Source organism: Mesorhizobium sp. M0563, assembly GCF_040321065.1.
Taxonomy (GTDB): domain Bacteria; phylum Pseudomonadota; class Alphaproteobacteria; order Rhizobiales; family Rhizobiaceae; genus Mesorhizobium.
Genome location: NZ_JAMYQV010000001.1, coordinates 450494 through 559519 on the forward strand (window position 1 = coordinate 450494; position 109026 = coordinate 559519).

Genomic DNA, 109026 nt, shown 5'->3' on the forward strand with positions numbered 1-109026 from the left:
CGCAGGCGGTCGCGATGGCCGAGATAATGCGGCTTGTCGGCGGCCACCGCCTTCGCGGGCGATCGCACCGGCCTTTCGGGAAAGAAGGCCCGCTCGTCGTCGTCACCGTTCATGGCTGCCCCACCCAGCATTTGCCGGGCAAGGTAACGCCCGATCTGCCAGACACTAGGCCCGCAGGCCGGGGCGGTCGAGGTTTTTTGGCGATAGCGTGAAGATCTCGCAGCCGGTTTCGGTGACGCCGATCGTGTGCTCGTACTGCGCCGACAGCGAACGATCGCGCGTCACCGCGGTCCAGCCGTCCGACAGCACTTTCACATGCGGCCGGCCGAGATTGATCATCGGCTCGACGGTGAAGATCATGCCCGGCCGCATCTCGACGCCTTCGCTGGCGCTGCCGTAATGCAGGATATTCGGCGCGTCGTGAAACAGCCGGCCGACCCCATGGCCGCAGAAATCGCGCACCACCGAGCAACGCTCGGCTTCGGCGTAGGTCTGGATGGCGGCGCCGATGGCGCCGGTGCGGGCGCCCGGCTTGATTGCCGCGATGCCGCGCATCAGGCACTCATACGTGACTTCGAGCAGCCGCTCCGCGGCACGCTTGATCGTGCCCACTGGATACATGCGCGAGGAGTCGCCATGCCAGCCGTCGAGGATATAGGTGACGTCGATGTTGACGATGTCGCCGTCCTTCAACGGCTTGTTATCGGGTATGCCGTGACAGACGACGTGGTTGATCGAGGTGCAGGATGATTTCGTGTAGCCGCGGTAGTTGAGCGTCGCCGGAAGCGCGCCATGGTCCATGCCAAATTCGAAAACGAAACGATCGATCGCCTCAGTGGTGACGCCGGGCGCCACCATCGGCACCAGTTCGTCGAGGCAACGCGCGGTGAGATCGCAAGCCTTGCGCATGCCGATAAAGCCTTCCTCGTCGTAAAGACGGATCTGGCCGGTGTTTCTGAGCGGTGCCGTGGCGGCGTCGAGATAGGTGACCATTTTTATCCGTCTTGCAGGGATGCGAGGCCTGGCTGAGCCCCGCGAGAGAAATTCCCCCAGATTTGGCACTGGAAAGCGCAAGGTTCAAGGACGAACTGCCTACGGAGGCCGAAGACCGGCGATATTCACGCCCAGGGGCATTCTCCTTGCCTGCAGCGGCCCGTGCTTCCGCCGGGTTCATTTGGCTACCGCAGTGACGACACATTTCCAGGCGAGAAGTCGGCCCAAGCATTAGCCGTCACGGCAACTTTTTGCGACGAACGGCGTTGCGGCGGGGGCGTCGGTTCGGGAGAGATCGAATGGACAGACTGCAATTCGAGGTGCCGGTGCGGATCGCGCCTGTGCCCGGCCAGCCGGTCGAGGAAATCTACAGTGTCGAGCAGGCGCTCGATTTCCTGCAAACGTGGCCGGTCCGCCGGAAGGGGCCAACCTACCAGGCCGCGTTCAACGCCTGTTTCGGCGCCACGGTGGACATCGTCGAGACCGAAGACGCATGGCGGGCCTTCATGGCCTTTTGCCGGGTGAGCGGCCTGCTGGCCAGGGACATGATGGTTCCGCGCAAGCGCGGCGGCGAGGCGAGGGGACTGCGGGCGTAGGGAGCCGTCGACATAATCTTCAATTTGTCTGGCAGCCTTTGCCGACATCCTCATCAGAGTGGTGGTCCGGCAAGGTTACGCAGCGCGTTAGCGATGGCATGTGCTAAGTACTTGAGGTCTCTGGTACGCCCAAGGGGAATCGAACCCCTGTTACCGCCGTGAAAGGGCGGTGTCCTGACCGCTAGACGATGGGCGCGCTCAGATGTGAGCGCTTATAGTTGCGTCGCGACAAACCGGCAACCCGTCTGCTGCCGGCTGCGACAACTTTTTTCCTTTGGCTCCAAACCGCGTCTTTCCGACAGCCAAGCTGGTTTTTGCGGCATGATGCAACGCCGCCGAAGGGCCTTCAGTGGCGGAAGAACCTCGCCCTAGCCGCGCCTGCGGCAGCGCCAGTTCCAGTCGCGCTCCGGTCCGACATCGACGTGGACGGATTCGGTGTGGCAGTAGGTGCCGACGCCGCCGCGGCCCGGCATGGTGCGGATATAGCTCGCCAGTTCCCATTTTGAGACGCCGGGAACCTGGATGTCGGCGGCGGCGCAGTACATGTGCAGCGAGTTCTTGGCACCGTTGGCGCGACGGTTGCGGGCCGGATCGCGATAGCCGGAGGTAACCGTCATCTTGCGGCCGTAGTGGCCTTCGATCGTCTTCAGCACGCGAACCAGCGACGGCTTCAAGCAGGCGACATCGACGCTTTCGTTCTGTTTCAGGAGACCGTTGGGTGCCAGCCGGGCGAGGCCGGCGGCGGAGGCGACCTGGTAGGCGCCACCCGAACCTTCGTCCTCGTTGAGGTCGACGTCGCTCTCATCGTCGAGGCCGGATTTGCGCTTGATCTCGAACAGTGCCGTCTGGCGCACGCCGGGCAGCGCATCGGCCGTGAAGTGGCTAGTATCGCCGGCCGATGCCAACTGCACCGGCTTTTCAGCCGGGTTGGCCGAGGCCAGGGTGACGGTGGGCTTTGCCGCGGGCGTCGCCTTGGCCTGCAAGACCGCTGGCTGCCCGCCCGATCTGCTGTTGGCCGGCGATGCCGCCGAAGCAGGCGTAGCGCTGAACAGCGAGGCCAGGAAGTTTTTCTTCGGTGCATAGGCCTGTGGCTGCGGCATCTCGCCGGCGGTCACATAGACCGGGTTGTTCATCGCCGGCGCGGCGGCCTTGGCATCGGGCTTCGATGCGCCGGCATCGGCGGCGGCACTGTTCTGCGCAACAGCGTTGGCCTGTTCAGCCGCCTCGGCGTTTGGTTGCAGCGCTTGCGGCGAATGTCCCGCGATCGTCTCGGCCGACGTGGGAACGGCGATCGGGAAGCCGGCATCGGACTTGGCCCCTGGCTTAGCCATTGGCACATAGGCGACCTGCTCGGGAAGGTTGGCGTCGCCCTCTGCATTCATCGTCATTTGTGCGGTTGTCATCTGCGACGATGAGGCGGCCGTGCTGGCCTGGGGCGCACCGGCGGCCGTGCTGATTTCGGTGGCCGAGGCATTATAGCCTGGCATGCCGACCGACATGGTCGGGTCGCCGGCAGAGGTGCAGGACGCCAGAAGCACCGAGAAAAGCGCCGCCACAATGGCGCGGCTTTCTCCCTTCGCGAGGCGCGATCCTGCTGATCTCAAAACAAAATTCCCCCTCGATATCCGACCGGTTCGTCATTGGCGCGGCGTCGAAACGTCTCGTCGAATGACCCTTGTTCCCCGAACCGGAAACGAGACCTGTGTCAAATCTGCAAGCCTCAAAGTAATTTGGCGGCTAGAGGATGAATCAAGGCTGCTCAGGGTTGACGACACCATTTCGCCCGCTTTTGGCGGCGCGTCAACTCACCACACATTACAGATGGTTACACACGCACCTTGACATAGGTGCCGGGGGCTTCGCCTAGAACTTGCATATGCTCGCCCGGTTTGCGGGCCAGTACGCGGGTATTGTCCCTGGCTTCGATCCAGCGCTGCCAGTGCGGCCACCAGGAGCCGGGATGGTCAGTGGCCCCGGCGAACCACTGGTCGAAGTCGCCAGCCGGCTTGCCGCCGGTCCAGTAGTGGTATTTCTGCGCCGCCGGCGGATTGACGACGCCGGCGATGTGGCCGGAGCCGGCCACGACGTAGTCGACCTTGCCGCCGAAATATTTCGAGCCGAGGAACACCGACAGCGCCGGCGCGATGTGATCCTCCTTCGAGGCGAGGTTGTAGACCGGGATGGTGACGTCCTTCAGCGAAACCGTGCGGCCCGCCAACTCCATCATGCCTTGCGAAAGCCTGTTCTCAAGATAGCAATTGCGCAAATAGAAGGAATGGTTGGCAGCGCCCATGCGGGTCGAATCGGCGTTCCAGTAGAGCAGGTCGAAGGGCAGGGGATCCTTGCCGCGCATGTAATTGTTGACGACATAGGGCCAGATCAGGTCGCCCGAGCGCAGCATGTTGAAGGCGGTCGCCATCCTCGTGCCGTCGAGATAGCCTTTTTCGCTCATTGCCTTTTCAACGGCCGCGACTTGCTCCTCATCGACGAACACTTTCAAGTCGCCGGCATAGGTGAAATCGACCTGCGTGGTGAAGAAGGTCGCCGATTTGATGCGGTGGTCGCCTTCCTGCGCCATCAAGGCCAGCGCTGCCGCCAACAGCGTGCCGCCGACGCAATAGCCGATGGCATTGACGTCCTTTTCGCCGGTGGCCTTTTCAATCGTGTCGAGGCCGTATTGCAGGCCCTCCCTGATATAGGCCTCCCAGCTCTTGGTGCCGTGCCGCTCGTCCGGATTGATCCAGGAGATGACGAAGACCGTGTGGCCTTGCTCGACCGCCCAGCGGATGAAGGATTTTTGCGGGTTGAGGTCGAGGATGTAGTATTTGTTGATCCATGGCGGGCAGATCAGCAGCGGCCGCTTGAGCACGGTGTCGGTCGCCGGCTCGTATTGCAGGATTTCAGCGACGTCGCTGCGGCCGACCACCTTGCCGGGGGTGGTGGCGAGATTCTTGCCGATCTCGAAGGGTGAGTAATCGGCCTGCCGCAGCTTCAGGTCGCCCTTGCCTGCGGCAATGTCCTCGGCCAGCATCTTCATGCCGCGCACCAGATTTTCGCCGTTCGAGGCGACGGTCTCGCGAAACAATTCCGGATTGGTCAGGATGAAATTCGACGGCGAGATGGCGTTGGACACCTGCCTGACATAAAAGCTGGCCTTGTGGCGGGTGTGCTCGTCCAGACCGTCGGCGTGCTCGACCAGTTCGGCCGCCCAGCGCGAGGTGACGAGATAGGCTTGTTTGAGGAAATCGAAAAAGGCGTTGCGGCCCCATTCCGGGTCCTGGAAACGCTTGTCGCCGCGCTCGGGCTTGACCGCATCCTCGGTCTCCTCGGCACCGGCGCCGATGCGCTGAACGGCATTGGCCCAGACGGCCATATAGCCGGAAAACAATCGTGTCTGTGCCTCCAGCGCGCGCTGCGGGTCGGAGAGCCAGTATTCGGTGAGTTTGGAGAACGTCTTCACCATGTCGACGACCGGCTCGGCGACATGATCGCGCACCTCGCCCTTTTCCCGCGGCTCGGCCCATGCCGAGGCGGCCTTGCCGGCCTGCTCGATCATGCGGGCCATGTTCAGAGCGAAGCGTTCCGGGTCCTTAACCAGATATTGCTCGACGGTCGAAGGTTGGTCATCTTCCGCTTTGCCCGAATCGGGTGTTTTGGACATGGTTCGCGGGGTTCCTCCCGAAGCGTTTTGTTGACATATTACCATGGGATATCGGACAGGGTCCAACGTGCTCTAACCCGGCCGCCAGGAAAACAATATGACGATTAATATTGGCACGAACGTTTTTTCCGGCACTGGTCGTTTTTGCCGCATGGCGCTCGTCCTGCTGGCGATGGCCGGTTGCACGAGCAGCAACATAGAAGGTGCAGCGCCCGCCACCGGCCTTGTCGGGGCGAAGGACACCGGTTCCTACCCGAACCTGAACATCCCGCCGCAGGTGGCGGCCGAGCAATTCACCGACGAGGAAAAGAACGCCAAGCTCGCCCAGCTGAAGGCCGAGGAGCAGGGCCAGGCCGCGAAGGGCGGCGGCGTCAAGGTCGCGGACCAGGCTGCGCTGGACCAGCTGGCAAAAAAACACGGCGCCGAGGCGCTGAAGCAGATCGAAGGCAAATGCGACCCCGCTCTCGACCCTAATTGCAAATAAGCTTATACGCGCGACCGCAACCTCACTGTCTGGAACTGCCATGGAAGAATTTCACAAGGTCCGCCGGCTTCCGCCCTATGTCTTCGAACAGGTCAACCGGCTGAAGGCCAGTGCCCGCTCGCGTGGCGCCGACATCATCGACCTTGGCATGGGCAATCCGGACCTGCCGACGCCCAAGGCCATCGTCGACAAACTCTGCGAGGTAGTGCGTGATCCGCGCACGCACCGCTATTCGTCGTCGCGCGGCATTCCGGGCCTGCGCCGTGCCCAAGCCAATTATTATGCCCGCCGTTTCGGCGTGAAGCTCGACCCGGACAGCCAGGTGGTGGCGACGCTCGGCTCGAAGGAGGGTTTTGCCAATATGGCGCAGGCGATCACCGCCCCCGGCGATGTGATCCTGTGCCCCAATCCGACCTATCCGATCCACGCCTTCGGCTTCATCATGTCGGGCGGCGTCATCCGCTCGCTGCAGGCCGAACCGGACGACGGTTTCATCCCGGCACTGGAGCGCGGCATCCGCCATTCGATCCCGAAGCCGCTGGCGCTGATTCTCAATTATCCGTCCAACCCGACGGCACTGGTCGCCTCGCTCGATTTCTACAAGGAGGTGGTGGCTTTCGCCCGGAAGAACGACATCATCATCCTGTCGGACCTTGCCTATTCCGAGATCTATTTCGACGGCAATCCGCCGCCTTCGGTGCTGCAGGTGCCGGGCGCCATCCACGTCGCAGTCGAGTTCACCTCGATGTCGAAGACCTTTTCGATGCCGGGCTGGCGCATGGGTTTTGCCGTCGGCAATGAAAGGCTGATCTCGGCGCTGACGCGGGTGAAATCCTATCTCGACTACGGCGCCTTCACGCCGATCCAGGTGGCGGCCGCGCATGCACTCAACGGCGACGGAGCCGATATCGCCGAAGTGCGCGACGTCTACCGCAAACGCCGCGATGTCATGGTCGACGCCTTCAGCCGTGCCGGCTGGACCATTCCCGCACCGGCGGCGTCGATGTTCGCCTGGGCGCCGATCCCGGAGCCGTTCAAGCACCTCGGCTCGCTCGAATTCTCCAAGCTCCTGATCGAGCACGCCGACGTCGCGGTGGCGCCGGGCGTCGGCTTCGGCGAGCATGGCGACGATCACGTGCGCATCGCGCTGGTCGAAAACGAGCACCGGATCCGTCAGGCAGCGCGCAACATCAAGCGCTTCCTCGCATCCAGCGCCAAGCAGCCGAATAACGTCGTACCGCTCGCCGCGCATCGCTGAGTTTTCTACACATCAATCGACCGAATGGGGCGTCGCCGGACATGGCTGAAGCGTTGCGTGTTGGAATTGCCGGCCTCGGCACCGTCGGTGCGTCGGTGGCTCGCGTGCTGCGCGACAAGGCGGCGGAACTGACGCGGCAGTGCGGCCGCGAGATCGTCGTGTCAGCGGTCTCGGCCCGCGATCCCAAACGCGACCGCGGCGTTGATTTTGGCACAGCACTGTGGTTCGACGACGCCGTCAAGATGGCCCAGACCGCCGAGATCGATGTATTCGTCGAACTGATCGGCGGCGACGAGGGCGCGGCACGATCCTCGGTGAAGGCGGCGCTCGAGGCCGGCCGCCATGTCGTCACCGCCAACAAGGCACTGCTTGCCAAGCACGGCGTGTCACTGGCCGAGATCGCGGAAAAGAGGGGCGTGCTGCTCAACTACGAAGCGGCGGTGGCCGGCGGCATTCCGGTCATCAAGACGATGCGCGAGGCGATGGCCGGCAATTCGGTGACCCGCGTCTTCGGCATCCTCAACGGCACCTGCAATTATATTTTGACGCGCATGGAAGCCGAGGGCCTGTCCTTTGATGCCTGCCTGAAGGACGCCCAGCGGCTGGGCTATGCCGAAGCCGACCCGACCTTCGACATCGAGGGCCACGACACCGCGCACAAGCTGTCGATCCTGACCAGCCTTGCCTTCGGCACGAGGATTGCGGCCAATGACATCTACATGGAGGGCATCTCCAACATCAGCCAGGCCGATATCCGCGCGGCCGGCGATCTCGGCTACCGGATCAAGCTGCTTGGCGTCGCCCAACGCACCGAAAGCGGTATCGAGCAGCGCGTTCACCCGACCATGGTGCCGACGGCCTCGGTCATCGCGCAGGTGCACGGTGTCACCAATGCGGTCGCGATCGAAACCGACATCCTCGGCGAATTGCTGCTTTCCGGCCCCGGTGCCGGCGGCAACGCCACCGCTTCGGCGGTGATCGGCGACATTGCCGACATTGCCAAGAGCCGGCCTGGCTTCCAGCATGGCCCGGTCTTCGGCCGGCCGGCGAAGGAATTGAAGCCCTACAAAAAGGCGCAGATGCGCAGCCATGCCGGCGGTTATTTCATCCGGCTGACCGTGCACGACCGCCTCGGCGTTTTCGCCGCGATCGCCAAACGCATGGCCGACAACGACATTTCGCTGGAATCGATCGTGCAACATGCCGCAGGGCCGGAAACCGAGGCACAGAAGACAGTCATCCTGGTCACCCACGAGACGACCGAGGCGGCGGTGCGCAAGGCCGTCGACGGCATCACCAGGGACAGCCTTCTGACCGACAAGCCGCAAGTCATCCGCATCGAGCGGGCCGGATAGCAGTCTCAAGTTTTGCCTTTAATCGATTGATATTGCTGCGCTTTCAAAAAGGTCCAGCGCAGGTCTTGCTGTTGTCACGAGGCTTTGACACAAGAAGCGCGTCTCTGGCGGGAGGCTAATGCATGTCGCCCAAAAGTGTGCGGCGGTTTTGGGACAACGACATGCATAGAAACAAAGTGCCAACGAGGATTATCCATCGATGAATGTGGCCCAGAACATTGTCGCCGGCCTCGACCGGATACTGACCATGGAATTGGTGCGCGTCACCGAACGCGCCGCGGTCGCGGCCGCCAGATTGCGCGGACGCGGCGACGAGAAAGCCGCCGATCAGGTCGCGGTCGACGCCATGCGCCAGGAGCTTAATCGTCTCGCCATCAACGGCACGGTGGTGATCGGCGAGGGCGAGCGCGACGAGGCGCCGATGCTCTATATCGGCGAGGAGGTCGGTACAGGCAAAGGCCCGGCTGTCGACATCGCGCTCGATCCGCTCGAAGGCACGACGATCTGCGCCAAGAACCTGCCCAATGCGTTGGCCGTCATCGCCATTGCCGAAAAAGGCAGCCTTCTGTTCGCGCCGGACGTCTATATGGACAAGATCGCGATCGGCCCGGGCTATGCCGACGGCATCATCGACATCGATGCCTCGCCGGCCGAAAACATCGCCAGCCTGGCCAGGGCCAAGGGCGTGCCGGTGGCGGAGATCACCGCCTGCATCCTCGACCGGCCGCGCCATGGCGCGTTGATCGAAGCCGTGCGGGCGACAGGCGCCGCGATCCGGCTGATCGGCGACGGTGATGTCGCCGGCGTCATCCACACCACCGACCCGGACGAAACCGGCATCGACATCTATCTCGGCACCGGCGGTGCGCCGGAGGGCGTGCTGGCGGCGGCGGCCTTGCGCTGCACCGGCGGCCAGATGCAGGGCAGGCTGATCCTTGACACGCCGGAAAAGCTGGCGCGCGCGGCGAACATGGGGATCTCCAACCCGAAACGGATCTACCACACGCAAGACATGGCACGCGGCGACGTGCTGTTTGCCGCGACCGGCGTCACCGACGGCAATATGCTGGCCGGCGTCAAGTTCGGCCGCAATTTCATCACCACGCACACGATCGTGCTACGCTCGTCGTCGCGAACCGTGCGCGAAATCAAGGCCAGGCACCAGGATCTGGAAAAGTTTTGATTTCGACTCAGTTAGCCGTTGCATATTGTGCGCAATGACAAATTGCAGACGGCGCGTCACGTGACGGGGGAAAGACGCTTTTTCCTAGATGTCAGGCAGTCGGCCACCGGCGTTTCCTGGGAACACCGACTGACCGAGCGTCAGGACATGGCTGCGCTCGCCATCGCGCAAGGTTATGGCGTGCCCGACATCGTGGCACGCGTGCTGGCCGGGCGCGGCGTCACTGCCGAGCAGACCGAGCGGTTCCTTGATCCGACCATCCGCAACCTGCTGCCCGACCCGGCATCGCTGACCGACATGGACAAGGCGGCCTCTCGCATCGCCCAGGCGGTGACGGCAAGGGAAAAGGTGGCGATCTTTGGCGACTACGATGTCGACGGCGCCGCCTCATCGGCGCTGCTCAAGCGCTTTTTCGCACATTTCTCGGTGCCGTCGGAGATCTACATACCGGACCGCATCTTCGAGGGTTACGGCCCCAATCCGGAAGCGATGCGCGAACTCGTCTCGCGCGGCGCGACGCTGATCGTCACCGTCGATTGCGGCACCAACAGTGCTGCTTCCATCGACGCGGCGAAGGCCGCCGGCGCCGACGTCGTGGTGCTCGATCACCATCAGGTCGGCGGGCCGTTGCCGGCGGCGGCTGCGGTCGTCAATCCTAATCGCGAGGACGATCTTTCCGGGCAAGGCCATCTTTGCGCCGCCGGCGTCGTCTTCCTGTGCCTGGTACAGACGGCGAAGATCCTGCGCAGCCGGCTGCCGGATGCCGCAGCGCCCGACCTGCTTGGCCTGCTCGACCTGGTGGCGCTGGGCACCGTCTGCGACGTGGTGCCGCTCACCGGCATCAACCGGGCCTTCGTGGTCAAGGGGCTACAGGTGGCGCGGCAGCAGAGAAACGAGGGGCTGGCGGCACTGGCGCGGGTCTCGCGTATCGGCGAGCCGATCAGCACGTTCCATCTGGCCTTTCTGATCGGTCCGCGCATCAACGCCGGCGGGCGCATCGGCGACGCAGCACTTGGTAGCCGCCTGCTTGCAACCGACGACCCGGTCGAGGCCCGCACCATCGCCGAGACGCTGGACCGGCTCAACCAGGAGCGGCAGTCGATGGAGCAGGAGATGCTGGCCGCGGCGCGCTCAGAGGCCGACGCCGAGCTTGCCGGCGGCAATGGTCCGGCCATCGTGGTCACAGCCAGCAGCAACTGGCATCCGGGCATTGTCGGCCTGCTTGCCTCGCGGCTGAAGGACCATGCAAGACGGCCGGCTTTTGCCATCGCCTTCAACGCCAATGGCGTCGGTACGGGGTCAGGCCGTTCGGTGTCGGGCTTCGACCTCGGCCGGCTGGTGCGCGAGGCTGCCGATGCCGGGCTGATCGTCAAGGGCGGCGGCCACGGAATGGCGGCCGGCATCACTGTCGAGCGGGCGAAGCTCGGCGAACTCAGGGCTTTCTTCGAAGAACGTGCGGCGGTGGATGTATTCCGGCTGCAAGGCGAGGAGAGCCTGGCGATCGACGGCGCGCTTGCCGCCGAGGGCGCGACGCTTGCGCTGCTCGATGCGCTTGAGAGGGCAGGGCCGTTCGGCGCCGGGCATGTCGCGCCGGTGTTCGCGCTGCCGCGTCACCGGCTTGTCGATGCGCGGGCGGTCGGCACCAACCACATCCGCGCCGACCTGCAGTCGGAAAGCGGCGGCCGCATCCAGGCGATCGCCTTTCGCGCCGTCGATACTGCGCTCGGCGAATTCCTGTTCAAGAACAGGGGCAAGCCGGTGCACGTCGCCGGCTCGCTGTCGGGCAATCACTGGAACGGCAACCGCACGGTGCAATTTCGTATCGTCGACGCGGCGCTTGCCTGAGAGCTCGCTGACCGCTCGGCCTAAGCGAGGACGGTCTGCAGTCGGGTCAGTTCGCCGATTTGTGCCATCGTTGCCTGGTAGCCGATACGGATCGCTTCGTCGGCGCGGTGGAATTCGGTCAGGCCGATATGGCTGAGCTTCGGCTGCAGCGACATGTCCGGCGGGTCGCCGGCCAGCCTGGCGCGCGAAATGCGGTCCTGGATGATGTTGAAGGCTTCGACCATGACGCCGGTGATGCCGAGCCGCGTCTCGCGCGACTGACGTTCGGGATCGGCGTGGCCACCCCTTGGCGCGTCTCTCTCGACGATCAGCTCGCCTGCGCTGTGCTTGATCACTGCGGCGCGGCCGAACAGATCGTAGTGAAGGTTCACCGCAACCACGAGCGGCTGCTCGTAGGCACGGCAGACCGAGACCGGCACCGGATTGACCAGTGCGCCGTCGACCAGCACGCGCCCGTTGCAGGCGACCGGCTCGAACACGCCGGGCAGCGCGTAGGAGGCGCGCATGGCGGTACTCAACGAGCCGCTCGACAGCCAGATTTCATGGCCGGTGCGGATTTCGGCAGCGACGCAGACGAACGGTTTTGGCAGGTCCTCGAAGCGGATGCCGGCTATGTGCTCGCGCAGCCGTGCGTCGAGCTTCATGCCACCGAACAGGCCGCTGCCGCGTAGATTGAGGTCGAGAAGGCCAAAAATGCGCCGCCTGGTCAGGCTGCGCGCGAATTCTTCCAGCTCGTCAAGTTTGCCGGCAACATAGCAGCCGCCGACCAGCGCGCCGATCGAGGTGCCGGCGATCATCGACACTTCGATGCCGGCTTCGTCAAGCGCGCGCAAAACGCCGATATGCGCCCAGCCGCGCGCGCAGCCGCCGCCCAATGCCAGCGAGATCCCTGTTTTACCTGGAGATTTGGTTTCGGATGCGCCTGCGGCCGAGGAGAGGCCATTGGCCTCCCGAACGTCAGGTCTGTTGCGCAATGACGCCCAGTCGAGCATCACAATCTCCCTTGTCCCACGGTCATCCTACAGGCGGGCCGTATCGAAATCATGAATATACGTGGCTGAAGTGCTGCGAATGGTTCATACTGATGGTGTTTTGGGCTTTCGATACGTTTTTTCCGCATCGAACAGCGGCTTGCTGTCGTCGCTGGCAAGCGTCCCTTTGCCATCGCTCAGCCCCACCGTCCGATAAAAGCATGAACGTCGGCCGGTGTGACAAGTTGCTTCGTGACCCAGCACTTTGACGCGCAACCATATCGCGTCCTGGTCACAATCCGTGAGCATCTCGACGACCTGCTGGACATTGCCCGAGGTTTCGCCCTTCTTCCACAGCGCGTCGCGCGAACGCGACCAGTAGTGCGCGATACCGGTCTCGAGTGTCAGCGCCAGCGCCTCGGCATTCATGTGCGCGACCATCAGCAGCATGCCGTCTTCGGCATCGGTGACGACGACAGTGACGAGGCCGCCGGCATCGAAGCGCGGTGAAAGGACGATCCCTTCCTCGAGTACCTTCTTGTCAGATGGAGCTTTCGGAAATTCCAATGCCGACATTCGCCGGTCCCTATTTAGCGAAGGCGGCGTGGGTCTGATCAGTTCCGCCGCCGCGCACCATGGTGACGAAGCGGACCTGCTCTTCAGGTGTATCCTCGAAGACGCCGGTGAAGGTCGAGGTCAGCGTGGTGGAGCCCTGTTTGCGGATGCCGCGCATGGCCATGCACATATGCTCGGCCTCGAGCATGACGGCGACGCCGCGCGGATTGAGCACGTCCTGGATGACGCCGGCAATCTGCGCAGTCATCGCTTCCTGGGTCTGCAGGCGGTGGGCAAAGATGTCGACGACGCGCGCGATCTTGGACAGGCCGACAACCTTGCCGTCAGGCAGATAGCCGACATGCGCCTTGCCGATGATCGGCACCATGTGATGCTCGCAATGCGAGTGGAACGTGATGTCCTTGACTATGACGAGGTCGTCATAGCCGGCGACTTCCTCGAAGGTGCGGCCAAGCTCCTCGGCCGGGCACATATCGTAGCCGTTGAACATTTCGCGGAACGCCTTGGTGACGCGCTTCGGCGTGTCGATCAGGCCCTCGCGCTCAGGATTGTCGCCGGTCCAGCGCAACAAGGTGCGCACCGCGGCTTCGACTTCGGCCTCACTCGGCCGGTCGGTGACCGGCTTTTCCATATAGGCCGACTGCGGCATGAGTTTCTTGATAACGGCGTCCATAAAGGCGTCTCCCGTAGTTCCTCTCTCAGGAGGAACGAGTTGAACGGACCACGACCTTTCGGGTGTTAGAAACTCGCCCGGTTTCCAGCCCGTAAGTGGCGTGAACAGATTTGGGCAGGACGAGACTTGCGGTCGCCTTGTCGATACCCGACTACGACCATTATATATGTTCGTGCCGAGCGAAAGGAAGACGCCAGAGCGGCAATCGCTGTTCGCTGGGCGGCGACGGATTGGAAAAATATGATCGACGATGTCTACAATGCGAAAATTCTGGGTTTTGCCGGAAATATCGCACGGATCGGTCGGCTCGACCGGCCCGACGCAACCGCACGAGCACATTCCAAGCTGTGCGGCTCGACAGTGACCGTCGATCTGAAGATGGATGACGGCGTCGTCAGCGATTTCGCGCATGACGTGAAGGCCTGTGCGCTTGGCCAGGCGTCGTCTTCGATCATGGCGCAGCATGTCGTCGGCGCCAGCGCGGAAGAACTGCGCAGCGTGCGCGAGACGATGCTAAAAATGCTGAAGGAAAATGGCCCGCCGCCCGAAGGCCGCTTCGCCGACCTGAAATACCTGGAACCGGTGCGCGACTACAAGGCGCGCCACGCCTCGACCATGCTGACCTTCGACGCGGTGGTCGATGCGATCGGCCAGATCGAGAAGAAGCGGGCGGAACAGGCGGCCTAAACCTCGGCAAGAAAACGCCGGCTTTCGGCGAATTCCGCCCGGACCCAGTCGGCAAAAGCCCTGGCAGGCTCGGAAAGGTCATTCAGTCTTCTGGCCACCAGCCAATAGGCGCCGGACGCAACGTCGATGTCGAAAGGCTTGACCAGCGCGCCGGACGCAAGTTCTTCGCCGATCTGCAAAAGATCGCCCAGTGCGACACCATGTCCAAGCAAGGCTGCCTGTTTCGAAAGCGAGGCATCCGCCAGCATCGGTCCACGCGCAGGCACGGCTTCAGGGGTCACGCCGGCCGCTTCGAACCAGCGCGTCCAAGCCTGACGGTTTTCTTCGTGCAGCAATGTATAGCGACCAAGGTCGATCGGTTTTTCCAGAGCTGGCCCGGACGCAAGAAGCGCCGGCGACAGAACCGGTGAATCGACGACCGAGGCAAGCTGTTCGGCTTCGCTGCGTGGCCATGAAGTGGCGTGTGCACTGAAGCGTAGAGCAGGTTCAGGCTGATCGCTGCGGAACTCTATCAACCTCGGGTCGACCTCAAGGGAAACGTCGATATCGGGTCGCAACTGGCGAAATCGGTTGAGCCGCGGCACCAGCCATACGGATGCAAGCGACGGCTCGACGCTGACACGGACCACGTCGGGGCCGCCGTCAATTCCGAAAGCAGCCTGTCGATGCCCCCGAAACTTCTGACCAACTGGTCGAGCAGCCGCCGGCCGGTGTCGGTCAATTCGACGCGGCGATGATGGCGGAAGAACAAAGGTTGGCGCAGGAATGTTTCGAGCTCGCGGATCTGGCGGCTGATCGCCGCCTGCGAAACATAAAGCTCCTCGGCCGCACGGCTGAAGCTCAGGTGACGACCGGCTGCTTCGAAGCTTCTAAGAGCCGTCAGGGGGAGGCGTCCGCGCTTCATTCGCATAACTCAGAGTTATCTGACGTCGACGTTATACTCGTTTGAAGAGCAAGGCCAGCGGCGCTCTAATCGGTGCTCAAAGGAGTGCTGCCATGATCCAGTTTCTCAACATCCTGAGCGATGTCGTGCGGATCGCGACATTTCAATGGCATGACGAGAAACCGCATGGCGACTGGTGCGAGGGGAGGCCGCCGACCAGCGTCGCCGCATGTCGGAAGCCGACGCCCGACCGGTACCCGGTTCGCCGTTCGAGGCAGTGACGGGATTGCCGGAACGGCATTGCGTTCCCGGCCCGATGCGCACATCTATCCTGAAGGGAAACGCGACGCGGAGACTGTGGTGGTCGGCCAACATCGGCATGCGCACGGCGCCAGGCCGATTCGACAAGGACGCAACTGGCCCGGCCCGTGGCGCAAGACGCCGGGCCGCGTCTTCGGCACGTCGCTCGTCCGGCTCTACCAGCTGACGCTGTCCGGCTTTGTGGGCAATTCCTGCCGGCATCTGCCGACCTGTTCCGAATACGCGCACGAAGCGATCGCCCGGCATGGACTATGGGCCGGCGGCTGGATGGGATTCTTTCGCGTGCTGCGCTGCGGGCCGTTAGGGACGCATGGCATCGACCGCGTGCCCGAAACCCTGGCTGAGCGCTATGTCTGGTTTGCGCCGTGGCGGTACTGGCGGATCGGGAAAAAACGTGGCGACCTAGACAGTTGACCGCAACTGTTCGTTACACAACCGCACCGCTGTTTACGATCTGGTAGGGTTAACCGCAGCTTGCGCGGACATAGCGCATTTAAGACAAAATCGAGACAAGACGCCTCGCTAAGCCGCTCCTGATACCCTTCAGGAGAGATTGCCAAATGCGCCGGATAGATCGTCTTCCCTTCGTTTTCGCCGTGGTTCTCTATGTCCTGGCGTGGCTGTTGGGCTTTCCGATCCGTGCGCAATCGGCGCCTCTCGGGGACGTCGAATGCACGCTGATCGTCGACGCCGCGAGCGGCGAGACGCTGTACCGGCAAGGGGTTTGCGATCAGCGCGTCAGCCCCGCCTCGACATTCAAGATTCCGCTGGCGCTGATCGGCTATGACGCCGGAATCCTGGGCGACGAGCATACACCGAATTGGGAGTACAAAGCGGAGTTCAACGCGCCGAAACGGGACCGCAAGACCGTCGACCCGACGATCTGGGAAAGGGATTCGGTCCTTTGGTTCTCACGCGAGATCACGCGCCGGCTCGGCAGCAAACAGTTTGCCGGCTATGTGTCCAGATTGGACTATGGCAACACCGACGTCTCCGGCAATTCCGGCAAGAATGACGGCCTCACCCATTCCTGGGTGAATTCTTCGCTCGAGATATCGCCGGTCGAGCAGGTCGATTTCCTGCGCAAGCTGCTGGCGCGGAATCTGCCGGTCTCGGACAAGGCCCATGCGATGACCAATGCGATTGTCCCGACCTTCCGGGCGGGCGGCTGGACGGTGCAGGGCAAGACCGGGACGACCAGGCTTGGCGACGATGCCGACAAGCGCTCGCTTGGCTGGTTTGTTGGCTGGGCGCAGAAGCATGCTCGCAAGATCGTCTTTGCCTGCCTCGTAGTCGATACGAAACGTTCCGACACGCCGAAGGGGCTCAAGACGCGGGCGATGTTCCTGAAAGAGCTGTCGAATCTCCTCGGGTGACCTAAATCCGGCTTTACGGCGCCGAAAACTGCCCATAAAAGACCGCTCGCCGCTGGACGCATCCGGCTCTTACTTGATGTAAGTCGCAACCCCAAAATCGCTACGCAGTTTTGGGCGACGTGCATTTTACCACCCGCGCTCGTTTGCGGGACTGGATAGGAGAATTTAATGCTGAATTCCGTTTCCCTGACATTTCCCGATGGCTCCGTCCGCGACTACGACGCGGCGATGACCGGCGCCGGCCTGGCGGAATCGATCTCGAAGTCGCTGGCCAAGAAGGCCGTTGCCTACAGCATCGACGGCACGTTGCGCGACCTTTCCGACCCGATCGGCAAATCAGGCAAGCTCGAAATCATCACCCGCGAGGATCCGCGTGCGCTGGAGCTCATCCGCCATGATGCCGCGCACGTGCTCGCCGAAGCCGTGCAGGAACTTTGGCCGGGAACGCAGGTGACCATCGGGCCGGTGATCGAGAACGGATTCTACTACGACTTCGCCCGCAACGAGCCGTTCACGCCCGACGATTTCCCGGTGATCGAGAAGAAGATGCGCGAGATCATTGCGCGCAACAAGCCGTTCACCAAAGAGGTGTGGTCGCGTGAAAAGGCGAAAAGGATCTTTGCCGACAAGGGCGAGCGCTACAAGCTCGAGCTGATCGACGCCATCGCCGAGGATCAGGATCTCAAGATCTATGCGCAGGGCGACTGGTTCGACCTTTGCCGCGGTCCGCACATGGCCTCGACCGGCCAGATCGGCAACGCCTTCAAGCTGATGAAGGTCGCCGGCGCCTATTGGCGCGGCGATAGCAACAACCCGATGCTGACGCGCATCTACGGCACGGCCTGGGCCGACCAGGCGCAGCTCGAAGCCTATCAGACGATGCTGGAGGAAGCCGAGAAGCGCGACCACAGGAAGCTCGGCCGTGAGATGGACCTGTTCCATTTCCAGGAGGAGGGCCCCGGGGTCGTGTTCTGGCACGCCAAGGGCTGGAGGATGTTCCAGAACCTGGTCAATTACATGCGCCGCCGCCTGGACGAGCAGGGCTACCAGGAGGTCAACGCGCCGCAGGTGCTCGACAAGAGCCTGTGGGAGACCTCAGGCCACTGGGGCTGGTACCGGGACAACATGTTCAAGGTGACGGTCGCCGGCGACGACACCGACGACGACCGGGTGTTTGCGCTGAAGCCGATGAACTGCCCCGGCCACGTCCAAATCTTCAAACACGGGCTGAAGTCCTACCGCGATCTGCCGGTAAAACTTGCGGAATTCGGCAATGTGCATCGCTATGAGCCGTCCGGCGCACTGCACGGGCTGATGCGGGTGCGCGGCTTTACCCAGGACGATGCCCACATCTTCTGCACCGAGGAACAGCTCGCCGACGAGTGCATCAAGATCAACGACCTGATCCTGTCGACCTATGCCGATTTCGGCTTCGACGAAATCACGGTCAAGCTGGCGACCCGCCCCGAAAAACGGGTCGGCACCGACGCGATGTGGGATCACGCCGAGGGCGTGCTGCAGGACGTGCTCGACAAGATCGCGGCGCGGTCGGGCAACCGGATCAAGACGGGCGTAAATCCGGGCGAGGGCACGTTCTACGGGCCGAAGTTCGAATATGTGCTGAAGGACGCCATCGGCCGCGACTGGCAATGCGGCACCACGCAGGTCGACTTCAACCTGCCGGAACGGTTCGGCGCCTTCTACATCGGCTCCGATTCGGAAAAGAAGCAGCCGGTGATGGTGCATCGCGCCATCTGCGGTTCGATGGAGCGTTTTCTCGGCATCCTGATCGAGAATTATTCCGGCCATTTCCCGCTCTGGTTCGCGCCGCTGCAGGTGGTGGTGGCGACGATCACTTCCGATGCCGACGATTACGCGCGAAAAGTCGTTGCGCAGCTGAAGGCGGCCGGGCTGATCGCCGAAACCGACCTGCGCAACGAGAAGATCAACTACAAGGTCCGCGAGCACAGCCTTGCCAAGGTGCCGGTCATCGTCGTTTGCGGCAAGCGCGAGGCTGAGGAAGAAACGGTCAATGTCCGCCGTCTCGGGTCGCGCGACCAGGAATCGCTTGGCCTCGCGGCCGCCGTGAAACTGCTTTCCGACGAGGCGGTGACACCCGACCGCAAGCGCCGCGCGGCCTGAGCCGGCCAATCAGCAACGAAATGGCGGTGGATCGCTCCACCGCCATTTTCATATGCTTGTCACGCCAATTGTGTAGCGAGCCCCATGCTCAAGCTGAAGATGCGCGAAAGACCGTTTCCCGAGCTCTCCTATGCCGGTCCGCATCAGCCGGCGCTGACGCGCTGGTTCATCCACTCGGTCGAAGGCCTGTCGGGACGTGATCGCTTCGCCGCACTCTATGATTTCTGGCGCCGGCAAGTGGTGCCGAACGGCGAGCGCGTGTTCGGCCGCATGCTGGAGCTGATCGACGTCCGGGTGCGGACCGCCGGTCAATGGCCGCCGGCAAACCTGCCCGACACGCCGCTGGTGATTGTTGCCAACCATCCGTTCGGCATCGGCGACGGTATTGCCGTGTTGTCGCTGGCGGAGCAGCTCGGCCGACCGTTCCGCGTCATGATCCACAAGGATCTGCTCAAGATCCGCGAGATGGAGCCCTATTCGCTGCCGATCGACTTTTCCGAGACCAAGGACGCGCTGAAGAACAACATGGCGGTCCGCCATGAAGCGGTGCGGCTGCTCAAGGAGGGCGTCACCATCGTCGTCTTTCCGGCGGGAGGTGTCGCCACCGCGCCGAAGGGGTTTGGCCGGGCACGCGATCTGCCGTGGAAGGTGTTTCCGGCCCGTCTCGTTCAGGACGCAAAGGCGTCGGTCATCCCATTGCATTTTTCGGGCCAGAACGGCCGGCTGTTCCATCTGGTCAGCGGACCGATGAACATGGCCGAACGCGACGGGCGTGTGGCGAAATTCGTCGGCAAGGCCTCGCTGACACTGCGCACATCGCTGCTCATCCGTGAATTTGCGCGGCTCTCCGGCAAATCGATCGACGTGCGCGTCGGCGACGTGCTGGGGTGGGACGAACTGGAGCCGCTGCGAGACCGCAAGGCCTTGCTCGACCGCCTTCAGCGCGGCGTCTTCGATCTGGCGCCGGCCGAGACGACTGGCCGCGTGCCGTTGCTGGCGCGACGCATGCGCAAAGCAGCCTAGAGGGGGCGCGGCTTAGTCGGCGCCTTCCTCGGAATCGATGGCCGAAGCTTCGGTTGCCAGGACTTCGATGTCCTGATTGTGTCCGGCCACCACCGTAAAATCCTTCTGGTAGATGCGGTCGCGGTTTTTGGCGATGATGGTGTAGTCGCCCTCGGCCAGCACCATCGAGGCAAAGGCGCCGACGGTCTCCTTGATCGGGTCGCCGGACTCGTTCAGCAGCGACCAGGAGGTGTCGGCGATCGCCTCGCCGCCCGGCTCGCGCACCAGCTTCATGGTCATCTCGGCGGCACGATGCTCGACCGTCGCTTCGGTCAGCTTGCCGGCCTCGACGCGGATGTCGGAGCGGATGACCGCGTTCACAGCGCCATAGGTCGAAACAACGTGGTAGGTGCCGGCATTGAGCCGCACGACGCTGTTCGGCTCGACATCGGGTATGATCAGCGCGCGATCGCCATCGGCCGCGGCGTGGCTCTCATAAATCGAGAAGCGCAGCTTCTTCGGCGGTATGCGCACCCCTCCCGACAGCACGGCATCAAGCTTGAGGCCGCCGGCATCGAGCACGAGGCTCTCACGCTTGGCTTCCTTGCCGACGGTGATGCGCTTGGTGGCGCCGGCCCGCCCGTAGGAGGCATGGACCAGATAGGAACCCGGCTCGAGCTGGAATACGGCGGTGCCGCCATGAGCGGAGGCGACCATCGGCAGCTTGCCGTCGCTGGCCGATTCGGGCTTGAAGACGCGCCAGACGATGCCGCGCGTGATGTCGGCACCCTTGTCGGTCAATTGCGCCGACAGCGTGATCGCCCCGCTGCTGCCCAATGCCAGCGATGTCTCGCTTTTCGGAGGCGCATAGCCCGAAATTCCGGGAAGTTTCAGATCACTGAGGCCGTCTACATTCTGGGCGGCGGCAAGCGAAACCGGCACCATCAACAGTGCGGCAGCGAGCCATATCAGGAAAAGACGCAATGTCCCCTCAAACATGCCTTGCGTTGAAGCCCAATGCGGTGGCAATTTCAAGGCTTAAGAGTCCGGTCGGCTTCTGCTAGAGGGCTCTTTGTCCGGCGCGTCGCGCCAATGCCCCGAGCCGCCCGATATCCCGATGGCGCGCTTCAGCTCAAATTCCAGGAGACTTGCGCCCATGGCGTCGCCGATCATCGATTTTCTGCTGACCCGAAATTCCGCGCCGATCCCGGATTTGAAAGAGCCGGCACCGGGCGATGCGGAGATCGCGACGATGATCGCCGCCGCCTCGCGGGTGCCGGATCATGGCCGGCTGGAGCCTTGGCGTTTCATCCTCTATCGCGGCGAGGCTCGCGTCGAGATCGGCAAAAAGCTGGCAGCACTTGCCGAACAGCGCGAAGGGCCGTTGCCGGAAGGCCGCCGCAACCAGGAATTGGCACGCTTTTCGCGGGCGCCGCTGGTCATCGGCGTGATCTCGATCCCCAGGGAAAATCCAAAGATCCCGCAATGGGAGATGTTCCTGTCCGGCGGCATGGCGGCGATGAACCTGATGCTTGCCGCCAATGCACTGGGCTACGGCACCAACATGATCAGCAACTGGTATTCCGACGTGCCAGAGGGCAGGGCGATCCTCGGTCTGGCGCCGCATGAGCGGGTCGTCGGTTTTGTCCATATCGGCTCCTATCAGGGGCCGGCACCGGAGCGGCCACGCCCCGATCCGGCAAAGCTCTATGCCGACTATTCGGGGCCGTGGGTGGGGTAATTTTCGACGCGGGGCAGACCCTAAGCGTCAAGCCCAGCTGCCCTGGCTCGAGCCAGGAGCCGCTCGGCGAGCTTGAGATGCGGCCGGTCGTACATCTTGCCGTCGATGCCGACGACGCCGGGGTTTCCCGCCGCCTTGAATGCCTCGACGATCGCCCGGGCGCTTTTCACCGCTTGCGCCGAAGGCGTGAAGGCGGCGTTGATGACCGGCACCTGCGCCGGATGGATCGCCATCTTGCCGGTGAAGCCGTCGCGCTCGGCCTGGGCGCATTCGGCCTCGAAGCCGGCCATGTCGCGAAAATCCGGAAAGACTGTGTCGATCGCCGCGACTTCCGCGGCACTCGCGGCAAGCAGGGTCATGGTGCGGGCGAAGCGGAATACATCCGTGTAGCGGCCATTCGCGTCGCGCGTCGAGCGCGCGCCGATTGCCGCCGACAGATCTTCCGCGCCCCAGGTGACGCCGACAAGCCGCGCGCTTGCCTTGGCGTAGGTCGCGGCGGCCAGAACGCCGGCGGCCGTTTCTGTGATGATCGGCAGGATTTTTATCGCGCCATCCGGCAGGCCGCTTTCAGCTTCGTGCACCCTGAGCTTGGCCGAGAGATGCTGGACATCCAGTCCGCTGTTCGACTTAGGCAGCATGATGCCGTCGGGCTTCACTGGCACGAGCGCCGCCAGATCGTCGTCGGTCAGTCCGGTCGAAAGGTCATTGACGCGCACATAGATCGCGGAGTTGGTTCGGTGCCTGTGCCCGGCGAGGAAACGCGCCGCTGTGTCGCGCGCCAGCCCCTTGTTTTGCGAGGCAATCGAATCCTCGAGATCGACGATGACCATGTCGGCGCCCACGCCAAAGCCCTTTTGCAGCTTCTTTTCCGAATCGCCGGGAACGAAGAGCAGGGAACGCATCGGCTATGCCTTTTTCATCATCATGGCTTGCCTCGTGCATCTGGCAACCAGCACGTCGCTCTGGTTATAGGCGCGGTGCTCGAACTCGACGATACCGCGGTCCTGTTTCGACCTGGATTCGCGCACCGAGACGACAGTGGTCTCGACGCGAATCGTGTCGCCATGGAAGACGGGATGTGGAAACACCGTCTCCCTCATGCCGAGATTAGCGATGGTGGTGCCGACGGTGATATCGTTGACCGAGATGCCGATCATCAGGCCAAGCGTGAACAGCGAATTGACCAGCGGCTTGCCCCATTCGCTCTTGGCGGCGAAGTCGAAATCGATGTGCAGCGGCTGCGGGTTCAGCGTCATCACCGAAAACAGCATATTGTCGCTTTCGGTCACGGTTTTGCGCAGCGTGTGCTTGAACACTTGGCCGACAGCGAACTCCTCAAGATAAAGCCCGGCCATGGTCGATCTCCTCCGCTGCTTAAGGGTTGATAGGCGTTGCATATCGCGCCCGCAAGCCAGTTAACGAACATGGTGAACCGTTCGTAAACCATTTGTGCCTACGGTCCCGACAGGCGCCAGAAGCGTTCTGGCAAAGGGCGTAAGCAGGCGACATGGTCGTTTCGCATTTCCTGAAATGGATCCACACGGCAAAGGTGTCGGAGCGTGCTGCGGCGGCAAGCGCGCTGGCTCGCGCCTATGTCGACTCGGACCTGCCTTTCGAGGACCGCTGCGCTGCCGAGGCGGCGCTGACGTTGCTGCTCGATGACGCATCGTCGAAGGTGCGGCTGGCGATCGCCGATGCGCTTTCTCTGAGCCATCATGCGCCGCCGCAGATCGTCAGCGCGCTGGCTTCGGACCAGCCCGAGGTGGCCGCTTTGGTACTGGCGCGCTCGCCGCTGCTTACCGATTCCGACCTGATTGATCGGGTTGCCGGCGGCCAGAAAGCGACGCAGAAGGTGATCGCCGACCGGCCGCGCGTCTCGATGTCGGTTGCGGCAGCGATCGCCGAGGTCGGTGAGCCGGAAGCCTGCACCACGCTGCTCGCCAATAGCGGCGCCGACATCGCATCCGTCAGCTTTCGCCGCATGGCCGAGCGTCACGGCCATCTGCCTCTGGTGCGCGAGGCGCTGATCGCCGACACCCGGCTGCCCGCCGACTGCCGGCATATGCTGCTGGTCAAGCTAGGGGAGATGCTCAAGGGGTCGCCATTGGTGCTGGCGCTGATGGGCGCCGCCAGGGCCGAGCGCATCACGCGCGATGCTTGCGTCAAGGCTTCGGTGACGCTGATCGAAGGCACGCGGGCGGAGGAACATACCGCACTTGTCGAACATCTGCGCCTGCGCGGCGACCTGACCGCAAGCTTCGTCATCCGCACCATCGCGCACGGCAAGGTCGACTTCTTTGGCTCGGCGCTGGTCGCGCTCAGCCAGCAGTCCGAACAACGGGTGAGGGCACTGCTGGCCGGCGGGCATGACATAGCGTTGCAGGCACTGTTCCGCAGCGCCGGGCTTGCCGCTGCCACCCACGCCATCATCCTGCGCGCGCTGAAGGTCTGGCGTGAGGTCGCCAATGGCAAACGCCTCGCCGGCGTCCAGGAAGTCAGTTGGCTGATGCTGAAGGAATTGGGCGGACAGTCCGCCGAAGGCGATCTCGCCGGGCTGGTCAGATCGATCCATCTCGACGCGCTGCGCGAGAACGCACGCGGGCACGCGCTGGCGATCGCGGCTGCCTAAAGCAATTCCAGGAAAAGTGTGAAACGGTTTTCCGACTTGCGTCAAAATAAAAAACTGAGCGGTTCGGCGTTTCCGTGAAACGCTGAACCGTTCCAGGCCTCATCCTTCGCGAAAAATCCGGAAAAGTCTTGCGCACAGTGACAGCCGCCGTCCGCGGCTCGCCTAGCAGAAGACGCTCAGATATCCAGCACTTCCGTCGCGGCGAATTCCGCGCGTTCCTGGATGAAGCGGAAGCGGGCCTCGGGCTTGGTGCCCATAAGTGCGTCGACCGCATCCTTGGTCGCCGCCTCGGCGTCGATGACGTCCACCCTGAGCAGCGTGCGCTTTCTCGGGTCCATGGTGGTTTCTTTGAGCTGGGCGGCCATCATTTCGCCCAGCCCCTTGAAGCGGCCGATTTCGACTTTGCCGCGCCCGGTGAATTCGGTGCGCAGAAGTTCGTCCTTGTGCGCATCGTCGCGGGCATAGGCAACCTTGCCGCCTTGCCGGATCGAGTAGAGCGGCGGCACCGCCAGATAGAGATGGCCGCCGCGGACCAGGCTCGGCATCTCCTGGTAGAAGAAGGTGATCAGCAGCGAAGCGATATGGGCGCCATCGACGTCGGCGTCGGTCATGATGATGACCCGGTCGTAACGCAGGTCCTCGTCGCGGTATCTCGAGCGCGTGCCGCAGCCCAAGGCCTGGATCAGGTCGGCTATCTGCTGGTTGCCGGCCAGCTTGTCGTTGCCGGCGCTGGCGACGTTGAGGATCTTGCCGCGGAGCGGCAGCACCGCCTGGCTGGCGCGGTCGCGCGCCTGCTTCGCCGAGCCACCGGCCGAATCGCCCTCGACGATGAAGAGCTCGGCGCCGGCCGCTGCATTCTGCGTGCAATCGGCGAGCTTGCCGGGCAGGCGCAGCTTGCGCACGGCGCTCTTGCGCGACACTTCCTTTTCCTGGCGGCGGCGCACCCGCTCGTCGGCACGCGCGATCACCCATTCGAGCAGTTTCGAAGCTTCCTGCGGATTGTCGGCCAGCCAGTGGTCGAACGGGTCGCGGATGGCGCTTTCGACGATGCGAATGGCCTCGATCGTCGCCAGCCTGTCCTTGGTCTGGCCGACGAATTCCGGTTCGCGGATGAACACCGACAGCATGCCCGCCGCCGAGATCATCACATCTTCGGATGTGACGATCGAAGCGCGCTTGTTGCCGACCAGGTCGGCATAGGCGCGCAAGCCGCGCGTCAGAACGTTGCGGAAGCCGGCCTCATGCGTGCCGCCTTCCGCGGTCGGAATGGTGTTGCAATAGGAATTTATAAAGCCGTCGCCGCCGAACCAGGTCACCGCCCATTCGAGCGAACCGTGGCCGCCCTGCTTCTCGCTCTTGCCGGCGAACATTTCACGGGTCACCTGGAATTCGTCGCCGAGCGAGGCTTTCAGATAGTCCTTGAGGCCGCCCGGAAAATGGAATTCTGCCTTGGCCGGCGTCGTGTCCTTTTCCTTGATCAGCGAGGGATCGCAGGTCCAGCGGATTTCGACACCGCCGAACAGATAGGCTTTTGACCGCGCCATGCGGTAGAGCCGCGCCGGCTCGAACGCAGCACCCTTGCCGAAAATCTGCTCGTCTGGATGGAAGCGGATCTTCGTGCCGCGCCGGTTGTGCACCTCGCCGAGCTGCTCCAGGCCGGTCACCGGAACGCCTCGCGAGAAGCGCTGGCGATAGAGCTTGCGCCCAATCGCAACCTCGACCTCGAGATGGTCGGACAGCGCGTTGACCACGGAAACGCCGACACCGTGCAGGCCTCCCGAGGTCTCGTAGACCTTGCTGTCGAACTTGCCGCCTGAATGCAGCGTGGTCATGATGAGTTCGAGCGCCGGCTTCTTGAATTTCGGGTGCGGATCGACCGGAATGCCGCGGCCGTTGTCGGTTACAGACAGGTATCCGTCGGCGGAAAGCTCGACATCGATGAAGGTAGCATGGCCGGCGACCGCCTCGTCCATCGAATTGTCGATGACCTCGGCGAACAGATGGTGCATCGCCTTGTCGTCGGTGCCGCCAATGTACATGCCCGGGCGGCGGCGCACCGGCTCCAGCCCCTCCAGCACCTCGATATCGGCGGCACTATAGCTCTCGCTGGCATCGCGGGGCGCCGGCCGCTTCGCCGCCTGCACCAGCGGGTCGGCCGGGCGCGCGGCGCGAGCCGGTTGCGGCTGCTTGCCCAAATTGCCGAAAAGATCGTTATTGTCGTCCATGCCGGTCCTGGATTCCGATGCTGCGAATCACCACCCGATACTGCCACGCTTTTTGCGGGCAGGCGACGGAGGTTCCTGTTACGTTCGAGGATAGAGCCTCTTACTGCAAAACCATTCGACAACCAAGCGGCGGAAATGGGGTCGAAGCTTGGAGCATCGACGCTTTGTAAACCTTGTCCGAAGGTTACGCCGCAAGGTTGGCTGAAAAACGATATCCGCGGACTGTCGCTGACCTAGAATGCAGCGAAACCCTCAAGAGGCTGTCGCTTAAGCATGTTGGATTACAGTTCGCTCCTGCTCGCAGCGGCGCTGTCGGGCACGTGCCTCAGCATCACCATGTTTGCGATCTGGTTCACCGCGCCACAGGCACGCTTTGTGCTGACGGTGGCGTGCGGCATTCTCGTGCTCGTCGCACATGTGGTCTTGTTTTGGCATTACACAAGAGATCCAAGCCCCTGGCTTTGCCAGATCGTGCTTGCTCTTCTCAGCCTCGGCTTCCTGATTATCTGCCTGTCGGCCATGCAATATCTCAGCATGCGCGACTATAGGCGCGCCATCTTGCCGACCTTGGCTGCGATGGCTGTTTGCGCGGGCGCGACGTATCTCGGGTTTGATGGTGTCGGCTTCATTGTCACCTACGCGACGGTAACGGCGCTACTCTCGCTTATCGGGGCGATGTTCTGGATTGAGGGTGGTCATGATCGCCGGATATTGCTGGTCGTATCGTTCCTGAGCGGCGTCTGTGCGCTGTCGTTCGGACTTTGCGGCGCGGTCCTGCTGGTCAAGGGCCAGTGGGTGCTCGGCGTAGCACCGGACAATTGGGCCGAGCGGGTGAATTCCGTCGTAGCCGTCGCCTGCATGACCGGGCTTGGCGCATTAACGCTCTCCCTGCACCATTTGCAGGCGCAGATCGAATTGAAGGCCGAGACGATGACCGATCCATTGACCGGGCTGATGAACCGGCGGGCGTTAACGGCACTCTACGGCGAGCGGGTCTTCGGTCCGTTTATGTCCGTCGCCATGTTCGACCTCGACCATTTCAAAAGGACGAACGACGTATTCGGTCATCCGGTCGGCGACCAGGTCCTGCGCCGCTTTGCCGCCGTCATCAGGAAATACGCCAGAACCGGCGTCGACGCCTTCCGGCTGGGCGGCGAGGAATTCGTGCTCGTCATGTCGCGGATGACGGAAGAAAAGGCCTATGACATTGCGAGCAAGATCAGCGTCGCCTTCGGTACGGAAGTCGTGGCCACCCAGCTTGGTCCGTTGCGAAGCACAGTCAGCGGCGGCATCGGCTTTGGTGGGACGAGCGGCACCGGTCTCGATGATGTGCTGGCCGAAGCCGACGCCGCGCTCTATGCGGCAAAGCGCGCCGGGCGAAATCGCGTCATCGCCCGGGACAGGGCGAGCAAGGCCGACGGGCCGGCCTTGCGTTCTGCCTGATTGAGGCTTCTATCTTCTTGTTAGACCATGATCTTGTCCGAAAACCGGATTCCACTCTTCGGGATCATGGTCTACTCCGCCGCACCCAGATATTCCGACAGCGGCGGGCAGGAGCAGACCAGGTTGCGGTCGCCAGCGACGTTGTCGATGCGTGACACCGGTGGCCAGTATTTTGCCGCCGTATCGGCATCGCCGGCGGGGTAGGCCGCTTCCAGGCGCGAATAGGGATGGGTCCACTGGCCGGCCAACGCCTCGGCGGCGGTATGTGGCGCATTGACCAGAGGATTGTCGGCCAAGGGCCATTCGCCCTTCGCCACCTTGGCTGCCTCGCCGGCTATGGCGATCATGGCTTCGCAGAAACGATCCAGCTCGCGCTTGGGCTCGGATTCGGTCGGCTCGACCATCAGCGTGCCGGCCACCGGGAACGACATGGTCGGTGCGTGGAAGCCATAGTCGATCAGCCGCTTGGCGATATCGTCGACGCTGATGCCGGCGCTGTCCTTGAGCACGCGGGTGTCGAGGATGCATTCATGCGCAACGCGTCCGTTGCGCCCCTTGTAAAGCAGGGGGAAATGCTCGCCAAGCCGCGTCGCCACGTAGTTGGCGGAGATGATCGCCGTCTCGGTCGCCTGCTTCAGGCCGGAAGCGCCCATCATGCGGATATACATCCAGGTGATCGGCAGGATCGAGGCGCTGCCGAACGGTGCCGCCGCCACGGCATGGGCCGAGCCTTCGGTGACGTGGCCGGGCAGATATGGCTTCAGATGCGCCTTGACGCCGATCGGGCCGACGCCGGGGCCGCCGCCGCCATGTGGAATGCAGAAGGTCTTGTGCAGGTTCATGTGGCAGACATCGGCACCGATATCGCCGGGACGGGCGAGGCCGACCAGAGCGTTGAGATTGGCGCCGTCGAAATAGACCTGGCCGCCATGGCTGTGGACGAGCGCACAGAGGTCGCGCGCGCCTTCCTCGAAAACACCATGCGTCGAAGGATAGGTGAACATCAGCGCCGCGAGGTCTTTTGCATGCTCGGCCGCCTTGGCCTGCAAGTCTTCCATGTCGATATTGCCGTCCTCGGTGCAGCGCACGACGACGACACTCATGCCGGCCATGGCCGCACTTGCCGGATTGGTGCCATGCGCCGAGGACGGGATCAGGCAGACGGTGCGATGGCCTTCGCCACGCGACAAATGATAGCCGCGAATGGCGAGCAGCCCTGCATATTCGCCCTGGCTGCCGGCATTGGGCTGCAGGGTCACCGCGTCGAAGCCGGTGATCTCCGCCAGCCAGCCTTCCAGCTCGTCGATCATGGCGCGATAGCCTACCGAATGGCTCGCCGGGGCAAAGGGATGCAGGTTGGCGACATCGGGCCAGCTTACCGGCATCATTTCGGCGGCGGCGTTGAGCTTCATGGTGCAGGAGCCGAGCGGGATCATGGCGCGGTCGAGCGCCAGGTCCTTGTCGGACAGCCGGCGCAAGAAGCGCATCATGTCGGTTTCCGAGTGGTTTTCGCGGAAGACGGGCTGGGTGAGGAACTCCTTGCCGCGCGGTTTTCCTGGCATGGAACTGCCGGCGGCAACGCCGGCCTTGGTGCCGAAAAGTGCTGCGATCGCCTCCAGATCGGCCTCGGTGGAGGTCTCGTCAAAGCTGATGCCGACATGGTCGGCGTCGATGACACGCAGCAGCCGGCCGGTCTTCTCGGCGGCGGCGGCAAGTGCGGCGGCTCTGCCCTTCAGTTCCACGGTCACCGTGTCGAAGCGGCTTCCGCCGAGCACCGAAACGCCTGCTGCCTTGAGGCCGGCAGCCAGGCGGTTGGCCAGCGTGTGGACGCGGCCGGCAATCGCCTGCAGCCCGGCAGGGCCATGCCAGATCGCATAGGCCGTCGCCATGTTGGCGAGCAGCGCCTGTGCGGTGCAGATGTTGGAGGTCGCCTTGTCGCGGCGGATATGCTGCTCGCGTGTCTGCAAGGCCAGGCGATATCCGGGACGGCCCTTGCTGTCCGTCGACTGGCCAACGAGCCGGCCGGGCATCAGCCGCGTCAGCCTGTCGGACACGGCGCAATAGGCGGCGTGCGGCCCGCCAAAGCCCATCGGCACGCCAAAACGCTGCATCGGGCCGACGGCGATGTCGGCGCCAAGCCTGGCTGGCGCGTCGGTCAGCGTCAGGCCCAACGGATCGGCAATGAAGACGACCAGCGCGCCGGCAGCGCGGGCCTTGTCGATCGCTGCCTTGTGATTGCCATAGACGCCGAATGTATCGGGCCAGGAGACCAGCAGGGCGGCGGTGTTGTCGTCGATCACCTCGCCGTCGACCTCGATGCCGAGCGGTTCGGCGCGGGTGCGAACGACGTCCAGCGTCTGCGGGTGCGGCGTGCCGGCCAGTGCCACCTTGGTGCGCTTGTCGCGATGATGGCGCAGCGCAATGCCGACCGCTTCGGCCACCGCCGTCGCCTCGTCGAGCAGCGAGGCCGACGCCACCGGCAAGCCGGTCAGCTCGGTGACCAGCGTCTGGAAGTTGAACAGCATTTCCAGCCGGCCCTGGCTGATCTCGGCTTGGTAAGGCGTGTAAGCCGTATACCAGGCCGGGTTCTCGAACAGGTTGCGCTGGATCACCGGCGGCACGTGGACGCCATGATAGCCGGTACCGATGAAGCTCTTCAGCACCGTGTTCTTTGCCATCGTCGCCGCGAGCTCGGTCAGCGCTTCCGCTTCGCTTGCAGCGGCGGGCAAGGCCAATGGACGGTCGAGCCGGATCGACTTCGGCACTGCCTGGCTGATCAGCGTCTCGACCGAGGGAACGCCGATCGTGGCCAGCATGGCTCTGACGTCTTGGAGGCCCGGGCCGATATGGCGAGCCGAGAAGGGGTAGGGTGCTGCGGTCATCTTGCTGGTCCTGCTATCAACCAATATGGGCTTTGTAAGCGGCTTCATCGAGGAGGCCGTCGAGCTGGCTCTCATTGGCCAGCTTCATCTTCCACAGCCAGCCGTCGCCGGTTGCCGCCGAATTGACGAGCGAAGGATCGGCCGACAGCGCGGTGTTGGCTTCGGTGATCTCGCCGTCGACCGGTGCGTAGACGTCCGATGCCGCCTTGACCGATTCGACCACCACGGCCGTATCGCCCTTGGCCAGCTTTTTCCCTGGCTCAGGCAGTTCGACGAAGACGAGGTCACCGAGCTGCTGCTGCGCGTAATCGGTGATGCCGACGGTGGCGATGCCGCCCTCGACGCGAAGCCATTCGTGATCTTCGGTGAAATAGGTCTTTGCCATTGAAATCATCCTTTGCGGTAGCGATGGGGCGTGAAGGGCAAGGGGTGGATGTCGACCGGGATTTTCGTCCCGCGGACATCGGCGAACAGTCTTGTGCCGGGCTTGGCAAGCGGCGTCCGGACGTAGCCCATTGCCACCGGATGACCGGCCGAGGGGCCGAAGCCGCCTGAGGTGACATGGCCGGCAGGGTTGCCGTCGGCGTCGAAAAGGGCAGCACCGGCGCGCACCGGCTGGCGGCCGTCCGGCTTCAGGCCGACGCGTTTTTGCGCCGGGCCGCGCTCCAGGATGGCGCGCAATGCATCGGCGCCGATGAACGCGCCAGAGGCGCGAACCTCCTTGGGGATGGCCCACATCAGCCCGGCGCTCGCCGGATCGATCTCCGGCGTGATGTCCAGCCCGTGCAGGCACAGTCCTGCTTCGAGCCGCAGGCTGTCGCGGGCGGCAAGGCCGATCCACATCACTCGCTCGTCCTCGAGCAACCTGGTGACGAGGGTTCGCGCGTCCGCTTCCGGCAGGCCGATCTCGAAACCGTCTTCGCCGGTATAGCCCGACCGGCTCATGAACCAGTTTTCGCGCGGCTCGATGCCGTGCATGAACACCAGCGAACCGGTCTCGATGCCGGCGCGGGAAAGGGCAGCCCATGCCTCGGGGCCCTGGATGGCCAGGAAGACGCGGTCGAGCGCGTCCACCTTCACGTCGAAATCCTCGGCAAGTTCACGCAGATGCTTTTCGTCGGCGGCGGCGTTGCCGGCATTGGCGACCATCATGAAGCGCTCGACGCCGAGCTTGGTGACGATCAGATCGTCGAGTATTCCGGCGGCCTCATTGAGGAAGAACGTGTATTTGGACTGGGAAACCTGAAGCGCGCCGGCATCGAACGGGCAGGCGCGGTTCAGAAGCGCTGCTGCGCCCGGGCCGCTGATTTCGAACAGCTTCATGTGCGAGATGTCGAACAGGCCGGCATGCTCGCGGCTGTGAAGATGCTCCTTCATCACGCCGGCCGGATAGGTCAGCGGCATCGACCAGCCGGCGAAGGCGCCGAAGCGCGCACCGGCTGCCATGTGCAGATCTTCGAGGGGAAGGTGTTTGGTGTCGTCGCCCGTCATGTCATCTCCAGAGTCGCACGCAAGCGGTCGCGAATGGCGACCAGTCCGTGCCCCTCTGTCTGAAGCCTGAGAGACTCGCGCCCCGTAACTCTGTCGGCAGCGCTTACACCTTCGGCGCGGGGGCAAGCCCCGACTTTCCAGAGTGTCTTTCCCGTCTACGGTTCTTTTGCCTGAGAGATTTCGGGCGATTTCCCCTTCGGCGGCAGCTCTCGCTGCTCTCTCCCGCAAACAGGTAGGACTCGGTTAAGAGCCCTCGACTCGTCATCCATAGCCCGTGGACGACACCTTGTCACCTGCCAGCGACATTTTTACTGGCAGTCTTCTGCGGGCCTTCTTTACAGGCAAGCCTTCGCTAACCACGCCGCTTGCCGGTTTCTCAAGACCTTGCTGATATGCCGGATAAGGGCCGGCAATTGCCGGCGGCGGGCGGGGAACAAAATGGGCGAATTGATCATGAGCGCGCCAGTGGCCGGGCTGACCTCGAAAAATCGGATCACGGCGGAAGACGTGGTCATGCTGCGCGGCGAAGTGTTCGGCGACGGCGTGGTAACGCGCGGCGAGGCCGAGGCGCTGTTTGCGCTCGACGCGACGGCGAGGGACAAATGCGCGGAATGGCTCGAGTTTTTCGTCGAGGCCGTCACCGACTTCATCGTCCACCAGGAACAGCCGGCCGGCTATGTTTCCCAGGACAATGCCGACTGGCTGATCCGGGCGATTTCGCGCGACGGCATGGTTGACAGCCGAACCGAACTCGAGCTGCTAGTGCACGTGCTGGAAGTTGCCAAATCATCGCCGAGCACGCTTTCCGGCTATGCGCTGGAGCAGGTCGCTCATGCGGTCGTGGATGGCAAGGGGCCGCTGACGACCGGCGGCAGGCTTATCCCTGGGTCGATAGCCAAGGCTGAGGTCGAGCTGTTGCGCCGCATCCTTTACGCCTATGGCGGCGATGGCAACATCGCCATCAGCCGCGCCGAGGCCGAGGTGCTGTTCAAGATCAACGAGCGGACAGTGGCGGGCGACAATGATCCGTCGTGGAACGATCTGTTCGTCAAGGCGATCGCCAATTTCGTCATGTGTTCGGCCGGCTACGAAGCGCCGGTGCGCGATGTGGCGCTGCGCCGGGATGCTTTTTTCGAGCAGGCCGATCCGGAGATCGGCGGTTTCTTCAGCCGCATGGTGTCGGGTGGCCTGTCCGGCATTATGGAGGCCTATCGTTCACCGGGCGACGTCGAGGCCGAATGGGAATCGAGGAACAACGCAGCCGAGGCTCTGGCCCGCCGCGCCGAGACGGTCGATGCCGGCGAGGCGAAATGGCTGGCTGAACACATCGGCGACCGGCCGCTGCAGGAGAACGAGCGTGCGTTGCTGACGCTGATCAAGCACGCCTCGCCGGAAATCCACCCGGCGCTCAAGCCGCTGATCGACAAGGTCGCATAACAGGTCGCCAACCTATTGCTTGGCAGGTTCCGGCTTGGCGCCGGTGTCGAACCGCGACATCCATTTGAAGCTGCCGAACCAGTAGCGGCGCACGCCGCCTATGGTGCCGTCAGCGGTACGCGCGCCGATCCAGTTGTTGACGTATTGGATGAGGCGGACATCGTCCGGCCGCATGGCAAACGCCTCCGGCGTCCGCAACAGCGGACCGCCCACCATTTTCAATTTCGCGTCATAGAGCCTGGCGGCCATTTGCGGCGTTGGCGATGTGGCGACCATCGCCTGTGCGTCGCCGCCGATGATCGCGGCGAAAACATCTGAGGTATTGTCGAAAGACAGGATGGTCGCCTTAGGAAAAGCTTCCTTCGCGGCGGCTTCATCGGTGGAATTGGACAACACGGCGATCTTGTATCCCGGCGCCGCTACTGCCTTTCCCGGCCTTTTCCCAAGGCTGGCGATCGTCGCAACCATGCGGATATCGGCGGTACCGGTCTGGTTGGAGAACACCACCTCGCGTGCGCGTTCCGGCGTGCTGGCGTAGCCCGCCGCGATCATGTCGAAATCACCCTTGAGCAGTCGTGTCTTGAGGTCGTTCCAATGCACCTCGACCAGCTTCAGGTCGACGCCGAGATCAGACGCCAGCGCATTGGTCAGGTCGACATCATAGCCGGCGAACTTCCCGTCGGCCTTCTTGAGGATCCATGGCGGGTTGAGCGCCACGCCGACCGTCAGTGTCTTCTGGTCGATGATGCGCTTGAGGCTGTCATCCGCCCGGGCTGGCAGCAGCGACAAAGCCAACCAGGCAGAAAGGGCAAGTATAGTTGTGGCGATCATCTTAGCGCGCATTAATATAACCTCGCTGAGCCCGTCCGGTTGTCAGATTTACACAGAGGTGCCATTCTGTCGATAGCGGACCCTGATGGAGAGTTGCGATGTCGGCACGGATGGCGGTTAGCAGTTCGATGATGTTCCTGGTTTGCATCCTGGGCAACCCGGCGAAGCTTTCGTTGCTGCCGGCGGCAGCGCAGGCTGCGGGGGCAAAACGCATGGTCTGCTCCAGCGCCGATTACCGCTATTCCTATTGCGGGATCGATACGCGACGTGGCGTGCAGTTGACCTCCAGGCTTTCGAAGGCGCGTTGCGTATATGGTAGAAGCTGGGGCTATGACGGCGGCGGCATCTGGGTCGACAATGGTTGCTCGGCCGAATTCGCAGTCGCCGGCCCCAACCGCAATCCCTCTGCTGGCGACGTCGCTGCAGCCATTATCGTCGGCGGCGTGGTAGGCGCCATTCTCGACGACGGCAATTCGCACCGCCATCATTCCGACAATTACTATCCGAAGCCGCGCCCGCGCCGTTACGACCAATCGATCGATCCGACGCCGCAATTCGACAATCAGGGCAATCCCAACTTCGATACCCACGGCAACTACCAAGGACCGCACGGGCTGGGGAAGCTTGTTACCCCTGACGACAATCCTGATCTGAATCCGGCCCTGCGCAGCGACGGCGACGACAGCGACGACGACAGTTAGATGAGGCTTAAGTCAGGTTTCGGTCAGATGCCGCCGTACCAGTCGTAGCCATTGTCCTCCCAATAGCCGCCTCTGCCGCCGCCGACATTGGCGAAGCCGTCGACCAGCTCGATCTTGGTGAGGTATTTCGGCATTTTGTAGCCGAGCTGGCGCTCGACGCGGACGCGCAGCGGCGCGCCGTTCTCGACCGGCAACGGCTTGCCGTTGAGGCCATAGGCAAGGATCGTTTGCGGATGACGGGCATCGATCAGGTCGATCGAGCCGTAATATTTGATATCGCCGGCAAGGCTGCGGTCGATCGTATCGAGGCAGTGGAACATGACGTAGCGCGCCTGCGGCTTGACCACCGCCTGGTCGAGCACCAGCGACAGCGGCGTGCCGGTCCATTTGGCAATGCAGCTCCAGCCCTCGACGCAGTCGTGGCGGGTGATCTGGGTGCGGCTCGGCATGTTCATCAGTTGGTCGCGGCTCAGCGACAGCGGTTTTTCGACGAGGCCGGAAACCTCCAGCCGCCAGTCGGCGAAATCGTTGGCGAGCAGGCCCTTGTAGAAATCGTCGTCGGGCGCTGTGACGCCGTTCGGCCGCTGCGGCTGGCGAATGTCGGCCTCGGTGAACTCCGGCGCCAGCGCGTCACGGCCGGCAAGCAGCCGCTGCGCCCGCCAGGTCAGGCCATTGGCGCTTTCGAGGAAACTGCGCAGGCCGTCGCCGACGCCAAGCTGGCTGTCGAAGGCATCGCAGCCCGAAAGCATGATGCCGGAAAGGCCCAAGCTGGCCGAGGTCAGGAACTTTCTTCGGCTTATCTGTAGCTTGGGGCTGATCTCGAATTTCGCCATGTCAGGCGCTCCTCTCGGGTGCTTTGTCGCCATTCGCCGGCGGGTCGGTTCGATACCAGCCGGTGATAATCGAACGCAGCTCGTTGATCGGGCCGGCGGCCAGGATCATCAGGATGTGGATGACGAAGAAGGCGACGAGCAGCAGCATCACCGTGAAGTGGATGGTACGTGCCGTCTGCCGGCCACCGAGCAGGTCGTTCAGGAATGGCAGCACCGAGTTCATGCTCGGCGACATGGCCAGGCCGGTGATGATCATCAGCGGCAGCAGCACGAACAGCACGCCGCCATAGGCCATCTTCTGCAACGTGTTGTATTCGCGCGTGTGGTGGAACCTGAACCTTGCGTGGTCGACAATGTCTCGCGGCAGCCGCCTGAAATCATCGAGGCGCGGGGCAAGATCGCGCCGCAAATGGCCGTTGATCAGACTGGCGACCAGCCAGACCAGCAGCGTGGTGGTCAGCACCCAGGCGAAGAAGAAATGAACGACGCGCGCGGTGCCGAGATCGTAGTAGGAAGGGATCGTCGCCCAGGACGGGAAGGCGCGGGAGGTCTCCTGGCCGGCCGGACCCGACCAGCCGAGCACGCCGGTGGTATCGAAGCGCTTGCCGAAGATCTCGGTGTAGCCGCGCGGGCCGGTCACCGTGTTCTCGGCGCCGATGGCGAAGATGGTGTTGTTATAGCCAAAGCCCGACTCCTTGCCGATGTAGAGCTGTGGGCGGGCGTTAAATATTTGCAGACCGGAAAGCAGCATGAAGAACAGCGCGATCGCCCATAGCCAATGCGTCAGCCGCGTCCAGCGCGACTGCCGATAGATCAGCGTCGCATCGCTCGGCGCGGCGGTATCTGCTTCGGCGGCTTGGTTTCTGGCCAGCGATTCCATCTGTTGTTCCCTCCGGCCGCACGTTCGCCGCGGCCTGTCAGATCTCTTCTCCTCCCAATACGTCGCCAGCTTAAGCGATGTTTCACCCGATCCCGGATTTATTACGGACTGCCGAGGCTGACTGCGAGGTTGACCGCGGCTGCCACGGTCACCGTGTTGAAGAAGAACGACAGGATCGAATGCACAAGCACGACACGGCGCATTTGCGAGGTTGTGATGTTGGTGTCGGCAGTTTGCGCCGTCATGCCGATCACTGTCGCAAAATAGAGGAAATCCGAGCCTTCCGGCCGTTTGCCGCCCGGGAAGTCGAGGCCGCCGACCGGAATTTTCTTTTTGGTGTCGCCATCCATCGCGTCGCCGTCCAACCAATAGAGATGTGCGTAGTGAAGTGCCGCCATCGCATGGATGGTCAACCAGCCAAGCGGGATAGACAACAACGCCACCGTAAGCTCGACGGGATCCGCGCTCTTCTCCCTGTTGATCAATTGAAACAACGAGATGATGGCAATTGCGACCACAACCAGCGTGACCGCGAAGATGGCCAGCACCGGCAGGTCCGTGTCGCCTGCATTCTTGCGCAGATAGCTGCCAGTAAGCCGCGGCATGTGAGCGACGACAAGACAGAGATAGGCGGCAAAGAACACATTGGCGCCGATCGAATAGGCAAGCGGCGCACGCCAGATCAGCGCTGCGGCGAAGGCTGCCACGCCGATGCAGGCCGACAGCGCGAACGGCGTGTGGCGTTGCATGGGCATCTTGGTGGGGGTACCGGTCGTCATGGTTTCAGTCCGCTGAGGCGGATTTCAGCGCTCGCCGCAAGATGCGGTCAAGTTCGCCGAGAAACCGCGAGCGATCCTGCGGCGCGAAGCTCGAATTGTAGCCCTTGCTTTCGCCGGTCTCGCGCAGGTGCTGCTTGAGGTCGCGCATCGCCACCGCCATGCCGATCGTCTCCGGCGTAAACGGGCGCCCGGTCGGGCCGAGTACATGGGCGCCAAGTGCCACCGCGCGCGCGGCAAGCGGGATGTCGGCGGTCACCACGATGTCGTTGGGCCGGGCATTTTCGACGATCCAGTCGTCGGCGGCGTCGGCGCTCTTGGAGACGACGACATTGCGGATCATCGGATCGCGCGATGGACGCAAGCCGCCATTGGAGACGAAGGTGACGACGATGCCGTGCCGCTCGGCAACCTTTTCGACCTCGGCCTTCACTGGGCAGGCATCGGCATCGACGAGAATAGCGGGTGCGGGCATCGTTGTTCCAAATGTGAAAGAGCCGGGCGACGTCGCCCGGCTCGATCGATGATAGTCGAGCGGCTACTAGGCCGGCAACGCGCCAGATCTCTTCGCCGTCCAGGTGGCGATATAGTCCATCAAACCTGGATTGAGGCAGTCATAAGGCTCGAGCCCGATCGACTTCAGCTGTGACCTTATGCCGTCCATACGGCTCGGATCGACACCGGATTCGATGATCGACGAGACGAAGGCGGTGAAGCCCGGAGGCGACCAGCCGTCCTCCTGGAAGCGCTCCGGATGGATGAAGGACAGCCCCTTGAAAGCGTGGTCGCGCTCGACCGGGCCGTGCATGTGGACGCCGCAGCCGGTGCAGGCATGGCGCAGGATCAGCGCGCCCGGATCGACGATCCTCAGCTTGTCGCCGTTTTCGGTGACCGTCACGTCGCTTGTACCGGCCACCGCCACGACCGAGAACAGTGCGCCTTCCGGCTTCCAGCATTTGGTGCAGCCGCAGGCATGGTTGTGGGCGATCTGGCCCTTGACCTTCACCTTGACCGGATTGCTGGTGCAGGCGCAGACCAGCGTCCCGCCGGCAAAGTCGGCCTTTTCCCTGGGCAGTCCATTGTCGATTTTCGGATGCAGTTTTTCCGGCATTTTTGTCTCCTCCCTTGTTGAACATGTGCATTTTCGGCCGCTGGCTGATTGGCCGGCGGCTTTCTCCTCCTCCTCAGTAAACTACCACGCTCCTGATCGACTTGCCTTCATGCATAAGGTCAAACCCCTTATTGATGTCCTCGAGCTTCAGCGTGTGGGTGATCATCGGATCGATCTCGATCTTGCCGTCCATGTACCAGTCGACGATCTTCGGCACGTCGGTGCGGCCGCGCGCGCCGCCGAACGCAGTGCCCATCCAGGTGCGGCCGGTGACCAGTTGGAACGGCCGCGTCGAGATCTCCTGGCCGGCGCCGGCAACGCCGATGATGACCGACTTGCCCCAGCCACGGTGGGACGATTCAAGCGCCTGCCGCATGACTTTCGTGTTGCCGGTGCAGTCGAACGTGTAGTCGGCACCGCCGATCTGGTCGGCGCCGCGCTTGGTCATGTTGACGAGATGAGCCACGATATCGCCGTCGATCTCCTTCGGATTGACGAAATGCGTCATGCCGAATTTCTCGCCCCAGGCCTTCTTGTCGTTGTTCAGGTCGACGCCGATGATCATGTCGGCGCCGGCAAGGCGCAGGCCCTGGATGACGTTGAGGCCGATGCCGCCAAGGCCGAAGACGACAGCGGTCGCGCCTTGCTCGACCTTGGCCGTGTTGATCACCGCGCCGATGCCGGTGGTGACGCCGCAGCCGATGTAGCAGATCTTGTCGAAGGGGGCGTCGGCATTGACCTTGGCCACCGCAATCTCGGGCAGCACGGTGAAATTGGAGAAAGTCGAGCAGCCCATGTAGTGGAACAGCTTGTCCTTGCCGATCGAGAAGCGCGACGTGCCGTCAGGCATCAAGCCTTGACCCTGCGTGGCACGGATGGCGGTGCAGAGGTTGGTCTTGCGCGACAGGCAGGACGGGCACTGCCGGCATTCCGGCGTATAAAGCGGGATGACATGGTCGCCCTTCTTGACCGAGGTGACGCCCTTGCCGACGTCGACGACGATGCCGGCGCCCTCATGGCCGAGGATCGCCGGAAACAGGCCTTCCGGGTCGGCGCCCGACAGTGTGAACTCGTCGGTGTGGCAGATGCCGGTTGCCTTGATCTCGACCAGCACCTCGCCATCACGGGGACCTTCGAGGTCGACCTCCATGATCTCCAGCGGCTTTCCGGCGGCGACGGCGACAGCGGCGCGCGTTTTCATCAGGCAATCCTCCCATGGCAGTCTGCAATCCAGGTTAGATTTAACTTACCACTCAGCTCTGCGCTATGCACGAAGCGACGTTCTGATCCCGGATTTTCGTCAGAGCTCGCCGATTTGCGTCCGGGATAGGCTCCGACTTTGCCTTGACCGGCCCCCTGAAGCCCATAAAACGGGAAGCCCAGAAAAGAAGGGCAGCCGAGGGACGAGGCCTGCATGTTCACAAAGATCCTGATCGCCAACCGTGGCGAGATCGCCTGCCGTGTGATCAAGACGGCGCGCAAGATGGGCATCGCCACCGTCGCGGTCTATTCCGACGCCGACCGCGACGCGGTGCATGTCGAAATGGCTGACGAGGCGGTGCATATCGGCCCTTCTCCCGCCGCGCAAAGCTATCTGGCCCCGGAAAAGATCATCGCCGCCTGCAAGGCGACAGGGGCCGAGGCCGTGCATCCCGGCTACGGTTTCCTGTCCGAGCGGGCATCCTTCTGCGAGGCGCTGGAGCAGGAAGGCATCGTCTTCATCGGCCCGAAGCCCAAGGCCATCAAGGCAATGGGCGACAAGATCGAATCGAAGAAGTTCGCCAACGCCGCCAAGGTTTCGACGGTGCCCGGCTGGCTCGGCGTCATCGAAAACGCCGCCCATGCCGAAAAGATCGCCGGCGAAATCGGCTATCCCGTGATGATCAAGGCCTCGGCCGGCGGCGGCGGCAAGGGCATGCGCATCGCCTGGAGCAAGGCAGAGGTGCGCGACGGCTTCGACCGGGCGCGGTCGGAAGCCAAAAGCTCGTTCGGTGATGACCGCGTCTTCATCGAGAAGTTCATTGTCGATCCGCGCCATATCGAAATCCAGGTGCTTGCCGACGCGCATGGCAACACGCTCTATCTCGGCGAGCGCGAATGCTCGATCCAGCGCCGCAACCAGAAGGTCGTAGAGGAGGCGCCGTCGCCGTTCCTCGATGCCAAGACCCGCAAAGCCATGGGCGAGCAGTCGGTGGCGCTGGCCAAGGCGGTCGACTACCAGAGCGCCGGCACGGTCGAATTCATCGTCGACAGCGACAAGAACTTCTATTTCCTGGAAATGAACACGCGCTTGCAGGTCGAGCATCCGGTGACGGAACTGGTCACCGGCATCGACCTGGTCGAGCAGATGATCCGCGTGGCAGCCGGCGAAAAGCTCGCCATCAAGCAGGGCGACGTCAAGCTGAACGGCTGGGCGGTGGAAAGCCGCCTCTATGCCGAAGACCCGTATCGCAACTTTCTGCCGTCGATTGGCCGGCTGACGAGATACCGGCCGCCGGAAGAGGGGCAATTTGGCGAAATCGTCATCCGCAACGATACCGGCGTTACCGAAGGCTCGGAAATCTCGATGTTCTATGATCCGATGGTCGCCAAGCTGTGCACCTGGGCGCCGACACGGCTTGCGGCGATGGATGCGATGTCGGAAGCGCTGGACAGGTTCGTTGTCGACGGCATCGAGCACAACATACCGTTCCTGGCGGCGCTGATGCAGCATCCGCGCTGGCGGGAAGGGCTGATATCGACCGCTTTCATCGCCGAGGAATACCCAGACGGCTTCGCGCCGATCGTGCCAGACGCCGAGGAGAAAGCGGTGCTGGCCGCGATCGCCACCGCGGTCGAACTGGTGCGCCGCGACCGGCTCGACCGGCTGGGCGGGCGGCTGGCGCCGCATTCCGGCGCCTTGAAACGCGATTGGGCGGTGAAGATCGGCCGGGATTATCTTTCGGTCGCCATCGTCGAAGGCATGATTTCCATTCCGATGGAGCTCGACCTCACAATCGACGGCGACAAGGCACTGAGGGTGACCTCCGACTGGCGGCCGGGCGATCTCATCTGGCGCGGCACGGTCGGCGGCCGCAAAGTCGCGGCGCAGGTCAGGCCGGTGCTGAACGGGTTCCGCCTTGCCTGGAAAGGCATGTCTGTGACAGCCCGCGCCATGCTGCCGCGCACCGCCGAACTCGAAAGGCTGATGCCGGAAAAAGTGGCGCCGGACACGTCGAAGATGCTGCTCTGCCCGATGCCTGGCCTCGTCGTGTCGATTGCGGTTGCCGAGGGGCAGGAGGTCAAGGCCGGCGAGACGCTGGCGGTGGTCGAGGCGATGAAGATGGAAAACGTGCTGCGCGCCGAGCGCGATCTCATCGTATCGAAGCTCAACGCCAAGCCCGGCGACAGCCTTGCGGTCGATGCGGTGATCATGCAATTCGCGTGAGGCTGAAATCCGCCTCGGCGCCGGCCTGGGACGTTGGAGATTAGCGAAAGCCGAGGTGACGGCCAATCTCCCCCCTCGTGGGGGAGATGTCCGGCAGGACAGAGAGGGGCGCGAAGAAACGCGACCTTGCAATGGGTTGGCACGCTCAGTGGAGGAGGGACAGGCGAGGCCGTGAGGAATTCGCTTTTTGCCGTCGTGGCGTATTTTGTTCTTGCTTTGTGCCGGCAGCTATGCTACTAATCTGGGTATGGTGCTAATTGGCTCCAACGACCCGCCCGCTGTGGCGGGTTTTTTGTTTCCGGCCTGAGGTCGGCGGGACAGCGCCCTCTCTGTCCTGCCGGACATCTCCCCCACGAGGGGCCCAAGAGGGGGGAGATTGGCAGCTTCAGCGGTTGCTCTAAACTTCCAAAGCTCCAATCGCTTCCGCTGGACTCGTGTTACCCGGTGCCGGACAATACATCTTCATCGACTGAGTCCTTGTGAGGCGGCGCGAAAAAACCATGGCGAATGAGAGACTTCCACGCGATCCCTTGCTGCGCGAGGCCTATGCAAAGGCGTCGCGGGCGGAGCAGGCGGCGCGTCGGTTCATTCATCTGCGCGTGCATTCGGCCTATTCGCTGCTCGAAGGTGCCTTGCAACTCGGCAAGATCGTCGGCCATGCGGTGCAGGATGAATGCCCGGCAATAGCCGTCACCGATACCAACAATCTGTTCGGCGCGCTGGAATTCGCCCAGAAAGCCGTGAAGGACGGCATCCAGCCGATCATCGGCTGCCAGATCGACCTCGCCTTTTCCGGCGAGGCGAGCGACAGCCAGCGCGACCGCAGGCAGCAAGGACCGGAGATGCGGCCCGTCGTACTGATCGCCGCAACCGAGGCCGGCTACGGCAATCTGGTCAGGCTGGTCAGCCGCGTCTACCTCGAGACACCGCCCGGCGAAGCGGTGCATCTGACGACCGAGATGCTGCAGGGCCACTCCGACGGTCTGATCTGCCTTACGGGCGGGCCGCGAGGCCCGATCGGCAATGCCTTGAAAGAGGACCGCCGCGAACTCGCCGAGACCCGGCTCCTGGCGCTCAAGGGCCTGTTCGGCGACCGGCTCTATGTCGAGCTGGAGCGCGTGTCCGGCTACGACCGCACGATCGAGCAGTCGTCGGTCGACCTCGCCTACCGCCACGATCTGCCGCTGGTTGCCACCAACGAGGCGTTTTTCTTTTCTCGTGAAGACTATGAGGCGCATGACGCGCTGATCGCCATCGCCGAAGGCTCCGTGGTTGCGGCCGACAATCGCCGCCGCCTTTCACCCGACCACTTCCTGCGAAGCCAGGCCGATATGGCGAGGCTGTTCGCCGACCTGCCGGAAGCAATCGACAACACCGTCGAGATCGCGCTGCGCTGCTCCTACTATCCGAAGACCCGCAACCCGATCCTGCCGCGCTTTGCCGGCCGCGATGTCGCCGACGCCGACGCGGCGGTTAAAGCGGAGGCGCAGGAGCTTGCCCGGCAGGCGCATGAAGGGCTGGAGGCACGGCTGGCGGCGCATGGGCTCACACCCGGCTACACGGCCGACCAATATCGCGAAAGACTGGATTTCGAGCTCGGGGTCATCGAGAAGATGAAATATCCGGGCTATTTCCTGATCGTTGCCGACTTCATCAAATGGGCCAAGGCGCAAGGCATTCCGGTCGGGCCGGGCCGCGGTTCGGGCGCCGGCTCGCTGGTTGCGTATTCGACGACCATCACCGACATCGATCCGCTGCGCTTTTCGCTGCTGTTCGAGCGCTTCCTCAATCCCGACCGCGTGTCGATGCCCGACTTCGACATCGACTTCTGCCAGGACCGGCGCGAGGAGGTCATCCGCTACGTCCAGCAGAAATACGGCCGCGACCAGGTCGGCCAGATCATCACCTTCGGCACGCTGCAAGCACGCGCGGTGCTGCGCGACGTAGGCCGTGTGCTGCAGATGCCTTATGGTCAGGTCGATAAACTGAGCAAGATGGTGCCGTCGAACCCGGCCAATCCGGTCAAGCTCGCCGACGCCATCGCCAACGAGCCGCGCTTTGCCGAAGAGGCCGAGCGGGAGCCGATCGTACAAACGCTGCTCGACACGGCGCAGAAGCTGGAAGGTCTCTACCGCCACGCCTCGACGCACGCCGCCGGTATCGTTATCGGCGACCGGCCGCTGTGGGAACTGGTGCCGATGTACCGCGATCCGCGCTCGGACATGCCGGTCACACAGTTCAACATGAAGTATGTCGAGCAGGCCGGGCTGGTGAAATTCGACTTCCTTGGGCTGAAGACGCTGACGGTGCTGGACAGGGCGGTTAAGCTGATCCGCCGCCGCGGCATCGAGATCGATCTCGCCCACATTCCGCTCGACGACCCGGAAACGTACGCCATGCTGTCGCGCGGCGAGGTGGTCGGCGTGTTCCAAGTGGAAAGTGCCGGCATGCGCAAGGCGCTGATCGGCATGCGGCCCGACTGTATCGAGGACATCATCGCGCTGGTCGCGCTCTACCGGCCGGGGCCGATGGAGAACATCCCGACCTACAACGCCAGAAAGCATGGCGAGGAGGAGATGGCGTCGATCCACCCGAAGATCGACCATCTCGTCAAGGAGACGCAAGGCGTCATCGTCTACCAGGAACAGGTGATGCAGATCGCGCAGGAGCTTTCCGGCTATTCGCTGGGTGAAGCCGATCTGCTGCGCCGCGCCATGGGCAAGAAGATCCGCGCCGAGATGGACAAGCAGCGCGAGCGCTTTGTTTCCGGTGCGGTCGAGCGCGGCGTCGGCAAGCCGCAAGCCGACTTCATCTTCGACCTGCTGGCAAAGTTCGCCGACTACGGTTTCAACAAATCGCATGCTGCCGCCTATGCCGTCGTGTCGTACCAGACCGCCTATCTGAAGGCGCATTACCCGGTCGAATTCCTGGCCGCATCGATGACGCTCGACATGGGCAATACGGACAAGCTCGCCGATTTCCGCCAGGATGCGCTGCGCCTCGGCATCGAGGTGGTGGCGCCGTCGGTGATGACGTCGTTCCGGGATTTCGAGGTCGGCGAGAACCGCATTTTCTATTCGCTGGCCGCGCTCAAGGGCGTCGGCGACGCGGCGGTCGAGCACATCGTCGCCACGCGCGGCGAAAAACCGTTCAAGAGCCTGGCCGATTTCTGCGAAAGGGTCGATCCCAAGATCGTCGGCAAGCGCGTCTTCGAAAGCCTGATCATGGCCGGCGCGCTCGACTGCTTCGGTCATGACCGCGCGGCGATGATGGCCGGCGTCGAGCGGATGATGGGGCTGGCGTCCTTGGCGCAGCAGAATGCCGTCACCGGCCAGCATGACATTTTTGGCGCTTCGCTTGGCGCACAGTCGCAGGCGCTCAACCTGCCGGCGACCGACCCCTGGCTCGCCGCCGACCGCCTGCACCGCGAATTCCAGGTGGTCGGATTCTATCTCTCGGCGCATCCGCTCGATGAATACAAGGCGGCGCTGCAGAAAATGCGGGTGCAGACCTGGGGCGAGTTTTCGGCCGCCGTCAAACGCGGTGCTGCCGCCGGCCGGCTCGCTGGTACGGTCACCACCAAGCAGGAGCGCAAGACGCGCACCGGCAACAAGATGGGCGTCGTGCAGTTTTCCGACACGTCAGGCCAGTATGAAGCGGTGCTGTTTTCCGAGGGGCTGGCGCAATACCGCGATCTGCTCGAACCCGGCCGCTCGGTGGTGATCACCGTTTCGGCCGAGGACAGGCCGGAAGGCGTCAATCTGCGCATCCAGACCGTGCAGTCGCTGGAGGACGAGGCAAGCCGCATCCAGAAAGCGCTGCGCATCTTCGTCAGAAATGACGCACCGGCATCGACAATCCAATCGCAACTTGGGCAGCGTGGCGACAGTCAGGTGAGCATCATCGTCATAAAGGAAGGCGGCGAGGGCGAGGTCGAGATTGAGTTGCCCAACCGCTACCGCGTCTCGCCGCAGATCGCGTCGGCGATGCGCGCTGTGCCAGGCGTGGTGGAAGTGGAGCTGGTGTAGCCGGCTGCCCGGCTGGCAACACTGGACGGCTGGTGGCCCAAACGTTATCGCAGTCGCCATGAATGCAATAGACAAGAGTGGAGCGCAGGATTCTTCAGCCTTGGCGCGGCTCCGCGACATGCTGCGCAAGCTGTATCACGGGCGCACAGCGGCGGCGTTCCGGTTTCAGCTTGCGGCTGTTGTCATCGACCTCGCCATCATTGCCTTTTTTATTGCCACGCCGGTGATCCAGAGGTCGTCCTCGTTCCTCTGGCTGGACTACTCCGTGGCAGCACTCGTCGCCGCCGACATGATTGCCCGGCTGCTTGCCTCCAACGACATGCTGCGCCTGATGAGACAGCCGGCGTCGTGGATCGATGCCTTCATCCTGCTGACTCTGCTGATGCCTACGGCGCTGGCCAATCTCGGTTTTTTGCGCATCCTGCGGCTGTGGTCGCTGTCGCGTAGCGGCGCGCTGTGGCGATTTCTCGAGATGCGCGGCTTCAGGCGATGGCGCGAGGCGAGCCGCGCGGTCATCAATTTCCTGACGTTCCTCTTTGTCATCACCGGCTTCGTCTACACCTTCTTCTTCCGCACCGTGGGCGGTCTCGAGGGCTATGTCGATGCGCTGTATTTCACCGTCGCCACAGTTACCACGACCGGCTTCGGTGACATCGTCCTGCCCGGCGTGGCCGGCAAGCTCACCGCGATCGCCACCATGATCATCGGCATATCGCTGTTCGTCAGGCTTGCGCAGGCGCTCTTCCGTCCCACCAAGGTGTTCTTTCCTTGCCCGCAATGCGGGCTGCAGCGGCACGAGCCCGACGCCGTCCATTGCAAGGCCTGTGGGCACGTTCTGAACATACCCGACGATGGCGATTGAATTGCAGGGCTACGATGCTGCGACCTCAGCCGGTTTGGCGGCTTTTTTCTGCAGATTGAGCAGATTGCCGAGCAGGATCAGCGCGCCACCGCCAGCGGTGAAGGCGTCGATCTGCTCGTGATAAAGCAGCCATCCGATCACCGCCGACAGCGGTACGCGCAAAAAGTCCATTGGCGAGATGACCGTCGCATCGGCATAGACAAGTGCGCGGGCCATGCAGAAATGCGACGACATGCCGGTAAACGCGATCAGCAGGATCCACGGCCAGAGCTCGAGCGGCGGGTTGCGCCATTCGTATAGCGCCGGGACGAGGCCAAGCACCGACTGGATGATCAGCATCCAGAAGATAATGCGCACGACGCTGTCCGTCCGCGTCAGCGACTTGACGAGAACCACCGAGACGCCGAAGCAGACTGCGGCTCCCAGCACGATAACATGCCCCGGATTGACCGCACCGACGCCCGGGCGCACGATGATCATCACGCCGATCAGCCCCAGCACGATTGCCGCAAGCCGTGGCCGGGAGAGCCTTTCGCCGAGGAAAGCGACCGCCAGCAGGGCGGTCCAGATCGGCGTCGTGAATTCGATCGAGATCAGCACCGCAAGCGGGATCAGCGTCAAGGCGTAAAGCCAGGCAGCCTGGCCGGTATAGTGGACGACGTTGCGGGCAATATGGGCCAGCGGACGCCCGGTGCGCATCGCCGGAAAACCGCCTGACATCATGACCAGCGGCAGCAGGATGAAAAAGCCGATCACCGAGCGCAGCTCGAGCACCTGGAAGACGTTGAGCTCTGCCGTCGTGGCCCGGCCGGCGACCGACATCGCCAGGAACGAGGCGATCGACAGCGCCATCCAGAACGCGGCCTTGGGGATCGAGGGTGCGGGTGCCATGGGCGCTATGTCGCAAGCCGGGGCTTTCATCGCAACCGCTAGCCGACGCATTCGACTGGGCCAGCCGTGAAGCGTTGCAAACAGTGATGTTGAAGCCGGAACCCGCCGCTGAGGGAAGCGTTGGTCCCTCAGTGTTTGCGTGCCGTGTTTTGGATACCAACGAGGAGCGGTCCGATGAAATCACTCGCACGATTTGTACTTGCCGGCTGCCTGACGGCCGGGGCCGGCGCAGCGCATGCCGACGATCCGGATTTTCTTCGCTCATTCCAGGGGAATTTCGCCGGCAAAGGCATCGTCAAGGTCACCACCGATGCGCCGACGGTGAATGTCTCCTGTCACTTCAATTCCGACGCGACTTCGAACTCATTGTCGCTCGACGGCAGCTGCCGCGGTCTTATTTTGGTAACGCGCGACATCAGCGCGGACCTCAGGTCCAACGGGACGAAATACAGCGGCACCTATGTCGGATCGCGCACCGGGCCGGCGCAATTGAGCGGCAGCCGATCCGGCAACGCAATCAATCTCGGCATCCGTTGGGCCAAGGAGGTCAATGGCGATCGCAAGGCGCAAATGACGGTCGAGAAGAACGGCGAGGACGGCATGCGGCTGACCGTTATCGACGTCGACCCGAAAACCGGCGAGCGCGTGATTACCAGCCGGATCGATCTGCGGCGCACTTAGCACTATCACTCCTCGATCGGTTCGGGCGGGTGCGCATCACGGCCCTTGCCGAAGGTATAGCCGGTTTCCACCGCCCTGCGGCCGAACTTGCCGCGCAGCGTGTCGATGGCGCCTTCGGCCATGGCGCGCTTGCGTGACTTGACGTCGACCAGGTCGGGCGGGTCCGCCCGGTCATCGTCGGAGAGATCGCTGACGCCAATGCCGAGCAGCCGGTATTTCGTGCCATCCGCTTCCTTGCGTAGCAGCTCGAGCCCGGTCTGAAAGATGCGGTCGGCCAGCCGGGTCGGATCGCCGAGCTGGCGATTGCGCGTGCGGATCTTGAAATCCTGGGTCTTCAGCTTGAGGACGACGGTGCGTCCGGCAATGCCGGATTTTTTCAGCCGGGCCGAGACTTTCTCCGCCAGCGCCCTCAGCACCGAAACCAGTTCCTCGACGGAGGCGATGTCGGTGTCGAAAGTGGTTTCCGCCGAGACGCTTTTCGCGTCCTGGTCGGGAACGACGCGGCGGTCGTCCTCGCCGCGCGAAAGCCGGTAGAGCCGGTCGCCCATGACGCCATAGCGGCGCATCAGGTCGCCGCGTTCCATGCGCTGCAGCTGGCCGATGGTGCGGATGCCGTCGCGCTCGAGCGTGGCGGCAAAGGCCTTGCCGACGCCCCAGATCAGCGTCACCGGCTGCTCGGCCAGGAAGCCGATAGCCTCGGCCTCGCCGATCACCGAAAAGCCGCGCGGCTTGCGGAAGTCCGAGGCCACCTTGGCCAGGAACTTGCAATAGGACAGGCCTGCCGAAACGGTGATGCCGATCTCCTTTTCGACGCTGAGAGCGAAGCGCGCCAGCACCACCGCAGGCGGCAGGCCATGCAGGCGCTCGGTGCCGGCGAGGTCGAGGAAGGCCTCATCGATCGAGAGCGGCTCGACCAGCGGCGTCAGCGCCTGCATCATGGCGCGCACCTCGCGGCCGACGCGGACGTATTTTTCCATGTCCGGCGGGAGGACCACCGCGTCCGGGCAGGCTTCGAGCGCCTTGAACATCGGCATTGCCGAGCGCACGCCATGGATGCGGGCGATATAGCAGGCGGTGGAGACGACGCCGCGCTTGCCGCCGCCGATGATCAACGGCCGGTCCTTCAATGCCGGGTTGTCGCGCTTTTCGACCGCCGCGTAGAACGCGTCGCAATCGATATGGGCAAGGCGCAGCCGGTAAAGCTCGGGATGGCGCGCAAGCCGCGGACTGCCGCAGCGCTCGCAACGGCGTGCCTCGCTGCGCTGAAAATTCAGGCAGTCGCGGCAAAAACCGTGTTCGGGATTGTTGACAGGGGCCGCCATCGCTGCGAACATAAAGAGAACAAATGCAATGGTACGTCAGGACGGACGCCACGACAAGGCGGTGGGCCGGGAGAGAGCTCATGAATACGACCATAGCGCCGCTAGTGCCCGAGCTTTGGGCGGATTTCGAAGATCTTTTCGGTAAGCAAGGCGCCTGCTACGGCTGCTGGTGCACACATTTCCGGCTGTCGCCGGCAGCGCGCCGCGCAAGCGACCGGGAGCGCAACAAGGATCATATCAAGGCCCGGATCGAGGCCGGGCCGCCGCCCGGCCTGCTGGCCTTCGAGGGTGGTCAGGCGGTCGGCTGGATGCAGATCGGCCCGCGCGCCGATGTGCCCGAATGGAACAACCAGGGCAGGGGGTCGGCGCCGCTCGACCCCGTCGATGCCACCGATCCCGGCGTCTGGGCGATCTCCTGCTTTTTCATCCGCGCCAGGGCACGCGGCAGGGGCCTGTCGCACCGCCTGGTCACAGGCGGCATCGACTTCGCACGGGAAAATGGTGCCCGGCTGATCGAGGCCTGCCCGATCGATCTATCGAAGGATTCGCGCTCGATCGGGCTGTTCGTCGGCTCGTCGCGGGTCTTCGAAAAGGCCGGGTTCCAGCGATTGGTCGAGCGCAAGCCGGGCCGGCCGCTGGTGCGGCTGGTGCTTTAGGCAATGCCGCGGGCGACATCGATCCGTCCGGCTCGCCTTGCGGTTGTGATGGTAATTCCCTACCAGTGATAGAAACGGTTTGACGGCCGCGAATAAGTGAGGATCGACATGAAGCGCGTTTTGCCACTTGTTTTACTGCTTGCCTGCAGCGGACCGGCCTTCGGCCAAGCGGTCGACAGGCAAGGGGCGAAGCGGCTTTCCGACGATCTGGCGCGCTATATCGGAAAGAAGCTGTTCGATATCGGGTTCGTGAAAATTTCAGTCGACGGCGATGCCTACAAGCTCGCATTCGACTTCAAGCCAGTCACGGATTTGATGGCAAAGCCGCAAGCCTTCAAGTTCGACATCACGCCTTACTTCATCTTGGTCAAGCCGCGCAAAGATGGACACTGGGACGTTTCGGCGGACGTGTCCCCGAAGGGGTCTATCGATTTCGTTGGCCCTGAGGGGGCGCAGCACATCGACCTCTCCGTGTCGGACAACAAGTTCACCGGAGTTTATGACCCCGACCTGGCCGCTTTCGCGAGCGCAACCGGTTCGATGGCTGGCATGACGATGACCACCCGAGAGCCCAAGCAGCAGGCGGATGTCACGGTCGGTCCTGGCACTGCCGTAATAGTTTCGACCAAATCCGCAAACGGCGGCGTCGATTTCACGGTGACGGAAAAAATAACGAACTTCGCCGAAACGATCAAAGTCAACGATCCCAAAAGTGGGTTGAGTTTTCCGGCTGCTGTAAAAGCGCCTGAACTTTCTGTGGATGCGGCCGGCAAGGGTTTGCGGACAAAGCCGCTGCTCGACCTGCTTGCTTTCATCGTGGCGACTGATGATGCAGCCAAATTCAAGGCGGATGGGGCGGAGTTCAAATCGCTTCTGACGGCAGCACTGCCGTTGTGGGAGCGGATCGACGGCACCTACGGCTTCAAGGACCTTGTGGTGGAGAGTCCGGTCGGCAAGTTCGGTGCGACGCAACTGAATACCGCTGTCGGCATGGACGGCATCGCCAAGGAAGGCAAGATCAACTACGCGTTCAAGGTTTCCGGCCTGACAATACCGCAGCAGGTGCTGCCCAGCTGGAGCGTTGCGTTGCTGCCGACGGATATCGACCTCAACTTCGGCGGCGCCAACATCGATCTGGACAGCATGGCGAAGAAAACCATCGAAACCCTTGATTTCAGCAAGGATCCACCGCTGCCGGCAGATTTCGGCAACCAGATCTCCGCCGATTTCCTGGCCAAGACGCCAAAGGCCATTCTCGGACACAGCACGATCAAGAACGGCAACATCGAGATTGCGATGGAAGGCGAGATGACCTTCCCCGGCAAGAAGCCGCGTGCGGACGTGACAATCGACATCACCGGCTACGACAAGATCGTGGAGACCTTGCAGACGGCGGCGAAGACGGACCCGCAGGCCGCGCAGTATTTTACCGGCGCGCTGGCGATCAAAGGGTTTGGCAAGACGCTGCCGGACGGCCGGCTTGAATGGGTGATCAACACCAAAGCCGACGGTTCGGTGACGGTCAACGGCGCCATGCTGAAGCCGGCCGACCCCGTTGGGACGGACAACAGTGGGGAAGAGGCAACGCCATAAAGCACCAGCAGTGGCCCATCGTCTGCGGAAAGCTCTTCGATCTGCCCGCAGTCTCGGCATCGTGGCTTATGTCGAATGCTCATGATTGTCGTCGCCGAGCGGCAGTGCCCGCAACGCCTTGCCCACTGCGGCCGGCGGCGTGCCGGTTTCCTCCGAAAAACGCATCAGCGTCGGCTCGTGGGCGAGGATGAACTGCAGCACGCCGGCCAGGAAACCCGGCTCGCCGGCCGCCCGGCGGATGGAATGGGCCTCGATGCCGGTGATCGCCAGGAAGCGGGGCAGAAGTTCCGGATCGGCGGCGACGAAGCCCAACGCCTTTACGGCAATGGTTTCGGCTTCCTCGCGCATTGACGCTGCGTTTGCCATCGCTACTTTTCCTTCGTGGGCGGAATCGTTCTGTTTTCGCAGTAGTGGCAAGTGTTGCCGGCAGCAAGCTCGCCGACCTGGAATCCGAACGCTTTTCCGGCGGCCGGTTTCCGTTTCGTCAATCATATTGCCGTATAGTGGGAACAGGTTTGGTGCGTGCCGACAAGGGGCGCATGACGGCACCCTTCGAGTGGAAGGCCAGCCGGGACGGGAAATCGATGCCTAAAAAGGTTATGATCGTCGAGGACAACGAGCTCAACATGAAGCTCTTTCGCGACCTGATCGAAGCGAGCGGCTACGAGACGGTGCGTACACGCAACGGCCTGGAAGCGCTGGATCTGGCGCGGCAGCACAGGCCGGACCTCATCCTGATGGACATCCAGCTGCCCGAAGTGTCCGGCCTCGAGGTGACCAAATGGTTGAAGGAGGACGATGATCTCCACGTCATCCCGGTCATCGCCGTCACCGCCTTCGCGATGAAGGGCGACGAGGAGCGCATTCGCCAGGGCGGCTGCGAGGCATATATTTCCAAGCCGATCTCGGTGCCGCGTTTCATCGAAACTATCAAATCCTACCTGGGCGATGCCTGATGTATCTTTCCAGCCGAGCCGGAGCTTTGTGAAATGACCGCGCGGATCCTCGTCGTCGACGACATCCCAGCAAATGTCAGGCTGCTGGAGGTTCGGCTGCTCGCCGAATATTTCGAGGTTCTGACCGCCACCAACGGGCCGGATGCGATCGAGATCTGCGAGAACGGCAAGGTCGACGTCGTGCTGCTCGACGTGATGATGCCCGATATGGACGGGTTCGAGGTTTGCCGGCGGCTGAAGGGTGACCCGGCGACATCGCACATCCCGGTCGTGATGATCACCGCGCTCGATCAGGTTTCGGACCGGGTGCGAGGCCTCGAGGCCGGCGCCGACGATTTTTTGACCAAGCCGGTCAACGATCTGCAGCTGATGACGCGCGTCAAGAGCCTGGTCAGGCTGAAGTCGCTGACCGACGAGCTGCGGCTGCGTGCCTCGACGACGCGCAATATCGGCATCGAGGAGCTTTTGAGCCGCAACTTCGCGGCCGACGATGCGGTGCCAAAGGTGCTGCTGGTCGACGAGCGCAAATCCTCCTTCGAGCGCATCCAGAAGATGCTGCGCGGCAGTGCCGATCTCGACGTCGCCACCGATCCGCATGCCGGTTTCTTTCAGGCTGCCGAGTTGCCCTACGAATGCGTGATGATTTCGACGGCCTTCGCCGATTTCGACCCGCTGAGGCTCTGCTCGCAATTGCGCTCGCTCGATCGCACCCGTTTCCTGCCAATCATCCTTCTGGCGGACGAGGGCGAGGAGGGGCGCATCATCCGCGGCCTCGAACTCGGCATCAACGACTATCTGATGCGGCCGATCGACCAGCAGGAGCTGACCGCGCGGCTGCGCACGCAGGTGCGCCGCAAGCGCTACAACGACCAGCTTCGCGCCAGCGTCACCCAGACCATCGAGATGGCGGTGACCGATGCCCTGACCGGCCTGCACAACCGCCGCTATCTCGACAGCCATCTGCAGACGCTGTTCGACCGCGCCGTGGCACGGCGCCGGCCGCTGTCGGTGATGATCACCGATCTGGACCGCTTCAAGACCATCAACGATACGCATGGCCATGACGGCGGCGACGACGTGCTGCGCGAATTCGCGCGGCGGCTGCGCAAGAATGTGCGCGGCATCGACCTGGCCTGCCGCTTCGGTGGCGAGGAGTTCGTGGTGGTGATGCCGGACACGGACGGCGCGGTAGCCGAAAAGGTAGCCGAGCGCATTCGCGCCGAAATCGCCCAACTGCCGTTTGCCGTTGGCAGCGAGGGCAAAGCGATCGAAGTCACCGTCAGCGTCGGCGTGTCGTCGGTGCTGAAAGGGGTGGATACGGTCGCTGCGCTGATGAAACGCGCCGACCTCGCGCTCTACGAGGCCAAGAGCGGCGGCCGCAATCGCGTCGTCGCCAAGGCGGCATAGCCCGGACACCAATTAGCCAGTCAACGCGACAAGGTTACGAATTTACCTTAATCCAAGCGATTTGCGAGGCTTGGTTAAGAAACTGTTGATTTTCATAAGTTGGTGCGCAAATGTGCAGCCCTTAGACGTAACCGGCACGAGGCTAGATCGCCGGTTCGACCCGAAGAATACCCCATGATGCTCAGGTCCGCCGCATCTCCTGGGTCCGTGGGGTCGGCCGGCCGGCGCTGGCACATAGTGGCCTCCTCGTACCGCTGCCAAACGCCGGCCGGCCCCCAATTTCAAAACACATCAGGACTCTGTGTCAGCATCCAGAAAATGCTGGCTTTTTGCCGTGACAGGTAGGCCGCCTTTTGATCAGCACGCTGGGGGCGGTACGCATGTGCCTGCAGCCGATTGACAGAGCCTGTCTTCTATGCAGAAATTGGTTGGACCATTGAGCCATTTTTGGTGACCCGTTGGCATGACCGAATTCGGCCTTTCGCCCATACAGGCAACTGCTCGCGACGACGCGGTGCTCAAGGCCCTGGCCGGCTTTGTGATGCGGGAAGCCCTCGGGCCCGGCCAGAGACTGCCGACCGAACGCATCCTTGCCGAGCGCCTCAAGGTGAGCCGCAACACCGTGCGCGAGGCGCTGACGCGCTGGGAAGGGCTCGGCCTGGTCGAGCGGCGGCAAGGCAGCGGCACGTATCTCAAGGGAGTGGTGTCGCTGGACATGCTGCACATGCCGCTGACGCTGGCCGGCGGCAATGATTTCACCAGCCTGATGCAGACGCTGGAAATCCGCCGCGCGCTGGAGGCGGAAGCAGCCGCCCTTTGCGCCGTTCGCGCCGGCCAGGCAAATCTCGTCGAGATCGGGCGCAAGCTCGACATTATGGAGCAGGCCTTCCACACGCGCGCCGGCATGTCGGCGGAGGAGGACTGGGAATTCCACCAGTCGATCTACCGCGCTTCCGGCAATCCGCTGTTCGAGCAGATCATCGCCGCCATGCACGAGCTGTTCCACCGTTTCTGGGAGCATCCGCTCGGCGTGCGCGACTTCGGCCACGCCAGCTTTCCTTACCACCGCACCATCTACGAACGCATCGCCGCGCACGATCCGGAGGGAGCCCGGGCCGAGGCGCTGAAGCTGATCGCCACCGTCGAGGACGATCTGAAACGCGGTGCGGCCAAACTCAAACTCTCAGGCCAGAAATGAACGACCATCCCGCCGGTTTCGAAAACGACTATCTCGCCGAGGCTGCGACGCTTCTCGCCCATGACGAGCCTTTTCCCGGCGGTGCGGTGGTGCCGCCGATCTACCAGACTTCGCTCTTCACCTTCGCCAATTATGCCGAGATGGCCGACACATTCGCCGGCAGGCGACGCCAGCCGATCTATTCGCGTGGCGACAACCCGACGGTCATGGAGTTCGAGGCGCGTGTCGCGGCTCTCGAAGGCGCGGAAGCCGCGCGCGGCTTTTCCAGCGGCATGGCGGCGATCAGCGCCACGGTGCTTGCTTTCGTCGGTGCCGGCGAGCGCATGGTTGTCGTGCGCAATTGCTACGGCGATGCCTACCGGCTGTTCGAACGGCTGTTGCCTCGGCTCAACATCAAGGTCGACTATGTCGACGGTTCCGATCCGGACGCGGTCGCCGCAGCACTTCCCGGCGCCAAGCTGCTCTACCTGGAAAGCCCGACGTCGATGATGTTCGAGCTCCAGGACATAACGCATCTGGCACGGCTGGCCAAAGAGCAGGGCATCGTCACCTCGATCGACAATTCCTGGGCGACGCCGGTGTTCCAGAAGCCGATTTCACACGGTGTCGACCTGGTGCTGCATTCTGCCTCGAAATATCTCGGTGGCCACAGCGACACAGTCGCCGGCGTGGTGGCCGGTTCGGCTGCCCATATCCGACACATCAACGAGCAGACCTATTCCTATCTCGGCGGCAAGCTTTCGCCTTTCGAGGCCTGGCTGTTGCTGCGCGGGCTGCGCACATTGCCGCTGCGGTTGCCGCACCACATGAAGAGCGGGCTGACCATCGCCGAGCGGTTGAAGGCGCATGGCCATGTCGAGCGGGTCAACCACCCGGCCTATTCCAACCATCCAGGCAAGGCGACGCTTGCCGGCTATGCCGGGCTGTTCTCATTCGAAGTGACGGAAGACGTCGACATCCCGGCTTTCGTCGATGCGCTGAAACTCTTTCGCATCGGCGTCAGCTGGGGCGGCCATGAGAGCCTGGTCGTTCCGGCAAAGGCCTCGCTCGAGCAGACGCCGGGCCTGAATTCGATGGCGCGCTTCGGCGTCAGCCCGCGAACCATCCGCTTCAGTGTCGGATTGGAAAGTGTCGAAGACCTGTGGGCGGATGTCGCCCAGGCCTTCGACAGAGCAAAAAGATAAAAGGAGCCGTTCAAAATGGGAGTGCTGAACATGAAAAAACTGAGCATCCTTCTTGGTGCCGTCGCGGGTCTCGCGATTTCCGCCGGCAGCGTGCTGGCCGATTCCACCATCAAGATGGTCGAGGTCATTACCAGCCCGCCGCGTACCGAATTCCTCAAGAAGCAAATCGCCGAGTTCGAGACGGCCAATCCGGGCGTCAAGGTCGAGCTCGTGTCGCTGCCTTGGGGCCAGGCGTTCGAGAAGTTCCTCACCATGGTGCAGGCCGGCGACACGCCCGACATCGTCGAGATGCCGGAACGCTGGATGGGCCTCTACGCGACCAACGGCCAGCTCGAGGACCTCGGGCCATACATGGCCAAATGGGACGATGCCAAAACGCTGGGCGAGCGCGCCAAGCAGTTCGGCTCGACGGTCGACAACAAGCAGTACATGATCCCTTACGGCTATTACCTGAACGCGCTGTTCTGGAACAAGAAGCTGTTCAAGGAGGCCGGCCTGGACGGTCCGCCGTCGACGCTCGACGAATTCGTCGAGGACTCCAAGAAGATCTCGGCGATACCGGGCAAATACGGCTACTGCCTGCGCGGTGGCCCGGGCGCCTTCAACGGCATGCACATGTTCATGAACATTGCCGCTGGTAAGGGCGGCTATTTCAACGAGGACGGCACCTCGACCATCAACGAGGAAGGCTCGGTCAAGGGCCTGCAGATGCTCGCCGACATGTACAAGAATGGCCTGGCGCCGAAAGATGCGGTGAGCTGGGGTTTTAACGAGACCGTCACCGGCTTCTATAGTGGCACCTGCGCCATGCTGAACCAGGATCCCGACGCGCTGCTCGGCATCGCCGACAAGATGAGCGCCGACGACTTCGCCGTGGCGCCGATGCCGGTCGGGCCGAGCGGCAAATCCTATCCGACGCTCGGTTATGCCGGCTGGGCGATGTTCGCCAATTCCCAGCACAAGGACGATGCCTGGAAGCTGATGGCGACGCTGTTGTCGCCCAAGGACAATCTGGAATGGGCAAAGGAAGTCGGCGTCATTCCGATCCACAACGGCGCCGACCAGGACGCTCACTTCAGGACCGAGCAGTTCAAGGGCTGGTTCGAAGAACTGAACAACGGCGACAAATACGAGATGGTGACGCCGCCGACGCATCTGGAAAACCTCGGCAATTTCGTCGACCAGGTGGCGATCAAGAATTTTCAGGAAGTGCTGCTTGGCCAGAAGGCGGCCAAGGACGTGGCCGACGAATGGGCCAAGTTCCTGACCAAGGAACAGCAGGACTGGCTGGCCAAGAACAAGAAATAGCTTTTCTTCCTTCTCCCCGTTCACGGGGAGAAGGTGTCACAAAGTGACGGATGAGGGGCGGCGCCAACCCGTCGTGGCTCGTGCTGGCTCTCATCTGCCTGCCCGTCCTCCGCAGCAGCTGCGCTGCAGCTGCGGAGGGTGGACCGGCATCTTTTCCCGTAAACTGGGAGAAGGGCGCTGTCCTCGACGCTGCTTCAGGAGACAATCCAGCACCAATGACCTATGCCGTGTCCGAAATACGATCCGCCGGCAGACCGCGAAAGAAGCGGCTATCCCATGCCGCGATCGAGCCCTGGCTCTATCTCAGCCCGGCTATCGTGCTGCTGGTCGTCGTGCTCCTGGTGCCGCTGGTCATCGGTATCGGCTACTCGTTCCGCAAGTTCTCGGCATTCAAATCCGAATATGTCGGGCTTGGGCAGTATCAGGCGATGCTGTCGGATCCCGTGCTCGCGCAGGCGCTCGTCAACACGCTGTGGTGGACGGCAGCCAGCCTGTTCTTCCAGTTCTTCCTCGGCCTTGGCCTGGCGCTGCTGCTCGACATGCCGTTCCGGGGCAGAAAGATCGTGCAGGCGGTGGTGTTCCTGCCCTGGGCGGTGCCGTCCTTCCTGTCAGGCCTGACCTGGGCCTGGCTGTTCAATCCGATCATCGGGCCGCTGCCCCACTGGCTCTATGCATTGGGGCTGAAAGCCGAGCCGACCAACGTGCTCTCCGATCCCTCGACAGCCATGTGGGGGCCGATCGTCGCCAATGTCTGGTTCGGCATTCCCTTTTTTGCCATCACACTTTTGGCGGCGTTGAAGTCGATACCCTCGGAATTGCATGAGGCGGCGGCGATCGACGGCGCCTCGCCGTGGCAGCGCTTCACCAAGGTGACGCTGCCGTTCCTGGCGCCGACCATCGTCATCACCGTCATGCTGCGCACGATATGGATCGCCACCTTCGCCGACCTGATCTTCGTCATGACCGAAGGCGGGCCTGCCGGTTCGACCGCCACAGTGCCGGTCTATATCTACGTCAGCGCGTTCAAGTCGCTGGACAAGGGCTATGCCTCCGCAGTGGCGGTGCTGCTGCTTGTGCTGCTCATCGTCTATGCGATTGCACTGATCGGCATACGCCGCTCGCTGGTGAGGCACGTCTGATGATTGCAGGACGCTCCGTCTCCTCGCGCGTTCTCGGCGGCATCGGCCTCTACGGCGCCATCGGCGCCTATATGGCCTTCGCGCTGTTCCCGATCTTCTGGACGTTGAAGATCTCGGTCACGCCGGAGCGGCTGCTCTACTCCGAAGGCATCACTTTCTGGCCGTCGCAAACGACGCTGCAGAACTTCGTCACCGTGCTCGAAGCCACCGATTTCCCGCGCTACTTCCTGAACAGCGTTATCGTTTCGGTGTCGACGGCGGCCTTCGTAACGGTCATTGCCACGCTGGCCGGCTACGCCATGTCGCGATTTTCCTTCCGCGGCAAGGCGACCCTGGCCATTCTGCTTCTGCTCACCCAGACTTTTCCGCTGGTGATGGTCATTCCGCCGATCTACCGCATCATGGGGCAGATCGGCCTCATCAACAGCTTGACCGGCCTCGTCATCATCTACACCGCCTTCAATACGGCCTTTGCAACCTTCCTGATGCAGTCGTTCTTCGATGGCATTCCGCGAGACCTGGAAGAGGCGGCGATGATCGACGGCTGCACGCGCCTGCAGGCGATGCGCAAGGTGATCGTGCCGCTGACGCTGCCCGGCATGGGCGCGACGCTCGGCTTCGTCTTTACCGCCGCCTGGAGTGAGTTGCTGTTTGCGCTGATGCTGATTTCCAGCGACGACCAGAAGACCTTCGCGGTCGGCCTGCTCACCTATATCGGCAAATTCGCGGTCGACTGGGGACAGATGATGGCCGCTTCCATCCTGGCGCTGATCCCGGTCTGCATGTTCTTTGCCTTCCTGCAACGCTACCTCGTCACCGGCCTTACCGCTGGTGCCGTCAAGGGATAGATCGATGGCCTCCGTCACTCTCGACAAAGTCCGCAAAGACTATGGAGCCGTGCGCGTCCTGCACGCGGTCGATCTCGAAATCGCCGACGGCGAGTTCGTCGTCCTGGTTGGGCCATCCGGCTGCGGGAAATCGACCCTGCTGCGCATGATCGCCGGGCTGGAGGAGGTCTCCGACGGCGAAATCCATATTGGCGAGCGCCTGGTCAACGACATCGCGCCAAAGGACCGCGACATTGCCATGGTATTCCAGTCCTACGCGCTCTATCCGCATATGGACGTGTCGAAGAACATGGGTTTCAGCCTGATGCTGAGGAAGGCCGGCAAGCCGGCGATCGATGCAAGGGTGGACGGTGCCGCCAAGCGGCTCGGGCTCGATGCGCTTCTGCAACGCTTGCCGCGGCAATTGTCCGGCGGCCAGCGTCAGCGCGTCGCCATGGGCCGGGCCATCGTCCGCGACCCGAAAGTCTTTCTCTTCGACGAGCCGCTTTCGAACCTCGATGCCAAGCTGCGCGTCCATATGCGTGCCGAGATCAAGGCGCTGCACCAGCAATTGAAGACCACTTCGGTCTATGTCACCCATGACCAGATCGAAGCAATGACAATGGCCGACCGTATCGTCGTCATGCATGACGGCCTCGTCCAGCAAGTCGGTGCGCCGCTCGATCTGTATGACCGGCCGGTCAACATGTTCGTCGCCGGGTTCATCGGCTCGCCCGGCATGAATTTCCTGCCTGCCGTGGTTGAAAAGACCGCCAAGTCGGATGCCGGACTGGCCGACGGCCAGAAGCTGCGGCTGCCGGACGGGTTGCCGCTCAGGGATGGCGATGCGATCACCGTCGGCTTACGGCCGGAGCATATCCGGCTTGCCGACAATGGCGCGCTGAAAGGCGAGGTGGGCGTAGTGGAGCCGCTCGGCCTGTCGACTCAATTCTACACCAAGCTTGCCGGCCAGCAGGTGTGCGTCTTCGCCATGGGTCGGGCCAGTGTGAAACCGGGTGAGGCCGTGCGCCTGTCGGCCGACCCGGCGTCGCTGCATCTGTTCGATCCGGCAAGCGGTGATCGCATCGGCTAGTCCTGCATCCCCGAAACGAAAAACGCCGCCCGGAAGGCGGCGTTTCGGTACTGCGAGAGAAAACCGGATTACTTGATCTTGGTTTCCTTGAACTCGACGTGCTTCTTGGCGACCGGGTCGTATTTGCGGAACGACAGCTTGTCCGTCTTGGTGCGGCTGTTCTTGCTGGTCACGTAGAAGAAACCGGTGTCGGCGGTCGACAGAAGCTTGATCTTGATGTTTGCGGCTTTGGCCATGATGTTCGTCCGTTAATGTTCGTGGAGTTTTGGCCGCTGGAGCACGGGGAAACACCCGGACGCGGGAAACTTGCCGCGACACATAAAGAACGCGCCCGGAAAGTCAACCCTTGTCCAGGTTCAAGCGTCTTCCGTGACTGGCAGCGCCTTCTTCCAGTCTCCAGTCGTGTTCCACCAGCGGTTCGGGTTGGCGCGGTCGTCGAGACCCTTGGAGCGGCTGGCAAGCAGCGGCTGAATGCGGATCACCGGCTCCTGATAACTGTGAACCTGGTAAATCGCTTCGACGACGCGAGCGGCGAGCTTCTGGTCGTCGGGCAGTTCGAACGACACCTCGACAGTGCCCGGCCGCCTGCGCAATTCCGTCTCGGCGCCGGCGGCGGCACCTTCAAGCGGCCGGTAGCGTTCGATGCCGTCCGCTGCCTGAAAGGCATTGCTGTCATATTTGCCCATTCTGAGCGGCGCGATCGCGACCACCGCCTCCATGATGCGGTCGACATCGGCGGCCGGTGCCTGAAAGGTCACCAGCAGCAGCAATTCCATCCGCAGCGATTTCGTCTCAAAGCCACTGTCGATCATCCGAGGTCTCCCTGCTTATGCACTTTGAGGGAGCATATACGCGAGCGCTCCTGACATGGTGGTGTCAGTAGTTAGTCAGCAGTGGGAGCAATGTCGGCAGCGGGCCCACTCAGAGGATTTTGCGGAGCAGCCTGGTGCCAACCAGCACGATATAGCAGGCGAAGAACAGGCCGAGCGCCCAACCGAAGCCCGACGGCCCGAAAGCATCCATGCCGATGCCGATTGCCTGCGGGCCAAGCACCATGCCGACACCGTAGCAAAGCACGAAGGCGGCGTTGGCGGAGGCCAGTTCGTGGCCGGAAAGCTGGGAACCGAGATGCGCCAGACCGATCGTGTACATGGCGGCGACCACGCCGCCCCAGACGAACAGAAGCGCTGCCATCAAGTGCCAATTCTGCGCGAAGAACGGCATAAAGACGGTGCCGACAAGCCCGACCGTGGCACAGGCCATCAGCAGATAGCGGCGGTCGCTGACGCGGTCGCTGATCATGCCGATCGGGATCTGCAACAGCACGTTGCCGAGCCCGATCATAGTGAGCAAAAGAGCTGCGTCGGCCTCGGAGTAGCCGATGCGGTTGCCGTAGACCGGGAACAGCGCAAAGCCGCCGGTCTCGACCGCACCGAACACCAGCACGGCCGCGGTCGCCGTCGGCACCAGCCAGATATAACGCAGGAAATTGCTGGTTTCGCCGTCGGCGACGATCGTCGGGCTCTCGTTGCGTGCTGCCAGAACCGGTATGGCAGCGAGCGTCACCAAAGCGATGGTGACGCCGAAGGGCAGGAAGCCGCTGCTGCCGAGATGAGCGAACAGCCATGGCCCGGCGGCAAAGCCGAGAGACAGCACGGTGGCATAGATGCCGAGGACCAGTCCGCGCCGGTGTGGCGGCGCCGAGGTGCTGATCCAGAATTCTGAGAGGATGAACAGCACCGTCAGCGCGACGTGCAGCAGGACGCGCAGCGGAAACCACATCCAGAAAGCTGGCGCGAAATGGAAACCGACAAAGGCCAGCGCCCCGGCGACGATCATGGCAAGCATCGTCCAGGCGACCCCGAACCGCATGGCAAGCGGGGTGGCGAGCGGCGCGCCGGCGATCGAGGCGAGGCCGGCGACCGCGGTATTGAGACCGATCATCGACGCCGAATGACCACGCGTTTCCAGGATGACGCTGAGCAGCGGCATGCCGAGGCCGATGGCGATGCCGACGACGCTGATCGAAGAGATCGCCGCGACCATCGGCAGCCAGTGTACGCGTTCCTCGCTCTGCGGCTGGGTATCGACTGTCATGGAATGCCTGGCTGCTCTAGAGAATTTCGCGGACGAAGCGATTGCGGACAAGCCGATAGAACGGCACGGGACCGCCGGGCCTCAGCAGCGGATCCTGGGCGAGCCGCGTTTCCAGCTCCTCCAGGACCGTGCGCGTGATGTCTGGAACGTCGGCTTGACTGGCCTTGGCCAGCGGCAGCCAAACGACGTCTTCCAACTCGTTGGTCGGACCGCCACCCGGCAGTTCCACGGCGACGTCGTCGCGCCATGCGGCGAGAAAGCGCGTATCGAAGCGGCGCACCCGGTTGGGCGGCGTGATGGCGCGTGCGACGAAGCGCAGCGCTTGCAGTGATGGAATAACACTGTGTTCGACAAAGCCCTGCCAGTCGCGCTTGGCGGTCGCGAAGGCGCCTTTTTGGCCAATCAGCAGCCCGGCCTCCTCATAGGTTTCGCGGATCGCCGACAAAGCAATGGCACGGGCGCGGGCAGCGCTGGTGCGGCCGATGCCCGCGGTCAATCTCGCTTCTTCGTCAGGGTGCAATGCAGTGGCTACGGGGATACGGCTGTCGGCCGGATCGGTGCGGCCACCGGGAAACACGAATTTTCCAGGCATGAAGGCGTGGCGGGCATGGCGACGGCCCATCAGCACCAGCAACTCACCGTCCTTGCGGTCGAGCAGGATCAGCGTCGCGGCGTCACGGGGGCGTATTGGCTGGCTGTCGAGCGCGATTGCGCTTCGCTCAACCTTGTCGACTTCCGCCTTGGTCATGCCGTCCATGCGCTCGACCTAGCGGAATCTTCTCTCATGCGAAAGTGGGCTTCATCCATAGCCGATTGCGCCAGTGATGGCTTCAAGCCTCGGGATGCGACTCGATCAGGTCTTCTTCGCCACCAAAGCCGTGCATATAAAATGCCCATTGCAGGCCGATGACAGCACCCTTGACCGGCTGCAGCAGGACGACGGCTAGAATGATGGTCAATGGCACCCAGATTGCGATGTGCTGCCAGGTGGAGAGGGTCGAGGTCGCCTCGACACCCATGAAAGCGCCGAGCACGATGTGGCCGACGATGACCACCACAAGATAGGCCGGCAGATCGTCGGCGCGATGGTGATGGAGCTCGTCGTCGCAATGATCGCATTTGTCGACGGTCTTGACGAAGGCGCGAAACAGCTTTCCCTCGCCGCAATGCGGGCAGCGGCCAAGCATGCCGCGCTTCATTGCCGTCCATAGCGGCCGGGCGGTCCGGCCGGAGTGATGCTCGCCGCCGAAAACCAGTTCTTCCACCTGCAGTTCTTTTGGCATCACCGTCTCCTGCCGCGCGAGCCGGTACGCGATTGCGACGCCCGGGCGCGGCCTTTGGCCTTGTGGAACGACCGTTTGGAGCCGGGCAGCGGCTTTGGTTCGGTCAGCATCTCGAAACGCATCGCGCCGGCCATCGGCGCCACCTCGATCAGGCGAACCTCGACGCGGTCGGCAAGCTGATAGCCCTTGCCGGTGCGTTCTCCGAAAAGCGATCGGGCAGTTTCGTCGTATATATAGTAGTCGCCGCCCAGCGTTGAAACCGGAATGAAGCCATCCGCGCCGTACTGCGGCAATTGGACAAACAGTCCCGATTTGGTGACGCCCGAGATGCGGGCGTCGAAACGGTCGTCGATGCGCTCGGCGAGATAGGCGGCGATCAGCCGGTCGACCGTGTCTCTCTCGGCGGCCATCGCGCGGCGCTCGGTCGCCGAGATCAGTGCTGAGACCTCTTCCAGCCGTTCCGCCTCGTCCTGCGTCAGGCCGCCCGGACCAAGGCCGAGTGCGGCAATCAGCCCACGATGCACGATCAGGTCGGCATACCGGCGGATCGGCGAGGTGAAATGCGCGTAGCGCTTCAGGTTGAGGCCGAAATGGCCGATATTGGCAGGCGAATATTCGGCCTGGCTCTGCGAGCGCAGCACCACTTCGTTGACCAGTCCCTCATTGTCGGCGCCGCGCACGCGAGCGAGGATGCCGTTGAACTGGTTCGGCCGCATCTGCGCACCGCGCGCCAGCGACAGGCCGAGCGTCTGCAGGAATTCGCGCAGCGATTCCTGCTTGGCGAGCGAGGGCGCATCGTGGATGCGGTAGACCAGCGCCTGCCGCTTCGCCTCCAGCGTCTCGGCGGCGGCGACATTGGCCTGGATCATGAACTCTTCGATCAGCTTGTGCGCGTCGAGCCGCTCCGGCACGACGACCTTGTCGACGGTGCCGTCCTGCTTGAGCAGGATCTTGCGCTCCGGCAGATCGAGCTCGAGCGGCTGGCGCGTGTCGCGGCCGCGCTTCAGGATCGCGTAAGCGTCCCATAGCGGCCTCAGCACCGCATCGAGGATCGGGCCAGTCGTGTCGTCCGGTGCGCCGTCGATCGCCGCTTGCGCCTGCTGATACGCGAGTTTCGCCGCCGACTTCATCATGATGCGATGGAAGGAGTGCCTGAGTTTGTGGCCATCAGCCGAGAAAGTCATGCGCACCGCTATCGCCGGACGATCCTGGGCCTCGCGCAGCGAACAGAGGTCGTTCGAGATGCGCTCCGGCAGCATCGGCACGACACGATCGGGGAAATAGACCGAATTGCCGCGCTTCAGCGCTTCGCGGTCGAGCGCCGTGCCATAGCGCACATAGGCGGCGACATCGGCAATGGCGACGGTGACGATCACGCCGCCGGCGTTCGTCTCGTCGGTGTCGGGCATGGCGAACACCGCGTCGTCATGATCCTTGGCGTCGGCCGGATCGATGGTGAGCAGCGGCAGCTCGCGCCAATCCTCGCGGCCGGCAAGCGTCGCCGGCTTGACCGCCTCTGCCTCGGCGATGACGTCGGCGGGCAAAATATGCGGAATGTCGTGCGCGTGGATGGCGATCATCGAGACCGCCTTTTCGCTGGTCAAGGAGCCCAATACCGCCAGCACCTTGGCTCTCGGCAGCCCGTAACGGGAGGCCCGCGCCGGCTCGACCTCGACCAGGTCGCCATTCTTGGCGCCGTTCTGGAATTCCTTGTCGACGACCAGCTCCGGCTGGCGCCTTTCCACCGGCTCGATGCGGAACGTGCCGTCCTTCAGCACACGGAAAACGCCGAGAACCGCATCGGTGCGCTTCTCGAAGATCTTCATCACCCGGCCCGTATAGGCCGGGCCTGCCGGATCGTCGGTTGGAAAGGTCTTGGCCAAAACCCGGTCGCCGATGCCAGGCGTCGGGCCATTGCCGCCGCGCGACACGCGGATCGCTATGACCGGAGGTTCGCCATTGCCGATCGCTTCGGTCGGGTGCGCCAGCAGCACGCCGTCGGCGTCGCGGCTAAAGATGTCGAGCACCGCGACGTGGGGCAGGGCCCCGACGCGGGCAAGCCGCTTGCGCTCCTTGGTCAGCAGGCCTTCGTCCTGCAAATCGCGCAACATGTCCTTCAGCCAGATACGGTCTTCGCCGCGCAGCGCGAACGCCTTGGCGATGTCGCGTTTTCCGGCGCGGTCCGGATTTTCTGCGATGTAACGCAGTATCTCGTCACGCGAAGGCCGGTAATTGTCCCTGACCTTGGCACGGGTATCGGCGGTGCGCAGATCGCCGTGGCTTCTTCCGGAGACTTTGCGCGCCAACCCGTCCTATCCCTTTTTCCTGGCCGCCGGTTTTTTGGCCGCTGCCGCTTTCTTCACAGGCGCGGCCGCTTTGCGGAACGGCTTTCTGCCGCCATTGCCGCCCTTGGCTTCCTTTTCCGCAATCAGCGCCACCGCATCCTCGACCGTCACCGATTGCGGATCCTTGCCCTTCGGCAGCGTCGCGTTGACCTTGCCGAAATTCACATAAGGCCCGTATTTGCCGTCACGCACGACGATCTTGCCGCCGCCGGCAGGATGCTCGCCAAGCTCCTTCAGAGCAGCGGGCGTGCCCCCATTGCGGCCGCCCTTGCCTTTCAATTGCTTCTCGGCGATCACCGAGACGGCGCGATTGAGGCCGATCGAGAACACGTCCTCGATGCTGTCGAGATTGGCGTAGGTGCCGTCATGCAGCACGAACGGCCCGTAGCGCCCCAGCCCGGCCGAAATCATCTTGCCGGATTCCGGATGCTTGCCGACGTCGCGCGGCAGCGACAGCAGGGCGAGCGCCTTTTCGTGATCGATCGAATCGACAGTCCAGCCCTTGGGCAGGCTGGAGCGCTTGGCATCCTTGCCGTCGCCGCGCTGGATATAGGGGCCGAACCGGCCATTGCGCAGCGTGATCTCCTCGGCGGTATAGGGATCCTTGCCGAGCACCTTGGTGCCGTCTTCGCCGCTGCCGTTCTCGCCATTGGGATTGGCTGCGTCGCCGAGCTGGCGGGTGAAGGAGCATTCGGGATAGTTCGAGCAGCCGACGAAGGCGCCGAATTTGCCGAGCTTGAGCGACAGGTTGCCGGTGCCGCATTTCGGACATATGCGGGGGTTGGAGCCATCCTCGCGCGTGGGAAACACCAGCGGCGCCAGTTCCTCGTTCAACGCATCGAGGACGTCGGTGACGCGCAACTCCTTGATGTCGGCGACGGCGCCGGAAAAATCCTTCCAGAAATCGCGCAGCACATCCTTCCAGGCTAGCTTGCCGTCGGAGATTTCGTCGAGTTTCTCCTCGAGCGAAGCGGTGAAGTCGTACTCGACATAACGCTCGAAGAAGCTTTCGAGGAAAGCCGACAATAGCCGGCCCTTGGCCTGCGGCACCAGCTTGCGCTTGTCGATGGTGACGTAATCGCGATCCTCGAGCGTCTTCAGGATCGCCGTATAGGTCGACGGCCGGCCAATGCCCAGTTCTTCCAGCTTCTTGATCAGCGACGCCTCGGAATAGCGCGGCGGAGGCTCAGTGGTGTGCTGGGTGGCGTTGATCGCCTCGCGGGTGAGCTGCTCGCCGGCACGGATCTCGGGCAGGCGGCGGCTTTCCTCGTCTTCCGAATCTTCTTCCTTCTGCTCGATGTAAGCGGCTAGGAAGCCGTCGAAGCGAATGACCGAGCCGACAGCACGAAGCTCGGCGGTACGCGAACCGTTGATCGCCTCAATCTCGACCGTGGTGCGCTCGATCTCGGCCGGCTGCATCTGGCTGGCGATGGCGCGTTTCCAGATCATCTCGTAAAGCCGCGCCTGGTCGGCGTCGAGATACTGCCTGACGGAAGCCGGCGTGCGCATGAAATCGGTCGGACGGATCGCTTCGTGCGCCTCCTGGGCATTCTTGGCCTTGGCGGAATAGACGCGCGGCTTTTCAGGCAGGTATTTAGGGCCGAATTCCTTGGCAATCGCATCGCGTGCGGCAGAGATCGCCTCCGGCGCCATCTGCACGCCGTCGGTTCGCATATAGGTGATCAGGCCGGTGGTCTCGCCGCCGATCTCCATGCCCTCATAAAGCCGCTGCGCCACCTGCATGGTGCGGTTGGCCGAAAAGCCGAGACCCGATGAGGCTGCCTGCTGCAGCGTCGAGGTGGTGAAGGGCGGGCCGGGATTGCGCCTGGTCGGCTTGGCTTCGACCGACACTGCCTTGAAGCTGGCGCCTTCGAGCATCGCTTTGATGTCGTCGGCCTGCGCCTTGTTGGAAATGTCGAGCTTTTGCAGCTTCTTGCGCTCGAAGGCGGTCAGCCGCGCCTCGAAATTTTCCTTGCGCGGCGTGCCGAGGATGGCGGCGACCTGCCAGTATTCCTCGCGAATGAAGCGCTCGATCTCGGATTCGCGGTCGCAGACCAGACGCAGTGCCACCGACTGGACGCGGCCGGCCGAGCGGGCGCCGGGCAGCTTGCGCCACAGCACCGGCGACAGCGTGAAGCCGACCAGATAGTCGAGCGCGCGGCGGGCGAGATAGGCATCGACCAGCGGCGCATCGATCTGGCGCGGATTGGCCATCGCCTCCAGCACCGACGCCTTGGTGATGGCATTGAAGACGACGCGGCTGACCGGCTTGTCCTTCAACGCGCGCTTCTGTTTCAGCACTTCCAGGACATGCCAGGAGATCGCTTCGCCCTCACGGTCCGGATCGGTGGCGAGGATCAGCCCGTCGGCGTCCTTGACTGCCTTGGCGATATCGGCGAGACGCTTTCCAGACGCGGTGTCGACGGCCCAGGACATGGCAAAGTCCTCATCCGGGCGCACCGAGCCATCCTTGGCCGGTAGATCGCGGACATGGCCGAACGAGGCCAGAACCTTGTAGTTCTTGCCCAGGTACTTGTTAATTGTCTTCGCCTTGGCCGGCGATTCGACGACGACGACGTCCATACGGTCTCATATCAGTTGTGATGCGGCAGAAGAATTCCGCTGCGCGCGACGAAATCTCATTCAATGTGTCGCTCACATGGCCGCGCTTTTGCATCCGGTCAAGGCCAAGCAGTCAAAATGCGGCCCTGCACCGAATGCGCAACCCAACGGCGCGCCTTGCGATTTCCGCAATCCTGGACAAGGGAAATGGGCAGCCTATCGCTGGACAAACCCGGCAATTGATCCTGGAGAACGGGACAAACTCTCCCGCGGATATAAGAGAAACATCGAGCACGCGCCAGCCCTGCTTGAACAGACGCTGTGAACTGCGCAATATGCAGCCCGGCATTTGCTCAGACAGTCGCACGGAATTGCTGTGCTGAAAAGCTGGCCGCCGGGGTGGTTGGGTCAACGTCCCGGCGACCAGCCGTATTACCGCCTGTTACAGCGGGTCAGAGGCTCAAGGCTCAGTCGGCTTTGGCGATATGCCAGACGCCGCCGACGCCCTCGCCGGTGACATCGCCGGCCTTCTTGTCCTTGATGAACGTGTAGAGCGGCTTGCCTTCATAGGCCCACATCCTGGTGCCGTCGGTGCGGTCGACGATCGTCCATTCGCCCTCGGCCTTGGCGTTGGCGTCAGCTTTCAGTGGCGGCCAATTGGCGGCGCATTTGTCGTAGCAATTCGACTTGCCGGCCTCGTCCTTGTCATAGGTGTAGAGCGTCATGCCGCCGGCGTCGGTGTAGATCTTGGTGCCGCCGACTTCTGCTTCCTTCCACGCCTCGGCGGCGTAGGACACGACGGTGCCGAGCAAAAGCGCGGCCATGCCGATTGCGATCGTTTTCATGGACTTCTCCTTGGATGATTCGAAAAAGCGCGCGGAACAACGCGCTTCGTTTGATCAACGCTGCCTGGCGGCCCTTTCTTCCCGGGCTGTTTTCCATAGATCCAGGCGAGGGCGACGACTTGCTGGGGCCACGCGATGGTGATTGGCGGATGGCCGTTGTCGCGGCTATATGGCTGCGCAGTCATCGGGAGACGGAAATGGCATTGGACGTCGGCTATGTCAGCGCGATCGGGGCGGGAGCGATTTCGTTCCTGTCACCTTGCGTGCTGCCGTTGGTACCGCCCTATCTGTGCTACATGGCCGGCGTGTCGGTCGACGATTTCCGCGGCGAAGCCGGCATTGCGGCAAAGGCTGGCGCGCGAGGCGCGCTGGTTAATTCCTCCATCGCCTTCGTGCTCGGCTTCTCGACCGTCTTCGTCGCGCTGGGCGCCGGCGCCTCCACTATCGGCCATCTGCTACGGGTCTGGCAGGAGCCGCTGGCAATGGCGGCCGGAGTGCTGATCATCCTGATGGGGCTGAATTTCCTCGGCGTATTGCGCATCCCTTTGCTTTCACGCGAGGCGCGCTTCCAGTCACAAGGCAAGCCGGCCAGCCTGATCGCCGCTTACGTCATGGGCTTGGCCTTTGCCTTTGGCTGGACGCCCTGCATCGGCCCGGTGCTGGGGCCGATCCTGACGCTTGCCGGCGGCCGCGAGACGGTGGGCGAGGGCGCGCTGCTGCTTGCCGCCTACTCGCTCGGCCTCGGCATACCGTTCCTGGTCGCGGCGCTGTTTTCCGGCGCCTTCATGCGCTTTCTCGGGAAATTCCGCGTCCATCTCGGCCGCGTCGAAAAAGCCATTGGCGCGCTGCTGGTCGTGGCCGGCGTGTTTTTCCTGACCGGCGGCGTGCAGGCGGCGTCCTATTGGTTGCTCGAGAATTTTCCGGTGCTGGGGCAATTGGGATAGGTTTGCCGCCCGGCCGAGGCGCGAGGCCGTAACTGCGGCACAAGGTACCACAGCTACGTGGTCCGTTCAGCCTCCGAAATAGCTTGGCTGGTCGATATCGACGATGAGCCCGGGTCCGCTCGGCGCCCAGCCCAGCAGCGCGCGGGTTCGCTCGCTTGAAGTCGGGACATCCATCGCCGCGAACATCGTGAACCAGCCAAAATGATCGCCGGCCTCTTCGGCGGACTTGGCGACGACCGGCACGTTCAGGCGCCGGCCGATCACGCCAGCGATGTCCTTGAACGGCACGCCTTCTTCGGCGATCGCGTGATAGCGCCCGCCACCGGCGCCATGCTCGAGCGCAAGCCGGTAGATGCGGGCGGCATCGAACCGATGCACGGCGGGCCAGCGATTGAGCCCTTCGCCGACATAGGCCGACACGCCCTTCTTGCGAGCAAGGTCGATGAGGATCGGAACAAAGGCGTGGTCGCCCTGGCCATGGACCGACGGCGGAAGGCGGACAACCGACGCGCACACCCCGCGTGCCGCCAGCGCGGCGGCTGTCGCTTCGGAGGCGCGGGGATACGAAGCGGAAGCGGGGACAGGCGCATCTTCCTCCGTCGCGATACGGCCCCGCGCCTGGAGCGCGGTTCCGGAGGTGACGAGCAGGGAGCGCTCGGAGCCTTCGAGTGCACCGCCCATCGCCTCGATGGCGCGCCGGTCCATTTCGCAGTTTTGCGCGAACTTCGAAAAGTCGTGGTTGAACCCGGTGTGGATCACCGCATCGGCGGCTGCCGCACCCCTGCGCAGGTTCTCCAGGTCTTCGAGGTCGCCTCGATGCACCTCGGCTCCAGTCGCGGCAAGCGACTTGGCCGACGCCTCCGAGCGGGCGAGGCCGAGCACCTGATGGCCGGCACCGATGAGTTCTTGAACGACGGCAGAACCGACGAATCCGGTCGCTCCGGTAAGGAAAACACGCATCACGACTTCTCCTTGTTCATTTCTGACCACGACCATGTTCGCGGCCCGGTGGCGTCGTGATAGGCGCTTGAGAAAATACGATCTATGCGGTAAAGTCCGTATTATCTTCGCAATCGTCCGGAATGACCCATGGATCCCCTTTCAGATGTGCTCTCGCTGCTGAAGCCGCGAAACTATATGTCGGCCGGCTTCGATGCAGGTGGTGAATGGTCGATCCAGTTCCCCGACCAGCAGCAAAGCATCAAGACGGGAGCGGTGGTCTCGGGCCGGTGCTGGCTTTCGGTGGAGGGCGTTGCCGACGCAGTGCACCTTGAGACGGGGGACTGTTTCCTGCTGCCGAGCGGACGGCCTTTCCGCCTTGCAAGCGACATGGGCCTGGCGCCTGTTGAAGCCGTCAAGATTTTTCCGCCAGCGCGAGCCGGCGGTGTCGTGACCCACAATGGCGGCGGTGATTTCTTTCTGGTCAGCAGCCGCTTCGCGCTTGGCGGCAATCATGCCGGCATCCTGTTGCGGATGCTGCCAGCCATTGTGCATATCCGCAAAGAGTCGGACCAGTCTGCGCTGCGCTGGTCGGTGGAGCGGATGATGCAGGAGCTGCGCGAGCCACAACCGGGCGGCTTTCTGGTGATCCGGCACCTCGCCCACATGATGCTGGTTCAGGCGCTGCGGCTGCATCTTTCGGAAGGATTGAAAGGTTGCATCGGCTGGCTCTTTGCCCTGGCGGACAAACAGATGGGCGCGGCGATCAGCGCCATGCACGACGATCCGGCGCATGGCTGGACGTTACAGGAGCTGGCGGAACGGGCCGGCATGTCGCGATCGACCTTTGCGCTTAGATTCAAGGAGACGGTCGGCGCATCGCCCATGGACTATTTGACGCGCTGGCGAATGCTGCTGGCCGGCGACCGGCTGACGAATTCCAGCGATCCCGTCGCCCTCATCGCGCTGTCGCTCGGTTACGAATCCGAAAGCGCCTTCAGCACAGCCTTCAAGCGGGTCATGAACTGTTCGCCACGGCAATACGGTCGTGGCCGAGCCCCCGGCTTCGCATCACGCAACGAGGCGGAAGCCGCCTGAGCCGATCGGCTTGAGCGTCTCGCGGGTTGGAGGTTCCACCGTCTCACCGGAATTTAACCGCATTGGTGCAGCATGGCGCCGGTGCTACCAACGCTTCGATTCCAGACTCCTTTCAACGGTTGCTGTCCCCATGAGCCAGAGATCCTGCCTGTCCATCATCCTCGCTGCCGGTGAAGGCACGCGCATGAAGAGTGCGGTGCCGAAAGTGCTGCACACAATCGCCGGCCTGCCGATGGTTGCCCACGTCGTCAAGGCGGCTGAAGCCGCCGGCAGCGGTGATCTGGCGCTGGTGATCGGCCATGGCGCCGACGAGATGCGCAAGGCGGCACTCAAGTTCGCGCCGAAGGTCGAGACTTTTGTTCAGGAAAAGCGCCTCGGCACCGCGCACGCCGTGCTTGCCGCGCGGGCAGCGATATCAAGGGGTTATGATGACATCCTGGTGATGTTTGGCGACACGCCGTTAATCGATCCGGAAGCACTGGCGGCGGCGCGGCTGAAGCTGGCCGAAGGTGCGGCTGTCGTCGTGGTCGGCTTCCGTACGGAAAATCCTTCGGGCTACGGCCGGCTTATCGAAAAGGCCGGCAAGCTCGTCGCCATCCGCGAGGAGAAGGACTGTTCGGACGAGGAGAAGAAAATCACCTTCTGCAATGGCGGGCTGATGGCGGTCGCCGGCAGGCATGCGCTGAAGCTGCTCGATCAAGTCGGCAGCAAGAACGCCAAGGGCGAGTATTATCTCACCGACATCGTCGAGATCGCCGCTGCGCAAGGACTTGATGTCGTCGCCATCGAAGCCAGTTTCGAAAATGCCCTCGGCATCAACAACCGCGCCGAGCTTGCCCAGGCGGAAGGCATCTGGCAGGCGCGCCGGCGGCATGAAGCGATGCTTTCCGGCGTGACGCTGATTGCGCCAGAAACCGTGTTCTTCTCGCACGACACCGATATCGGCGCCGATACGATCATCGAGCCCAATGTCTGGTTCGGGCCGGGCGTGAAAATCGCCACGGGCGCCAAGATCCATGCCTTCAGCCATATCGAAGGCGCAACCATCGCGTCGAATTGCGATGTCGGGCCGTTCGCGCGGCTGCGGCCCGGGGCCGATCTGAGAAACAAAGCCAAGGTCGGCAATTTCTGCGAGGTAAAGCAAGCGATCGTCGAGGAGGGCGCCAAGGTCAACCACCTGACCTATATCGGCGATGCCCGCATCGGCGCAGGCGCCAATATCGGCGCCGGCACCATCACCTGCAATTATGACGGTTATTCGAAATTCTTCACCGATATCGGCGAGGGCGCCTTCATCGGCTCGAATTCCTCGCTGGTGGCGCCGGTGTCGATCGGCAAGGGCGGCTACATCGCCTCGGGCAGCGTCATCACCGAAAGCGTGCCCGACGATGCACTGGCCTTCGGCCGTGCCCGCCAGCGGACTCTGCCCGGCAAGGGCAAGGAGTTGCGCGAACGGTTCGCTTCGGCCGCGGCTGCCCACAAAAAAGGATAGCCTAACGGAACTCAGCGACAAGCTGGATTTCCCCAACGATTGCATCGTTGAAGGCGGACAGGTCTTCGGCCGGGATCCAGTATTCCAGATGCGCCCGGCTGCCGGCATGCTGGACGCTGTAACGGTCCAGAAAGCTGCGGCGCACCTCGAAACGGGTCACGAAACCTGATCCGCTCGCGGGCACATTCCAGTCTCGGGCGATCTGGGTGGCATAGGCCTCGCTCGTTACCGGATAGAAGATCGGCTGATCGGCAAGTCGAGGAGGAAAGGCGCGCATCCCTGAACTCTGGATCAACTCCAGTTCGCGTGGCCCAACCGGACGCCAAAGTGTCACCGTGTCAATTCGTTCGTTCATGGCCGCATCATGTCTTTGACTGATTTCAGGAGCCTTTGAGGCGAGATAGGATATATGAGCGGAGAAACTGAGCAATTGCAGTAACCGGATTGCAAGAGCGCTCTGTGATGGTGCATCTGTGCAGGATAGTCCGGCTGATACCGGACGAAATGGAATGTGATTTTTCGCGGTCGCCAGGCAGTCTCTAAATAGTGCCGGGTTTGAAGTCAGAGTCGGGGGAAGCGCCATGTGCGGTATCGTTGGAATAGTCGGTAACTCGCCGGTCGCGCCGCTTATCGTCGATGCGCTGAAAAGGCTCGAATATCGCGGCTATGATTCGGCCGGCGTCGCGACCATCGATCATGGCCATCTCGCCCGTCGCCGTGCCGAAGGCAAGCTGATCAATCTCGAGCGCCGGCTGAAGGACGAACCGCTCGGTGGCACGATCGGCATCGGCCACACGCGCTGGGCAACGCATGGCGTGCCGAACGAGACCAATGCGCATCCGCATTTTTCCGACGGGCTCGCCATCGTCCATAACGGCATTATCGAGAATTTCGCCGAATTGCGCGATGAGTTGATCCGCGACGGCTATACGTTTTCCTCGCAGACCGACACCGAGGTCGTCGCCCATCTGGTGGCGCGCGAACTGGCCAGGGGCCTGAAGCCGGTCGAGGCCGCGCATCAGGCGCTGAAGCGGCTGGAAGGCGCCTTTGCGCTGGCCATCATGTTTAAGGGCGACGAGGATCTGATCGTCGGCGCCCGCAATGGCCCGCCGCTGGCCGTCGGACATGGCGATGGCGAGATGTTCCTGGGCTCCGACGCCATCGCGCTTGCCCCGTTCACCAACTCGATCACCTATCTGGAAGACGGCGACTGGGCGGTAGTGCGCCGCAACGACGTTGCCATCTTCGACATGGACGGCAACAAGGTCGACCGCAAACGCCAGCAGTCGCTCAGCACGAGCTTCATGGTCGACAAGGGCAACCGGCGCCATTTCATGGAAAAGGAAATCCACGAACAGCCAGAAGTGATCTCGCACACGCTGGCACATTATGTGGATTTCGTCGGTGGCGTCTCGAAGCCGCTCGACCTGCCATTCGATTTCGCCAAGATCGACCGGCTGGCGATTTCGGCCTGTGGCACCGCTTATCTCGCCGGGTTGATCAGCAAATACTGGTTCGAGCGCTATGCGCGGCTGCCGGTCGACATCGATGTCGCCTCGGAGTTTCGCTACCGCGAGATGCCGCTGTCGAAGACCGATGCCGCCTTCTTTATCTCGCAATCGGGCGAGACGGCGGACACACTGGCGTCGCTGCGCTACTGCCGCAAGGCCGGCATGAAGATCGGTGTTGTGGTCAATGTGCGCGAATCGACCATGGCGCGCGAATCCGACGTCATCCTGCCGACACTGGCCGGCCCGGAGATCGGCGTCGCCTCGACCAAGGCGTTCACCTGCCAGCTCTCCGTGCTGGCTTCGCTGGCGGTGCGAGCTGGTATGGCGCGTGGGACCATTTCGCCCGAGCAGGAGAAGACACTGGTGCGCGCGCTATCCGAAGCGCCGCGTTACGCCAACCAGGTGCTGAAGCTCGATGGGCAGATCGAAAAGATCGCTCGCGACCTCTCGCACTACAAGAATGTACTTTACCTCGGCCGCGACACCAATTTTCCGCTGGCCATGGAAGGCGCGCTGAAGCTCAAGGAAATTTCCTATATCCACGCCGAAGGCTATGCCGCCGGCGAGCTGAAGCACGGGCCGATCGCACTGATCGATGAGAACATGCCTGTCATCGTCATCGCCCCGCACGACCGCATCTTCGAAAAGACGGTGTCGAACATGCAAGAGGTGGCGGCGCGCGGCGGCAAGATCATCCTGATCACCGACAGCAAGGGCGCTGCACACGCTACGGTGAAGACGATGGAGACGATCGTTTTGCCGGACGTGCCGGAAATCATCTCGCCGATCATCTACGCGCTGCCGATCCAGATGCTCGCCTATTTCACCGCCGTGTTCATGGGCACGGACGTCGACCAGCCTCGCAACCTGGCGAAATCGGTAACGGTGGAATAGGTCTCGTTTAAAAACTTCGCAATTCCAAAGCGCCTTCGGGTTCAGTAGTGTCGCGTTGCAAACACACGCTGCGGTGAACCATGTCGGATGCTCTCAAGACCTCAGGCATGACCCGGCTGAGAAACTATTTCCTGACCGGCTTCGTCGTTTGCGCGCCATTGGCGATCACCGCCTACATTGCCTGGTCGCTTATCGGCTGGGTCGATTCCTGGGTGAAACCCTACATCCCGGTACGCTACAATCCGGACACCTACCTGCCGTTTCCAGTGCCGGGTTTTGGGCTGATCGTTGCCCTGATCCTCATCACCTTTATCGGTTTCCTGACAGCCAATATCGTCGGTCGCGCCATCGTCAACTTCGGCGAGCGCCTGCTTGGCCGCATGCCGCTGGTGCGCGGCATCTACGGCTCGCTGAAGCAGATTTTCGAGACCGTGCTGTCGAACAAGGGCGACATGTTCCGCCAGGTCGGGTTGGTCGAATATCCGCGCAAGGGGGTCTGGTCGCTGGTCTTCGTCGCCAGCGAGAAGGAAACCGAGATCAACCAGAAGCTCGACCAGCAAGGCGATCCGCTGATTGCGGTGTTCATGCCGTGTACGCCTAACCCGACTACGGGCTTTCTGATGTATGTACCGAAATCCGACATCGTGCTGCTCGACATGACGATCGAGGACGGAGCCAAGCTGATCGTTTCGGCCGGCCTGGTGGCGCCGGCGGTCAAAATGGTGACGGTGAACGGCGAGCAGATCCACGGCGCGCTCGCCAATCCGCCGCTCGACGCGATGCCTCAGCCGGCGCGCAGGAGCCGCACGGCCTCGTCGCGGCCGAATAGATAGAGCAGCAGGCGCAGCGCCGTGCCGCGTTCGGACTGCAGTTCCGGATCACGCGACAGGATCAGCCGCGCATCGTCGCGGGCGGCCTCGAGCAGGTCGGCATGCGCCTCGATGCGCGCCACCTGGAAGCCCGGCGTGCCGGATTGGCGGGTGCCGAGCAACTCGCCTTCGCCGCGCAGCTTCAGATCCTCTTCGGCGATGCGGAAGCCGTCCTCGGTCTCGCGCATCACCGACAGCCGGCGTTTGGCCGTCTCGCCAATCGGGTCCTTGTAGAGCAGCACGCAGGACGACGGCTTGTCGCCGCGCCCGACCCGGCCGCGCAATTGGTGCAACTGGGCAAGGCCAAAACGCTCGGCATGCTCGATGACCATGATTGTTGCGTCAGGCACATCGACGCCGACCTCGATCACCGTGGTGGCGATCAGGATGCGCGTTTCACCCTGCTTGAAGGCGCGCATCGCCTCGTCCTTGTCGGCGCCCTTCATGCGGCCATGCACCAGGCCAATCCGATCACCGAACAGCGGCTTCAGCGAGGCAAAACGGTCCTCGGCCGACATCAGCTTGATCTCCTCGGATTCCTCAACCAGCGGACAGATCCAGTAGATTTTCTGGCCATCGGCGACAGCGTCGAGCATGCGGCCGATCAGCTCGTCGAGCCGTTCAAGCGGCAAGGTGACGGTGCGGATCGGCTGGCGGCCGGCCGGCTTTTCCGTCAGCTTGGACACGTCCATGTCGCCGAAGGCAGTCAGCACCAGCGTCCGCGGTATCGGCGTTGCCGTCATCACCAGCATGTCGGGCGCATCGCCCTTGGCGGTGATGGCAAGGCGCTGGTGGACGCCGAAACGGTGCTGCTCGTCGACGACGGCGAACACGAGGTCATGGAACGTCACCGTTTGCTGGAACAGCGCATGGGTGCCGACGACCATGTCGATGTCGCCATTGGCCAGCCCGGTCAGCGTGTCGGCGCGCTCGCGGCCGTTTTCGCGGCCGGTGAGGATGGCGACGCGCAAGCCGGACCGTTCCGCCAACGGCGCAATCGTTGCCAGATGCTGGCGCGCCAGGATTTCGGTCGGCGCCATCAATGCCGCCTGGCCGCCGGCCTCGACGGCACGCGCCATGGCAAGCAGCGCGACCACCGTCTTGCCGGAGCCGACGTCGCCCTGCAAAAGGCGCAGCATGCGTTCGGGGTCGCCAAGATCGGCGTTGATTTCGGCAAGCGCCATTTCCTGCGACATGGTCAGCGAATAGGGGAGTGCCGCGCGCAGTTGTTCGACTATGCGGCCGTCGCCGACGAGTGGCCGGCCCGATAATCGGCGGACCTTGGCCCGGACCAGCGCCAGCGATACCTGGCCGGCCAAGAACTCATCATAGGCAAGGCGCTGCCACGCTGCGCCGTCGACTGAGACGTCGATCGGGTCGGCAGGATTGTGGACGCGGGTGAGCGCATCGCCGAAAGCAGGAAAGGCGTGGCGGCGGCGGAACTCGCCGTCCTGCCATTCGGGCAGCACCGGCAGGCGGGCCAGCGCTTGGCCAATCGCCCGGCGCAGCACCTTGCCCGAGAGCCCGGCGGTCAGCGGATAGACCGGCTCGACCAATGGGAGGTTTTCTGCGTCGCCGGCAAGTGCGATATGGTCGGGATGAACCATGGTCGGGCGGCCGTTGAACCATTCCATGCGGCCCGAGACGACGACATGCTCGCCTACGGGCATCGCTTTTTCGAGATAGGCGGCATGGGCATGGAAGAAGGTCAGCGCGATCTCGCCAGTCTCGTCATGGGCGTAGACCCGGTAGGGTACCGATCTGTTGCCGCGCGGCGGCGGCTGGTGGCGGTCGATGCGCACATCGAGCGTGACGATTGCGCCCTCGGCCGAACCGGCGATGCCCGGCCGGTTGCGGCGATCGATGACAGTATGCGGCAGCACGAACAAGAGGTCGCCGGCGCGCGCTGCCCGGTCGCCGAGATCCGCCGCCACGACTTTCTCGATCAATGCGCCAACCTTCGACCCGACGCCGGCAAGCGAGGTGATCGGGACAAACAGCGGATCGAGGAGGGAGGGACGCATGATGTCAGCTTATGTTGCGCCGGCCGTAGCGCAAGGCTGACACCGCCTTCTATCCACGCTATATGCGCCGCCTGGGCAAGGATGTTGCACGATGACCGGAACGACTCGATCAAGCGAGGGGCTCGATACCCGCCGCCGCAAGCTTCTGTTTCGTTCGTGGCACCGCGGCATGCGCGAGATGGACCTGATACTCGGCAGCTTCGCCGATGCCGAGATCGGCGCCTTGACCGGCGACGAAATCGACCAATATGAGAGGCTTCTCGACATTCCCGACACCGAATTCCTGCCTATCGTCACCGGCGAGCGCCCGGTTCCGACGGATATAGATTGTGCCGTCCTGCAAAAAATCCTGGCTTCGCGCCGGGACATGACCTTCTGAACAACGTGTAGCCATGAGCCTTATCCCTACGATCGGTCTGCCGAAAGGCCGCGCCGGCCAGTTCATTGTCGATGGCGTCGCCGACGGCTACGAAGCCTTTGCGCTGGTGCAGGCTGCGCACGAGATCGCCCCTGACAAGCCGGTGCTTTTCGTGGCACGCGACGGCCAGCGTCTGCCGGCGATCGTCGAGGCGCTTGCCTTTGCCGCGCCGGGCCTGCCGGTGCTGGAACTGCCGGCCTGGGATTGCCTGCCTTACGACCGCGTCTCGCCCGGCGCCGATGCCGCCGCAAGGCGGCTCGATGCGCTGGCAGCAATGATTGCGCTGGCGAAGAGGCCGCACCGCGCCGTCATTCTCACCACCGCGAATGCGTTGCTTCAGCGCATTCCGCCGGCGGAACTCGTCGAGGCGCAGACCTTTCACGCCAAGCCCGGTAACCAGATCGACATGAACGTACTGGTGTCGCGGCTGGAGACTTCCGGCTTCGAGCGGGTACCGACGGTGCGCGGCATCGGCGAATTTGCAGTGCGGGGCGGCATCCTCGATCTCTTCGCGCCCGGATGGGCGGAGGCGCTGCGCCTCGATTTCTTCGGCGATACGCTGGAATCGATCCGCGTCTTCGACACCGCAACACAGAGAACCACCGGCCAGCGCAAGTCGATGGCGTTGCAGGCGATGAGCGAGGTGGCGCTGACGCCGGAAACCATCAGCCGCTTCCGCCGTGCCTATATCGAAGCCTTTGGCGCACCCTCGCGCGACGATGGGCTCTATGCAGCGGTCAGCGAGGGCAGGCGGTTTGCCGGCATGGAGCACTGGCTGCCGTTCTTCTATGAGCGGCTGGAAACCGTCTTCGACTATCTACCCGACGCGCCTGTGGTTTTCGACCATCTGGCGCATGAGGCACTGGCCGAGCGCCACACTCTGATCCTCGACCACTACGAAGCGCGCAAGAAGCAGGCAGACGGCGCCTTGAAGGACGCGGTGCCCTACAAGCCGGTGCCGCCGGATCTGCTCTATCTGTCGCCAGAGAACCTGATTGCCTCGCTTGGCCCGCGCGAAGCAATAGACTTCACGTCGTTCGATGCGCCCGATGCCGGTGCGAAAAAGGTGTTCCATGCCGGCTCGCGCCACGGCCGCAGCTTCGTCGAGGAACGCGCCGACCCTAGCGCCAACGTTTTCGACGTCGTCGTAAAACACATTTCCGACGAGCGCGCTGCACGCCGCCGCGTCATCGTCGCCGGCTGGACCGAGGGTTCGCTCGACCGGCTTGGTCAGATCCTGGCCGAGCATCATCTTGGCAATCTGAAGCCGGTGGCGACGCTTGCCGAAGCCGAAAGGCTTGAGCCGGGGCAGGCTGGACTGGCCGTGCTGCCGCTCGAATCCGGCTTCGAGACGGAGAAACTGGTCGTTGTCGCCGAGCAGGACATTCTCGGCGACCGGCTGATCCGACGCTCGAAGCGCAAGAAGCGCGCGTCCGACTTCATCGCCGAGGCTTCGGCGTTGTCCTCGGGCGATATTGTCGTCCATTCCGATCATGGCATTGGCCGTTTCATCGGGTTGCGTACCATCGAGGCGGTTGGTGCGCCTCACGATTGCCTCGAAATCCACTATGCCGGCGATGATCGGCTGTTCCTGCCTGTGGAAAACATCGAGCTGCTGTCGCGCTATGGCTCGGATTCGGCCGAGGCGACGCTCGACAAGCTTGGCGGCGGCGCCTGGCAATCGCGCAAGGCGCGGCTGAAGAAGCGCCTGCTCGACATGGCCGGGCAGCTGATCCGCATCGCCGCCGAGCGGCAGATGCGGGCCGCACCGGCGCTGGTGCCGGCGGAAGGCCTCTATGGCGAGTTTGCAGCGCGTTTTCCCTATGAGGAGACCGATGACCAGCAGACGGCGATCGATTCGGTCATGGATGATCTAGGCGCCGGAAAGCCGATGGACCGGCTGATCTGCGGCGATGTCGGCTTCGGCAAGACCGAAGTTGCACTTCGCGCCGCCTTCATCGCGGCGATGGAAGGCGTTCAGGTGGCGGTGGTGGTGCCGACGACATTGTTGTCGCGCCAGCATTTCAAGACCTTCTCGCAGCGCTTCTCGGGCCTGCCGATCCGTGTCGCCCAGGCCTCGCGGCTGGTCGGCGCCAAGGAACTGGCCGAGGCCAAGAAGGGCATCGCCGAAGGTCAGGTTGACATTGTCGTCGGCACGCACGCGCTGCTCGGCTCCTCGATCTCGTTCAAGAATCTCGGCCTGCTGATCATCGACGAGGAGCAGCATTTCGGCGTCAAGCACAAGGAACGGCTGAAAGACCTGAAGACCGACGTCCACGTCCTGACTTTGTCGGCGACGCCGATCCCGCGAACGTTGCAGCTTGCCTTGACCGGCGTGCGCGAGCTGTCGCTGATCGCTACGCCGCCGGTCGACCGCATGGCAGTGCGCACCTTCATCTCGCCCTTCGATCCGCTGGTCATCCGCGAAACGTTGCTGCGCGAGCGCTACCGTGGCGGCCATTCCTTCTATGTCGTGCCGCGCATCAGCGATCTCGCGGAAATCCATGATTTTCTGCGCGAATCCGTGCCTGAGCTGAAAGTGGCGGTGGCGCATGGCCAGATGCCGCCGGGCGAACTCGACGACATCATGAACGCCTTCTATGACGGCCAGTACGATGTGCTTTTGTCGACCACCATCGTCGAATCCGGCCTCGATATCCCGACCGCCAACACGCTGATAGTGCACCGCGCCGATATGTTCGGACTGTCGCAGCTCTATCAGCTGCGCGGCCGTGTCGGCCGTTCGAAGGTGCGCGCCTACGCGCTGTTCACACTGCCCGCCAACCGCAAGCTCACCGATACAGCCGAGCGTCGGCTGAAAGTGCTGCAGTCGCTCGATACGCTCGGCGCCGGTTTCCAACTGGCTAGCCACGACCTCGATATCCGCGGCGCCGGCAATCTGCTCGGCGAAGAGCAGTCGGGCCACATCAAGGAGGTTGGTTTCGAGCTCTACCAACAGATGCTGGAGGAGGCGGTGGCCGAAGTGAAGGATTCCGGCGAGGTGCAGGACGGCGGCTGGTCGCCGCAGATCGCCGTCGGCACAGCGGTGATGATCCCGGAAAGCTATGTCCCGGACCTGCAGCTCAGGCTGGCGCTCTATCGCCGTCTTGGCGATCTCGAAAATACGGCAGAGATCGATGCTTTCGGCGCCGAGCTGATCGACCGGTTCGGGACGCTGCCGGAAGAGGTAAAACATCTGTTGAAGATCGTCTTCATCAAGGCGCTTTGCCGCAAGGCCAACGTCGAGAAGCTCGACGCCGGGCCGAAAGGCGTCGTCATCCATTTCCGCAAGCGGGAATTCCCCAATCCGGTCGGGCTGGTCAAGCTCATCGGCGAACAGGGCTCGCTGGCCAAGATCCGGCCCGACCAGAGCGTCGTCTTCAGCCGCGACTGGCCGACCCCCGAAAAGCGGCTGGCAGGCTCGGCGGTTGTCATGACGCAGTTGGCACGGCTGGTGGAGAAGGCGGCGGCGTAGCAGGGTGTCGCTGGTGCTCTGGGCACAGCCGCACCGGCACTTTCACCGTGCCGTGCCCATTCGCCACGCGGCCAATTCCGGTCTAGAATAGGAAATCGGCTTCGTGTATGGAGCCGCGACCCCATATTGGGCGGATTGGCGGGCGATGGCGTCCGTGCGAAAGAGCGTTGGGTGCTTCGATGACGAAATGGTCGCCGAATTCGTGGAGAGCTAAGCCGATCCAGCAGGTTCCTGCCTATCCGGACCTTGTCGCGCTGAGGAACACGGAAGCCCAGCTCGCCACCTTTCCGCCGTTGGTTTTTGCAGGTGAGGCGCGCAAGCTGAAGAAGCAGCTTGCAGCCGTCGCTGCCGGGGACGCATTCCTTCTGCAGGGTGGCGATTGCGCCGAGAGCTTCGCCGAGCATGGCGCCGACAATATCCGCGACTTCTTCCGCGTCTTTTTGCAGATGTCGGTGGTACTGACCTTCGCCGGCGCGCAGCCGGTGGTGAAGGTCGGCCGTGTCGCCGGCCAGTTCGCCAAGCCGCGCTCGTCCGACAATGAGACCAAGGGCGGTGTGACGCTGCCCAGCTATCGCGGCGACATCATCAATGGCATCGAGTTCGATGCCAAGTCGCGCATTCCCGATCCTGCGCGGCAGGAGATGGCGTACCGCCAGTCGGCGGCGACGCTCAACCTGTTGCGCGCCTTCGCCCAGGGCGGCTACGCCAGCCTGGAGAACGTGCATCAATGGATGCTCGGCTTCGTGTCCGACAGCCCGCAGGGCGAGAAATACGAGTCGCTCGCCAACCGCATCACCGAGACGATGGACTTCATGAAGGCCGTCGGCATCACCTCGGAGACCAATTACGCACTGCGCGAGACCGATTTCTACACCAGCCACGAAGCGCTGCTGCTCGGTTATGAAGAGGCGCTGACCCGCGTCGATTCGACTTCGGGCGACTGGTACGCCACCTCCGGCCACATGATCTGGATCGGCGATCGCACGCGCCAACCCGACCACGCGCATGTCGAATACTGCCGTGGCATCAAGAACCCGCTCGGCCTGAAATGTGGCCCGTCGCTGACGCCGGACGGCCTGTTGCAGCTCATCGACCTGCTCAATCCGGAGAACGAGCCTGGCCGGCTGACGCTGATTGCCCGCTTCGGTTCCGATAAGGTCGCCGAACATCTGCCCAAACTGGTGCGCGCGGTGCAGAAGGAAGGCCGCAGCGTGGTGTGGTCGTCGGATCCGATGCATGGCAATACCATCGAGGCCGCCGGCTACAAGACACGGCCGTTCGACCGCATCCTGAAGGAGGTGCAGACCTTCTTCGAGGTGCATCGCGTCGAAGGCACGCATCCCGGCGGCATCCACATCGAGATGACCGGCAAGAACGTCACCGAGTGCACCGGTGGTGCCCGCGCCATCACCGCCGAAGAGCTGCAGGATCGCTACCACACCCATTGCGACCCGCGCCTCAATGCCGACCAGGCGATCGAGCTGGCCTTCCTGGTGTCCGATCTGCTCAAGAAGAGCCATCCGGTCCAGCACAAGCAGGCCGTCAACGGCTGATGCGATCTGAACTTTGATATATTGAAAAAGCGCCGGAGAAATCCGGCGCTTTTTGTATTCAATCCGGCGGGTGTCGCATTTGCTCGTGCGTAACGCGCGCAAAACTGGAATCCTGCCAAGCGATGGCAATTGCATTGGGAGGCCGAGATGGCTGACAGTCACAGCGGATCATGCTTGTGCGGGGCAGTGCGGTTGCAGACGCGAGGACCGCTACGCGGCGTTATCTACTGCCATTGCTCGCAGTGCCGAAAGCAGAGCGGGCATTTTTATGCCGCGACCAATGTCGCCGATCGCGACATCACAATCGCCGGCGCAGAGAACGTCACCTGGTACGAGGCATCTTCGTTTGCCAGGCGCGGTTTCTGCAAGACATGCGGATCGCTGCTGTTCTGGAAACCGATGGAGGGTGGCTACGTTTCGGTCATGGCCGGCCTGTTCGACGCGCCAACCGGACTTCAAGGGGAATGTCATATCTTCGTCGGCGACAAGGGCGATTACTACGCGATCGACGATGGGCTGCCGCAGTTCGAGAAGTCGACGCCGTCGATCAAGGTAGCAGACGGCTGATTTTTGAAGAGGCCGCCTTATTCCCTTGATCCAGCCATTGCGCTATCCCCTGCCGGTGATTCCGAAGGGTTCTGGCATGCAGCGGCTGATCGACGCTTTTTACAATTCGGTGCGGGCGTTTCGCAAACTGGCCGCCGGCGAGGAGGCCTTCCAGCTGGAACTGGTCCTGCTTGTGCTTGCGCTGCCGCTCGGCTGGTTCCTTTCAGAATCGTGGCGCGGCTATGCCCTGCTGATCGGTGCGGTGCTGCTCATGATCATGATCGAAGTGCTGAACACCGGCATTGAGGCGGCATGCGACGCGTTCAGCCGCGAATTCAACATCGACATCCAGCTAGCCAAGGATTGCGGTTCGCTGGCGGTGCTGATTTCGGTGGTGATCGTCGCCGGCGTCTGGGGCGTCGCAGTCATCGAGCGCATCGTTGGGGTACCGATCTGAGGTTTCAGGCACCACATGCCGGTTAATCGAGGAGACCGATATGGCCGATACCGCCGGATTTCTGCTGCTTGAACGTGAGGGCCTGCCGGACGATCTGCGCTGGCTGGTGGAAAAATATCCGCGCGAGGACTGGCAGGCGCATGCCAACATCCACGGCATGGCCAATATGTGGCTGCAGCGGCACGACATGTTCCGCGACCTTGGCGGCATGCTCACCAACGGCATTGGCGATTATCGTGAGGGCAGGCTGAACGCGCCGGAATTCGCACGCTGGTTCGCGCCGCGCCTCAATCATTTCCTCGGCAATCTCGATGGCCACCACAATGTCGAGGACCATCACTATTTCCCGGTCTTCGCCAGGGCCGAGACTCGTCTGAAGCGCGGCTTCGAAATCCTGGATGCCGATCACCACACAATCCATGAGGGACTGGAGCGCAATGCCGAGGCGGCAAATGCCTTCATCGGCACGCTTCAGGAGAGCGAGGACAAACAGCGCTTCGCCGCCGATGCCTATGCCGACGAGAACAGCCGGCTGATCGCCATGTTGACCCGGCATCTTGCCGACGAGGAAGACCTGATCATTCCGCTGATCCTCGAGAAGGGCGACCGCGCGCTCGGCATTGATTGACGATCAGCTTCCCTTGCGAAGCTCCTTCTTGGCGAGGACGTGCGACGCCAGCCAGCCGAGGATGGCCACAACGAGACCGATGACCAGGGCGATCAGCAACCGCTCGTGGCGGGCCAGCGCCTGGCCGACGATGCGCTCCGCGCCCAGCCCGAAGACATAACCGACAGTGCAGAACAGTGCCGCCCAGACTACCGACGAGATGGCGTTGAGGATGACGAAGCGCGCTGCGGCGATACCCGACAGCCCGGCTGCGATACCACCGACCAGGCGCAGGCCATAGATGTAGCGGTTCGACAGCACGAAAATGTTGGGATGAGAGGTGACAAGGCGGTAGGCGTGGCTGAACCCTGGCCGGGCTCGGAGTCCGATCACGAATTTATGGTCGGCGAAGCTCCGTCCCAGGATGAAAAAGAACGTGTCGCCACCGAAGGCGCCGAGCGCCGCCGCGAGGAAGGCCTGCCACGGGACGAAGACATGCTGATGCGCAAAGAAACCGCCAAGGATGGCGGCGCTTTCGCCCTCGGCGACGCAGCCCAGAAAAACCGCGACCAGCCCATATTGCTCAATGAGACGATGGATGGCTTCCGTCATGAAGACGTCCGCTGGTTCGACAGAATCTCGTCGATGCGCTTCACCTGCTCGGCCAGCCGGGCGATCTCGTCGCGCATGCCGATGATCTGGCTGTGGCGCAGTTCGTCGAGCTTTTCATGCAACGCCATGATCTCGATCTCGGCCTTGAGATTAACCTCATAGTCGTGGGCGGCGTCGATACGATCGCGCTCGGTCTGGCGGTTCTGCGCCATCATGATCACTGGCGCCTGCAGGGCAGCAACCATGGAAAGCACGAGATTGAGGAAGATGAAAGGATAGGGATCGAAGGCGGCGCGCGACAAGAGCCAGACATTGCCTGCCGTCCACAGGATCAGGAAGCCAATGAATGTCAGGATGAAGGACCACGAACCGCCGATCCGGGCGATGGTGTCAGCCAGGCGGTCGCCAAACGTCTGGTGAAAGGCGACGGCCTTGTTGGTGTCTTTGGAGATCGTGGTGCGCTCGAGCGTTGATTGCAGCACCCGGCTTTCGAGCGCGCTGAGGCCGTCCGGCTTTCGCTTCAGCCAGCGGTTTGCCAGGTCCTCGATCGTTTTGTTCATCGTCGCCTCCGTCGTCAGCGATAGAGGTAGAAGCTGCCGGTTCATACGGGAAGTGGTAGATTGACGCGATGGGGTCAGGAAACAATGGTGGATTTTCAGAAGATTCGCGCCCGTGCGGCGAAACGCAAAGGCGGTGAGGCAGCGCTGACGTCGCTGCTGGGCCCTACGCCCGACAATGCCGCGCTGGCAAAGATTGCGGATGACCGGATCCTGTCGACCATGGCCGAACGGGTCTTTGCCGCCGGCTTCGTCTGGCGCGTCATCGAGCAGAAATGGCCAGGTTTCGAGGAAGCATTTCTTGGCTTCGAGCCGAAGCGGCTGCTGTTCCAGCCTGACGATTTCTGGCACGATCTCACCGCCGACAAGCGCATCGTGCGCAATCCGCAGAAGATCAAGTCGGTACGCGACAACGCAGCCTTCGTCGAGCGCGTGTCGAAGGAGCATGGCAGCTTCGGCAAGTTCCTCGCCGACTGGCCGGCCGGCGATCAGGTCGGGCTGATGGCTTATCTCGGCAAGCACGGGAGCCGGCTCGGCGGCAATACCGGCCAGTATTTTCTGCGCTGGCTGGAGTGGGACGCCTTCATCGTCTCGGCCGACATGGCGGCAGCGCTGCGCGACGCCGGGCTCGACATCGCGCAGAGCCCGACATCGAAGAAGGACCTAGACAAGATCCAGGTGCAGATCAACGCCTGGGCGGCGGAGACCGAGCTGCCGCGCCGACACATTTCGCGCATTCTGGCAATGTCGATCGGCGAGAACCATCCGCCGGAGGCGCTACGCGAATATATGGGCGAATAGGACCGATTGTTTGGTCCAAACGAACGCCATTGCCGGACGAATTTTGCCGCGCTAAACCCACAGGCATGATCGACAAGACCGCTCCAGACATATTGCGCATCGCCGTCGCCCAGCTCAATCCGACGGTCGGCGACGTCGCCGGCAATCTTGCCAAGGCGCGCGAGGCGAGGGCGGATGCCGCCCGCCAGGGCGCCGATCTCGTGCTGTTCACCGAGCTTTTCCTGGCCGGCTATCCGCCTGAGGATCTGGTGCTGAAGCCCGCCTTCCTGAAGGCCTGCGAGCGGGCTGCCGAGGACTTCGCCGGCGATACCGCCGATGGCGGCCCGGGCGTCATCATCGGCACGCCGCTGAAGCGCAAGACCGGCACGCACAATTCGATCATCTTTGCCGATGGCGGCAAGATCCTTGCCGAACGCTACAAGCTCGACCTGCCGAATTACGGTGAGTTCGACGAGAAGCGCGTCTTCCAGGCCGGACCCGAGATCCAGGGGCCGGTCAATTTCCGCGGCGTGCGCGTGGGGATACCGATCTGCGAAGATATCTGGGGCGCGGTTGCTGTCTGCGAGACGCTGGCCGAAAGCGGCGCGGAAATCCTGCTGGTCCCGAACGGCTCGCCCTATTACCGCGGCAAGGTCGACGTCCGCCACCAGATCGTCATCCGCCAGGTCATCGAATGCGGACTGCCGATTATCTATGCCAACCAGCTTGGCGGCCAGGACGAGCTGATCTTCGACGGCGCGTCGTTTGCCATAGGCTCTGACAAGACGCTGGCCTTCCAGATGAGCCAGTTCGAGGAGACGGTCAACGTCACCACCTGGAAGCGAAAGAATGACGTCTGGGTCTGCTCTGATGGACCGATGTCGAAAATCCCGGAGAAGGAGGAGGCCGACTATCGCGCCTGCATGTTGGGACTGCGCGATTACGTCAACAAGAACGGCTTCAAGAATGTCGTGCTCGGCCTCTCCGGCGGCATCGATTCGGCGATCTGCGCAGCACTTGCCGTCGATGCGCTCGGCGAGGAACGGCTGCGGGCGGTGATGATGCCTTACCGCTACACCTCGAAGGACTCGCTGAAGGATGCCGAAGACTGCGCGCGCGCGCTCGGCTGCCGCTACGATATCGTGCCGATCTTCGAGCCGGTCGAGGGCTTCCTGCACACACTGACGCAGCTTTTCGAGGGCACCAAGGAAGGCATCACCGAGGAAAACCTGCAGAGCCGGGCCCGTGGCACCATCCTGATGGCGATTTCCAACAAGTTCGGCTCGATGGTGGTCACTACCGGCAACAAGAGCGAGATGTCGGTAGGCTACGCCACGCTCTATGGCGACATGAATGGCGGCTTCAACCCGATAAAGGACCTCTACAAGATGCAGGTCTATGCGCTGTCGCGCTGGCGCAACGCGCATGTGCCGCCGGGTGCGCTCGGTCCGTCCGGCGAGGTGATCCCGAATAATATCATCGACAAGGCGCCCTCGGCGGAACTGCGCGAGAACCAGACCGACCAGGATTCGCTGCCGCCCTATCCAGTGCTCGACGACATATTGGAGTGTCTGGTCGAGAACGAGATGGGTGTCGATGACATCGTTGCGCGCGGCCATGACCGGGCGACGGTGACGCGCGTCGAGCACCTGCTTTACGTCGCCGAATACAAGCGCCGGCAGGCGGCACCCGGTGTGAAGATCACCAGGAAGAATTTCGGCCGCGACCGCCGCTATCCCATTACCAACCGGTTCAGGGATGGCGGGTAGGCGATTGGCTGCATAACGGTTTAGCCATGGCCAACTTTGAAATCAGCTTCGACCTGTCGCAGATCGACTTCCGGGCGACGTCCGACATTTTGAAGGAGAGCTATTGGGGCAGCGGCCGCAGCGATGAACTGCACCGCCGCGCCTTTGCCAACTCACTGTGCGTCGGCGCCTATGTCGGCGGCAATCAGGTCGGCTTTGGCCGGGCGATCACCGACCGTACGGTATTTGCCTATCTCGCCGACATCATTGTCTGGCCCGGGTATCGCGGGCAAGGCATCGGGACCCGGCTTGTCCAGGCGCTTATCGACCACCCGGATTGCAAGACTGTCACCCACTGGAGCCTGTCTACCAACGATGCCCACGCGGTCTACGAGAAGCTCGGCTTCAGGCCTTCCACCGACGGCCGCTATATGCGCCTCGACCGCGTCCCGGCAGCCTGAACAGAGGCAGCGCACAACCGACCGTTGTTGCAAAATCGTCTCACTGGTTGGACCAGATGCGCTTTCGACCATCTACTGACTTGGCGCGGCGTTGAGGCGTCTCTATAAACGCCTTTCCGCGATCCCCTTGGGGAGGACCGAAATGCCAGGATTTGACATCGTCATGCGAGGCCGCGAAGCCTAGGTCCCAATCGGTGAGCCCGAAGGTTCTTACCTTTGCGGCGAAGCCGAGCTGAGAACAGGCGTTCGTCGATGCCGGTCGCCGCCCGTATTCGGGCGAGCCGCCAAATGTGCCGAACCTCCGCTTTCCTTGGGTGCTAATTCGCCCGACGCGGTTTTTTCAATTTCGACCTTTCCGGGATCGGGCTCGTTTGCGCCCGAATGACATCATGGCTCGTTTTCGAATAGATTTGCGCGCGGGCGCCTTTCGCAGCGTTCTTGGTTTTACGCTCAGTCATTGGCGGCGCCAGCCGTGGCGGCTTTCGCTGATCATGGCCACATTCCTGCTGTCGACCCTGGCCGACGTGCTGACGCCGCTCTATTCCGGCCGGCTGGTCGACGCCGTTGCCAGCAGTGCCACTGCCGACGATGTCGCATGGAATGCCGCGACGGCTGCCTTTTCGATGCTGGTGGCCCTGGCGCTCACCGGTGTCGTGCTGCGCAATCTCGCCTTCATGGCCATCGTCGAACTGACCCTGAAGATGATGGCCGACATCGCCGCCGATGCCTTCCACCGCGTCCAGCGCTTCTCCACCGACTGGCACGCAAACAGCTTCGCCGGATCGACGGTGCGCAAGATAACGCGCGGCATGTGGGCGCTCGACCTGCTCAACGACACGATCCTGATCGCGCTGCTGCCGTCGGTCGTCATGCTTGTCGGCTCGACGCTGTTGCTCGGCTGGTTCTGGCCGCTGATGGGCGCGGTCGTCGCGACGGGCTCGGTGCTGTTCATCGCCGTGACGACGATGCTGTCGCTCGGCTATGTCGCCCCCGCGGCAAGGCTTGCCAATGCGTGGGATACGCGGCTTGGCGGCTCGCTGGCCGATGCGGTGAGCTGTAATGCCGTGGTCAAGGGTTTTGGCGCCGAGGAGCGCGAGGAGACACGGCTTGCCGACGTCGTCGCCAAATGGCGCGCACGCACGCGGCGCACCTGGGTGCGCGGCACCGTCAACGGCACCACGCAAGGCACGATGCTGCTGCTTTTGAGGGCAGCGGTCATCGGGTTCTCACTGCTTTTGTGGTCGTGGGGGCAGGCGAGCGCCGGCGACGTCGCCTTCGTGCTGACCTCATTCTTCGTGCTGCAAGGCTATCTGCGCGACATCGGCACGCATATCCGCAATCTGCAGCGCTCGATCAACGATATGGAGGAACTGGTCGACTTCCAGTCCGAACCACTCGGCATCGAGGATCGGCCCCGCGCCAAACCGATCCGGATCACCGATGGCCGTATCACCTTCGACAATGTCACGTTCCACTACGGCAACCATCGCTTGCCGCTCTATCGCGACTTTTCGGCGGATATCGCGCCGGGCGAGCGGGTCGGGCTGGTTGGCCATTCGGGCTCCGGCAAGACGACATTCGTCAAGCTGATCCAGCGCCTCTATGACGTGACTGCGGGCAATATCCTGATCGACGGCCAGGATATTGCCAATGTCGCGCAGGCGTCGCTGCGCGCACAGATCGCGATCGTCCAGCAGGAGCCGATCCTGTTCCACCGGTCGCTGGCTGAAAACATCGCCTATGCCCGGCCGAGCGCCACGCAGGCCGAGATCGAGCACGCGGCGCGCTTGGCCAGCGCGCATGACTTCATCGCCGATTTGCCGAAAGGCTATGGCACGCTGGTCGGCGAGCGTGGCGTAAAGCTGTCGGGCGGCGAGCGTCAGCGTGTTGCAATCGCACGCGCCTTCCTCGCCGATGCGCGCATCCTCATCCTGGACGAGGCAACGTCGAGCCTCGATTCGGAATCGGAGGTGCTGATCCAGCAGGCGATGGAGCGCTTGATGGTCGGCCGCACGACGCTGGTCATCGCCCACCGGCTGTCGACCGTGCGCGCGCTGGACAGGCTTCTGGTGTTCGATCGCGGCCGCATTGTCGAGGAGGGATCGCATGACCAACTGATCCGGCTGCAAGGCGGCATCTACCGCCGGCTGTTCGAACGTCAGGCGCTTGAGCTGACCAAAGGCCTGGTGATCTGACGGTTACGGCGCGGCGCGTCTTAATGGACGCGCGGCGCTGCCGTCTTTTCTTCGTCTTCGTCATGTTCTATGTCTGCCGCAGAGCGCGGGGGCGCGTCTTGTCAACAGCAAAACCATCCGGTACGCCCCGCTCATGACAGTTACCGTCCGTTTCGCCCCGTCACCGACCGGCCGCATCCATATCGGCAATGCGCGCACCGCTTTGTTCAACTGGCTGTTCGCCATCAAGAACAAGGGCCGCTTCATCCAGCGCTTCGACGATACCGACGTTGCCCGTTCGACGCAGGAATTTTCCGACGCCATCCTTTATGACCTGCATTGGCTGGGCATCTTCCCCGATGCCACGGAGTATCAGTCGCGGCGGGTCGAAATCTATGATGCCGCACTGGAAAGGCTGAAGGAGGCCCGCCTCGTCTATGCCTGCTATGAGACGCCTGAAGAGCTCGACCTGAGGCGCAAGGTGCGCCGCACGCGTGGCCTGCCGCCAGTCTATGGCCGCGAGGCGCTGACGCTGGCACCCGAGCAGGTCGCCGAATATGAGGCCGATGGCCGGCGGCCGCACTGGCGCTTTCTGCTGCCCAACTTCAGCAGCGATCCGCTGCAGCCGGAGCGCACCGAAATCCACTGGAACGACCTGGTGCGCGGCGAGGAGACCGTCGACCTCGCCTCGCTTTCAGATCCCGTTCTGCGGCGCGAGGACGGCACCTATCTCTACACACTGCCTTCGGTGATCGACGACATCGACATGGGCGTCAGCCATGTCATTCGTGGCGACGACCACGTCACCAATACCGGCGTCCAGATAGCCCTGTTCCGGGCGCTCAGCGCCGAGCCGCCGGTGGTCGGCCACCACAATCTTCTGACAACAGCATCAGGCGAGGGGCTTTCCAAGCGCACCGGCGCGCTGTCCATACAGAGCCTGCGTGAGAGCGGCATAGAGCCAATGGCGGTCGCTTCGCTGGCGGTACTCGTCGGTACCTCGGAAAACGTCGTGGCGGTGCCGACGATGGCTGAACTTGCCGAGCGCTTCGATCCGGCGGCAACATCGAAATCCGCCGCCAAATTCGATCCGGACGAGCTCTTCGTGCTCAACCGCACGCTGCTGCACCACATGCCCTTTTCCGAGGCGCGCGACCGGCTGATCGTGCTCGGCATCTCCGGCGAACAGGCCGAGCCTTTCTGGCTGGCGGTGCGCGGCAATCTCGACAGGCTGGCCGATGCCGCGATCTGGTGGCGTACGCTTCGAGACGGTCCAGAGGAGCCGGCGGAGTTTTCCGACGATGACCGCGACTTTCTTCGCCAGGCGTTCGAGCTGCTGCCGGAGGAGCCTTGGAACGGCACCGTCTGGAAAGACTGGACCGGCAAAATCCGAGCGGCGAGCGGCCGTAAGGGCAAGGCGCTGTTCATGCCGCTGAGGCTGGCGCTTACGGGACAGCCTTCGGGTCCGGAGCTTGCAGATCTGTTGCCGCTGCTGGGTCGGGAAGGAACGTTGGCCCGACGACCCTGACCTTGCGCTGTTCCGGCGGTGGCAGGGACGTCGGCGAAGGCACGGGTTTGACTGCAAGGCGTCTGATCGCCTGACGGTCGAGGCCGCCTTGCGCATTGGCCAAGGTCTCCGGGTCGGCACCCGGATCAGGCCTGGCAACCGGCACCGGAATGAACGGAGTGGTCTCCGCTTCGGGTTGTTCCGGGCTGGGCGGGTTGCCGGCGATGATTTCGAAATTCTGCGCGGCGTTGCAGCCGCAGGCCGGCGGCCGCGGCATGTCGGACTGCTTGTAGAGGTAGGCCGTCGGCAATTCGATATAAGGCCTGCCGGTCACCGAAGACGTCATGGACGCCGAATCGCCGTTCATGCCGCGCGTGTAGAAAACCTGCATTTCGGTGCCGGGGCAGCTCGATTCGCAATTCTTCTGGTCGCGCTCGAAATCGCCGAGCGAGGCAGCATTCGACATCGGGAAGAAATAACCGTCGCAGGTCCGCACACACATGGTGCGGAATTCTCCTCGCGGCTGGCCCATGTCGGCGTTGTTGAGCAGGGTGCGGATGTTGCCCGGCTGACTTAGCTCTTCAGCCTGGCGGGGTTCTTCACGCTGGTCGGGCGCACCGGGTTCACTGCCCAAAAGCTGGTCGAGCAGGTTTCCGTTGCCATTTTCATCGCTGGCTTCGCGGACGGGCGCGGGCGTCGGCGCCGCCGCATCGTCGCGGCAGCCATTGGCGTCGAGCGAGGCCAATATGCGCGCGCGATCGCGTCGCGAACCACCGCCGGCAAGATCGGCGCGCTTGGCCTGCAGGTCGTCGAGATTGGCTGTCATGCGATCGATGGTGGCGTCGAGTGCTGCGCATGCGTTGGCGTTGCGGCGAGACAGCGAAAAGCCGCAGCCGGCGCTGCTGGACTGGCTGACGGCCTTTGAAATCTGCTGGCGCTGCCGGGCGATCGCGTCGTCATATTTCCTGAGCAAGGCCGGCTTGCCGCCGCCACCACGAGAAGCGGCAGCAAGATCGGCTTCAAGCTGGCGGCAGAGGCGGGAGGCGGCCTGCGCCTGAGTGACGGCGATGTCGCACAGTAGCAAGGCACCGAGCAGCGCGGCGGCCCGCGTCAGCTTCCAACGTGCGCCCGTCATCCCTCCGGAACTCCGCCTGTCTGCCGTTCTGAAAGCTACCGCGCTTGCGGTTAAGCGTTTGTTTAGCATATCGCTGATTCCGGCTTCAGCCCAAACCGGCGATGGCTTGCGCCTTGTGCGCGGCTTCGACCACGACCAGCGCCTCATGTCGACCACGCCGCACGGCATACTCGGACATTGTCAGGACCGCGACATCCTGGCGTTGCACGAAAAAGGCGTATTCGCCCGGAAGAATGCCTGGATCCAGCAATGCCCGGAGGCTTGGCATGACCGCGATTACCCGTCGAGCCGCAGTGCAATTTGGTCTTTTGTGCCTGGCGATGCCGGTTGCCATGGCGCAGGAAAAGCCCATCACGCCGGATTGGGGCACCAAATTGGTCGAAGCCGCCCGTGAGCAGATCGGCGTCACCACGCTCTACGATCCGACCTATACACGGCTGGCCTATCCGGGCGGGGACGTTGAGCCCGAGCGGGGTGTGTGCACGGATGTCGTGATCCGCGCGTATCGCCGCGCCTTCGATCTCGATCTGCAAGAATTGGTGCATGAGGATATGCGGGCCAATTTTGCCGACTATCCGAAGGCTTGGGGCCTGAAAGCGCCCGACCGCAACATCGACCACCGCCGTGTTCCCAATCTTGCGGTCTATTTTGAGCGGCGCGGCGCTGCCTTGCCCGTCAGCCAAGACCCTGCCGACTATCGGCCTGGGGATCTCGTCGCCCAGATGCTGCCCGGCAATCTGTCGCATATTGCCATCGTGTCGTCGAATCGCTCCACTGTGGTGCCGACAAGAAAGTTGGTCATTCACAATATCGGTGGCGGCGCCAGGGAAGAGGACACTTTGTTTGCCTTCAGGCAGACAGGGCATTTCCGGTTCAAGCCAGTCTGAGAAAGCCCCGCGGCTACCCCAGATCGACGATGGCTTGCGCCTTATGCGCGGCTTCGACCACGGCCAGTGCCGTCATGTTGACGACACCGCGCGACGTAACCGACGGCGTCAATATATGCGCCGGGCTGTCGGTGCCGAGCAGGATCGGCCCGACATGCAGCGCGTCCATCATCGTGCGCAGCGCGGTCAGCGTGATGTTCGCCGAATCGAGATTGGGGAACACCAGCAGATTGGCTTCGCCTTTCAGCCGCGAATGCGGATAGACGCGCTGGCGCAGCTGCTCCGATAGCGCCGAGTCGGCATGCATCTCACCGTCGCATTGCAGGTCGGGCGCGATGCGCGCCAAGATCGCCGCCGCCTGCCGCATCTTCATGGCGCTTGGCGAATCGCGGGAGCCAAAATCCGAATGCGACAGTAGCGCTGCCTTGGGCTCGATGCCGAAACGCTGGATCTCCTCGGCCGCCAAAACGGTCATTTCCGCAATTTCTTCGGCGGTCGGGTCGACGGAGACATGGGTGTCGGTGAGGAAAATGATGCCGCGCTGCGAAATCAGCATGGAAAGCGTCGACAGGTCGCGATCCTTGATGCCGGCGCGCGGCCCGATGATCAGCGTCACGTTGCGCAAATGGCGCTCGAAACGGCCTTCGAGGCCGCAGACCATGGCGTCGGCGTCGCCGCGCTTCAGGGCAAGGGCGGCGATCACCGTATTGTCGGTGCGCACCATGGTGCGCGCCGCTTCCGTCGTCACGCCACGGCGGCCGGCAAGCTCGATCAAGAGATCGACATAATGGCGGTAACGCGGATCGTCTTCCGGGTTGATCAAGCCGAAATCGACGCCGGGCTTGATGCGCAGCCCATAGCGTTTCAACCGCACCTCGATGACGTGCGGGCGGCCGATCAGGATCGGTTCGGCAATGCCTTCCTCGAGCACGACCTGCGCGGCGCGAAGCACGCGCTCGTCCTCGCCGTCGGCATAAATGACGCGCTTGGCGCTCGACGTCTTGGCCATCGAGAATACCGGCTTCATGACTAGGCCGGAGCGGAAGACGAAGCGGTTCAGCTTGTCGATATAGGCGGCGAAATCGGTGATCGGACGGGTCGCGACGCCGCTCTCGCAGGCTGCCTTGGCGACGGCAGGGGCGATGCGCAGGATCAGTCGCGGGTCGAAAGGCGAGGGGATCAGGAACTCCGGACCGAAGATCGGCGTCTCGCCGGAATAGGCACGCGCGGCAACGTCGGATGGCTCTTCGCGGGCGAGCGCTGCAATCGCTCGCACGGCGGCCATCTTCATCTCTTCGTTGATGGCGCTTGCGCCGCAATCCAGCGCGCCGCGGAAGATGTAAGGAAAACAGAGTACGTTATTGACTTGATTGGGGAAATCGGAGCGGCCCGTGCAGATCATCGCGTCGGGCCGTGCTGCCCGTGCCGCTTCCGGCATGATCTCGGGATTGGGGTTGGCCAGCGCCAGGATCAGCGGCTTGGGCGCCATGTGATGGAGCAGTTCCGGTTTCAGTACGCCGGCGGCTGACAGGCCGAGAAACACGTCGGCGCCGGGCAGAACGTCGGCCAGCGTACGCGCCTCGGTGTCCTTCACATAGGGGGCTTTCCAGCGGTCCATCTCCTCGACGCGGCCCTTATGGGCGACCCCGAACCGGTCGGTGACCCAGATGTTTTCGACCCGCGCGCCGAGCGAGACCAGAAGGTTGAGGCAGGCAAGAGCGGCAGCGCCGGCGCCCGACGTGACGATCTTGATGTCGGAGATGGACTTGCCGGCGAATTCCAGCCCATTGAGCACAGCGGCGGCGACGATGATGGCGGTGCCGTGCTGGTCGTCGTGGAAGACCGGTATGCCCATGCGGGCTTTCAACTGCTCCTCGACTTCGAAGCATTCCGGCGCCTTGATGTCCTCAAGGTTGATGCCGCCGAAGGTTGGTTCCAGCGCGGAGATCGTCTCGACCATGCGCTCGATGCCCGGTGCGTCGATCTCGATGTCGAAGACATCGATGCCGGCGAACTTCTTGAACAGTACGGCCTTGCCTTCCATCACGGGCTTGGAGGCGAGCGGTCCGATATTGCCGAGGCCCAGCACCGCCGAACCGTTGGTGACGACGCCAACAAGATTAGCGCGGGCGGTATAGTCGGCGGCGGTTGCCGGATCGTCGCGGATTTCAAGACAGGGCGCCGCGACGCCCGGCGAATAGGCAAGCGCCAGGTCGCGCTGGTTGCCGAGCGGCTTCGTCGCCTGGATTTCAAGCTTTCCGGGCCGGGGGTGCTTGTGGAAGTAGAGCGCTGCTTCGTCGAGGTCGGATCGCGCCGCCTTCTTGCTTTCGCCTGTCATGACGGGGCCTCCCTGCGATCCTGCCTTGAAGCCTTTTAGCATGCAGCATTGGTTTTTCACGACGCCAAATGACGCAACCGTCATTTTGCTTTGCGAAACGATTAAAATCGATTTGTTTCAGTTAGTTGTGCTAAAATCCTGCCGCGCTATTCAGGTCTTTTCCTCTCCGCCGTTCAGAACGCGCTGACGTAGAGGCCGCCGTCGACCGGTATGTTCTGTCCGGTCAGGTAACCGGCGTGAACCGAGCACAGGAAGGCGCAGATCTGGCCGAATTCCTCCGGCGTGCCGAGTCGCTTGGCCGGAACATTGGCCGCGGCCTTGGCCTTGCGCGCGGCGGCGGCGGCCGGATCTTCGGGCGTGCCGGCCTCGTGCGGACCGCGCAGCCGGTCGGTATCGAGTTTTCCCGGCAGCATGTTGTTGATCGTCACATTGCGGTCGATCACCGTCCGCGCGACGCCTGCCAGGAACGAGGTGAGGCCGGCGCGGGCGCCGGACGACAGGTCGAGGCCGGGGATAGGAACATAGACCGACAGCGAGGTGATGTTGACGATGCGGCCGAAGCCGCGCGCCGCCATGCCGTCGATCACGGCCTGAACCAGCTCGACAGGGGTCACCATGTTCTGGGTGACGCCTTCGAGGATCTTTGCCCGGTCGAGCGCGCGGAAATCGCGAAACGGCGGACCGCCATTGTTGTTGACGAGGATGTCGGGATCGGGGCAGGCGGCAAGCAGCGCCTTCTGGACGTCGGGTTTGGATACGTCGCCGACGATCTCGGTCACGCTGACGCCGAATTTCTCGCGCAGTTCAGCGGCGGTTTTGGCCAGCACGTCGGCGTTGCGGCCGTTGACGACCAGATCGCAGCCTGCCTCGGCCAGCGCTATGGCGCAACCGCGTCCCAGCCCCTTGCTCGAGGCGCAGACTATGGCCTTCTTGCCGCGAATGCCGAGGTCCATGGTGATTTTCTCCTCTGATTGCGGCGGCAACCTACCCGTATGGCTGGACCAATCGCAACCGTCATACGGTTGTTGCATGAATCGGGGCATAGCCTCACGCGAAAGCAACGGTGACAAATGATGTCTGGCGCAGAGCCCCGCACTTTCCGCAGCATGTTCATCTCCGACGTCCATCTCGGATCGAAGGCGGCGAAGGCCGAGTTCCTGATCGATTTTCTGCGCCATCACGATGCCGATATCATCTATCTCGTCGGCGATATCGTCGACGGCTGGCGCTTGAGACGGAGCTGGCACTGGCCGCAGAGCCACAATGACGTGGTCCAGAAATTGCTGCGCAAGGCGCGCAAGGGCGCCAGCATCACCTACATCGCCGGCAACCATGACGAGTTCGCGCGGCAGTTCCAAGGTGTGCATTTCGGCGGCATTGTCGTCGCCGATCGCGCCATCCACGAGACCGCGGATGGCAAACGCCTTCTTGTCATCCATGGCGACCAGTTCGACACCGTCGTCCACAATGCGCGCTGGCTGGCCTATCTAGGCGACTATGCCTATGACGCGGCGATGCTGGTCAATCGCGTCATCACGCGCCTGCGCCAAGTGCTCGGCCTGCCTTACTGGTCGTTCTCGTCCTGGGCCAAGGTCAAGGTCAAGAAGGCGGTGAATTTCATCGGCTCGTTCCAGACCGTGCTGACCGAGGAGGCGCGCCGCTCGCACGTCGACGGCGTGATCTGCGGGCACATCCACCATGCGGCGATCGAAAGCTACGAGGACGTGCAGTACATCAACACCGGCGACTGGGTGGAGAGCTGCACGGCGGTGGTCGAGCATTTTGACGGCCGGATGGAGATCCTGCACTGGGCGCATGTCCTGCCGGAGACTCCGGTCGGCAGCGAGGTGCTCGTGCCGATCGACATCAAGGGCAGGGCAGTCCAGGCGGCTTGAGCGAACCCGGCCGCATCTCGCTTTAATCGGTTAGTCCAGCGGTTTCATCGACTTTTTCGCCGTGCTATGCAGCGGCTGGTGTGGTGGGCCGACCCGGCTGAATGCCGTGCCGACGGATCGCCTGTTAATGTCCTCGCTGCCGCCGCTTTCGCCCGAACAGCTCGTCAAGCCACGCCATTTCGAACTGCGCATGAGCTTGATCTTCTTCACGCTCTTCGTTCCGCTCGGCACGCATGTGCCGTATTTCCCGCTGTGGCTGCAGGCGAAGGGGTTCCATGCTGAGCAGATAGCCGTGATTCTCGCTGCGCCGATGTTCCTGCGCGTGGCGACGACGCCTTTTCTTACCGCTCTGGCAGACAAAGCGAGCGACCGCGCCAATGTCTATGTCGCGCTGGTCGCCGCATCGCTGATCTTGTCGACCGGTTACTTCCTGCCGCCGACCTACGCAATGGTACTTGCCGTATCGTTGGCGCTGGCGGTCGTCTGGACGCCGCATTCGCCGATTGCCGATTCGCTCGCCCTTTCAGGTGTTCGCCGCTTCGGCTCGAACTACGCCGGCATGCGCAAATGGGGCTCCATCTCCTATCTCTGCGCCAATCTCGCCGGCGGTTTCATCCTGTCGGCGAGCGGTGCCCAGGCTGTCCCGGTGATCATCTTCGTGTCGTTATGCGCCGCGCTAGCCGCCGGACTGATTGCGCCGCGCCTCGGCCGTCCGCGCCGCGCCTCGCCGCTTTCGGCCGCCGATATCCAGCAATCGGCACCGAAACTCCTCAACCGGTACTTCCTCTATTTTTCGACGGGCGTCGGCGTCATCACCGCCAGCCACGCATTTCTCTACGGCTTCGTGTCGATCTACTGGAAGTCGATCGGCATCAGCGATTCGGTTGTCGGGCTGCTGTGGGGCTGGGGCGTCGTCGCCGAGATATGCATGTTCGTCGTCTTCACCCGGGCTTTCGCCTCCTTCTCAGTCGTGTCGATCATGCTGATTGCCGGGGTAGGCGCGATCGTGCGCTGGATCGCCTTCCCCCTGATCTGGCCGCTTGGGCTTGGCGTCGGCGGGTTTTTCGCGATCCAGACACTGCACGCGGTTTCGGTGGCACTGGTGCTGATCGGCCTGCAAAAGATGATCGGTGAGACAATCGCGGAAGAACGCACCGGGGCGGCGCAAGGCATCGCCTATTTCTCCAACGGCTTCTTCATGGCGGTGGCAACGCTGATTTCAGGTCCTCTTTACGATCGCTTCGGCGCGAATGGCTTCTTTGCGATGATCCCCATCGCCCTGACGGGCCTGGCGCTGATCGGGCTTGCCGCGCGTTCAGCCCCACAGCGCTGGCTCGGGCGGTGACACCAGCGAACCTTGGTAGACGAGACTTGGAACGCGGTCGCAGGCTAGCAGCAACGGACCGTCGAGATCGACGAAATCGGCATCCTGCGCCAACAGCACGGCCGGCGCCATCGCAAGCGATGTGCCGACCATGCAGCCGACCATGACGCCAAGACCCAGTTCGCGGGCGCGGTCGCGAAGCACGAGTGCTGCGGTCAGGCCACCCGATTTGTCGAGCTTGATGTTGATGGCGTCGTAGAGGCCGACAAGCGCGTCGAGGTCCTTCGCCTCGTGCACGCTTTCGTCGGCGCAGATCGGCACCGGATGCGCGATGTGGCGAAGAATACCGTCATGTCCCGCCCGCAGCGGCTGTTCGATCAAGGCGATACCGTGCTCGGCGGCAAAGGCGAGGTTTGCGACGATATTGTCGTCATTCCAGCCCTCATTGGCGTCGAGAATGATTCGGCTGTCGGGTGCCGCCGCCGTCACTGCACGGATGCGGGCGATGTCGTTGTCGCCGCCGATCTTGACCTTGAGCAGCGGGCGCTGGGCGTTGGCGCGGGCTTGCGCCGCCATCGCCTCGGGCTCGGCGAGCGACAGTGTGTACGCCGTCTCAAGCGCCCGTAACGGAACGGTTCGTATCATATGCGCCACCGGTGTTCCGCTGATCTTCGATTCCAGGTCCCAGAGCGCGCAATCGATGGCATTGCGTGCCGCACCCGCAGGCATGGCACCGAGCAGGGCGGTGCGGCTGATGCCGCCCGCGATCTCACCGCGCATCGCCTCGATCGCGTCGCGCACACCCTCCACGGTCTCGCCATAGCGCTTGTAAGGGACGCATTCGCCGCGCCCGGTATGGCCGTCTTCGCTGATGGCGCAGGAAATCACCTCAGCCTCGGTCTTCGAGCCGCGCGAAATGGTGAAGCTCCCGGCAATAGGAAAGCGCTCGGCCTCGACCGAAATGACACGCGCCATATTTTTCTGCTCCGGCTGTGCAACAAGGAGGATATCGGCAAATCGACAGGTCGGCCCCGTCAGGCTAAACAGGACGCCATGTTGACCATCCGCAAACGCGACGCAAGCGGCCCTGCCAAGGAGCCCGACCACCAGCCGCGCATCGCGATCGGCGAGGAGGGCGGCGTTCTCGGCTGCGCTTTCTCGGGAAGCTGGACGACACGCACCGTGGCGCTGGTCGATGCCGAGATGCGCAAGATCGAGCAGCGCAGCGGCTTCAAGACGCTGGCGCTCGACCTCTCACAAATCGAAAAGATGGACACTGCCGGAGCATGGCTGATCGACCGCCTGGTCAGCAGCTTCGAAAAGAAGGGCGTCGAGATCACGATGCAGGGGCAGAGCGAGATCGCCTCGATCCTGCTTGGCGCCGTCGGGGACGCCGTTCGACGCGAGCCCGAATCAGGTCCGGCAAAGCCGCCCAACTTCATCATTCGCGGGCTCGAGGCGGTTGGCCGGCGCGTTTATGAGATGCGCGACGATTTCCTGGCCGCAATGAACATCCTCGGCGCCACGATACGCGGCTCGCAGATGAAGCTTGGCCGCGGCCATGCCGTCAACATGGCGGCGATCTTCAACCAGATCGATCGCATGGGCGTTGGCGCCATACCGGTGGTTGTGCTGATGTCGGCCATTGTCGGTGCGATCGTCGCCCAGCAAGGCGCCTATCAGCTCAGCTATTTCGGCGCCGATATCTTCGTCGTCGACTTGGTCGGCGTGCTGATCCTGCGCGAGCTCGGCGTGCTGATGACGGCGATCATGATCGCCGGCCGCTCCGGTAGCGCGATCACCGCCGAGATCGGCTCGATGAAGATGCGCGAGGAGGTCGATGCGCTGAAAGTGATCGGCCTCAATCCAATCGGCGTGCTGGTGTTTCCGCGGCTGGTCGCGCTGGTCGTCGCGCTACCTTGCCTGACGATCATCGCCAACTTTGCCGCGCTGGGCGGCGGCATTTTGGCTGCATGGCTCTACTCCGATATTGCACCGGCAGCGTTCATTGACCGGCTGCGTGTCGCAATCGACCTCAGCACCATCTTTGCCGGCCTGATCAAGGCGCCTTTCATGGCCATGATCATCGGCATAATTGCCTCGGTCGAGGGCATGAAGGTTGGCGGCAGCGCCGAATCGCTTGGCCAGCATGTGACCGCCTCAGTGGTGAAGTCGATCTTCGTGGTCATTATCCTCGATGGGCTTTTCGCCATGTTCTATGCAGCGATCGAGTTCTGACATGGCGCTGCCGGGCACAAACACGACCAAGGTGGCGGAGAAAGCCAAAGAGGACGAGATCGTGCTGTCGGCGCACGACGTCACGGTGTCGTTCGCCGACCAAGTCGTTCTCGACAAATTGTCGCTCGACATCTGGCGCGGGGAGATTCTCGGCTTCGTCGGTGCCTCCGGTGCCGGCAAATCTGTTCTCTTGCGCACCATCCTTGGCCTGACGCGCAAGCAATCGGGAACAATCAAACTGTTCGGCGTCGACGTCGAGAAGGCAAGCGAAAGGGAGCGCCTTCGCATCGACATGCGGCTTGGCGTGCTGTTCCAGCACGGCGCGCTTTTTTCGGCGCTGACCGTCCTCGAAAACGTCCAGGTGCCGATGCGCGAATATCTCGATTTGCCGAAGAAGCTGATGGACGAACTGGCCATGCTCAAGGTCGAGCTGGTCGGACTGCCGCCGGACGCGGCGCAGAAATTCCCTTCCGAGCTTTCCGGCGGCATGATCAAGCGTGCTGCGCTGGCGCGCGCTCTGGCGCTCGACCCGGATATCGTCTTCCTCGACGAACCGACTTCCGGCCTTGACCCGATCAGCGCGGCTGAGTTCGACGAATTGGTCGTCAAGCTGCGCGATACGATGGATTTGACCGTGTATATGGTCACGCACGATCTCGACACGCTGTTTACCGCGTGCGACCGCGTGGCGGTGCTTGGCAAAAAGAAAGTGCTGGTCGAGGGCACGATCGACGACATGCTCAGGAGCGAGGAACCCTGGGTAAAATCCTATTTCCGCGGAAAACGCGCCCGGCAACTTGATCTTGCGGCGCGCGCATAGCCATAAGTGAGCAATGGAAACCAGGGCCAACTACGTCATTGTCGGCATTTTCACGCTGGCCGCCATCCTCGCGGCTTTCGCTTTCGTCTATTGGACGGCGGCGATCGGCGACAAGGGTGAGACGACCATATTGCGCGTGCGCATTCCAGGGTCGGCTTCGGGACTCGGCCGTGGCAGCTTCGTACTGTTCAACGGCGTCAAGGTCGGCGACGTGCGCCGTGTCTATATCGACGTCGACAATCCGACCGCTGCCATCGCCGACACCGAAATAGACCGCAATACGCCGATCACCAAGTCGACGCAGGCCGATATCGGGCTTGCCGGCCTCACCGGGCAGGCCAATATCGAGCTCAAGGGCGCCGACCCCAAGGAGCCAAAACTCCTCGACGAGGCGGAAAAGGAAGGCCGTGTCGCTGAGATCGTTGCCAACCCGTCGGCGGTCACCAATCTGCTGCAGACGGCGCAGAACATCTTCACCCGCGCCGACAAGGTCCTTTCGGAGCTCGAAGGCTTCACCAAGGACGTTCGCGGGCCGCTGACGCAGACGGTCAACAATGTCCAGACCTTCTCCGATGCACTGGCCAGGAATTCGGACGGGGTCGACAAGTTCCTGGCCAGCGTCAGCTCGCTGGCGGACGAATTGAAGGGTGTTTCGGGCAAGCTCGACGGCACTCTGAAGGCGGCGGAAGGGCTACTCAACGCCGTCGACAAGGACCAGATCAAGAGCATCGTCGCCAATGTCGACACGGTCACTTCCAACCTCAAGGAAACCAGCAAGCAGTTCGACACGGTCATCAAGAACGTCGACACTGCGGTCGGCTCGATCAACGACTTCGCCCAGAAGACGCAAGGCACGCTGGCCAAGGTCGACGGCGTTCTCGACGGCATCGATCCGGCTGAGGTTCGCACCGCGCTGGCCAACATCCAGAAGGCCAGCGAAAACGCCAACGAGGCTGCCGCCGACATCGCCAAGGTGACCAACAAGTTCGCCAACCGAGCCGACGACATCGATGAAACCATCAAAGACGCGCACCAGCTCGCAGGACGCCTCAACGATGCCTCGGTGCGAGTCGACGGTATTCTTGCCAAGGTCGACAAACTGCTCGGCTCCGGCCAGGCCGACGGCGTCATGGCCGACGCGAGAGCGACGCTGAAATCGTTCAAGCAGGTCGCCGACACGCTGAACGCCCGTCTCGGTACCATCACCGACAATCTGGCGCGATTCTCGGGACAGGGGCTGCAAAACGTCGAAGCGCTGGTCCAGGACAGCCGTCGTTCGATCACCCGCATCGAGGAGGCGGTAACCGATCTGAGCCGCAACCCGCAGCGGATCCTGTCCGGCGGCGAGGGCGAGGTCCGGCAGTTCGACGGCAGGGTGCGCCGTTGACTTCGGCCTCCGCCCACAGCAAGAACATAGCTTGCAGATACGCGTTGTTTCCACGATCCGGGGGGGATCGCGTTTGAAGTCGATCAGTTCAGGCAGCATCAGATCGAGTGGGTTGAAGAGCGGGGCGGTGTTGCTGGCGCTTGCGCTTGCAAGCTGCGCGGCCTTGCCTGGCGGCGGACCGGCACCGCTGGACACGTTCGAGCTTTCGGCGCCGTCGCTGGAAGCGCGTGCCCACAGCCGTCGCCAGATCCTCATCGCCCAGCCGTCGGCGCTCAAGGCGCTGGACAGCCAGAACATCGTCATCAAGCCATCGCCGCGATCGATCCAGTATCTCAAGGGCGCGCAATGGGCCGACCGGCTGCCGATGATCGTACAAGCGCGGCTGGCAGAGACGTTCCAGCGCTCGGGCAGCTTCACCGGCGTCGGTAAGCCGGGCGAGGGGCTGGCAATCGACTATCAGGTGATCGTCGAGATCCGCTCGTTCGAGGTGCGTGTCGATGGCGGCCAACATGCCGAGGTCGAGCTGTTCGTGCGCCTGTTGAACGACCGCAACGGCGAAGTGCGCGCTTCGAAGACGTTTAGCGCCATCGCGCCCGTTTCGGGCAGCGGCAACCAGGCCTATGTCGGCGCGCTCGACGCGGCGTTCGGTGATGCGGCCGGGCAAATCGTCCGCTGGACGGACACTGTGATCTGACGCGGCCGGAACTGCCGGGCGCAGCTAGGATCAAACTCAATCATCTGACTGCCCCAATGGCCGAGATGGGTGGTAGGTTGCCGTTCGGCTCATCTGCCAGGACGAGCACGTTGCGCCAAAGAAGGCGAAGGCGTTGTGCGTCGGCTAGCGAGCTTCGTAACAGTTGCTCAACCGGACACGACAAGTGCCGACGGTCCAATTGATCGCTGATGGTAATCCGTCCTGGCCATGCTAAAATTTAACGTCCCCGACGTCGCCAAATCGGGGAATTGCGACCAGTTGACGACGCGGGAGGTCGACGGACAAACCACGAACAGACCACAGGGAGGAAGCAATGTTTCGGACACTAATTCATCTTGCATTCTTGACAGCGTCAATTGTTGCCCTGCCATCTTACGCGGCCATGGCCGACGACACACAGATTGCGCGCGGCGAATATCTGGCTACGATTGCCGGCTGCAGCGACTGCCACACACCCGGTTACTTCTTCGGGAAGCCCGACATGTCGCGCTTTCTTGGCGGTTCAGATGTGGGCTTCGAGATTCCTGGTCTTGGTGTCTTTGTCGCCCGCAATATCACGCCTGACAAGGAGACCGGTATCGGAAGCTGGACCCCGGAGCAGATCGTCACCGCGATCCAGACCGGCGAACGGCCGGACGGCCGTATGCTGGCGCCGATCATGCCTTGGCGCGATTTTGCGCATCTCACCGCGGATGACGCCATGGCTATCGCGGCATTCCTCCAAAGTGTGAAGCCGGTCAGCCATCAGGTTCCCGGCCCGTTCAAACCCGGGGAAACGGTGTCGGCTTTCATGATGCGGATTATGCCGCCGGGGGAAGCCGCAGCCGCTGCAACGAAGTAGGGCGGGATAGTGTCCTGAAGGTTCTGCAAAAAGTTTTGGAGAGAGAACGGCGCTTGCTCTGAAGGGCGAGCGGCCATGGCACGGTGGTGA

98 protein-coding genes, 1 tRNA gene, 1 pseudogene and 1 riboswitch (1 of these 101 running past the window's edge) are annotated in these 109026 nt (G+C 62.9%); of the genes and pseudogenes, 56 read left to right on the top strand and 44 right to left on the bottom strand.

Features of this window, described 5'->3' with window-relative positions:
* Positions 1 to 113, bottom strand: partial view of a RadC family protein gene (gene radC, locus NKI50_RS02205; protein ID WP_023720155.1) — the 5' end (the start) only. 634 nt of this gene lie to the left of the window's left edge; the window shows 113 of its 747 coding nt (coding positions 1–113); its start codon is at positions 111 to 113; its stop codon lies off the left edge, out of view.
* Positions 114 to 165: 52 nt separating this feature from the next.
* Positions 166 to 993 carry a type I methionyl aminopeptidase gene (gene map / locus NKI50_RS02210; RefSeq protein WP_352495376.1) on the bottom strand — a complete coding sequence of 276 codons (828 nt, stop codon included), beginning with the start codon at positions 991 to 993 and terminating at the stop codon, positions 166 to 168.
* Positions 994 to 1292: 299 nt separating this feature from the next.
* Here map and NKI50_RS02215 point away from each other — a divergent pair, with 299 nt between their 5' ends.
* Positions 1293 to 1589, top strand: coding sequence for a DUF982 domain-containing protein (locus NKI50_RS02215; protein ID WP_023678889.1), 297 nt, complete (start codon positions 1293 to 1295; stop codon positions 1587 to 1589).
* A 121-nt stretch (positions 1590 to 1710) separates the two neighbouring features.
* On the opposite strand, the gene NKI50_RS02220 is transcribed toward NKI50_RS02215, so the two are convergent.
* The 3 genes from NKI50_RS02220 to NKI50_RS02230 all read right to left on the bottom strand — a co-directional run bounded on the left by NKI50_RS02220 (position 1711) and on the right by NKI50_RS02230 (position 5250).
* Positions 1711 to 1785, bottom strand: a tRNA-Glu gene (locus NKI50_RS02220).
* A 172-nt stretch (positions 1786 to 1957) separates the two neighbouring features.
* Entirely contained in the window at positions 1958 to 3088 is a 1131-nt protein-coding gene (locus NKI50_RS02225) for a YcbK family protein (RefSeq protein WP_352495410.1), read from the bottom strand.
* 326 nt (positions 3089 to 3414) lie between these two features.
* Positions 3415 to 5250, bottom strand: coding sequence for a PHA/PHB synthase family protein (locus tag NKI50_RS02230; protein WP_352495375.1), 1836 nt, complete (start codon positions 5248 to 5250; stop codon positions 3415 to 3417).
* 151 nt (positions 5251 to 5401) lie between these two features.
* On the opposite strand from NKI50_RS02230, the gene NKI50_RS02235 reads away from it, so the two are divergent.
* The 5 genes from NKI50_RS02235 to recJ all read left to right on the top strand — a co-directional run bounded on the left by NKI50_RS02235 (position 5402) and on the right by recJ (position 11375).
* Positions 5402 to 5734 (top strand): hypothetical protein, encoded by a 333-nt coding sequence (locus NKI50_RS02235; protein WP_352482154.1) that lies wholly within the window; start codon positions 5402 to 5404, stop codon positions 5732 to 5734.
* Positions 5735 to 5774: 40 nt separating this feature from the next.
* Positions 5775 to 6992 carry an LL-diaminopimelate aminotransferase gene (locus NKI50_RS02240; protein ID WP_352715247.1) on the top strand — a complete coding sequence of 406 codons (1218 nt, stop codon included), beginning with the start codon at positions 5775 to 5777 and terminating at the stop codon, positions 6990 to 6992.
* Positions 6993 to 7033: 41 nt separating this feature from the next.
* The gene (locus NKI50_RS02245; protein ID WP_352482155.1) at positions 7034 to 8347 is read left to right on the top strand and encodes a homoserine dehydrogenase; all 1314 of its coding nucleotides are present in this window, start codon (positions 7034 to 7036) and stop codon (positions 8345 to 8347) included.
* A gap of 199 nt (positions 8348 to 8546) precedes the next feature.
* Positions 8547 to 9530 carry a class II fructose-bisphosphatase gene (gene glpX, locus NKI50_RS02250; protein ID WP_352586956.1) on the top strand — a complete coding sequence of 328 codons (984 nt, stop codon included), beginning with the start codon at positions 8547 to 8549 and terminating at the stop codon, positions 9528 to 9530.
* Positions 9531 to 9590: 60 nt separating this feature from the next.
* Positions 9591 to 11375, top strand: coding sequence for a single-stranded-DNA-specific exonuclease RecJ (recJ, locus tag NKI50_RS02255; protein WP_352640613.1), 1785 nt, complete (start codon positions 9591 to 9593; stop codon positions 11373 to 11375).
* Between the two features lie 20 nt (positions 11376 to 11395).
* On the opposite strand, the gene NKI50_RS02260 is transcribed toward recJ, so the two are convergent.
* From NKI50_RS02260 to folE, 3 genes are all read right to left on the bottom strand, one after another.
* Entirely contained in the window at positions 11396 to 12367 is a 972-nt protein-coding gene (locus NKI50_RS02260; RefSeq protein ID WP_352482159.1) for a patatin family protein, read from the bottom strand.
* An 84-nt stretch (positions 12368 to 12451) separates the two neighbouring features.
* The gene (gene hisI / locus NKI50_RS02265) at positions 12452 to 12922 is read right to left on the bottom strand and encodes a phosphoribosyl-AMP cyclohydrolase (RefSeq protein WP_352640615.1); all 471 of its coding nucleotides are present in this window, start codon (positions 12920 to 12922) and stop codon (positions 12452 to 12454) included.
* Between the two features lie 10 nt (positions 12923 to 12932).
* Entirely contained in the window at positions 12933 to 13595 is a 663-nt protein-coding gene (gene folE, locus NKI50_RS02270) for a GTP cyclohydrolase I FolE (protein ID WP_352640617.1), read from the bottom strand.
* 240 nt (positions 13596 to 13835) lie between these two features.
* On the opposite strand from folE, the gene NKI50_RS02275 reads away from it, so the two are divergent.
* Positions 13836 to 14282 carry an iron-sulfur cluster assembly scaffold protein gene (locus tag NKI50_RS02275; RefSeq protein WP_023720146.1) on the top strand — a complete coding sequence of 149 codons (447 nt, stop codon included), beginning with the start codon at positions 13836 to 13838 and terminating at the stop codon, positions 14280 to 14282.
* Here NKI50_RS02275 and NKI50_RS02280 read toward each other — a convergent pair.
* A pseudogene (locus NKI50_RS02280) lies at positions 14279 to 15186 on the bottom strand (LysR substrate-binding domain-containing protein). The gene NKI50_RS02275 and the pseudogene NKI50_RS02280 overlap by 4 nt on opposite strands.
* Positions 15187 to 15278: 92 nt before the next feature.
* Between NKI50_RS02280 and NKI50_RS02285 the strand changes: the two are divergent.
* The 5 genes from NKI50_RS02285 to NKI50_RS02305 all read left to right on the top strand — a co-directional run bounded on the left by NKI50_RS02285 (position 15279) and on the right by NKI50_RS02305 (position 20027).
* Positions 15279 to 15446, top strand: coding sequence for a hypothetical protein (locus NKI50_RS02285; protein ID WP_352482166.1), 168 nt, complete (start codon positions 15279 to 15281; stop codon positions 15444 to 15446).
* A gap of 79 nt (positions 15447 to 15525) precedes the next feature.
* Positions 15526 to 15900: a membrane protein insertion efficiency factor YidD gene (yidD, locus tag NKI50_RS02290; protein WP_031194332.1), complete on the top strand. Its 375-nt coding sequence runs from the start codon at positions 15526 to 15528 to the stop codon at positions 15898 to 15900.
* Between the two features lie 146 nt (positions 15901 to 16046).
* Positions 16047 to 16862, top strand: coding sequence for a class D beta-lactamase (blaOXA, locus tag NKI50_RS02295; protein WP_352640621.1), 816 nt, complete (start codon positions 16047 to 16049; stop codon positions 16860 to 16862).
* A 168-nt stretch (positions 16863 to 17030) separates the two neighbouring features.
* Complete coding sequence (gene thrS / locus NKI50_RS02300) at positions 17031 to 19004, top strand: threonine--tRNA ligase (RefSeq protein ID WP_023720142.1); 1974 nt, start codon at positions 17031 to 17033, stop codon at positions 19002 to 19004.
* A gap of 84 nt (positions 19005 to 19088) precedes the next feature.
* On the top strand, positions 19089 to 20027 hold the full coding sequence (locus NKI50_RS02305) for a lysophospholipid acyltransferase family protein (protein WP_352640623.1): 939 nt from the start codon (positions 19089 to 19091) through the stop codon (positions 20025 to 20027).
* 12 nt (positions 20028 to 20039) lie between these two features.
* Here the strand turns inward: NKI50_RS02305 and NKI50_RS02310 are convergent, their stop codons facing one another.
* On the bottom strand, positions 20040 to 21005 hold the full coding sequence (locus NKI50_RS02310; RefSeq protein WP_023720140.1) for an RgsD C-terminal domain-containing protein: 966 nt from the start codon (positions 21003 to 21005) through the stop codon (positions 20040 to 20042).
* Between the two features lie 157 nt (positions 21006 to 21162).
* Here NKI50_RS02310 and NKI50_RS02315 point away from each other — a divergent pair, with 157 nt between their 5' ends.
* Positions 21163 to 21747, top strand: coding sequence for a nitroreductase family protein (locus NKI50_RS02315; protein WP_352640625.1), 585 nt, complete (start codon positions 21163 to 21165; stop codon positions 21745 to 21747).
* Positions 21748 to 21767: 20 nt separating this feature from the next.
* Here the strand turns inward: NKI50_RS02315 and NKI50_RS02320 are convergent, their stop codons facing one another.
* Positions 21768 to 22649, bottom strand: coding sequence for an HpcH/HpaI aldolase/citrate lyase family protein (locus NKI50_RS02320; protein WP_352640627.1), 882 nt, complete (start codon positions 22647 to 22649; stop codon positions 21768 to 21770).
* Between the two features lie 3 nt (positions 22650 to 22652).
* Positions 22653 to 23144 (bottom strand): MaoC family dehydratase, encoded by a 492-nt coding sequence (locus tag NKI50_RS02325; RefSeq protein WP_352640629.1) that lies wholly within the window; start codon positions 23142 to 23144, stop codon positions 22653 to 22655.
* Between the two features lie 110 nt (positions 23145 to 23254).
* Between NKI50_RS02325 and NKI50_RS02330 the strand changes: the two genes are divergently transcribed.
* Positions 23255 to 24376: a DUF2336 domain-containing protein gene (locus NKI50_RS02330; protein WP_352640631.1), complete on the top strand. Its 1122-nt coding sequence runs from the start codon at positions 23255 to 23257 to the stop codon at positions 24374 to 24376.
* 176 nt (positions 24377 to 24552) lie between these two features.
* Here the strand turns inward: NKI50_RS02330 and parE are convergent, their stop codons facing one another.
* Positions 24553 to 26601 (bottom strand): DNA topoisomerase IV subunit B, encoded by a 2049-nt coding sequence (gene parE, locus NKI50_RS02335; RefSeq protein WP_352640633.1) that lies wholly within the window; start codon positions 26599 to 26601, stop codon positions 24553 to 24555.
* A gap of 273 nt (positions 26602 to 26874) precedes the next feature.
* Here parE and NKI50_RS02340 point away from each other — a divergent pair, with 273 nt between their 5' ends.
* Entirely contained in the window at positions 26875 to 28044 is a 1170-nt protein-coding gene (locus tag NKI50_RS02340) for a GGDEF domain-containing protein (RefSeq protein ID WP_023720133.1), read from the top strand.
* Positions 28045 to 28115: 71 nt separating this feature from the next.
* On the opposite strand, the gene gcvP is transcribed toward NKI50_RS02340, so the two are convergent.
* The 3 genes from gcvP to gcvT are packed head-to-tail and all read right to left on the bottom strand — an operon-like array spanning position 28116 to position 32417.
* On the bottom strand, positions 28116 to 30926 hold the full coding sequence (gene gcvP, locus NKI50_RS02345) for an aminomethyl-transferring glycine dehydrogenase (protein ID WP_352640635.1): 2811 nt from the start codon (positions 30924 to 30926) through the stop codon (positions 28116 to 28118).
* A gap of 16 nt (positions 30927 to 30942) precedes the next feature.
* The gene (gene gcvH, locus NKI50_RS02350; protein WP_352482176.1) at positions 30943 to 31311 is read right to left on the bottom strand and encodes a glycine cleavage system protein GcvH; all 369 of its coding nucleotides are present in this window, start codon (positions 31309 to 31311) and stop codon (positions 30943 to 30945) included.
* Positions 31312 to 31316: 5 nt separating this feature from the next.
* Positions 31317 to 32417, bottom strand: coding sequence for a glycine cleavage system aminomethyltransferase GcvT (gcvT, locus tag NKI50_RS02355; protein WP_352640638.1), 1101 nt, complete (start codon positions 32415 to 32417; stop codon positions 31317 to 31319).
* Positions 32418 to 32565: 148 nt separating this feature from the next.
* Positions 32566 to 32652, bottom strand: a riboswitch (glycine riboswitch).
* Positions 32653 to 32855: 203 nt separating this feature from the next.
* Here gcvT and NKI50_RS02360 point away from each other — a divergent pair.
* Positions 32856 to 33854: a hypothetical protein gene (locus tag NKI50_RS02360; protein ID WP_352547341.1), complete on the top strand. Its 999-nt coding sequence runs from the start codon at positions 32856 to 32858 to the stop codon at positions 33852 to 33854.
* A 12-nt stretch (positions 33855 to 33866) separates the two neighbouring features.
* On the opposite strand, the gene NKI50_RS02365 is transcribed toward NKI50_RS02360, so the two are convergent.
* On the bottom strand, positions 33867 to 34697 hold the full coding sequence (locus NKI50_RS02365; RefSeq protein ID WP_352640640.1) for a transporter substrate-binding domain-containing protein: 831 nt from the start codon (positions 34695 to 34697) through the stop codon (positions 33867 to 33869).
* A gap of 86 nt (positions 34698 to 34783) precedes the next feature.
* On the opposite strand from NKI50_RS02365, the gene NKI50_RS02370 reads away from it, so the two are divergent.
* A complete protein-coding gene (locus NKI50_RS02370) occupies positions 34784 to 35386 on the top strand; it encodes a DUF3011 domain-containing protein (RefSeq protein WP_352640642.1) in 603 nt (200 codons plus the stop codon).
* 23 nt (positions 35387 to 35409) lie between these two features.
* Here the strand turns inward: NKI50_RS02370 and NKI50_RS02375 are convergent, their stop codons facing one another.
* The 6 genes from NKI50_RS02375 to NKI50_RS02400 all read right to left on the bottom strand — a co-directional run bounded on the left by NKI50_RS02375 (position 35410) and on the right by NKI50_RS02400 (position 40187).
* The gene (locus NKI50_RS02375; RefSeq protein WP_352715258.1) at positions 35410 to 36219 is read right to left on the bottom strand and encodes a molybdopterin-binding protein; all 810 of its coding nucleotides are present in this window, start codon (positions 36217 to 36219) and stop codon (positions 35410 to 35412) included.
* Between the two features lies 1 nt (position 36220).
* Positions 36221 to 37099 carry a cytochrome b/b6 domain-containing protein gene (locus tag NKI50_RS02380; protein ID WP_023720125.1) on the bottom strand — a complete coding sequence of 293 codons (879 nt, stop codon included), beginning with the start codon at positions 37097 to 37099 and terminating at the stop codon, positions 36221 to 36223.
* 101 nt (positions 37100 to 37200) lie between these two features.
* On the bottom strand, positions 37201 to 37878 hold the full coding sequence (locus tag NKI50_RS02385) for a DUF1345 domain-containing protein (protein WP_352715262.1): 678 nt from the start codon (positions 37876 to 37878) through the stop codon (positions 37201 to 37203).
* A gap of 4 nt (positions 37879 to 37882) precedes the next feature.
* Positions 37883 to 38350 (bottom strand): YaiI/YqxD family protein, encoded by a 468-nt coding sequence (locus NKI50_RS02390; protein WP_023720123.1) that lies wholly within the window; start codon positions 38348 to 38350, stop codon positions 37883 to 37885.
* Between the two features lie 66 nt (positions 38351 to 38416).
* Entirely contained in the window at positions 38417 to 38986 is a 570-nt protein-coding gene (gfa, locus tag NKI50_RS02395; RefSeq protein WP_023720122.1) for an S-(hydroxymethyl)glutathione synthase, read from the bottom strand.
* Between the two features lie 73 nt (positions 38987 to 39059).
* Positions 39060 to 40187 (bottom strand): S-(hydroxymethyl)glutathione dehydrogenase/class III alcohol dehydrogenase, encoded by a 1128-nt coding sequence (locus tag NKI50_RS02400; RefSeq protein WP_352547345.1) that lies wholly within the window; start codon positions 40185 to 40187, stop codon positions 39060 to 39062.
* 213 nt (positions 40188 to 40400) lie between these two features.
* Here NKI50_RS02400 and NKI50_RS02405 point away from each other — a divergent pair, with 213 nt between their 5' ends.
* The 3 genes from NKI50_RS02405 to NKI50_RS02415 all read left to right on the top strand — a co-directional run bounded on the left by NKI50_RS02405 (position 40401) and on the right by NKI50_RS02415 (position 47303).
* The gene (locus tag NKI50_RS02405) at positions 40401 to 42413 is read left to right on the top strand and encodes an acetyl-CoA carboxylase biotin carboxylase subunit (protein WP_023720121.1); all 2013 of its coding nucleotides are present in this window, start codon (positions 40401 to 40403) and stop codon (positions 42411 to 42413) included.
* A 500-nt stretch (positions 42414 to 42913) separates the two neighbouring features.
* On the top strand, positions 42914 to 46441 hold the full coding sequence (gene dnaE, locus NKI50_RS02410) for a DNA polymerase III subunit alpha (RefSeq protein ID WP_352547347.1): 3528 nt from the start codon (positions 42914 to 42916) through the stop codon (positions 46439 to 46441).
* 58 nt (positions 46442 to 46499) lie between these two features.
* Entirely contained in the window at positions 46500 to 47303 is an 804-nt protein-coding gene (locus NKI50_RS02415) for an ion channel (protein ID WP_352715268.1), read from the top strand.
* A 9-nt stretch (positions 47304 to 47312) separates the two neighbouring features.
* On the opposite strand, the gene NKI50_RS02420 is transcribed toward NKI50_RS02415, so the two are convergent.
* Positions 47313 to 48194, bottom strand: coding sequence for a DMT family transporter (locus NKI50_RS02420; protein ID WP_352640650.1), 882 nt, complete (start codon positions 48192 to 48194; stop codon positions 47313 to 47315).
* A 174-nt stretch (positions 48195 to 48368) separates the two neighbouring features.
* On the opposite strand from NKI50_RS02420, the gene NKI50_RS02425 reads away from it, so the two are divergent.
* Complete coding sequence (locus NKI50_RS02425; RefSeq protein WP_352640652.1) at positions 48369 to 48875, top strand: hypothetical protein; 507 nt, start codon at positions 48369 to 48371, stop codon at positions 48873 to 48875.
* A 5-nt stretch (positions 48876 to 48880) separates the two neighbouring features.
* On the opposite strand, the gene NKI50_RS02430 is transcribed toward NKI50_RS02425, so the two are convergent.
* The gene (locus NKI50_RS02430) at positions 48881 to 50209 is read right to left on the bottom strand and encodes a DNA polymerase IV (RefSeq protein ID WP_023720118.1); all 1329 of its coding nucleotides are present in this window, start codon (positions 50207 to 50209) and stop codon (positions 48881 to 48883) included.
* A gap of 68 nt (positions 50210 to 50277) precedes the next feature.
* Between NKI50_RS02430 and NKI50_RS02435 the strand changes: the two genes are divergently transcribed.
* The gene (locus tag NKI50_RS02435) at positions 50278 to 50853 is read left to right on the top strand and encodes a GNAT family N-acetyltransferase (protein WP_352640656.1); all 576 of its coding nucleotides are present in this window, start codon (positions 50278 to 50280) and stop codon (positions 50851 to 50853) included.
* Positions 50854 to 50961: 108 nt separating this feature from the next.
* The gene (locus NKI50_RS02440) at positions 50962 to 52446 is read left to right on the top strand and encodes a hypothetical protein (protein WP_352640658.1); all 1485 of its coding nucleotides are present in this window, start codon (positions 50962 to 50964) and stop codon (positions 52444 to 52446) included.
* Between the two features lie 66 nt (positions 52447 to 52512).
* On the opposite strand, the gene NKI50_RS02445 is transcribed toward NKI50_RS02440, so the two are convergent.
* The gene (locus NKI50_RS02445; RefSeq protein ID WP_023720115.1) at positions 52513 to 52812 is read right to left on the bottom strand and encodes a DUF3572 domain-containing protein; all 300 of its coding nucleotides are present in this window, start codon (positions 52810 to 52812) and stop codon (positions 52513 to 52515) included.
* A gap of 173 nt (positions 52813 to 52985) precedes the next feature.
* On the opposite strand from NKI50_RS02445, the gene NKI50_RS02450 reads away from it, so the two are divergent.
* From NKI50_RS02450 to NKI50_RS02485, 8 genes are all read left to right on the top strand, one after another.
* Positions 52986 to 53402: a response regulator gene (locus NKI50_RS02450; protein WP_348625950.1), complete on the top strand. Its 417-nt coding sequence runs from the start codon at positions 52986 to 52988 to the stop codon at positions 53400 to 53402.
* Between the two features lie 33 nt (positions 53403 to 53435).
* A complete protein-coding gene (locus NKI50_RS02455) occupies positions 53436 to 54809 on the top strand; it encodes a PleD family two-component system response regulator (protein WP_023720114.1) in 1374 nt (457 codons plus the stop codon).
* Between the two features lie 463 nt (positions 54810 to 55272).
* Positions 55273 to 56007, top strand: a complete 735-nt coding sequence (locus tag NKI50_RS02460) for a FadR/GntR family transcriptional regulator (RefSeq protein ID WP_023720113.1) — start codon at positions 55273 to 55275, stop codon at positions 56005 to 56007.
* Positions 56004 to 57191, top strand: coding sequence for a PLP-dependent transferase (locus NKI50_RS02465; protein WP_023720112.1), 1188 nt, complete (start codon positions 56004 to 56006; stop codon positions 57189 to 57191). The genes NKI50_RS02460 and NKI50_RS02465 overlap by 4 nt, the downstream gene beginning before the upstream one ends.
* 30 nt (positions 57192 to 57221) lie before the next feature.
* Positions 57222 to 58499 (top strand): ABC transporter substrate-binding protein, encoded by a 1278-nt coding sequence (locus NKI50_RS02470; RefSeq protein ID WP_023720111.1) that lies wholly within the window; start codon positions 57222 to 57224, stop codon positions 58497 to 58499.
* Positions 58500 to 58714: 215 nt separating this feature from the next.
* Positions 58715 to 59638, top strand: a complete 924-nt coding sequence (locus tag NKI50_RS02475) for a carbohydrate ABC transporter permease (RefSeq protein WP_023720110.1) — start codon at positions 58715 to 58717, stop codon at positions 59636 to 59638.
* Positions 59638 to 60486 carry a carbohydrate ABC transporter permease gene (locus NKI50_RS02480; protein ID WP_023720109.1) on the top strand — a complete coding sequence of 283 codons (849 nt, stop codon included), beginning with the start codon at positions 59638 to 59640 and terminating at the stop codon, positions 60484 to 60486. Before NKI50_RS02475 ends, NKI50_RS02480 begins: the two co-directional genes overlap by 1 nt.
* Positions 60487 to 60490: 4 nt before the next feature.
* Positions 60491 to 61558, top strand: a complete 1068-nt coding sequence (locus tag NKI50_RS02485; protein WP_023720108.1) for an ABC transporter ATP-binding protein — start codon at positions 60491 to 60493, stop codon at positions 61556 to 61558.
* Between the two features lie 68 nt (positions 61559 to 61626).
* On the opposite strand, the gene rpmG is transcribed toward NKI50_RS02485, so the two are convergent.
* The 7 genes from rpmG to topA all read right to left on the bottom strand — a co-directional run bounded on the left by rpmG (position 61627) and on the right by topA (position 69866).
* A complete protein-coding gene (gene rpmG / locus NKI50_RS02490; RefSeq protein ID WP_006201775.1) occupies positions 61627 to 61794 on the bottom strand; it encodes a 50S ribosomal protein L33 in 168 nt (55 codons plus the stop codon).
* Positions 61795 to 61914: 120 nt separating this feature from the next.
* Positions 61915 to 62370, bottom strand: coding sequence for a YqfO family protein (locus NKI50_RS02495; RefSeq protein WP_352642681.1), 456 nt, complete (start codon positions 62368 to 62370; stop codon positions 61915 to 61917).
* Between the two features lie 109 nt (positions 62371 to 62479).
* The gene (locus tag NKI50_RS02500; protein WP_023720106.1) at positions 62480 to 63655 is read right to left on the bottom strand and encodes an MFS transporter; all 1176 of its coding nucleotides are present in this window, start codon (positions 63653 to 63655) and stop codon (positions 62480 to 62482) included.
* 16 nt (positions 63656 to 63671) lie between these two features.
* The gene (locus NKI50_RS02505; RefSeq protein ID WP_023720105.1) at positions 63672 to 64412 is read right to left on the bottom strand and encodes an NUDIX hydrolase; all 741 of its coding nucleotides are present in this window, start codon (positions 64410 to 64412) and stop codon (positions 63672 to 63674) included.
* Positions 64413 to 64485: 73 nt separating this feature from the next.
* Positions 64486 to 64938, bottom strand: a complete 453-nt coding sequence (locus NKI50_RS02510) for a DUF983 domain-containing protein (RefSeq protein ID WP_031194322.1) — start codon at positions 64936 to 64938, stop codon at positions 64486 to 64488.
* Positions 64938 to 67244 carry a ribonuclease R gene (rnr, locus tag NKI50_RS02515; protein WP_023720103.1) on the bottom strand — a complete coding sequence of 769 codons (2307 nt, stop codon included), beginning with the start codon at positions 67242 to 67244 and terminating at the stop codon, positions 64938 to 64940. Before rnr ends, NKI50_RS02510 begins: the two co-directional genes overlap by 1 nt.
* A gap of 6 nt (positions 67245 to 67250) precedes the next feature.
* Positions 67251 to 69866: a type I DNA topoisomerase gene (gene topA, locus NKI50_RS02520; protein WP_352642684.1), complete on the bottom strand. Its 2616-nt coding sequence runs from the start codon at positions 69864 to 69866 to the stop codon at positions 67251 to 67253.
* 76 nt (positions 69867 to 69942) lie between these two features.
* Here topA and NKI50_RS02525 point away from each other — a divergent pair, with 76 nt between their 5' ends.
* The gene (locus tag NKI50_RS02525) at positions 69943 to 70170 is read left to right on the top strand and encodes a hypothetical protein (RefSeq protein ID WP_023720101.1); all 228 of its coding nucleotides are present in this window, start codon (positions 69943 to 69945) and stop codon (positions 70168 to 70170) included.
* Positions 70171 to 70312: 142 nt separating this feature from the next.
* On the opposite strand, the gene NKI50_RS02530 is transcribed toward NKI50_RS02525, so the two are convergent.
* Positions 70313 to 70690 carry a COG4315 family predicted lipoprotein gene (locus NKI50_RS02530; protein ID WP_352482202.1) on the bottom strand — a complete coding sequence of 126 codons (378 nt, stop codon included), beginning with the start codon at positions 70688 to 70690 and terminating at the stop codon, positions 70313 to 70315.
* Positions 70691 to 70887: 197 nt separating this feature from the next.
* On the opposite strand from NKI50_RS02530, the gene NKI50_RS02535 reads away from it, so the two are divergent.
* Complete coding sequence (locus tag NKI50_RS02535) at positions 70888 to 71634, top strand: cytochrome c biogenesis CcdA family protein (RefSeq protein ID WP_023720100.1); 747 nt, start codon at positions 70888 to 70890, stop codon at positions 71632 to 71634.
* Between the two features lie 66 nt (positions 71635 to 71700).
* On the opposite strand, the gene NKI50_RS02540 is transcribed toward NKI50_RS02535, so the two are convergent.
* Positions 71701 to 72594 (bottom strand): SDR family oxidoreductase, encoded by an 894-nt coding sequence (locus tag NKI50_RS02540; RefSeq protein WP_352715275.1) that lies wholly within the window; start codon positions 72592 to 72594, stop codon positions 71701 to 71703.
* 129 nt (positions 72595 to 72723) lie between these two features.
* Here NKI50_RS02540 and NKI50_RS02545 point away from each other — a divergent pair, with 129 nt between their 5' ends.
* Positions 72724 to 73671, top strand: a complete 948-nt coding sequence (locus tag NKI50_RS02545) for an AraC family transcriptional regulator (RefSeq protein WP_352642686.1) — start codon at positions 72724 to 72726, stop codon at positions 73669 to 73671.
* A 130-nt stretch (positions 73672 to 73801) separates the two neighbouring features.
* Positions 73802 to 75163 carry a bifunctional UDP-N-acetylglucosamine diphosphorylase/glucosamine-1-phosphate N-acetyltransferase GlmU gene (glmU, locus tag NKI50_RS02550; protein ID WP_352482206.1) on the top strand — a complete coding sequence of 454 codons (1362 nt, stop codon included), beginning with the start codon at positions 73802 to 73804 and terminating at the stop codon, positions 75161 to 75163.
* Position 75164: 1 nt separating this feature from the next.
* Here the strand turns inward: glmU and NKI50_RS02555 are convergent, their stop codons facing one another.
* Positions 75165 to 75518: a hypothetical protein gene (locus NKI50_RS02555; RefSeq protein WP_031194321.1), complete on the bottom strand. Its 354-nt coding sequence runs from the start codon at positions 75516 to 75518 to the stop codon at positions 75165 to 75167.
* 226 nt (positions 75519 to 75744) lie between these two features.
* Between NKI50_RS02555 and glmS the strand changes: the two genes are divergently transcribed.
* Complete coding sequence (gene glmS, locus NKI50_RS02560; protein ID WP_023720095.1) at positions 75745 to 77568, top strand: glutamine--fructose-6-phosphate transaminase (isomerizing); 1824 nt, start codon at positions 75745 to 75747, stop codon at positions 77566 to 77568.
* Between the two features lie 80 nt (positions 77569 to 77648).
* Positions 77649 to 78401, top strand: coding sequence for a DUF502 domain-containing protein (locus NKI50_RS02565; RefSeq protein WP_031194320.1), 753 nt, complete (start codon positions 77649 to 77651; stop codon positions 78399 to 78401).
* Here NKI50_RS02565 and recG read toward each other — a convergent pair.
* Positions 78353 to 80461 carry an ATP-dependent DNA helicase RecG gene (recG, locus tag NKI50_RS02570; protein WP_352642692.1) on the bottom strand — a complete coding sequence of 703 codons (2109 nt, stop codon included), beginning with the start codon at positions 80459 to 80461 and terminating at the stop codon, positions 78353 to 78355. The genes NKI50_RS02565 and recG overlap by 49 nt on opposite strands.
* Positions 80462 to 80552: 91 nt before the next feature.
* Here recG and NKI50_RS02575 point away from each other — a divergent pair, with 91 nt between their 5' ends.
* The 6 genes from NKI50_RS02575 (at position 80553) to NKI50_RS02600 (ending at position 87538) form a co-directional block, all read left to right on the top strand.
* Positions 80553 to 80840 (top strand): succinate dehydrogenase assembly factor 2, encoded by a 288-nt coding sequence (locus tag NKI50_RS02575; RefSeq protein ID WP_023720093.1) that lies wholly within the window; start codon positions 80553 to 80555, stop codon positions 80838 to 80840.
* 13 nt (positions 80841 to 80853) lie between these two features.
* Complete coding sequence (gene mfd / locus NKI50_RS02580) at positions 80854 to 84354, top strand: transcription-repair coupling factor (RefSeq protein WP_352642694.1); 3501 nt, start codon at positions 80854 to 80856, stop codon at positions 84352 to 84354.
* A gap of 179 nt (positions 84355 to 84533) precedes the next feature.
* Positions 84534 to 85907, top strand: a complete 1374-nt coding sequence (locus tag NKI50_RS02585) for a class II 3-deoxy-7-phosphoheptulonate synthase (protein ID WP_352482211.1) — start codon at positions 84534 to 84536, stop codon at positions 85905 to 85907.
* Positions 85908 to 86054: 147 nt separating this feature from the next.
* A complete protein-coding gene (locus tag NKI50_RS02590) occupies positions 86055 to 86474 on the top strand; it encodes a GFA family protein (RefSeq protein ID WP_352482212.1) in 420 nt (139 codons plus the stop codon).
* Positions 86475 to 86550: 76 nt separating this feature from the next.
* Positions 86551 to 86910 carry a diacylglycerol kinase gene (locus NKI50_RS02595; protein WP_023720089.1) on the top strand — a complete coding sequence of 120 codons (360 nt, stop codon included), beginning with the start codon at positions 86551 to 86553 and terminating at the stop codon, positions 86908 to 86910.
* 40 nt (positions 86911 to 86950) lie between these two features.
* Positions 86951 to 87538 carry a hemerythrin domain-containing protein gene (locus tag NKI50_RS02600; protein WP_023720088.1) on the top strand — a complete coding sequence of 196 codons (588 nt, stop codon included), beginning with the start codon at positions 86951 to 86953 and terminating at the stop codon, positions 87536 to 87538.
* Between the two features lie 3 nt (positions 87539 to 87541).
* On the opposite strand, the gene NKI50_RS02605 is transcribed toward NKI50_RS02600, so the two are convergent.
* Both NKI50_RS02605 and NKI50_RS02610 read right to left on the bottom strand, forming a co-directional pair.
* Positions 87542 to 88129, bottom strand: coding sequence for a DedA family protein (locus tag NKI50_RS02605; RefSeq protein ID WP_023720087.1), 588 nt, complete (start codon positions 88127 to 88129; stop codon positions 87542 to 87544).
* Entirely contained in the window at positions 88126 to 88689 is a 564-nt protein-coding gene (locus NKI50_RS02610; protein WP_352642697.1) for a DUF1003 domain-containing protein, read from the bottom strand. Before NKI50_RS02610 ends, NKI50_RS02605 begins: the two co-directional genes overlap by 4 nt.
* An 84-nt stretch (positions 88690 to 88773) precedes the next feature.
* Here NKI50_RS02610 and NKI50_RS02615 point away from each other — a divergent pair, with 84 nt between their 5' ends.
* From NKI50_RS02615 to NKI50_RS02635, 5 genes are all read left to right on the top strand, one after another.
* Positions 88774 to 89487, top strand: a complete 714-nt coding sequence (locus tag NKI50_RS02615) for a DNA-3-methyladenine glycosylase I (protein WP_023720085.1) — start codon at positions 88774 to 88776, stop codon at positions 89485 to 89487.
* Between the two features lie 65 nt (positions 89488 to 89552).
* Entirely contained in the window at positions 89553 to 91235 is a 1683-nt protein-coding gene (locus tag NKI50_RS02620; RefSeq protein WP_352715280.1) for an NAD+ synthase, read from the top strand.
* Positions 91236 to 91261: 26 nt separating this feature from the next.
* Positions 91262 to 91675, top strand: coding sequence for a GNAT family N-acetyltransferase (locus NKI50_RS02625; protein ID WP_352482216.1), 414 nt, complete (start codon positions 91262 to 91264; stop codon positions 91673 to 91675).
* 389 nt (positions 91676 to 92064) lie between these two features.
* Positions 92065 to 93870, top strand: a complete 1806-nt coding sequence (locus tag NKI50_RS02630) for an ABC transporter ATP-binding protein (protein WP_352642701.1) — start codon at positions 92065 to 92067, stop codon at positions 93868 to 93870.
* Between the two features lie 133 nt (positions 93871 to 94003).
* Entirely contained in the window at positions 94004 to 95377 is a 1374-nt protein-coding gene (locus tag NKI50_RS02635; protein WP_352642703.1) for a glutamate--tRNA ligase, read from the top strand.
* Here NKI50_RS02635 and NKI50_RS02640 read toward each other — a convergent pair.
* Both NKI50_RS02640 and NKI50_RS02645 read right to left on the bottom strand, forming a co-directional pair.
* Complete coding sequence (locus NKI50_RS02640) at positions 95295 to 96491, bottom strand: DUF2865 domain-containing protein (protein ID WP_352642705.1); 1197 nt, start codon at positions 96489 to 96491, stop codon at positions 95295 to 95297. The two genes, NKI50_RS02635 and NKI50_RS02640, sit on opposite strands and share 83 nt — an antisense overlap.
* Before the next feature lie 85 nt (positions 96492 to 96576).
* A complete protein-coding gene (locus NKI50_RS02645) occupies positions 96577 to 96759 on the bottom strand; it encodes a hypothetical protein (RefSeq protein WP_352642707.1) in 183 nt (60 codons plus the stop codon).
* On the opposite strand from NKI50_RS02645, the gene NKI50_RS02650 reads away from it, so the two are divergent.
* Positions 96758 to 97378, top strand: a complete 621-nt coding sequence (locus NKI50_RS02650; protein ID WP_352642709.1) for a DUF1287 domain-containing protein — start codon at positions 96758 to 96760, stop codon at positions 97376 to 97378. The genes NKI50_RS02645 and NKI50_RS02650 overlap by 2 nt on opposite strands.
* A gap of 13 nt (positions 97379 to 97391) precedes the next feature.
* Here the strand turns inward: NKI50_RS02650 and NKI50_RS02655 are convergent, their stop codons facing one another.
* Complete coding sequence (locus NKI50_RS02655; RefSeq protein ID WP_352642711.1) at positions 97392 to 99716, bottom strand: NADP-dependent malic enzyme; 2325 nt, start codon at positions 99714 to 99716, stop codon at positions 97392 to 97394.
* 173 nt (positions 99717 to 99889) lie between these two features.
* Entirely contained in the window at positions 99890 to 100669 is a 780-nt protein-coding gene (locus NKI50_RS02660) for an SDR family oxidoreductase (RefSeq protein WP_352642713.1), read from the bottom strand.
* 120 nt (positions 100670 to 100789) lie between these two features.
* Here NKI50_RS02660 and NKI50_RS02665 point away from each other — a divergent pair, with 120 nt between their 5' ends.
* Together NKI50_RS02665 and NKI50_RS02670 are read left to right on the top strand one after the other, a co-directional pair.
* Positions 100790 to 101611, top strand: coding sequence for a UDP-2,3-diacylglucosamine diphosphatase (locus NKI50_RS02665; RefSeq protein WP_023720072.1), 822 nt, complete (start codon positions 100790 to 100792; stop codon positions 101609 to 101611).
* Between the two features lie 127 nt (positions 101612 to 101738).
* Entirely contained in the window at positions 101739 to 102956 is a 1218-nt protein-coding gene (locus tag NKI50_RS02670; protein ID WP_352642717.1) for an MFS transporter, read from the top strand.
* Here the strand turns inward: NKI50_RS02670 and dgcA are convergent.
* Positions 102927 to 103910, bottom strand: a complete 984-nt coding sequence (dgcA, locus tag NKI50_RS02675; RefSeq protein ID WP_352642719.1) for an N-acetyl-D-Glu racemase DgcA — start codon at positions 103908 to 103910, stop codon at positions 102927 to 102929. The genes NKI50_RS02670 and dgcA overlap by 30 nt on opposite strands.
* Before the next feature lie 78 nt (positions 103911 to 103988).
* On the opposite strand from dgcA, the gene NKI50_RS02680 reads away from it, so the two are divergent.
* The 5 genes from NKI50_RS02680 (at position 103989) to NKI50_RS02700 (ending at position 108936) form a co-directional block, all read left to right on the top strand.
* Positions 103989 to 105173: an ABC transporter permease gene (locus NKI50_RS02680; protein WP_023720069.1), complete on the top strand. Its 1185-nt coding sequence runs from the start codon at positions 103989 to 103991 to the stop codon at positions 105171 to 105173.
* A 1-nt stretch (position 105174) separates the two neighbouring features.
* A complete protein-coding gene (locus NKI50_RS02685) occupies positions 105175 to 105993 on the top strand; it encodes an ABC transporter ATP-binding protein (protein ID WP_023720068.1) in 819 nt (272 codons plus the stop codon).
* A gap of 13 nt (positions 105994 to 106006) precedes the next feature.
* Positions 106007 to 107380 (top strand): MlaD family protein, encoded by a 1374-nt coding sequence (locus NKI50_RS02690; RefSeq protein ID WP_023720067.1) that lies wholly within the window; start codon positions 106007 to 106009, stop codon positions 107378 to 107380.
* Positions 107381 to 107453: 73 nt separating this feature from the next.
* Positions 107454 to 108074 (top strand): ABC-type transport auxiliary lipoprotein family protein, encoded by a 621-nt coding sequence (locus NKI50_RS02695; protein ID WP_502896293.1) that lies wholly within the window; start codon positions 107454 to 107456, stop codon positions 108072 to 108074.
* 334 nt (positions 108075 to 108408) lie between these two features.
* Positions 108409 to 108936 (top strand): c-type cytochrome, encoded by a 528-nt coding sequence (locus NKI50_RS02700; RefSeq protein ID WP_502895844.1) that lies wholly within the window; start codon positions 108409 to 108411, stop codon positions 108934 to 108936.
* The last annotated feature ends 90 nt before the right edge of the window (positions 108937 to 109026 follow it).

Excerpts from the sequence above, each read along its gene's own strand:
- map (WP_352495376.1), bottom strand. The coding sequence starts at position 993 with ATGGTCACCTATCTCGACGCCGCCACGGCACCGCTCAGAAACACCGGC.
- NKI50_RS02215 (WP_023678889.1), top strand. The coding sequence starts at position 1,293 with ATGGACAGACTGCAATTCGAGGTGCCGGTGCGGATCGCGCCTGTGCCC.
- NKI50_RS02225 (WP_352495410.1), bottom strand. The coding sequence starts at position 3,088 with ATGTCGGTCGGCATGCCAGGCTATAATGCCTCGGCCACCGAAATCAGC.
- NKI50_RS02230 (WP_352495375.1), bottom strand. The coding sequence starts at position 5,250 with ATGTCCAAAACACCCGATTCGGGCAAAGCGGAAGATGACCAACCTTCG.
- NKI50_RS02235 (WP_352482154.1), top strand. The coding sequence starts at position 5,402 with ATGGCGCTCGTCCTGCTGGCGATGGCCGGTTGCACGAGCAGCAACATA.
- NKI50_RS02240 (WP_352715247.1), top strand. The coding sequence starts at position 5,775 with ATGGAAGAATTTCACAAGGTCCGCCGGCTTCCGCCCTATGTCTTCGAA.
- NKI50_RS02245 (WP_352482155.1), top strand. The coding sequence starts at position 7,034 with ATGGCTGAAGCGTTGCGTGTTGGAATTGCCGGCCTCGGCACCGTCGGT.
- glpX (WP_352586956.1), top strand. The coding sequence starts at position 8,547 with ATGAATGTGGCCCAGAACATTGTCGCCGGCCTCGACCGGATACTGACC.
- NKI50_RS02260 (WP_352482159.1), bottom strand. The coding sequence starts at position 12,367 with ATGCTCGACTGGGCGTCATTGCGCAACAGACCTGACGTTCGGGAGGCC.
- hisI (WP_352640615.1), bottom strand. The coding sequence starts at position 12,922 with ATGTCGGCATTGGAATTTCCGAAAGCTCCATCTGACAAGAAGGTACTC.
- folE (WP_352640617.1), bottom strand. The coding sequence starts at position 13,595 with ATGGACGCCGTTATCAAGAAACTCATGCCGCAGTCGGCCTATATGGAA.
- NKI50_RS02275 (WP_023720146.1), top strand. The coding sequence starts at position 13,836 with ATGATCGACGATGTCTACAATGCGAAAATTCTGGGTTTTGCCGGAAAT.
- NKI50_RS02285 (WP_352482166.1), top strand. The coding sequence starts at position 15,279 with ATGATCCAGTTTCTCAACATCCTGAGCGATGTCGTGCGGATCGCGACA.
- blaOXA (WP_352640621.1), top strand. The coding sequence starts at position 16,047 with ATGCGCCGGATAGATCGTCTTCCCTTCGTTTTCGCCGTGGTTCTCTAT.
- thrS (WP_023720142.1), top strand. The coding sequence starts at position 17,031 with ATGCTGAATTCCGTTTCCCTGACATTTCCCGATGGCTCCGTCCGCGAC.
- NKI50_RS02305 (WP_352640623.1), top strand. The coding sequence starts at position 19,089 with ATGCTCAAGCTGAAGATGCGCGAAAGACCGTTTCCCGAGCTCTCCTAT.
- NKI50_RS02310 (WP_023720140.1), bottom strand. The coding sequence starts at position 21,005 with ATGTTTGAGGGGACATTGCGTCTTTTCCTGATATGGCTCGCTGCCGCA.
- NKI50_RS02315 (WP_352640625.1), top strand. The coding sequence starts at position 21,163 with ATGGCGTCGCCGATCATCGATTTTCTGCTGACCCGAAATTCCGCGCCG.
- NKI50_RS02320 (WP_352640627.1), bottom strand. The coding sequence starts at position 22,649 with ATGCGTTCCCTGCTCTTCGTTCCCGGCGATTCGGAAAAGAAGCTGCAA.
- NKI50_RS02325 (WP_352640629.1), bottom strand. The coding sequence starts at position 23,144 with ATGCAACGCCTATCAACCCTTAAGCAGCGGAGGAGATCGACCATGGCC.
- NKI50_RS02330 (WP_352640631.1), top strand. The coding sequence starts at position 23,255 with ATGGTCGTTTCGCATTTCCTGAAATGGATCCACACGGCAAAGGTGTCG.
- parE (WP_352640633.1), bottom strand. The coding sequence starts at position 26,601 with ATGGACGACAATAACGATCTTTTCGGCAATTTGGGCAAGCAGCCGCAA.
- NKI50_RS02340 (WP_023720133.1), top strand. The coding sequence starts at position 26,875 with ATGTTGGATTACAGTTCGCTCCTGCTCGCAGCGGCGCTGTCGGGCACG.
- gcvP (WP_352640635.1), bottom strand. The coding sequence starts at position 30,926 with ATGACCGCAGCACCCTACCCCTTCTCGGCTCGCCATATCGGCCCGGGC.
- gcvH (WP_352482176.1), bottom strand. The coding sequence starts at position 31,311 with ATGGCAAAGACCTATTTCACCGAAGATCACGAATGGCTTCGCGTCGAG.
- gcvT (WP_352640638.1), bottom strand. The coding sequence starts at position 32,417 with ATGACGGGCGACGACACCAAACACCTTCCCCTCGAAGATCTGCACATG.
- NKI50_RS02360 (WP_352547341.1), top strand. The coding sequence starts at position 32,856 with ATGGGCGAATTGATCATGAGCGCGCCAGTGGCCGGGCTGACCTCGAAA.
- NKI50_RS02365 (WP_352640640.1), bottom strand. The coding sequence starts at position 34,697 with ATGCGCGCTAAGATGATCGCCACAACTATACTTGCCCTTTCTGCCTGG.
- NKI50_RS02370 (WP_352640642.1), top strand. The coding sequence starts at position 34,784 with ATGTCGGCACGGATGGCGGTTAGCAGTTCGATGATGTTCCTGGTTTGC.
- NKI50_RS02375 (WP_352715258.1), bottom strand. The coding sequence starts at position 36,219 with ATGGCGAAATTCGAGATCAGCCCCAAGCTACAGATAAGCCGAAGAAAG.
- NKI50_RS02380 (WP_023720125.1), bottom strand. The coding sequence starts at position 37,099 with ATGGAATCGCTGGCCAGAAACCAAGCCGCCGAAGCAGATACCGCCGCG.
- NKI50_RS02385 (WP_352715262.1), bottom strand. The coding sequence starts at position 37,878 with ATGACGACCGGTACCCCCACCAAGATGCCCATGCAACGCCACACGCCG.
- NKI50_RS02390 (WP_023720123.1), bottom strand. The coding sequence starts at position 38,350 with ATGCCCGCACCCGCTATTCTCGTCGATGCCGATGCCTGCCCAGTGAAG.
- gfa (WP_023720122.1), bottom strand. The coding sequence starts at position 38,986 with ATGCCGGAAAAACTGCATCCGAAAATCGACAATGGACTGCCCAGGGAA.
- NKI50_RS02400 (WP_352547345.1), bottom strand. The coding sequence starts at position 40,187 with ATGAAAACGCGCGCCGCTGTCGCCGTCGCCGCCGGAAAGCCGCTGGAG.
- NKI50_RS02405 (WP_023720121.1), top strand. The coding sequence starts at position 40,401 with ATGTTCACAAAGATCCTGATCGCCAACCGTGGCGAGATCGCCTGCCGT.
- dnaE (WP_352547347.1), top strand. The coding sequence starts at position 42,914 with ATGGCGAATGAGAGACTTCCACGCGATCCCTTGCTGCGCGAGGCCTAT.
- NKI50_RS02415 (WP_352715268.1), top strand. The coding sequence starts at position 46,500 with ATGAATGCAATAGACAAGAGTGGAGCGCAGGATTCTTCAGCCTTGGCG.
- NKI50_RS02420 (WP_352640650.1), bottom strand. The coding sequence starts at position 48,194 with ATGGCACCCGCACCCTCGATCCCCAAGGCCGCGTTCTGGATGGCGCTG.
- NKI50_RS02425 (WP_352640652.1), top strand. The coding sequence starts at position 48,369 with ATGAAATCACTCGCACGATTTGTACTTGCCGGCTGCCTGACGGCCGGG.
- NKI50_RS02430 (WP_023720118.1), bottom strand. The coding sequence starts at position 50,209 with ATGTTCGCAGCGATGGCGGCCCCTGTCAACAATCCCGAACACGGTTTT.
- NKI50_RS02435 (WP_352640656.1), top strand. The coding sequence starts at position 50,278 with ATGAATACGACCATAGCGCCGCTAGTGCCCGAGCTTTGGGCGGATTTC.
- NKI50_RS02440 (WP_352640658.1), top strand. The coding sequence starts at position 50,962 with ATGAAGCGCGTTTTGCCACTTGTTTTACTGCTTGCCTGCAGCGGACCG.
- NKI50_RS02445 (WP_023720115.1), bottom strand. The coding sequence starts at position 52,812 with ATGGCAAACGCAGCGTCAATGCGCGAGGAAGCCGAAACCATTGCCGTA.
- NKI50_RS02450 (WP_348625950.1), top strand. The coding sequence starts at position 52,986 with ATGACGGCACCCTTCGAGTGGAAGGCCAGCCGGGACGGGAAATCGATG.
- NKI50_RS02455 (WP_023720114.1), top strand. The coding sequence starts at position 53,436 with ATGACCGCGCGGATCCTCGTCGTCGACGACATCCCAGCAAATGTCAGG.
- NKI50_RS02460 (WP_023720113.1), top strand. The coding sequence starts at position 55,273 with ATGACCGAATTCGGCCTTTCGCCCATACAGGCAACTGCTCGCGACGAC.
- NKI50_RS02465 (WP_023720112.1), top strand. The coding sequence starts at position 56,004 with ATGAACGACCATCCCGCCGGTTTCGAAAACGACTATCTCGCCGAGGCT.
- NKI50_RS02470 (WP_023720111.1), top strand. The coding sequence starts at position 57,222 with ATGAAAAAACTGAGCATCCTTCTTGGTGCCGTCGCGGGTCTCGCGATT.
- NKI50_RS02475 (WP_023720110.1), top strand. The coding sequence starts at position 58,715 with ATGACCTATGCCGTGTCCGAAATACGATCCGCCGGCAGACCGCGAAAG.
- NKI50_RS02480 (WP_023720109.1), top strand. The coding sequence starts at position 59,638 with ATGATTGCAGGACGCTCCGTCTCCTCGCGCGTTCTCGGCGGCATCGGC.
- NKI50_RS02485 (WP_023720108.1), top strand. The coding sequence starts at position 60,491 with ATGGCCTCCGTCACTCTCGACAAAGTCCGCAAAGACTATGGAGCCGTG.
- rpmG (WP_006201775.1), bottom strand. The coding sequence starts at position 61,794 with ATGGCCAAAGCCGCAAACATCAAGATCAAGCTTCTGTCGACCGCCGAC.
- NKI50_RS02495 (WP_352642681.1), bottom strand. The coding sequence starts at position 62,370 with ATGATCGACAGTGGCTTTGAGACGAAATCGCTGCGGATGGAATTGCTG.
- NKI50_RS02500 (WP_023720106.1), bottom strand. The coding sequence starts at position 63,655 with ATGACAGTCGATACCCAGCCGCAGAGCGAGGAACGCGTACACTGGCTG.
- NKI50_RS02505 (WP_023720105.1), bottom strand. The coding sequence starts at position 64,412 with ATGGACGGCATGACCAAGGCGGAAGTCGACAAGGTTGAGCGAAGCGCA.
- NKI50_RS02510 (WP_031194322.1), bottom strand. The coding sequence starts at position 64,938 with ATGCCAAAAGAACTGCAGGTGGAAGAACTGGTTTTCGGCGGCGAGCAT.
- topA (WP_352642684.1), bottom strand. The coding sequence starts at position 69,866 with ATGGACGTCGTCGTCGTCGAATCGCCGGCCAAGGCGAAGACAATTAAC.
- NKI50_RS02525 (WP_023720101.1), top strand. The coding sequence starts at position 69,943 with ATGGCCGCGCTTTTGCATCCGGTCAAGGCCAAGCAGTCAAAATGCGGC.
- NKI50_RS02530 (WP_352482202.1), bottom strand. The coding sequence starts at position 70,690 with ATGAAAACGATCGCAATCGGCATGGCCGCGCTTTTGCTCGGCACCGTC.
- NKI50_RS02535 (WP_023720100.1), top strand. The coding sequence starts at position 70,888 with ATGGCATTGGACGTCGGCTATGTCAGCGCGATCGGGGCGGGAGCGATT.
- NKI50_RS02540 (WP_352715275.1), bottom strand. The coding sequence starts at position 72,594 with ATGCGTGTTTTCCTTACCGGAGCGACCGGATTCGTCGGTTCTGCCGTC.
- NKI50_RS02545 (WP_352642686.1), top strand. The coding sequence starts at position 72,724 with ATGGATCCCCTTTCAGATGTGCTCTCGCTGCTGAAGCCGCGAAACTAT.
- glmU (WP_352482206.1), top strand. The coding sequence starts at position 73,802 with ATGAGCCAGAGATCCTGCCTGTCCATCATCCTCGCTGCCGGTGAAGGC.
- NKI50_RS02555 (WP_031194321.1), bottom strand. The coding sequence starts at position 75,518 with ATGAACGAACGAATTGACACGGTGACACTTTGGCGTCCGGTTGGGCCA.
- glmS (WP_023720095.1), top strand. The coding sequence starts at position 75,745 with ATGTGCGGTATCGTTGGAATAGTCGGTAACTCGCCGGTCGCGCCGCTT.
- NKI50_RS02565 (WP_031194320.1), top strand. The coding sequence starts at position 77,649 with ATGTCGGATGCTCTCAAGACCTCAGGCATGACCCGGCTGAGAAACTAT.
- recG (WP_352642692.1), bottom strand. The coding sequence starts at position 80,461 with ATGCGTCCCTCCCTCCTCGATCCGCTGTTTGTCCCGATCACCTCGCTT.
- NKI50_RS02575 (WP_023720093.1), top strand. The coding sequence starts at position 80,553 with ATGACCGGAACGACTCGATCAAGCGAGGGGCTCGATACCCGCCGCCGC.
- mfd (WP_352642694.1), top strand. The coding sequence starts at position 80,854 with ATGAGCCTTATCCCTACGATCGGTCTGCCGAAAGGCCGCGCCGGCCAG.
- NKI50_RS02585 (WP_352482211.1), top strand. The coding sequence starts at position 84,534 with ATGACGAAATGGTCGCCGAATTCGTGGAGAGCTAAGCCGATCCAGCAG.
- NKI50_RS02590 (WP_352482212.1), top strand. The coding sequence starts at position 86,055 with ATGGCTGACAGTCACAGCGGATCATGCTTGTGCGGGGCAGTGCGGTTG.
- NKI50_RS02595 (WP_023720089.1), top strand. The coding sequence starts at position 86,551 with ATGCAGCGGCTGATCGACGCTTTTTACAATTCGGTGCGGGCGTTTCGC.
- NKI50_RS02600 (WP_023720088.1), top strand. The coding sequence starts at position 86,951 with ATGGCCGATACCGCCGGATTTCTGCTGCTTGAACGTGAGGGCCTGCCG.
- NKI50_RS02605 (WP_023720087.1), bottom strand. The coding sequence starts at position 88,129 with ATGACGGAAGCCATCCATCGTCTCATTGAGCAATATGGGCTGGTCGCG.
- NKI50_RS02610 (WP_352642697.1), bottom strand. The coding sequence starts at position 88,689 with ATGAACAAAACGATCGAGGACCTGGCAAACCGCTGGCTGAAGCGAAAG.
- NKI50_RS02615 (WP_023720085.1), top strand. The coding sequence starts at position 88,774 with ATGGTGGATTTTCAGAAGATTCGCGCCCGTGCGGCGAAACGCAAAGGC.
- NKI50_RS02620 (WP_352715280.1), top strand. The coding sequence starts at position 89,553 with ATGATCGACAAGACCGCTCCAGACATATTGCGCATCGCCGTCGCCCAG.
- NKI50_RS02625 (WP_352482216.1), top strand. The coding sequence starts at position 91,262 with ATGGCCAACTTTGAAATCAGCTTCGACCTGTCGCAGATCGACTTCCGG.
- NKI50_RS02630 (WP_352642701.1), top strand. The coding sequence starts at position 92,065 with ATGGCTCGTTTTCGAATAGATTTGCGCGCGGGCGCCTTTCGCAGCGTT.
- NKI50_RS02635 (WP_352642703.1), top strand. The coding sequence starts at position 94,004 with ATGACAGTTACCGTCCGTTTCGCCCCGTCACCGACCGGCCGCATCCAT.
- NKI50_RS02640 (WP_352642705.1), bottom strand. The coding sequence starts at position 96,491 with ATGACGGGCGCACGTTGGAAGCTGACGCGGGCCGCCGCGCTGCTCGGT.
- NKI50_RS02650 (WP_352642709.1), top strand. The coding sequence starts at position 96,758 with ATGACCGCGATTACCCGTCGAGCCGCAGTGCAATTTGGTCTTTTGTGC.
- NKI50_RS02645 (WP_352642707.1), bottom strand. The coding sequence starts at position 96,759 with ATGCCAAGCCTCCGGGCATTGCTGGATCCAGGCATTCTTCCGGGCGAA.
- NKI50_RS02655 (WP_352642711.1), bottom strand. The coding sequence starts at position 99,716 with ATGACAGGCGAAAGCAAGAAGGCGGCGCGATCCGACCTCGACGAAGCA.
- NKI50_RS02660 (WP_352642713.1), bottom strand. The coding sequence starts at position 100,669 with ATGGACCTCGGCATTCGCGGCAAGAAGGCCATAGTCTGCGCCTCGAGC.
- NKI50_RS02665 (WP_023720072.1), top strand. The coding sequence starts at position 100,790 with ATGTCTGGCGCAGAGCCCCGCACTTTCCGCAGCATGTTCATCTCCGAC.
- NKI50_RS02670 (WP_352642717.1), top strand. The coding sequence starts at position 101,739 with ATGTCCTCGCTGCCGCCGCTTTCGCCCGAACAGCTCGTCAAGCCACGC.
- dgcA (WP_352642719.1), bottom strand. The coding sequence starts at position 103,910 with ATGGCGCGTGTCATTTCGGTCGAGGCCGAGCGCTTTCCTATTGCCGGG.
- NKI50_RS02680 (WP_023720069.1), top strand. The coding sequence starts at position 103,989 with ATGTTGACCATCCGCAAACGCGACGCAAGCGGCCCTGCCAAGGAGCCC.
- NKI50_RS02685 (WP_023720068.1), top strand. The coding sequence starts at position 105,175 with ATGGCGCTGCCGGGCACAAACACGACCAAGGTGGCGGAGAAAGCCAAA.
- NKI50_RS02690 (WP_023720067.1), top strand. The coding sequence starts at position 106,007 with ATGGAAACCAGGGCCAACTACGTCATTGTCGGCATTTTCACGCTGGCC.
- NKI50_RS02700 (WP_502895844.1), top strand. The coding sequence starts at position 108,409 with ATGTTTCGGACACTAATTCATCTTGCATTCTTGACAGCGTCAATTGTT.